Origin of the sequence: Enterobacter sp. AC1 (assembly GCF_050434705.1) — a bacterium.
Classification (GTDB): Bacteria; Pseudomonadota; Gammaproteobacteria; order Enterobacterales; family Enterobacteriaceae; genus Enterobacter; species Enterobacter cloacae_L.
Map to the genome: position 1 here is coordinate 170,786 of NZ_JBNDIZ010000007.1, position 88,927 is coordinate 259,712.

At 57.9% G+C, this 88,927-nt stretch carries 86 protein-coding genes and 1 tRNA gene (1 of these 87 only partly in view); 36 read left to right on the forward strand and 51 right to left on the reverse strand.

Annotation, left to right across the window (positions count from 1 at the left end; all coding sequences use genetic code 11):
• Positions 1–653 carry the 5' portion of a ribose-5-phosphate isomerase RpiA gene (gene rpiA / locus M2433_RS18985; RefSeq protein ID WP_047347933.1) on the reverse strand. Its footprint begins 7 nt before the window's first position, so 653 of the gene's 660 nt are visible here — the first part of the coding sequence; it begins with the start codon at positions 651–653; the stop codon falls past the left edge of the window.
• 127 nt (positions 654–780) lie between these two features.
• Here rpiA and argP point away from each other — a divergent pair, with 127 nt between their 5' ends.
• The gene (gene argP, locus M2433_RS18990; RefSeq protein ID WP_003860089.1) at positions 781–1,674 is read left to right on the forward strand and encodes a DNA-binding transcriptional regulator ArgP; all 894 of its coding nucleotides are present in this window, start codon (positions 781–783) and stop codon (positions 1,672–1,674) included.
• Between the two features lie 48 nt (positions 1,675–1,722).
• Here the strand turns inward: argP and M2433_RS18995 are convergent, their stop codons facing one another.
• The 7 genes from M2433_RS18995 to tkt form a co-directional block, all read right to left on the reverse strand.
• Complete coding sequence (locus M2433_RS18995) at positions 1,723–2,463, reverse strand: oxidative stress defense protein (protein WP_429056206.1); 741 nt, start codon at positions 2,461–2,463, stop codon at positions 1,723–1,725.
• 91 nt (positions 2,464–2,554) lie between these two features.
• Entirely contained in the window at positions 2,555–3,190 is a 636-nt protein-coding gene (argO, locus tag M2433_RS19000) for an arginine exporter ArgO (protein ID WP_429056208.1), read from the reverse strand.
• Between the two features lie 145 nt (positions 3,191–3,335).
• On the reverse strand, positions 3,336–4,190 hold the full coding sequence (gene mscS / locus M2433_RS19005) for a small-conductance mechanosensitive channel MscS (protein ID WP_047347930.1): 855 nt from the start codon (positions 4,188–4,190) through the stop codon (positions 3,336–3,338).
• 186 nt (positions 4,191–4,376) lie between these two features.
• A complete protein-coding gene (fbaA, locus tag M2433_RS19010; protein ID WP_042715531.1) occupies positions 4,377–5,456 on the reverse strand; it encodes a class II fructose-bisphosphate aldolase in 1,080 nt (359 codons plus the stop codon).
• A gap of 92 nt (positions 5,457–5,548) precedes the next feature.
• Positions 5,549–6,712: a phosphoglycerate kinase gene (pgk, locus tag M2433_RS19015; RefSeq protein ID WP_047347929.1), complete on the reverse strand. Its 1,164-nt coding sequence runs from the start codon at positions 6,710–6,712 to the stop codon at positions 5,549–5,551.
• 49 nt (positions 6,713–6,761) lie between these two features.
• Complete coding sequence (epd, locus tag M2433_RS19020) at positions 6,762–7,781, reverse strand: erythrose-4-phosphate dehydrogenase (protein WP_429056211.1); 1,020 nt, start codon at positions 7,779–7,781, stop codon at positions 6,762–6,764.
• A 341-nt stretch (positions 7,782–8,122) separates the two neighbouring features.
• A complete protein-coding gene (tkt, locus tag M2433_RS19025) occupies positions 8,123–10,114 on the reverse strand; it encodes a transketolase (protein ID WP_429056213.1) in 1,992 nt (663 codons plus the stop codon).
• Between the two features lie 272 nt (positions 10,115–10,386).
• Here tkt and M2433_RS19030 point away from each other — a divergent pair, with 272 nt between their 5' ends.
• Together M2433_RS19030 and M2433_RS19035 are read left to right on the forward strand one after the other, a co-directional pair.
• Complete coding sequence (locus M2433_RS19030; RefSeq protein ID WP_429056215.1) at positions 10,387–11,145, forward strand: M48 family metallopeptidase; 759 nt, start codon at positions 10,387–10,389, stop codon at positions 11,143–11,145.
• A gap of 208 nt (positions 11,146–11,353) precedes the next feature.
• Entirely contained in the window at positions 11,354–12,622 is a 1,269-nt protein-coding gene (locus M2433_RS19035) for an OprD family outer membrane porin (protein ID WP_429056217.1), read from the forward strand.
• A 76-nt stretch (positions 12,623–12,698) separates the two neighbouring features.
• Here M2433_RS19035 and M2433_RS19040 read toward each other — a convergent pair whose 3' ends face one another.
• The 14 genes from M2433_RS19040 to M2433_RS19105 form a co-directional block, all read right to left on the reverse strand.
• Complete coding sequence (locus M2433_RS19040) at positions 12,699–14,339, reverse strand: thiamine pyrophosphate-binding protein (RefSeq protein ID WP_429056219.1); 1,641 nt, start codon at positions 14,337–14,339, stop codon at positions 12,699–12,701.
• 13 nt (positions 14,340–14,352) lie between these two features.
• On the reverse strand, positions 14,353–15,822 hold the full coding sequence (locus M2433_RS19045; protein WP_429056220.1) for an aldehyde dehydrogenase: 1,470 nt from the start codon (positions 15,820–15,822) through the stop codon (positions 14,353–14,355).
• Between the two features lie 9 nt (positions 15,823–15,831).
• On the reverse strand, positions 15,832–16,602 hold the full coding sequence (locus M2433_RS19050) for an aspartate dehydrogenase (protein ID WP_429056222.1): 771 nt from the start codon (positions 16,600–16,602) through the stop codon (positions 15,832–15,834).
• Positions 16,603–16,611: 9 nt separating this feature from the next.
• A complete protein-coding gene (locus tag M2433_RS19055) occupies positions 16,612–17,406 on the reverse strand; it encodes an SDR family oxidoreductase (protein ID WP_429056223.1) in 795 nt (264 codons plus the stop codon).
• Positions 17,390–18,160, reverse strand: a complete 771-nt coding sequence (locus M2433_RS19060; RefSeq protein ID WP_429056225.1) for an alpha/beta fold hydrolase — start codon at positions 18,158–18,160, stop codon at positions 17,390–17,392. Before M2433_RS19060 ends, M2433_RS19055 begins: the two co-directional genes overlap by 17 nt.
• A 9-nt stretch (positions 18,161–18,169) precedes the next feature.
• Positions 18,170–18,700: a cupin domain-containing protein gene (locus M2433_RS19065; RefSeq protein ID WP_429056227.1), complete on the reverse strand. Its 531-nt coding sequence runs from the start codon at positions 18,698–18,700 to the stop codon at positions 18,170–18,172.
• A gap of 10 nt (positions 18,701–18,710) precedes the next feature.
• Positions 18,711–19,967 carry an MFS transporter gene (locus tag M2433_RS19070; RefSeq protein ID WP_429056228.1) on the reverse strand — a complete coding sequence of 419 codons (1,257 nt, stop codon included), beginning with the start codon at positions 19,965–19,967 and terminating at the stop codon, positions 18,711–18,713.
• A gap of 25 nt (positions 19,968–19,992) precedes the next feature.
• Positions 19,993–21,180 (reverse strand): NAD(P)/FAD-dependent oxidoreductase, encoded by a 1,188-nt coding sequence (locus tag M2433_RS19075; protein WP_429056230.1) that lies wholly within the window; start codon positions 21,178–21,180, stop codon positions 19,993–19,995.
• Positions 21,177–22,103 (reverse strand): VOC family protein, encoded by a 927-nt coding sequence (locus tag M2433_RS19080; RefSeq protein ID WP_429056232.1) that lies wholly within the window; start codon positions 22,101–22,103, stop codon positions 21,177–21,179. Before M2433_RS19080 ends, M2433_RS19075 begins: the two co-directional genes overlap by 4 nt.
• Before the next feature lie 78 nt (positions 22,104–22,181).
• Positions 22,182–22,970: an IclR family transcriptional regulator gene (locus tag M2433_RS19085; RefSeq protein WP_429056233.1), complete on the reverse strand. Its 789-nt coding sequence runs from the start codon at positions 22,968–22,970 to the stop codon at positions 22,182–22,184.
• Between the two features lie 12 nt (positions 22,971–22,982).
• Positions 22,983–23,732 carry an SDR family oxidoreductase gene (locus M2433_RS19090; RefSeq protein WP_429056235.1) on the reverse strand — a complete coding sequence of 250 codons (750 nt, stop codon included), beginning with the start codon at positions 23,730–23,732 and terminating at the stop codon, positions 22,983–22,985.
• Positions 23,732–24,754, reverse strand: a complete 1,023-nt coding sequence (locus tag M2433_RS19095; protein ID WP_429056237.1) for a Rieske 2Fe-2S domain-containing protein — start codon at positions 24,752–24,754, stop codon at positions 23,732–23,734. Before M2433_RS19095 ends, M2433_RS19090 begins: the two co-directional genes overlap by 1 nt.
• Positions 24,755–24,764: 10 nt before the next feature.
• Positions 24,765–25,073, reverse strand: a complete 309-nt coding sequence (locus M2433_RS19100) for a recombinase-like helix-turn-helix domain-containing protein (RefSeq protein WP_429056239.1) — start codon at positions 25,071–25,073, stop codon at positions 24,765–24,767.
• A complete protein-coding gene (locus tag M2433_RS19105; protein ID WP_429056319.1) occupies positions 25,070–25,393 on the reverse strand; it encodes a Rieske (2Fe-2S) protein in 324 nt (107 codons plus the stop codon). Before M2433_RS19105 ends, M2433_RS19100 begins: the two co-directional genes overlap by 4 nt.
• Positions 25,394–25,809: 416 nt before the next feature.
• Between M2433_RS19105 and M2433_RS19110 the strand changes: the two genes are divergently transcribed.
• A complete protein-coding gene (locus M2433_RS19110) occupies positions 25,810–27,021 on the forward strand; it encodes an MFS transporter (protein ID WP_429056241.1) in 1,212 nt (403 codons plus the stop codon).
• 2 nt (positions 27,022–27,023) lie between these two features.
• Here M2433_RS19110 and speB read toward each other — a convergent pair whose 3' ends face one another.
• The 5 genes from speB to M2433_RS19135 all read right to left on the reverse strand — a co-directional run bounded on the left by speB (position 27,024) and on the right by M2433_RS19135 (position 30,849).
• A complete protein-coding gene (speB, locus tag M2433_RS19115; RefSeq protein ID WP_008499737.1) occupies positions 27,024–27,944 on the reverse strand; it encodes an agmatinase in 921 nt (306 codons plus the stop codon).
• 263 nt (positions 27,945–28,207) lie between these two features.
• A complete protein-coding gene (gene speA, locus M2433_RS19120; protein ID WP_048339056.1) occupies positions 28,208–30,184 on the reverse strand; it encodes a biosynthetic arginine decarboxylase in 1,977 nt (658 codons plus the stop codon).
• 8 nt (positions 30,185–30,192) lie between these two features.
• Positions 30,193–30,324: an acid stress response protein YqgB gene (yqgB, locus tag M2433_RS19125; RefSeq protein ID WP_127341063.1), complete on the reverse strand. Its 132-nt coding sequence runs from the start codon at positions 30,322–30,324 to the stop codon at positions 30,193–30,195.
• Between the two features lie 94 nt (positions 30,325–30,418).
• Entirely contained in the window at positions 30,419–30,562 is a 144-nt protein-coding gene (locus tag M2433_RS19130) for a hypothetical protein (RefSeq protein ID WP_429056244.1), read from the reverse strand.
• A 116-nt stretch (positions 30,563–30,678) separates the two neighbouring features.
• Positions 30,679–30,849, reverse strand: a complete 171-nt coding sequence (locus tag M2433_RS19135) for a hypothetical protein (protein ID WP_429056246.1) — start codon at positions 30,847–30,849, stop codon at positions 30,679–30,681.
• 138 nt (positions 30,850–30,987) lie between these two features.
• Here M2433_RS19135 and metK point away from each other — a divergent pair, with 138 nt between their 5' ends.
• From metK to ruvX, 8 genes are all read left to right on the forward strand, one after another.
• Positions 30,988–32,142, forward strand: coding sequence for a methionine adenosyltransferase (metK, locus tag M2433_RS19140; protein ID WP_047347912.1), 1,155 nt, complete (start codon positions 30,988–30,990; stop codon positions 32,140–32,142).
• A gap of 445 nt (positions 32,143–32,587) precedes the next feature.
• Positions 32,588–33,985 carry a galactose/proton symporter gene (galP, locus tag M2433_RS19145; RefSeq protein ID WP_047347911.1) on the forward strand — a complete coding sequence of 466 codons (1,398 nt, stop codon included), beginning with the start codon at positions 32,588–32,590 and terminating at the stop codon, positions 33,983–33,985.
• 58 nt (positions 33,986–34,043) lie between these two features.
• Positions 34,044–34,541: a SprT family zinc-dependent metalloprotease gene (locus M2433_RS19150; protein ID WP_047347910.1), complete on the forward strand. Its 498-nt coding sequence runs from the start codon at positions 34,044–34,046 to the stop codon at positions 34,539–34,541.
• 94 nt (positions 34,542–34,635) lie between these two features.
• Positions 34,636–35,343, forward strand: coding sequence for a deoxyribonuclease I (endA, locus tag M2433_RS19155; RefSeq protein ID WP_063428435.1), 708 nt, complete (start codon positions 34,636–34,638; stop codon positions 35,341–35,343).
• Between the two features lie 52 nt (positions 35,344–35,395).
• A complete protein-coding gene (gene rsmE, locus M2433_RS19160) occupies positions 35,396–36,127 on the forward strand; it encodes a 16S rRNA (uracil(1498)-N(3))-methyltransferase (RefSeq protein WP_059312249.1) in 732 nt (243 codons plus the stop codon).
• Between the two features lie 18 nt (positions 36,128–36,145).
• Positions 36,146–37,093: a glutathione synthase gene (gene gshB / locus M2433_RS19165; RefSeq protein WP_063428433.1), complete on the forward strand. Its 948-nt coding sequence runs from the start codon at positions 36,146–36,148 to the stop codon at positions 37,091–37,093.
• Positions 37,094–37,175: 82 nt separating this feature from the next.
• A complete protein-coding gene (locus M2433_RS19170) occupies positions 37,176–37,736 on the forward strand; it encodes a YqgE/AlgH family protein (RefSeq protein ID WP_008499752.1) in 561 nt (186 codons plus the stop codon).
• Positions 37,736–38,152 carry a Holliday junction resolvase RuvX gene (gene ruvX, locus M2433_RS19175; protein WP_047347906.1) on the forward strand — a complete coding sequence of 139 codons (417 nt, stop codon included), beginning with the start codon at positions 37,736–37,738 and terminating at the stop codon, positions 38,150–38,152. Before M2433_RS19170 ends, ruvX begins: the two co-directional genes overlap by 1 nt.
• A gap of 10 nt (positions 38,153–38,162) precedes the next feature.
• Here the strand turns inward: ruvX and M2433_RS19180 are convergent, their stop codons facing one another.
• On the reverse strand, positions 38,163–39,143 hold the full coding sequence (locus M2433_RS19180; protein ID WP_264439805.1) for a type IV pilus twitching motility protein PilT: 981 nt from the start codon (positions 39,141–39,143) through the stop codon (positions 38,163–38,165).
• Between the two features lie 17 nt (positions 39,144–39,160).
• On the opposite strand from M2433_RS19180, the gene M2433_RS19185 reads away from it, so the two are divergent.
• The 6 genes from M2433_RS19185 to M2433_RS19210 all read left to right on the forward strand — a co-directional run bounded on the left by M2433_RS19185 (position 39,161) and on the right by M2433_RS19210 (position 42,901).
• The gene (locus M2433_RS19185; protein WP_429056251.1) at positions 39,161–39,862 is read left to right on the forward strand and encodes a YggS family pyridoxal phosphate-dependent enzyme; all 702 of its coding nucleotides are present in this window, start codon (positions 39,161–39,163) and stop codon (positions 39,860–39,862) included.
• Positions 39,863–39,883: 21 nt separating this feature from the next.
• The gene (locus M2433_RS19190; RefSeq protein WP_429056253.1) at positions 39,884–40,450 is read left to right on the forward strand and encodes a YggT family protein; all 567 of its coding nucleotides are present in this window, start codon (positions 39,884–39,886) and stop codon (positions 40,448–40,450) included.
• Positions 40,447–40,743 carry a DUF167 family protein YggU gene (gene yggU, locus M2433_RS19195; protein ID WP_010435470.1) on the forward strand — a complete coding sequence of 99 codons (297 nt, stop codon included), beginning with the start codon at positions 40,447–40,449 and terminating at the stop codon, positions 40,741–40,743. Before M2433_RS19190 ends, yggU begins: the two co-directional genes overlap by 4 nt.
• A 3-nt stretch (positions 40,744–40,746) precedes the next feature.
• Positions 40,747–41,340: an XTP/dITP diphosphatase gene (locus M2433_RS19200; RefSeq protein ID WP_429056255.1), complete on the forward strand. Its 594-nt coding sequence runs from the start codon at positions 40,747–40,749 to the stop codon at positions 41,338–41,340.
• Complete coding sequence (gene hemW, locus M2433_RS19205; RefSeq protein WP_429056257.1) at positions 41,333–42,475, forward strand: radical SAM family heme chaperone HemW; 1,143 nt, start codon at positions 41,333–41,335, stop codon at positions 42,473–42,475. Before M2433_RS19200 ends, hemW begins: the two co-directional genes overlap by 8 nt.
• Positions 42,476–42,538: 63 nt before the next feature.
• A complete protein-coding gene (locus tag M2433_RS19210) occupies positions 42,539–42,901 on the forward strand; it encodes an endonuclease domain-containing protein (RefSeq protein WP_429056259.1) in 363 nt (120 codons plus the stop codon).
• A 75-nt stretch (positions 42,902–42,976) separates the two neighbouring features.
• Here the strand turns inward: M2433_RS19210 and M2433_RS19215 are convergent, their stop codons facing one another.
• Genes M2433_RS19215 through trmB form a run of 3 tightly spaced genes read right to left on the reverse strand, consistent with a single transcriptional unit; the run spans position 42,977 to position 44,795 of the window.
• Positions 42,977–43,693 carry a DUF2884 domain-containing protein gene (locus M2433_RS19215; RefSeq protein ID WP_429056261.1) on the reverse strand — a complete coding sequence of 239 codons (717 nt, stop codon included), beginning with the start codon at positions 43,691–43,693 and terminating at the stop codon, positions 42,977–42,979.
• Between the two features lie 56 nt (positions 43,694–43,749).
• Positions 43,750–44,076, reverse strand: coding sequence for a YggL family protein (locus M2433_RS19220; RefSeq protein WP_429056262.1), 327 nt, complete (start codon positions 44,074–44,076; stop codon positions 43,750–43,752).
• Positions 44,076–44,795 (reverse strand): tRNA (guanosine(46)-N7)-methyltransferase TrmB, encoded by a 720-nt coding sequence (gene trmB / locus M2433_RS19225; RefSeq protein WP_429056264.1) that lies wholly within the window; start codon positions 44,793–44,795, stop codon positions 44,076–44,078. Before trmB ends, M2433_RS19220 begins: the two co-directional genes overlap by 1 nt.
• A 144-nt stretch (positions 44,796–44,939) precedes the next feature.
• On the opposite strand from trmB, the gene mutY reads away from it, so the two are divergent.
• The 4 genes from mutY (at position 44,940) to M2433_RS19245 (ending at position 48,908) form a co-directional block, all read left to right on the forward strand.
• Positions 44,940–45,992 carry an A/G-specific adenine glycosylase gene (gene mutY, locus M2433_RS19230; protein WP_429056266.1) on the forward strand — a complete coding sequence of 351 codons (1,053 nt, stop codon included), beginning with the start codon at positions 44,940–44,942 and terminating at the stop codon, positions 45,990–45,992.
• Between the two features lie 25 nt (positions 45,993–46,017).
• Entirely contained in the window at positions 46,018–46,290 is a 273-nt protein-coding gene (locus M2433_RS19235; protein WP_023309138.1) for an oxidative damage protection protein, read from the forward strand.
• 56 nt (positions 46,291–46,346) lie between these two features.
• On the forward strand, positions 46,347–47,423 hold the full coding sequence (gene mltC, locus M2433_RS19240; RefSeq protein ID WP_032660036.1) for a membrane-bound lytic murein transglycosylase MltC: 1,077 nt from the start codon (positions 46,347–46,349) through the stop codon (positions 47,421–47,423).
• Positions 47,424–47,651: 228 nt separating this feature from the next.
• Entirely contained in the window at positions 47,652–48,908 is a 1,257-nt protein-coding gene (locus tag M2433_RS19245) for a nucleoside permease (protein ID WP_047347894.1), read from the forward strand.
• 79 nt (positions 48,909–48,987) lie between these two features.
• Here M2433_RS19245 and citG read toward each other — a convergent pair whose 3' ends face one another.
• Genes citG through M2433_RS19285 form a run of 8 tightly spaced genes read right to left on the reverse strand, consistent with a single transcriptional unit; the run spans position 48,988 to position 56,296 of the window.
• Positions 48,988–49,791: a triphosphoribosyl-dephospho-CoA synthase CitG gene (gene citG, locus M2433_RS19250; protein WP_429056268.1), complete on the reverse strand. Its 804-nt coding sequence runs from the start codon at positions 49,789–49,791 to the stop codon at positions 48,988–48,990.
• Positions 49,769–50,308, reverse strand: a complete 540-nt coding sequence (gene citX, locus M2433_RS19255) for a citrate lyase holo-[acyl-carrier protein] synthase (RefSeq protein WP_429056270.1) — start codon at positions 50,306–50,308, stop codon at positions 49,769–49,771. The genes citG and citX overlap by 23 nt, the downstream gene beginning before the upstream one ends.
• The gene (gene citF, locus M2433_RS19260; protein ID WP_429056272.1) at positions 50,305–51,828 is read right to left on the reverse strand and encodes a citrate lyase subunit alpha; all 1,524 of its coding nucleotides are present in this window, start codon (positions 51,826–51,828) and stop codon (positions 50,305–50,307) included. Before citF ends, citX begins: the two co-directional genes overlap by 4 nt.
• Positions 51,829–51,838: 10 nt before the next feature.
• The gene (gene citE / locus M2433_RS19265; protein WP_032660024.1) at positions 51,839–52,714 is read right to left on the reverse strand and encodes a citrate (pro-3S)-lyase subunit beta; all 876 of its coding nucleotides are present in this window, start codon (positions 52,712–52,714) and stop codon (positions 51,839–51,841) included.
• Positions 52,711–53,004 carry a citrate lyase acyl carrier protein gene (gene citD / locus M2433_RS19270; protein WP_429056275.1) on the reverse strand — a complete coding sequence of 98 codons (294 nt, stop codon included), beginning with the start codon at positions 53,002–53,004 and terminating at the stop codon, positions 52,711–52,713. The genes citE and citD overlap by 4 nt, the downstream gene beginning before the upstream one ends.
• Before the next feature lie 16 nt (positions 53,005–53,020).
• Entirely contained in the window at positions 53,021–54,043 is a 1,023-nt protein-coding gene (citC, locus tag M2433_RS19275; RefSeq protein WP_429056276.1) for a [citrate (pro-3S)-lyase] ligase, read from the reverse strand.
• 10 nt (positions 54,044–54,053) lie between these two features.
• On the reverse strand, positions 54,054–54,917 hold the full coding sequence (locus M2433_RS19280) for a fumarylacetoacetate hydrolase family protein (protein WP_059312234.1): 864 nt from the start codon (positions 54,915–54,917) through the stop codon (positions 54,054–54,056).
• Positions 54,918–54,934: 17 nt separating this feature from the next.
• Positions 54,935–56,296, reverse strand: a complete 1,362-nt coding sequence (locus M2433_RS19285) for a 2-hydroxycarboxylate transporter family protein (RefSeq protein WP_108416257.1) — start codon at positions 56,294–56,296, stop codon at positions 54,935–54,937.
• Between the two features lie 345 nt (positions 56,297–56,641).
• Between M2433_RS19285 and M2433_RS19290 the strand changes: the two genes are divergently transcribed.
• Complete coding sequence (locus M2433_RS19290; protein ID WP_059312233.1) at positions 56,642–58,267, forward strand: ATP-binding protein; 1,626 nt, start codon at positions 56,642–56,644, stop codon at positions 58,265–58,267.
• Positions 58,257–58,949, forward strand: a complete 693-nt coding sequence (locus M2433_RS19295; protein WP_429056279.1) for a response regulator — start codon at positions 58,257–58,259, stop codon at positions 58,947–58,949. Before M2433_RS19290 ends, M2433_RS19295 begins: the two co-directional genes overlap by 11 nt.
• Positions 58,950–59,036: 87 nt before the next feature.
• On the opposite strand, the gene M2433_RS19300 is transcribed toward M2433_RS19295, so the two are convergent.
• On the reverse strand, positions 59,037–61,172 hold the full coding sequence (locus M2433_RS19300; protein WP_429056280.1) for an ornithine decarboxylase: 2,136 nt from the start codon (positions 61,170–61,172) through the stop codon (positions 59,037–59,039).
• Between the two features lie 180 nt (positions 61,173–61,352).
• Here M2433_RS19300 and M2433_RS19305 point away from each other — a divergent pair, with 180 nt between their 5' ends.
• Both M2433_RS19305 and M2433_RS19310 read left to right on the forward strand, forming a co-directional pair.
• Entirely contained in the window at positions 61,353–62,069 is a 717-nt protein-coding gene (locus tag M2433_RS19305) for a DUF554 domain-containing protein (protein WP_047347883.1), read from the forward strand.
• Positions 62,070–62,164: 95 nt separating this feature from the next.
• Positions 62,165–62,240, forward strand: a tRNA-Phe gene (locus M2433_RS19310).
• Between the two features lie 87 nt (positions 62,241–62,327).
• On the opposite strand, the gene M2433_RS19315 is transcribed toward M2433_RS19310, so the two are convergent.
• Together M2433_RS19315 and M2433_RS19320 are read right to left on the reverse strand one after the other, a co-directional pair.
• The gene (locus M2433_RS19315; RefSeq protein WP_429056282.1) at positions 62,328–64,106 is read right to left on the reverse strand and encodes an ATP-binding protein; all 1,779 of its coding nucleotides are present in this window, start codon (positions 64,104–64,106) and stop codon (positions 62,328–62,330) included.
• Positions 64,103–64,735 (reverse strand): response regulator transcription factor, encoded by a 633-nt coding sequence (locus M2433_RS19320; protein ID WP_059312228.1) that lies wholly within the window; start codon positions 64,733–64,735, stop codon positions 64,103–64,105. Before M2433_RS19320 ends, M2433_RS19315 begins: the two co-directional genes overlap by 4 nt.
• A gap of 175 nt (positions 64,736–64,910) precedes the next feature.
• Between M2433_RS19320 and M2433_RS19325 the strand changes: the two genes are divergently transcribed.
• Entirely contained in the window at positions 64,911–65,225 is a 315-nt protein-coding gene (locus M2433_RS19325; protein WP_010435531.1) for a lipoprotein, read from the forward strand.
• A 116-nt stretch (positions 65,226–65,341) separates the two neighbouring features.
• Positions 65,342–68,359, forward strand: coding sequence for an autotransporter outer membrane beta-barrel domain-containing protein (locus M2433_RS19330; protein WP_429056284.1), 3,018 nt, complete (start codon positions 65,342–65,344; stop codon positions 68,357–68,359).
• Positions 68,360–68,420: 61 nt separating this feature from the next.
• On the opposite strand, the gene M2433_RS19335 is transcribed toward M2433_RS19330, so the two are convergent.
• The gene (locus tag M2433_RS19335; RefSeq protein WP_429056321.1) at positions 68,421–68,948 is read right to left on the reverse strand and encodes a helix-turn-helix transcriptional regulator; all 528 of its coding nucleotides are present in this window, start codon (positions 68,946–68,948) and stop codon (positions 68,421–68,423) included.
• 671 nt (positions 68,949–69,619) lie between these two features.
• Between M2433_RS19335 and pgaA the strand changes: the two genes are divergently transcribed.
• Genes pgaA through pgaD form a run of 4 tightly spaced genes read left to right on the forward strand, consistent with a single transcriptional unit; the run spans position 69,620 to position 75,759 of the window.
• A complete protein-coding gene (gene pgaA / locus M2433_RS19340; RefSeq protein WP_429056286.1) occupies positions 69,620–72,058 on the forward strand; it encodes a poly-beta-1,6 N-acetyl-D-glucosamine export porin PgaA in 2,439 nt (812 codons plus the stop codon).
• Positions 72,059–72,066: 8 nt separating this feature from the next.
• Positions 72,067–74,004, forward strand: coding sequence for a poly-beta-1,6-N-acetyl-D-glucosamine N-deacetylase PgaB (pgaB, locus tag M2433_RS19345; RefSeq protein WP_429056288.1), 1,938 nt, complete (start codon positions 72,067–72,069; stop codon positions 74,002–74,004).
• On the forward strand, positions 73,997–75,328 hold the full coding sequence (gene pgaC, locus M2433_RS19350) for a poly-beta-1,6-N-acetyl-D-glucosamine synthase (protein WP_429056290.1): 1,332 nt from the start codon (positions 73,997–73,999) through the stop codon (positions 75,326–75,328). The genes pgaB and pgaC overlap by 8 nt, the downstream gene beginning before the upstream one ends.
• Positions 75,325–75,759 (forward strand): poly-beta-1,6-N-acetyl-D-glucosamine biosynthesis protein PgaD, encoded by a 435-nt coding sequence (gene pgaD / locus M2433_RS19355; RefSeq protein WP_047347861.1) that lies wholly within the window; start codon positions 75,325–75,327, stop codon positions 75,757–75,759. The genes pgaC and pgaD overlap by 4 nt, the downstream gene beginning before the upstream one ends.
• A gap of 52 nt (positions 75,760–75,811) precedes the next feature.
• Here pgaD and gss read toward each other — a convergent pair whose 3' ends face one another.
• Positions 75,812–77,674, reverse strand: coding sequence for a bifunctional glutathionylspermidine amidase/synthase (gene gss / locus M2433_RS19360; RefSeq protein ID WP_429056292.1), 1,863 nt, complete (start codon positions 77,672–77,674; stop codon positions 75,812–75,814).
• A 152-nt stretch (positions 77,675–77,826) separates the two neighbouring features.
• Between gss and M2433_RS19365 the strand changes: the two genes are divergently transcribed.
• Positions 77,827–78,375 carry a DsbA family protein gene (locus M2433_RS19365; protein WP_429056294.1) on the forward strand — a complete coding sequence of 183 codons (549 nt, stop codon included), beginning with the start codon at positions 77,827–77,829 and terminating at the stop codon, positions 78,373–78,375.
• Between the two features lie 106 nt (positions 78,376–78,481).
• Here M2433_RS19365 and M2433_RS19370 read toward each other — a convergent pair whose 3' ends face one another.
• From M2433_RS19370 to M2433_RS19390, 5 genes are read right to left on the reverse strand one after another with little or no spacing between them, the layout of a single operon-like run.
• The gene (locus M2433_RS19370; protein ID WP_429056296.1) at positions 78,482–79,459 is read right to left on the reverse strand and encodes an ABC transporter ATP-binding protein; all 978 of its coding nucleotides are present in this window, start codon (positions 79,457–79,459) and stop codon (positions 78,482–78,484) included.
• Positions 79,456–80,433 carry an ABC transporter ATP-binding protein gene (locus M2433_RS19375; protein WP_429056298.1) on the reverse strand — a complete coding sequence of 326 codons (978 nt, stop codon included), beginning with the start codon at positions 80,431–80,433 and terminating at the stop codon, positions 79,456–79,458. The genes M2433_RS19370 and M2433_RS19375 overlap by 4 nt, the downstream gene beginning before the upstream one ends.
• Positions 80,426–81,271, reverse strand: coding sequence for an ABC transporter permease (locus M2433_RS19380; RefSeq protein ID WP_429056300.1), 846 nt, complete (start codon positions 81,269–81,271; stop codon positions 80,426–80,428). The genes M2433_RS19375 and M2433_RS19380 overlap by 8 nt, the downstream gene beginning before the upstream one ends.
• 4 nt (positions 81,272–81,275) lie before the next feature.
• Positions 81,276–82,229 carry an ABC transporter permease gene (locus M2433_RS19385; protein WP_429056302.1) on the reverse strand — a complete coding sequence of 318 codons (954 nt, stop codon included), beginning with the start codon at positions 82,227–82,229 and terminating at the stop codon, positions 81,276–81,278.
• A 45-nt stretch (positions 82,230–82,274) separates the two neighbouring features.
• The gene (locus tag M2433_RS19390) at positions 82,275–83,864 is read right to left on the reverse strand and encodes an ABC transporter substrate-binding protein (protein ID WP_429056304.1); all 1,590 of its coding nucleotides are present in this window, start codon (positions 83,862–83,864) and stop codon (positions 82,275–82,277) included.
• Between the two features lie 245 nt (positions 83,865–84,109).
• On the opposite strand from M2433_RS19390, the gene yghU reads away from it, so the two are divergent.
• Both yghU and M2433_RS19400 read left to right on the forward strand, forming a co-directional pair.
• Positions 84,110–84,976 carry a glutathione-dependent disulfide-bond oxidoreductase gene (yghU, locus tag M2433_RS19395; RefSeq protein WP_059312546.1) on the forward strand — a complete coding sequence of 289 codons (867 nt, stop codon included), beginning with the start codon at positions 84,110–84,112 and terminating at the stop codon, positions 84,974–84,976.
• A 155-nt stretch (positions 84,977–85,131) separates the two neighbouring features.
• On the forward strand, positions 85,132–85,464 hold the full coding sequence (locus M2433_RS19400) for a glycine zipper domain-containing protein (RefSeq protein WP_059312547.1): 333 nt from the start codon (positions 85,132–85,134) through the stop codon (positions 85,462–85,464).
• 107 nt (positions 85,465–85,571) lie between these two features.
• On the opposite strand, the gene M2433_RS19405 is transcribed toward M2433_RS19400, so the two are convergent.
• Positions 85,572–85,826, reverse strand: coding sequence for a hypothetical protein (locus M2433_RS19405; RefSeq protein WP_429056306.1), 255 nt, complete (start codon positions 85,824–85,826; stop codon positions 85,572–85,574).
• Positions 85,827–85,951: 125 nt separating this feature from the next.
• Complete coding sequence (locus M2433_RS19410; RefSeq protein ID WP_429056308.1) at positions 85,952–87,499, reverse strand: methyl-accepting chemotaxis protein; 1,548 nt, start codon at positions 87,497–87,499, stop codon at positions 85,952–85,954.
• A gap of 219 nt (positions 87,500–87,718) precedes the next feature.
• Here M2433_RS19410 and M2433_RS19415 point away from each other — a divergent pair, with 219 nt between their 5' ends.
• A complete protein-coding gene (locus tag M2433_RS19415) occupies positions 87,719–88,759 on the forward strand; it encodes an aldo/keto reductase (RefSeq protein ID WP_429056309.1) in 1,041 nt (346 codons plus the stop codon).
• Positions 88,760–88,927 lie beyond the last annotated feature (168 nt).

The following is an 88,927-nucleotide window of genomic DNA, read 5'->3' on the forward strand; positions in this document are numbered from 1 at the left end:
ACGATGGTTTTCACGCCGTCAGCCGTACCAATCAGCGCGACATCCGCGCCACGATTGGCGAATAACCCTACGGTGACTACGCCTGGAATGCCGTTGATGGCGTTTTCCAGCGCAATCGCGTCGAGAATTTCCAGACCGTGAACGTCAAGGATCACGTTGCCGTTATCGGTCACCACGCCCTGGCGATATTCCGGACGCCCGCCCAGTTTTACCAGCTCACGCGCCACGGCGCTGCGCGCCATCGGGATCACCTCGACCGGCAGCGGGAAATTACCCAGAATATCAACCTGTTTGGAGGCATCGGCGATGCAGATGAATTTATCCGCAACGGAGGCGATGATTTTTTCACGCGTCAGCGCCGCGCCGCCGCCTTTGATCATCTGCATGTGGCCGTTGATCTCATCCGCGCCATCAACGTAGATGCCCAGACGATCCACTTCGTTGAGATCGAAAACGGTAATGCCGAGGCTTTTCAGCTTTTCCGTGGAAGCATCAGAGCTGGACACCGCGCCCTCAATCTGCCCTTTCATCGTGCCCAGCGCATCGATAAAGTGTGCCGCCGTTGACCCGGTACCAACACCGACAATGGTACCCGGCTGTACATACTGGAGAGCGGCCCATCCTACTGCTTTTTTCAGTTCATCCTGCGTCATGATCGTTTTGCCTGTGGTGTGAAAACTCAGGGCGCATTATAGAACACGTCGAATGGAATTCGTCTGCCACGAAGGGAAAATTGTGTCATAGTGCAGATTAAGCAAAATTAAGGAGCCAGCCAGAGCAATGAAACGTCCGGACTACAGAACACTACAGGCACTTGATGCAGTTATTCGTGAACGAGGTTTTGAGCGCGCGGCGCAAAAGCTTTGCATCACGCAGTCCGCCGTATCGCAGCGTATCAAACAGCTTGAAAACATGTTCGGCCAGCCACTGCTGGTGCGTACCGTGCCGCCTCGCCCAACGGAGCAAGGGCAAAAGCTCCTTGCCCTGCTGCGTCAGGTTGAACTGCTGGAAGATGAGTGGCTGGGTGACGAACAAACGGGCTCAACGCCGCTGCTGCTCTCGCTGGCGGTCAACGCCGACAGTCTGGCAACCTGGCTGCTGCCGGCCCTTGCGCCGGTATTAGCGGATTCCCCTATCCGCCTGAATTTGCAGGTTGAAGATGAAACCCGTACCCAGGAACGCCTGCGTCGCGGTGAAGTGGTCGGGGCGGTCAGTATCCAGCCTCAGGCGTTGCCAAGCTGCCTGGTGGATCAGCTGGGCGCGCTGGATTATCTGTTTGTCGGCTCAAAAGCCTTTGCCGAACGCTATTTCCCCAACGGCGTGACCCGCGCCGCGCTGCTGAAGGCGCCTGCCGTAGCGTTCGACCATCTGGACGATATGCACCAGGCCTTCCTGCAGCAAAACTTCGATCTGCCGCCGGGCAGCGTGCCGTGCCATATCGTCAACTCGTCTGAAGCCTTCGTGCAGCTTGCGCGCCAGGGCACGACCTGCTGCATGATCCCGCATCTGCAGATCGAGAAAGAGTTGAAAAGCGGCGAACTGATAGACCTGACGCCAGGGCTGTATCAGCGCCGGATGCTCTACTGGCACCGTTTCGCGCCGGAAAGCCGCATGATGCGCAACGTCACCGACGCGCTACTGGCGTTTGGGCATAAGGTGTTGAGGCAGGACTAATCGCTTGAATTCCCTCTCCCTGTGGGAGAGGGTTAGGGTGAGGGCAAATTACTGCGCCTTCGCCGCCTCAGTTTGCTGAGTTTGAGTTGGCTCCAGCTGGAACACCACATCCACCTGATCGTCGAACTGGATCGTTGGCTGCTCGTAAGTTTCCTGAGCGGAGACCGGCGCCGCATCGGCCTTCATCATCCGCACCATCGGGCTTGGCTGGTAGTTAGAGACGTGGTAACGCACGCTGTATACCGGGCCGAGCTTGCTCTTAAAGCCAGAAGCCAGCTGTTCCGCCTGGTGAATGGCATCGTTAATCGCCGCTTTACGCGCTTCGTCTTTGTATTTCTCCGGTTGCGCAACGCCCAGCGACACGGAACGGATTTCGTTCAGCCCCGCCTTCAGCGCGCCGTCCAGCAGGGCGTTCAGCTTATCCAGCTGGCGCACGGTCACTTCCACGGTACGCACGGCACGGTAGCCTTTCAGGATGCTTTTGCCATTCTGGTAGTCGTAATCGGGTTGAGTGCGCAGGTTAGCGGAGTTGATATCTTTTTTACCGACACCATTCTGCTCGAGGAATGAGAGATATTGCGCAACACGATCGTCAGCCTGTTTCTTGGCTGACGCCGCATCTTTCGCAGCCACATTCACTTCAATTGCCAGCGTTGCAACATCGGGTACCGCATCCACGCTTGCGGTGCCTGAAGTGACGATGTGCGGGCCATCCGGCAGTTCACCAGCCTGAACAGATACCGCACCCAAACTTACTAATGCCGCCAGGGACATCACTTTAAACTTCACTGTTATTCCTCCATGTTGCAAAGAGTGCCCGATAACAGGGCGCATGCCAGCAAGCTTAGCGGGTCTTGCTCAGTTGTCCATAAGACAAGGATTAGTTGAACAATTCCTGGACGTGGTGAATGCCCTCTTTTGCCAGCTGAAAAGCAATAAACCACATCACCAGCCCAACCAGGGTATTAATGATGCGCTGGGCTTTGGCAGTCCGCAGGCGAGGCGCCAGCCATGCCGCCAGAATGGCGAGACCGAAGAACCAGAGGAAAGAGGCGCTGACCGTGCCGAGCGCAAACCAGCGTTTCGGCTCAACGTCCAGCTGTCCGCCCAGGCTGCCCAGCACTACGAAGGTATCAAGATAGACATGCGGGTTAAGCCAGGTCACCGCCAGCATGGTGACGATAATCTTCCAGCGCCCCTGCTTCATCACTTCTGCGCTCGCCAGTTCGAGGTTACTGCTCATTGCCGTTCTCAGCGCGCCAAAGCCATACCAGAGCAGAAACGCCACGCCACCCCAGGTGACCAGCGCCAGCAGCCAGGGAGACTGCATCAGCAGTGCACTACCGCCAAAAATCCCTGCGCAAATCAGCAGTAAATCACTTACCGCGCACAGCAGAGCAATCATCAGATGATACTGGCGGCGGATGCCCTGGTTCATCACAAACGCATTTTGCGGGCCGAGGGGAAGAATCATAGCCGCGCCTAAGGCAAGCCCTTGAAAGTAATACGATAACATGACGAAATTCTCACAGTGTTGTCCTGAGAGCAGACTATACTGCGCGAACCACATTAGAGGAAATGGATAATATTAATTGGGTATTAGCCACGCTAATAATTGAAAAGCCCGGTGGCGCTAGCGCTTACCGGGCCTGCTGATGAAGTTATTCTGCTTCTTTAACTTTTTTGACGTTTACGTCCATCTGCGGGTACGGGAAGCTGATGCCGTTGGCGTCGAAGTCGCGCTTGATGCGCTCCAGCACGTCCCAGTAGACGTTTTGCAGATCGCTGCTCTTGCTCCAGATACGCACTACGAAGTTAATCGAGGAAGCGCCCAGTTCGTTCAGGCGAACGGTCTGCTCTTTATCCTTCAGAATGCGATCGTCTGAGGCAATGATGTTGCTAATCAGCGACTTCACCTGATCGATGTCGGAGTCGTACGCTACGCTGACGATCAGCTCGTTACGACGCACCGGCTCGCGGGAGAAGTTAATGATGTTGCCTGCAATGATTTTCCCGTTCGGCACGACCACGATGCGGCCATCGACGGTACGCATAGTCGTTGAGAAAATCTGCACCTGCAGCACAGTTCCGGCAATGCCGCCAAGATCAACGTATTCGCCGGAGCGGAACGGACGGAAGGTGACCAGCAGAACGCCTGCCGCCAGGTTCGACAGCGACCCCTGTAGCGCCAGACCGATGGCCAGACCGGCGGCACCGAGAACGGCAATCACGGATGCGGTCTGTACTCCTACGCGCCCCAGCGCGGCAATCAGCGTAAAAGCGATAATGCCGTAGCGGACCAGTGCAGAGAGGAAGTCAGCGACCGTGGCGTCAATGTGACGGGCCAGCATCACGCGGTTGACCGCGTTCGATACAATACGCGCCACGATCATCCCGACGATGATGATGGCAATCGCCGCGACGATGTTCACGGCATAGCTCAGTAACAGTGCCTGGTTACGCACCAGCCAGTTACCGGCATTATTGATGCTGTCTACAACATCGAGTTGTTCCATTTATTCTTCCTTTTGTTAAACCAAAACACAAAATCCATCCCCCATGGAGACAGGCAGGTCAGTAAAGGGTAAACAAAAAGCGCCCGATTTGCCAAACAGATCACAAAAACTGCGCTGGCAGGATATTGAAAATGCATAAAAAAAGGCCCGCATTTGCGGGCCTTCTGATGCTGTTAGCAGTTCAAATTACAGAACGTCGATCGCGTTCAGTTCTTTGAAAGCCTGCTCCAGACGAGTCACCATGGACGTCTGCGCTGCGCGCAGCCATACGCGTGGATCGTAGTATTTCTTGTTCGGCTGGTCTTCGCCTTTCGGGTTGCCCAGCTGGCCCTGCAGGTAAGCTTCGTTGGTTTTGTAGTATTGCAGGATACCGTCCCAGGTTGCCCACTGGGTGTCGGTATCGATGTTCATTTTCACTACGCCGTAGCTTACGGAGTCTTTGATTTCCTGAGCAGAAGAACCTGAACCGCCGTGGAAGACGAAGTTCAGGCTGTTGTGCGGCAGGTTGTGTTTCTTAGAAACGTATTCCTGAGAATCACGCAGAATGGTTGGGGTCAGAACCACGTTACCTGGTTTGTAAACGCCGTGCACGTTACCGAAGGACGCTGCAATGGTGAAGCGTGGGCTGATTTTGCTCAGCTCGGTGTAAGCGTAATCAACGTCTTCTGGCTGGGTGTACAGTGCAGAAGCATCCATGTGGCTGTTGTCCACGCCGTCTTCTTCACCACCGGTGCAACCCAGTTCGATTTCCAGGGTCATGTCCATTTTGGCCATGCGTGCCAGGTATTTGGAGCAGATTTCGATGTTTTCGTGCAGGGACTCTTCAGACAGGTCGATCATGTGAGAAGAGAACAGTGGCTTACCGGTCGCCGCGAAGTGTTTTTCACCCGCGTCCAGCAGACCGTCGATCCACGGCAGCAGTTTCTTCGCGCAGTGGTCAGTGTGCAGAATAACCGGAACACCGTAGTGTTCAGCCATCTGGTGTACGTGGTGCGCACCAGAGATAGCACCCAGAATTGCAGCGCCCTGAGGAACGTCGGTTTTCACGCCTTTACCTGCGATGAACGCAGCGCCGCCGTTGGAGAACTGAACGATAACCGGTGCTTTAACTTTAGCAGCAGTTTCCAGTACGGCGTTGATGGAGTCGGTACCCACGCAGTTAACTGCTGGCAGAGCGAAGTTGTTTTCTTTAGCTACCTGGAACACTTTCTGTACGTCATCACCAGTGATAACGCCAGGTTTTACGAAATCAAAAATTTTAGACATGTTGCTTAGTCCTGTATCTTCGGCCGTTAGAAAAGGTGCGAGCTCTTAAAAGCGCGCTGAAATTTGGGCAGGTTTCCCTGCCCTTGAATGGCTTACTTCTTAGCGCGCTCTTCGAGCATTGCTACTGCTGGCAGTACTTTGCCTTCCACGAATTCGAGGAATGCGCCGCCACCAGTGGAGATGTAGGAGATCTTGTCAGCGATACCGAACAGGTCGATTGCTGCCAGGGTGTCACCACCGCCTGCGATAGAGAACGCTTCGCTGTCTGCGATAGCGTTAGCAACGATTTCAGTACCTTTGCGGAAGTTCGGGAATTCGAACACGCCAACAGGACCGTTCCACAGGATAGTTTTTGCGTTTTTCAGGATTTCAGCCAGTTTCTGTGCAGAAACGTCGCCCAGGTCCAGAATCTGCTCTTCGTCTTTGATGTCGTTTACAGACTTCAGGGTCGCCGTCGCAGTTTCAGAGAACTCGGTCGCTACGCGAACGTCAGTTGGAACCGGGATATCGCAGGTGCTCAGCAGGCGTTTCGCTTCGTCAACCAGGTCTGCTTCGTACAGGGATTTACCGACGTTGTGGCCCTGGGCGGCAACGAAGGTGTTCGCGATACCACCGCCAACGATCAGCTGGTCAGCGATTTTAGACAGGGAATCCAGAACGGTCAGTTTGGTAGAAACTTTAGAGCCACCAACGATAGCAACCATTGGACGAGCAGGTTCTTTCAGTGCTTTACCCAGCGCTTCCAGTTCGTCAGCCAGCAGAGGACCGGCACACGCAACGTCAGCAAATTTACCGATACCGTGGGTAGACGCCTGCGCGCGGTGAGCCGTACCGAAGGCATCCATCACGAATACGTCGCACAGTGCAGCGTATTTTTTGGAGAGTGCTTCGTCGTCTTTCTTCTCGCCTTTGTTGAAGCGAACGTTTTCCAGAACAACCAGTTCACCGGCAGCGACTTCAACGCCGTCCAGGTAATCTTTCACCAGGCGAACAGGGTTAGACAGTTTGTCTTTCAGGTAATTAACAACCGGCAGCAGAGAGAACTCTTCGTTGTACTCGCCTTCGGTTGGACGACCCAGGTGGGAGGTTACCATCACTTTAGCGCCCTGCTTCAGAGCCAGTTCGATGGTTGGCAGAGATGCACGAATACGCGCGTCGCTGGTCACTTTGCCATCTTTAACCGGTACGTTCAGATCGGCACGGATGAAAACGCGTTTACCAGCCAGATCCAGATCGGTCATCTTAATTACAGACATGGTGAATCCTCTCGTTGATTCTTAAAGTTTTGCAGACGCACGATGCGTCTTACCTGAAACCTTGAGCGGCCATTGCTAACGTGGTGTCGAGCATTCGGTTAGCAAAGCCCCATTCGTTATCACACCAGACCAGCGTCTTGATAAGGTGTGCGCCACTCACTCGCGTTTGAGTGCCATCAACAATGGCGCTGTGCGGGTCGTGGTTAAAATCCACTGAGACCAACGGTAATTCCGTATAGTCAACTATACCATGAAATGCCCCCTGTGCCGCTTTTTGCAGCAACAGGTTGACTTCACAGGCTTTTACCGGTTTTTTTACCGTCACGCTAAGGTCGATTGCGGTGACGTTGATCGTCGGAACACGCACGGCAATCGCTTCAAAACGGTCATTGAACTGCGGAAAAATTCGGGTGATGCCTGCAGCCAGCTTTGTGTCCACCGGAATGATTGACTGGCTCGCTGCACGCGTGCGCCGTAAGTCCGGGTGGTAAGCGTCAATAACCTGCTGATCGTGCATGGCGGAGTGAATCGTGGTCACGGTGCCAGATTCAATGCCATACGCATCGTCTAACAGTTTGATGACCGGAATAATGCAGTTAGTCGTGCAGGAGGCGTTGGAGACAATGCGGTGTTCGGCCTTCAGCTCATGCTGGTTAACGCCAAACACGACGGTCGCGTCGAGGTCGTTACTGCCGGGATGAGAAAACAGGACTTTTTTCGCGCCTGCCGTAAGGTGCGCTTCACCGTGTTCGCGGTTGCCGTACACGCCGGTACAGTCAAGCACCACATCCACACCCAGTTCACGCCAGGGTAGCCCGGAAATGCTGTTCTCATGCAGCACACGAATAGCGTCATCACCCACAAAAAGCCGATCTCTTTCCTGGCGAACATCCCAGGCGAATCGTCCGTGGCTGGTATCGTATTTCAACAAATGCGCCATGCCCGTAGCATCCGCCAGTTCATTGATTGCCACCACGGTTATTTCCGCCCGACGTCCGGATTCATACAAAGCACGAACCACATTACGCCCGATGCGACCGAAGCCATTAATCGCTACGCGTACGGTCATAGATCTCCTGCAAAGCTATCCCTGAGTCTGAGGTGGCTGAAAGAGTAATCCAGCTACGCCTGAAGGGGAATCCTTGCTGTCACAAACTGCGATTGATTGGTCAATTGTCGAACATTTAATCGACTGAAACGCTTCAGCAAGAATAAGCGAATCGGGGAATAAAAGGAATGTCTGTCCAGATGAATAAGCGAGCTATATGACTTGCGTCACATTTTAGGTGGAATAATTCACGGCAAGGGAAAAGCAAAACGGTAACCCGAGAGTTACCGTTTTGAGTGTTTGCACCTTCTCCCTGTGGGAAAGGGTCGGGGTGAGGGCATCAGCCCGCACCGTACAAACAATTACAGCAGTTCTTTCGCCTTCGCGACAACGTTCTCTACGGTGAAACCGAATTCTTCGAACAGCAGCTCTGCCGGAGCAGATTCACCGAAGGTGGTCATGCCGACGATAGCGCCGTTCAGGCCCACATATTTGAACCAGTAGTCTGCGATACCCGCTTCTACAGCCACACGAGCAGAAACCGCTTTAGGCAGAACGGATTCACGGTAAGCGGCATCCTGCTTGTCGAACGCATCGGTAGACGGCATGGATACCACGCGCGCCTTCACGCCTTCGGCAGTCAGTTTGTCCCAGGCCGCGACAGCCAGCTCAACTTCAGAACCGGTTGCGATGAAGATCAGCTCAGGCTGACCCGCGCAATCTTTCAGCACGTAACCACCGCGAGCGATGTTCGCCAGCTGCTCTGGGGTACGATCCTGCTGCGCCAGGTTCTGACGGGAGAGGATCAGTGCGGTTGGGCCGTCATGACGCTCAACGCCGTATTTCCACGCAACGGCGGATTCAACCTGGTCACATGGACGCCATGTGCTCATGTTCGGGGTCACGCGCAGGGAAGCCACCTGCTCTACCGGCTGGTGAGTCGGACCGTCTTCGCCCAGACCGATGGAGTCGTGGGTGTAGACCATCACCTGACGCTGTTTCATCAGCGCAGCCATACGTACGGCGTTACGTGCATATTCCACGAACATCAGGAAGGTAGAGGTGTACGGCAGGAAACCGCCGTGCAGGGAGATACCGTTCGCGATAGCCGTCATACCGAATTCACGCACACCGTAATGGATGTAGTTACCGGCGGTATCTTCGTTGATCGGCTTAGAACCGGACCACAGGGTCAGGTTGGAAGGCGCCAGGTCAGCGGAGCCGCCCAGGAATTCTGGAAGCCAAGGACCGAACGCTTCGATCGCGTTCTGAGATGCCTTACGGCTGGCGATTTTAGATGGGTTCGCCTGCAGCTTAGCGATGAACTCGTTCGCTTTCGCGTCGAAGTCAGACGGCATGTCGCCTTTCATACGACGGTTGAATTCAGCCGCTTCCTGCGGGAAGGCTTTCGCGTAAGCAGCGAACTTCTCGTTCCATGCCGCTTCTTTCGCCTGGCCCGCTTCTTTTGCATCCCACTGCGCATAAATGTCAGATGGGATTTCGAATGCAGGGTGTTTCCAGCCCAGCGCTTCACGGGTCAGCGCAATTTCCGCGTCGCCCAGCGGTGCACCGTGGGAGTCGTGAGTGCCCGCTTTGTTTGGAGAACCGAAGCCGATGATGGTTTTGCACATCAGCAGGGACGGTTTGTCAGTTACTGCACGCGCTTCTTCTACCGCACGTTTAATCGAGTCAGCATCGTGGCCATCAACGCCACGCACAACGTGCCAGCCGTAGGCTTCGAAACGTTTAGCGGTGTCATCAGTGAACCAGCCTTCAACGTGACCGTCGATGGAGATACCGTTGTCGTCATAGAACGCAACCAGTTTGCCCAGCTTCAGGGTACCTGCCAGGGAGCACACTTCGTGAGAAATGCCTTCCATCATGCAGCCGTCGCCCATGAACGCGTAGGTGAAGTGGTCAACGATGTCGTGACCAGGACGGTTGAACTGTGCCGCCAGGGTCTTCTCTGCAATCGCCATACCCACTGCGTTAGCAATACCCTGACCCAGTGGGCCGGTGGTGGTTTCTACGCCAGCGGTGTAGCCCACTTCCGGGTGACCTGGCGTTTTGGAGTGCAGCTGACGGAAGTTTTTCAGCTCTTCGATAGGCAGATCGTAGCCAGTGAGATGCAGCAGGCTATAAATCAGCATAGAGCCGTGGCCGTTAGACAGTACGAAACGGTCGCGGTCAGCCCATGACGGGTTCTGCGGGTTGTGGTTCAGGAAATCGCGCCACAGGACTTCGGCGATATCAGCCATACCCATAGGGGCGCCTGGGTGACCGGATTTGGCTTTCTGTACTGCGTCCATGCTCAGCGCACGAATAGCATTAGCAAGCTCTTTACGTGAGGACATTTTAACTCCAGATCGGACTGTTAAAGGCCATGCCCTTGACGACAGCGCGTTTTGGGCTACGCCGGAAAAAAGTGCCAACAATGTAACCCAAGCGGCATGCCATGTACATGGAGCATTCTTTTGCAGCTTAAGAAATCTCTGGATCATGCTCGCATGTTGCGCAATCTGCTCGCCCGGCCTCGTAGTTCTTCCTTATACTTAGCCCGACACCGGCTTCGCTGACGGTGCATTTTTCGGATTTTATTCAGATTAACGAGTACGGAAGCAACATCATGAAAATGCGTGCAATAGTGCTGGCCCTGGGTACAACGCTCCTGCTGAGCGGCTGTCAGAACATGGATTCTAACGGCCTGATGACCTCAGGCGCAGAAGCCTTTCAGGCCTATTCCCTGAGCGACGCACAGGTAAAAGCGCTGAGCGACCAGGCCTGTAAAGATATGGACGGAAAAGCCACGCTTGCGCCGGCTAACAGTACCTACACGCAGCGTCTGAATAAGATCGCTTCCGCGCTGGGCGATAACATCAACGGCCAGCCGGTGAACTACAAGGTTTACATGGCGAAAGACGTGAACGCGTTCGCCATGGCGAACGGCTGTATCCGCGTCTACAGCGGGCTGATGGACATGATGACCGACAATGAAGTCGAAGCGGTCATCGGCCATGAAATGGGCCACGTTGCACTCGGCCACGTGAAGAAAGGGATGCAGGTTGCTTTAGGCACCAATGCCATCCGCGCAGCGGCGGCCTCTGCGGGCGGTATCGTTGGCAGCCTGTCACAGTCACAGCTTGGCGATGTCGGTGAAAAACTGGTTAACTCCCAGTTCTCACAGCGTCAGGAGTCCGAAGCGGATGACTACTCCTACGACCTGTTGCGCAAACGCGGTATTAATCCATCAGGTTTAGCCACCAGCTTCGAAAAGCTGGCCAAGCTGGAAGCGGGACGCCAAAGCTCCATGTTTGACGATCACCCAGCCTCAGAAGCGCGCGCGCAACATATTCGCGACCGTATGGCCGCAGACAGAATTAAATAATTTTGGAAGGAGGCAGATTTGCCTCCTTTTTATTTCGCATGAATTGTTAACTTAACCGCACGTATCGATAACGCCCCGCAAAGCCCCGCCAAATCTGCACTTATCATTGAAACGTCTGGTCACATAATTATTGCAAACGTTACTCTTTCCGGTAATTATCCCTTCGCAGTTATTCAAATTAATATATCCAGACAGAGACGTTCCCTCCGTGAAAAAAGAATTATCATTAGTTGCTTTAAGCTTATTTGCCGCATTACCCGCCGCTGCAAGCCAGCAGTCCGACAGCCAGGGTTTTATTGACGACAGCCATCTGAACCTGTTTTTCCGCAATGCGTACATCAGCCGCGATTACCATCAGGGCCAGCAGGATAAGGCCGAATGGGGCCAGGGGATTATAGCCACCTTTGAATCCGGTTATACCGAAGGGCTGGTGGGCTTTGGCGTGGACGGGATCGCGCAGTATGGCGTGCGCCTGGACGGCGGCCGCGGCAAGAGCGGCGCGGGCGGCATCGACTTCTTTAAGCAGGAAGATGACGGCCGGGCAAAATCCGATCTGGCAAAGTTTGGCGCAACCGCCAAAATGCGCATCTCGAATACCGTACTGAGCTACGGGAATCAGCGCCCTGAGCTGCCCATCGTAAATGCCGACAGCTCCCGCCTGCTGTTTGAAAGCTATACCGGCACCATGCTGACCTCAAAAGAGATCGACGGTCTGGAAATCAACGCCGGTTACTTTACCGACGAGCAGCGTAAAAGCGACGATCGCCACGATAGCGGGCTGAAGAGCCTCTCCTTCGGCGGTGCGAACTACCAGTTCAACGACCAGTTCAGCGGCGCGTTTTACGCCTCTCATAACGAAGAGGTGATGAACAAGCAGTACCTGGGCATGAACTTCAAACAGCCGTTCAGCACCGGACAGCAGCTGGTGCTCGACTTCAACGGCTATAACTCCCGTCTCGACCAGGGTTACGCTGACAGCCTCAACACCGGCCGCAGCAACACCATCTGGAGCCTGGCGGCAAGCTACATCTGGGATATTCACACGTTCAAAGTGGCGTACCAGCAGAGCAGCGGCAGCACCGGCTACAACTACGGCGGCTACCGCGATCGGGGCGGCGTGGGTGACGGCGGCAACACCATCTGGCTGGCGAACTCCTACTGGTCTGATTTCAACGGTGAAGACGAACGCTCATGGCAGGCCTCGTACGGTCTGGACTTCGCCGGTCTCGGCCTGCCGGGTCTGAGCTGGACCACCGCCTACGTGCGCGGCGACAACATCAAAACGTCTGAAACCAGCAACGGCAAAGAGCACGAGTGGTTTAACCAGATCCAGTACCAGGTGCAGGATGGCCCGGCGAAAGATCTGAAGCTGAAGCTGCGCTATTCCGTCCTGCGCGTCTCCAGTAATGCCAGCGATTACAACGTGGGCGGGGATGAGATCCGCGCTTACGTGGAATACCCGTTTAACGTGTTCTGATGAAAAAAACCGGGTGGCGGCTTCGCCTTACCCGGCCTACAGTTTTCTCCCTCTCCCTGTGGGAGAGGGGTAACGGCTAGTAAAGCGTCTTCTGCGGCGGCCCGGCAAACTTCAGGGCGCCAATCTGCCCCATTCGTACCTCCACCACCGATGGCCCCGGCATCGCCAGCGCCTCCGTCATCACGGCATCAAAATCTTCTGCCCGCTCAACGCTCCACGCCTGCAGGCCAATTGCCTGTGCCAGCAGGGTGAAGTCCGGGGTGTGCAGCTCGTTGTAATACTGCCGCCCGCCGAAATACTTATCCTGAATGCCGCGCATCACGCCGTAGCCGCCGTCGTTCATGATCAGCAGCGTCACGTTGGCTTTCTCCTGTGCCAGCGTCGCCAGCTCGCCCAAGTTCAGGCTCAGGCCGCCGTCGCCCACCAGCCCCACCACCTTGCGCTGCGGGTTAGCAATCGCGGTGCCGATCGCCATCGGCAGCCCCATGCCAATCGCCCCGGCCAGAGAGTGAATGTTCATCAGCGGGCCGTTGGCGCGGAACAGTCGGCTCCCCCACAGGCTGCCGGACACGGTGATATCACGCACCAGCAGGCCGTCCTTCGGCAGCGCTTTCGCAATAGCGTCATTGAGCTTCGCGTAGGCGCCGCACTGCTCGCGCAGTCCCTGTTCGGCTTGCTCAACCGCCTGCTGCACCTGCGTATCCCACTGCGCGTTGCCCCACTCGCGGCCCTGAATTTTGTCGGCAAGCGCGCCAAGCAACGCGGAACAGTCGGCGACCAGCGTGTTGTCCATCAGGTAGTTACGGCTGGCCGCCGCCGGGTCGATATCAATCTGCACGCGCGGATGCGGCAGCTCAAGCGACCAGGAACGGGTTTCGTTGCTGCGCAGTCGTGAACCGGCGACCAGCGTAAAATCGCACTGTGCGATCAGCGCTTCCACCGACGGCGAGTTGTGAAACGCCCGCAGGCTGGCGCGATGGCCGTCCGGCAGCACGCCGCGCGCGTGGGTGCTGGAAATCACGGTGATGCCCGCATCCGCCAGTTTTTTCACGGCGTCGGCGCTGCCCAGCGCCCCGCCGCCCAGCCACAGCAGCGGCTGTTTTGCCTGCTTCAGCTGCGCCCACAGCGTGTCGACAACGCTCGCATCAACGCTCACACCCGACGCCGGTCTCACCGGCGCGGTCACCAGCGACAGCGGGATTGTCGCCCCCTGAATATCAATCGGGATTTCCACGGAGACCGGCCCGCACGGCGGCGTCTGCGCCTCCTGAATCGCTTTATGCAGAATCGCTATCGCCTGGCCGGCATTGCTGATGCGGTACGCCCGCTTTGAGCTGGCCTTCAGGAAGGTCAGCTGGTCGCGGGTTTCATGAATAAACCCGGTGTCGGCATCCAGCCAGGCCTTTTCCACCTGCCCGGTTAAGTGCAGCAACGGCGTGCAGGCATTCATCGCTTCCACCAGCGCGCCTACCGCGTTCCCCGCCCCCGCGCCGGTACTGGTCAGCGCCACGCCGAGGCCGGAAAAACGCCCGTGGGCATCGGCCATGGTGACGGAACCTGCCTCGCCGCGTGCGGGCACGAAGCGGATGTTGCCGCGCTGCCCTACCGCATCGGCGATCGGCAGGTTGTGGATGGAGATGACGCCGTAGATGGCCTCAACCTGATACTGCTCCAGCGTTCTGGCGATGGCGTCGCCGACGGTTATCATTTCGCTCATTGCTCACCCTTTCTCAGTCGCACCAGTGGTTGACGCCGTTACCCGTCGCCAGATAAATGCTCTTTTGCTGCATCCAGGCTTTCAGCCCCTGAATGCCTTTTTCGCGGCCCAGACCGCTCTCTTTAAAGCCCCCGAACGGGGTCGAAATGGCAAAAACCTTGTAGGTGTTGATCCACACCGTGCCCGCTTCCAGCTGCTCGCTCAGGCGCAGCGCGCGTCCGGTATCCCGCGTCCAGATCCCTGCGGCCAGGCCATAAACTGAGTCGTTCGCCTCGCGAATAAGCGCCGCTTCATCGCGAAACGGCATCGCCACCAGCACCGGGCCGAAGATCTCCTCCTGACACGCGCGGGCGCTGTTGTTCAGCCCTTCGATAATCGTGGGCTGGAAGAAGCTGCCGTTTGCAAGATTAGGATCGGCCGGGATCTCCCCGCCGCACAGCACGCGGCCCCCCTCGCGCTTCGCCAGCTCGACGTACGCCTGCACGCTTTGACGATGCCCGTCGCCGATCAGCGGTCCCACGTGGACGCCGTCGGCAAACGGATGCCCGACGCGCAGGCCGCGGGTTAATTCCAGCAGCCGCGCCATCAGCGGGGCGTAAATGCTCTCGTGGATAAACAGCCGCGAACCCGCGATGCACGCCTGCCCCGCGGAGCTGAAAATGCCGTAGCAGATCCCGCGCGCGGCCTGCTCGAGGTCTGCATCTTCCAGCACGATGGTCGGGGATTTGCCGCCCAGCTCCAGCGAGGCCGGGATCAGCTTTTCCGCCGCCACGTGCGCCAGATGACGGCCCGTGGTGGTGCCGCCGGTAAAGGAGATTTTGCGCACTTTAGGGTGGCGCGCCAGCGCATCGCCAATCACCGAGCCTTTGCCCGGCAGGACGCTCAGCAGCCCGGCGGGCAGCCCGGCCTGTTCGAAAATCCGCGCCAGCTCCAGCGCCATCAGCGGCGTCGCTTCGGCGGGCTTGAGGATCACCGCGTTGCCGGCAGCAATGGCCGGCGCGACCTTCTGCATCTCGCTGGCAATCGGCGAGTTCCACGGCGTGATGGCGGCCACCACGCCGAGCGGCTCGTAGCGGCTCAGCGTCAGCAAATCGGGCTGGCGCGGCGTTGGAAGCTCACCCTCCAGCAGCTCGCAGGCGGCGGCAAAGTAGCGTGCCGTTCCCGCCGCGCTCATCACCAGCCCGCGCGATTCCGCCAGCGGTTTGCCGTTATCGCGACTCTGCATCTGCGCCAGTTCATCCACGCGGGACTCAATCAGATCGGCAACCTTATGCAGGATCTTCGCCCGGACGTGCGGCAGGCAGCCGCGCCACGCCGGATCGCGCCAGGCGCGCTCTCCGGCCTCAATCGCCTCCTGCAGATCGTCGAGACTTGCCGCGTTCAGCGCAGCGTTGATCGACCCGTCAGCCGGGAAGTGGCTCTGCATCGGGCTGCCGCTGCCGTGTCGCCACTGGCCGCCGATAAAAATCTTCAGTTCGTCCATCGTCACTCCTCAGCTCAGGGCCAGCTCGCGGCAGGCGCGCACCGCGCTCAATGCCGCCAGGGTGGAGGTTTTCGGGTTGCTGGCCAGCGGCAGCCCGCTCAGCTCCAGGTGGAACTCGCCAAACATCCCTTCAACGTGCAGCGTGTGGGTGTTGCGTGTCGTGGCCGGGTCGACCATCAGTTGCACGCGCGTGTCGTCCATCCCCACACCGCCGAGCGCCACGGTTGCCGCCACGTTGGCGTTGGCCGGAAACAGACGCGCCGCCTCGCGGGCGCTGCCCTCAAAGAAAACCTTCGCCTCTGATACCGAGCTGAGATCGATGAGCTGCTCGGCGTAGCTGCCGCGCCAGCTGGCCGGGCTTTTGCGCGACCGGTAGGTCACGCGCTCAAGTCCGCCCTCTTTCGCCGCCGCCAGCCCGTCAATGCCGGCAACTGCACCCGAGAGCAGTGTCAGCCTGCCGCCCGCCGTGAGCAGCCGCTGCTCCAGCGCGCTGTCCGCCAGCGCGCCGGTGGAGATCACCGCCAGATGCCAGCCGCGTCTTAAAATCGCTTCGCCATACTGCGCCACCGCCTGCTGGCTGGCGCACTCCAGCACCAGGTCCGGCGTATGCGCGCACTCCATCGGAGAGGCCAGCGCGACCACATCCTCGCCAAGCTGAGCGCGGATCGCCGCGTGATGAGACTCGCGCGCCACGATCCAGCCGATAGCGACGCCCTTAGGCAGGCGTTCAATCACCGCCTGCGCCATGGCACCGAATCCAATTAACATTACCTTTTTCATGATGCGTCCTTACAGGTGGCGGCAGAAGCCGCCGGAAACGTCCAGCGCGGCGCCGGTGGTAAACGAGGCCAACGGCGAGGCGAGAAACAGCAGCGCCTGCGCGGGCTCCTGCGGCTTGCCGAGGCGCGCCATCGGAATGCCGCGCTTGCGCGCGATATCCGCCGTCCACTCCGGCCAGCTCTGGCTTTTGTCCGCCCGGTTCTCAAAGCGGCGCTGCCACTGCCCGGACTCCACCATGCCGAGCAGAATGGAATTGACGCGGATGCCTTTGCCCACCAGCTCTTTTGAGAGCGTAAGCGTCATATTCAGCAGCGCGGCGCGGGCGGCGGAGGTGGCGATCATGTGCTCCTCCGGCTGCAGCGCCAGCAGGGAGTTCACGCAGGTGATAGAGGCGATGTCGGACTGCTCCAGCAGAGGCTGAAACGCCTGCACCGGGTTGATCACCCCGAACAGCTTCAGCTCGGCCTCGTGCAGCCACGCCTCACGCGGGGTGTCGTGGAAGTGCGCCACGTAGCCCTGCCCGGCGTTGTTAATCAGCATATCCGCCCCGCCAAAGCGAGCCTGCACCGCGTCCGCGAAGGCCTGAATCTCGTCGGCGTTCAGCACGTCGCAGCGATAAGAGAAAATCTCCCCGTTGGGGTATTCGTTGTGCAGCGCCGCGTGGGCGCTGGCGAGCCGGTCCGGATCGCGGCCGCAGAAGGCGACCCTTGCCCCCTCGCCCAGCAGCAGGCGCAGCGTTTCAAAGCCAATGCCGGACGAACCGCCGGTAACGACCGCCACGCGGCCGTCAATGTGTGCATTCATCGCGCACCTCTTCGTTAATGCGTAAAAGCTGTTGGTTAAAAAACGCGTCGTTTTCGAGATAGCTGGCGTGTCCGGCCTGCGGGATCGCGATAAACGGCATGCCGTAGCGCAGCGCCAGCCCCTGTACCAGCTCCGGCTGGGTGATGGCATCCTGCTCGCCGCACCAGACTTCAAAATTGCCCGGGTAGCGCTTAAGCCAGCCGTGAATGTCGTCGTGCACCAGCATCCACGCGGCCGCGAGGTAGCCTTCCGGGCGCAGCGTGCGCATGCCCGCCGCCACGGTGGCAACATCTTCCTCTCGCGCGCCGGGGCGCAGCAGCTTCGCGGCGCGGGTCTGGGCGAGGATCTCACCGCCCAATGCCATCTGCTGTTCGCGGCTGCGCCAGACCTGCTCGCGCTGCGCCGGTGCTGCATTGCCGTAGCCCTGCGCGGCGTCCGCCAGCACCAGATGGATGACGCGATCCGGGAACTTCGCCGCAAAGGCGCTGGCGACCAGTGCGCCGAGCGAATGGCCGACCAGCACCGCCTGCCAGACGCCCGCGCGGTCAAGCATCGCCGCCAGCGCGTCGGCGTAATCCCCCGCATTTGCGCGCTCCGCCGCAAGCATCGGACTTTCGCCATAGCCGGGCATGTCCCACGCCAGCACGCGAAAGCCGTTCAGCGCCATCTGCTTGTGCCAGGAGGCCGCGCCGGAACTGATGCCGTGCAGCAGCATCAGCGGGATGCCGCTTCCCTGTTCACGAAAACCCGTCATCATGCCCCCTTAGTTCCGCTTCACTTTGGAAAGCGGATGATCGGCCGGATAGGTCGGGATTTCCGGCTTGTTGGTCCCCAGCATGACGCACATCAGCGCCTCTTCTTCGCCGTGGTTAAACAGCCCGCGATAGATGCCCGGCGGAACGGAGATCAGGTCACGCTCGCGCAGCACGGTTTCGGTGTAGTGGTCGCCGTCCTGGATCATCAGCGTGATCTGCCCTTTAAGCATGAAGAACACCTCTTCAACGTCGTCGTGCAGGTGCAGCGGCCCTTCGCACTTCGACGGCAGCACCATGGTGGAGAAGGTAAAATGGTCCGCCTGCACGGTGTTGGTGTCGTTCGCGACGCCCGTTGCGCCGGTGCCGATATAGCGCATCTGCGCCCGGCGGTACTTCGGGTCAAAATCGGCCTGGAACTTCAGCGCGTTCCAGTCGTACTTGCGGCCTTCGAAGCGCGCAATGCGCGACTCGACCCACTCTTCCATCGTCAGGTGGTCAGGTTTGATGCCAGTTGTGTTGGTTACGGTTGAATCAGTCATGACACTCTCCTCAGTAACGTCTCAGCAGCGGCAGTAACAGGACGCAGCCCACCGCCGCCATCACCGCCAGAAAAATCAGCCCGGAATCCATGCTGTGGGTGAAGGCGATTAACGCCCCCATCACCGCTGGCGACAGCGCGCCCGCAAAGTTTCCCAGCCCGTTGAAAATGCCGCCGGCCGTGGCGCTCACCCGCGGATGGGTGGCCTTTGCCAGCAGGGCGAAAATGTTGGGTGCGCCGGTGCCCCACATAAAGGTGCTGAAGCTCATCGCCGCGATGATGGCCAGCGGGGTATCGAGGTGCATCACCGCCGCCAGGCCTACCGCCGCCCCCGCCATCGAGATAAAGCAGGCCGCCGCGCGCTTATCGACCCGGTCCGACAGCCACGCGCCAATGACCTCGCCCGCCAGCATGGCGATGAACGGCATCGACGACAGCCAGCCCGCGTGCTCCAGGTGAATGCCTTTGCCCTTAATCAGGTAGCCCGGCAGCCAGCCGTTGATGCCCCACAGGTAGGTCAGGAAGGCGATGTTAAAGATGCAGATGATCCAGAAGTGCGGGCTGACCAATAGCTCGCGGCGCGCGGCGCGGCGCTCGTCCTGAGACGCCTGCGAGGTGCCGGGCTTCGTATCCAGACGGATCCCGCGCAGGCCGATGCGCACAAAGATCAGCACCGGCACGGTGAGCATCGCCATCACGAAGAAGGTGCTTTGCCAGCCGAAGGTGTTCAGCAGCCAGAGGGAAAGCGGGAAGCCAATCGCCGCGCCCACCGGCGTGCCCAGCAGCCAGAGCATGGTGGCGCGCGCCTGCAGATGCTGCGGGAAGTTGTGGCGCACGATGGCGAAGGCCAGCGGGAACAGCGGCCCTTCCGCCACGCCCAGCAAAATGCGCAGGACGATCATCAGCGTGTAGTTATGGGTGAAGCCCATCGCCACCATCAGCACGCACCACACCGCCATCATTCCGGTGAGCAGGCGCAGCGGCGCAATTTTGTCCCCCAGCCCGCTTAAAAACACCGACGAAAAGCCGTAGCTCAGCAGGAAGGCGCTCATCAGGATGCCGAGGCGCGTGGTGTCGAAATCGATGCCCATCGCCTGCTGGAAATGGCCGTCGGAAAACAGCGCCGCGATGCTGATTTTGTCGAAGAACGCCAGCAGCACGCAGGCCAGCAGCGACAGCGGGATGGCCCAGCGCACCGCTTTTTCAGGCGTACGGGTTCCCTCACCGCTCGCCTCAGCGGGCGCGGTGTTGGTCTCTAATGTGGTCATGTCTCCCCCTACGGGTGCGGGTTAGCTATCGCAGTGACATCAGTGAAAAGGTCGGGTCGCCGAGCGGCACGTCGGACAGATCCCGCCCCGCTGCCATCCAGCGCTTCGCCAGCTTGACGGTGCGCGCGTCGTTGAACGCCACCAGCTGCGTCAGCCGCCCGTTGTCGTCCAGCGAGAAGTACAGCGCCTCTTCACGCACGACCGTTCTGCTGCCCGGCTGCGGAATGCCGAGGATCTGGATGTTGTGCTGATATTGATCCGACCACAGCCACGGCGCGTCGTCGTAGCCCGGCGCATCGGGGTTGAGCATCGCCTTCGCCGTCGCCACCGCCTGGTTCTGGGCGAAGGCCCAGGACTGAATGCACAGGCCGTAGTGATGATGCTGCGCCACATCGCCTGCGGCAAAGATGAACGGATCCGACGTTCGCCCCTGGGCATCCACGACGATCCCGCGCCCGGTTTTCAGCCCGGCGTCGCGGGCCAGCTCCAGGTTGAGATCGACACCGATCCCCACCACCACCGCATCAAAGGTTTCACGCTGGCCGTCGCAGTGGATAACCGGCAGGCCGTTATCGTCCTCCAGCTCCAGCGCGCCGCAGCCGGTACGGATCTCCACGCCCTGCTCGCGATGGATAGCCTCTAAGCGCTGCGACACCTCGCCGCTCGCCGAGCGCATGCACAGGGCGGGCTGCTGCTCGAACAGCGTGACCGCTACGCCGCTTTTCCGCGCGGAAGCGGCAATCTCAAGGCCAATCCAGCCGCCGCCGACAATCGCCAGGGTTTGGCTTTCCGCCAGCCGACCTTTCAGACGCTGCGCGTCCTGCCAGTGGCGCAGGGTATAGACCTGCGGATGCGCCGCCCACGCCTCACCCGGCACGCGCGCCCGCCCTCCGGTGGCAATTAAAAGAATGTTGTAACTAAGGCGCTCGCCGTTGCTCAAACCCACCGTTTTCGCCTCGCGGTCAATCTGCTCCGCGCGCAGCGGGCGGTACCAGCTCAGGTTCAGCGCCTGCTGCGCCTCGTCGGTAAACAGCCTTGGGAGCGCCGCGTCCGGCTCCAGCAGAGCCGTTTTCGACAGTGGCGGACGCTCGTAAAAATCCCACTTTTCTTCCGCCACCACGCAAATCTCGCCGTCAAAGCCTTCGTCGCGCAGGGTTTTCGCCGCCCAGCCGCCCGCCTGGCCGCCGCCGATAATGACAATGCGCGACGTCATACCGCCTCCGGCTTTTTCTGCTGGCGGCGCGTGTCGTGGTCGATCCCACCTTCCACCGCCCATTCGGTAAAGGAGACCAGCGAGTGCTCCAGCTCGCGCGGCTGCCAGTTTTCGGTCAGATAATCGTCGTTGGTGTAATACTCAAACGCGCCGCCGGTCGGGCTATTGACGTACCAGAAGTACGCCGACGACACCGGATGGCGGCCCGGCCCGATAAAGGTGCTCCAGTCATTTTTATTCATCGCGATACCGCCGCCGATCACCTCGTGGATGTCGCGCACGGTGAAGGCCACGTGGTTCAGCCCGCGCCTGCGGTTCGGCAGCTGCAGCAGGAACAGGTTGTGATGGCCGCCGCGCGCGCCGCAGCGCAGGAACACGGCGCGGTTGATGTAGCGGTCAGAGACCTGGAAGCCGAGCACCTCGCGGTAGAATTTCTCCACTGCGGCCAGCTCCTCCACGAAGAACACCACGTGCCCTACGTTGATGGGCTGGGCGCGATCGTAAACCGGGCTGGGCGTGTCGATCCGGCGGGCGTCGCCCCACTGGTTGATCGGCTCAACGTTCAGCTCCACGTCGGTCTGCTGGCTAACCTGCACGCGCAGCGTCATGCCGTTCGGGTCGAGGCACTCCAGCGCGTCGCCCACCTCGCGAAAGCCGGGCTGCTGCGCAAGCTTTGGGCGCAGCGCGTTAAGATCTGACTGACTCGCAACCGCCCAGGTCATGCGGCGGAGGGTGTTGCCCGCCTCAAACGCCGGCGGCAGCTCGGGGCTGTCGATCGGGTTAAGCTCCACGCGCGCGCCGCTCAGGGTGGTAAAACGCTGGCCGCTGGCATCGCCCGTCAGGCCAAAATCACGCATAAATTTGGCGCAGTGCGTCAGGTCTTCCACGCCAAATTCCAGCTTTTCAATTCCGGTTACACTCATCGTTCGTTGCCTCATCTGGCCCAAATTGGGCGTAAAACATGCCCGACGCGGTCAAGCGCCTGACGTTAACTCACTGATTTAACTGGCCTGTGACAGGTATCCTAAGAAGCCAGAAATTTTATCCGCCGCGAGGCGAACCTCGTTTTGCAGGCGCTCGCGGTCTGCCTGCGGGATCTCTTCCGACGGCACCAGAATGCTGACCACCGCCGCCACGCGTCCGCTTCGGTCATACACCGGGTAAACAATGGAGGAGATGCCGTGGCGGAAGAAGGACTCGCCAATCACGTACCCGCGGGCTTTGTCCTGCTGCACCATCTGCCACAGGGCTTCGCGGTCGTGAAGCTGCCCCGGCGTGTTACCCGGCAGGCGCTCGTGCGGGAACAGCTGTTCAAACCCGGAGCGGGAAATATCGGTCAGCAGCATGCGGCCGAGTGAGGTGCAGTGCACCGGCAGGCGGGTGCCGATGCTGACCTGATTGATGCGCGACCCGGCGGCGCTGACGCGGGCGATGTAGATAATGTCGCGCCCGTCGCGGATCGCCAGGTGGCTGCTGCACTGGCTTACGTCGCGCAGTTGCTCAATCACCGGCTGGCCGACCTGCGCCACGTCCAGCGAGGCGATGTACTCAAAGCCGAGGCGCAGCACGTTCATGCCCAGCGAGAAGGTATTGGTGCGCGCGTTGCGCTCCAGAAAGCCCATGAACTCCAGGGTCTGCACCACGCGGTAGGCGGTGGCCTTCGGCATATCCACCAGCCGGTGCAGCTCGGCAAAGGTCAGTTCGCGATGCTGCTCACCGAAGGCCAACAGCAGCTGCAGGCCGCGCTCCAGCCCCGGCACCAGATACTTCACTTCCCGATCGTTTGCCATCTTCGCCCTACCTTAGTTAAAGACAAAACCGCCGTTGACCGGGATCAGCTGCCCGGTGATGAACCGCGACAGATCGCTGAGCAGCCAGACCACGCTGCCGGTGACATCTTCCGGCTGCTGCGCGCCCGTAAATGCACGACCGTTTTCGTAAAGCTGATGCCGCTCGGCCGGAACATATTCGGTTGCCTCGACGCGGGTTAATCCCGGGGCGATGGCGTTGATTCGAATGCGTTTTTCACCCAGCTCGCGGGCCATTGATCGGGTCATGGCAATCACCGCGCCCTTGCTGGCGACGTAGGCCATCAGGCGCGGCGCGCCCCACAGCGCGGTGTCGGACGCCACGTTTACAATCCCGGCTCCTTCGCGCAGCAGCGGAACCGCAGCGCGCGTCACCAGCCAGGTGCCTTTGACGTTCACGCTCATCACGCGGTCCCACAGGTCAGGATCGTAATCGAGCATGTTTTTGCCGCCCACGCCCGTCGCCATCGCCGCGTTGTTCACCAGGCCGTCGATCTGCCCCTGCTCGCCAATGGCGCTAAACGCCTGCTCAATGGAATGCGGATCGGCCAGATCGATAACGTGCGATTCGATCGCATAGCCATGTTCGCTTAGCCGATGTGCGCTTTCAGCCAGCTCGCCTTCGAGGATGTCACACATCACCACCGCCGCACCCTGCTCCGCGCAGGCTTTGGCAAAGTGATAGCCCAGCCCGCGTGCGGCGCCGGTCACCACGATGCGCTTGCCGCTCAGCAGCCCGTTCATCAGGCGGCTCCCTGCTGTTCTTCGCGCAACGCCAGCTGCTCTTTCGCCGCCTTTTGCATCATGCGGCGCAGGCGGGAGAGGCCGACGTCGTGCTGGTACAGGTATTCATGGTCGCGGGCGTTCGGCGCCAGGCTTTCCAGCACCACGCGGTCCTGCTCCAGCACTTCCCAGTGCAGCTTTTCCAGACGGTTGCGGTACATGAAGCGCCACATATCGCGCTGCCAGCCCTGCACGCGGCGGATGCGCCAGAAGAAGACGCGACAGTTGTCGTTATCTTCCGGCACCACCATGCCGACGATAAAGAAGTGGCCGCCCGGCCCGAAGCGCTTCTTGTAAGGAATGGAGAGGCGCATCCAGCAGGTGCCGCTGTTGCCTAACTCAACCCAGTCGAAGTTGACGCCGCTCTGCCCTTTTTTCTCGAAAATAAAGCCGGTTTTGGTCGGCTGGAGCACCATGTCGGCCTTGCGATCCCCTTCCGCCATTGAGTGCGAGGACGAATGCAGATAGGTGCCGTGCATCGGGTCCATCACGTTTTCCAGCGCGTACTGGTAATTGCATTTCCACGCGGCGGTGCAGAGGAAGTTGCTGAAGTTCTCCGTGTCGGCGAGCTCATCCGGGAAAGTCAGCGCGTCCGGCTGCTGGTCAGCGGTAACGCCGAACCACAGGAAGATCGCGCCGTGCGCTTCCTGCACGCTATAGCTGCGCACGCACTGCTGGCCGACCAGCGGACATTTATCCACGGCAGGCACATCTTTCACCTCGCCGTTGCCCGCCACTTCCACGCCGTGATACCAGCAGGCGATGCGGTCGCCAAGGTTCCAGCCCATCGACAGGCGCGCGCCGCGGTGCGGACAGCGGTCTTCCAGCGCCTGCACCTGGCCGTCTTTATTGCGCCAGACCACAATCTGCTCGCCCAGGCGGGTAATGCCCACAGGAGCAGACTGCACTTCCCAGCTCGCCAGCACCGGATACCAGAGGCCGCGCAGGCCTTTATCGAGATAGTTTTGTACGGTCGTCGTCATCGCGTTGTCCTCAGTAGCCGTTAACCTGCAAGAATGCCTGGAAGCTGGACTCGCGCCACGGCTCGCCCTGCTGGTCGTGCATGCGGACCGCGTTCAGCCCGTTCACCAGTTCCGGTAGCGTTTCAACGCCCTGCTCGAAGAGATCTTCCAGCGTGGCGATAAGGTTCAGTTCCCAGCTTTCCGGCACGCGGCTGCGGGTTTGCCAGATCAGGTTCTGGTACTCACCCGGCTTATGGATGGCACCGTTACCGCCCTCGGCAGGTGGGGTAAACTGACGGCTTTCCGGCAGCGCCGGGTTGTAGTTCAGGGTATCGCTCATGCCACGGTCTCCTCGACGAAGGTAATCTGGATTTGGTTTTCAAACACCCGAACCGGGTAGCGGTTGAGGTTGCGCCCTCCGGGGCCGTGCAGGCACTGGCCGGTTTTGACGTCGAACACCGCCTCATGCAGGGGGCATTCCACTTTGCCGTCTTCCACAAAGCCCTGGCTCAGCAGGGCATAAGCGTGCGGGCATACGTCTTCCAGCGCGTAATATTCACCGTCAATCAAATAAACGCCGATCTCTTTGCCGTTTACGCTGCCGCTAAAAGGGAAATCTTCCTGTACTTGTTCTGCGTCACATACGCCTATCCAGCTCATCACGATCCTCCAGGCTTTTGTTTCATATATGAAACTCTGTTTCTTATTTAATACGGTCAATATAAAAGCGATGAATGTTTCGTCAAGCGTCAATGTGACGAATTTGTTAATTGAAAGGCAATTAATTAACTAAGTGTGCAAAGGATCACGAAAAAAATGCAGCGATATGAAATTTTCATTATTGCAGCGTGAATGAATACGTTTTATCGATGGTTTTAAATTTAAAGAAAGAGATATTGACTTCTTTTGTTTTTCTTCCTTAAAAATAAAAGAGTTGCAGAGCATCGCGTTTCATCTGTGAAACTCATTTTTATTTTATTGTTAACAAACAATGAGTTTCACAGGTGAACCATTTTAGCTCCGTGACAATCACTCTTAAAAAAAATATAAATAACCGCACGCACAAGGCAGGACTTATGACGGCAAGATGGCAAGGCACAATTGCACTGTTATTACTCATTATTATTTCCTACGTTGACCGGGTAAATATTTCGGTAATGATTTTAAACCCGGAATTTGCCGAACATTTTCAGCTAAATGAAAACAGAATGTTACAGGGAATGCTCATGACCTGCTTTCTGCTGGGTTATGGGTTTTCGGCTTTATTATTAACGCCAGTTATTGAAAGCAAGCTCCATTATCGTCAGGGATTATTAAGCAGCATTGCGATTTGGGCCGCGGTCTGCGCGGTTTCTCCGCTGCTGGGATCGCTGATGGGCATGCTCATCGCTCGCGTGATTTTGGGTATTGCTGAAGGACCGCTCTTTTCACTGAAGACGCGCTTTATCAGCGACAATTTTCACGCGGAAGAGATCGGCAAGCCCAACGCCGTGACCGCGCTGGGCGTCTCCCTCGGGCTGGCCGTGGGCTTCCCGATGGTCACCTGGCTGATGGCCCAGCTGGGTTGGGCCGGCTCGTTCTATGCGCTGGCGGCAGTCAATCTGCTGCTGGGCGGCGGGTTAATCTGGCATTTCCTTCCTGCACCTCGCAGCCGCTCAACGGCGAAAAAGCCGGGGTTTGTCCGCACCTTCACGCTCGCCTGGCAAACGCCGCTGCTGGGCTGGATCCTGCTGGTTGAAATCGCCACGCTGAGCTATCTGTGGGGCAGCAGCGCGTGGCTGCCCGCATGGCTGCGTGACGAGCACCACTTCTCGCTGCACGCGACGGGCATGCTTGCGGCGGTCCCCTTCCTGCTGAGCCTGGGGTCAAAGTTTCTGGGCGGCGTGCTGCTCGACAAAATGCGGCCGGAACAGGCGCCGGTGCTGTTTGTGGTGGGTGGCGCGCTGACGGCGCTGTCCGTGGTCGCGCTGATGCTCAGCCATCAGCCCGCATGGCTGGCGCTGTTTATGTTGTCTGCCAACGCGTTCTGGGGACTGCAGGGCGCCGCGATACCCGCCGTGATCCAACACCACGCCGCGCGGGAAGCGGTAGGTAGCGCATACGGCATAATTAATGGAATTGGGAATATCTGCGCGGCGTTTATTCCGCTTCTCATGGGGATAGTGATGAAATCGGCGGGGTCGGTCAGTTCAGGGTTTTCGGTTCTGGTCGTGTCGCAGGCTATCACCCTGCTGGCGGGCGGAATGTTGCTGCTGCGCATGCGTCGCGCAGCAGCACTCAGCGCGTAAGGTTATTCGCCTTTTTTCGCCGCCTGGATGTAGAGCATTTCCAGTGCCAGGGTCGCCGCGGCCAGCGCGGTGATCTCGGACTGGTCATAGGCTGGAGCCACTTCCACCACGTCCATCCCGACGATGTTCAGATCCTTCAGGCCGCGCACCAGCTTAATCGCGCGGTCTGAGGTCAGGCCGCCGATAACAGGCGTACCGGTGCCCGGCGCAAACGCCGGATCCAGGCAGTCGATGTCGAAGGTCAGGTACACGGGCATATCGCCGACGATCTGCTTAACCTGCGCCAGAATATCGTCCACGCCGCGATCGTTGACCTGGCCCGCATCCAGCACGGTGAAGCCGTTGTCTTTGTCGAACTCGGTGCGGATGCCGATCTGCACGGAGTGGTTCGGGTCGATCAGGCCTTCGTTCGGCGCGGTGAAGAACATGGTGCCATGGTCGAACTCGCAGCCGTTCGCGTAGGTGTCGGTATGCGCATCGAAGTGCACCAGCGCCATTTTACCGAAGTGCTTGGCGTGGGCGCGCAGCAGCGGCAGGGTCACGAAGTGGTCACCGCCGAAGGAGAGCATGCGCTTACCGGCAGCCAGCAGCTTCTCGGCGTGGGCCTGCAGCTTTTCGCTCATCTCACGCGCGTCACCGAAGGCGTACACCAGGTCACCGCAGTCCACCACGTTCAGGCGCTCGCGCATATCGAAGTTCCACGGGAAGCGGTTGTGCTCCCAGGCCAGGTTGGTAGAAACCTGACGGATCGCAGCCGGGCCGTGACGACCGCCCGCGCGGCCGGACGTTGCCATATCGAACGGCACGCCGGTGATGACCCAGTCAGCGTCACTGTCGTACGGCTGGAAGTTCATTGGAAGGCGTAAAAAACCAAACGCGTTAGATACCAGAGAGTTATCGTACTGATGACCTAAAGTGCTCATGTCCTGACCTCTTTTAAAGTCGATACATTAAAAACAGATGAAAAAAAATCCCCTCCGCGTCGTTAAACCCGACGAGGAAGGGATTGATTCGTAAATCGCTAATTGGGGCGAATTATCGCCGGTAATGCATGCGGGTTCAAGTGAGTATAGGGTATTGTGCGGTCTTTGCCCCTCACCCTAACCCTCTCCCCAAAGGGGAGAGGGAATTTAAACACCCTCTCCCCTTTGGGGAGAGGGCTGGGGTGAGGGGAAAGGCGGATGCCTTACTCGTCTTCCAGGTAGGTGTACCCGTACAGACCCGCTTCAAACTCTTCCAGGAACTGCTGCTGCAGCGCGTCGTCCAGACCGGTGTTTTTCACCTGGTCGCGGAACTGGGTCAGCAGCGTTTTCGGATCCAGCTGCACGTATTCCAGCATGTCCGCCACGGTGTCACCTTCGTCGGACAGCTCAACCTCCACGCTGCCGTCAGGGAAGACAAACACGTCAACCGCTTCGGTATCGCCGAACAGGTTGTGCATGTTGCCGAGGATCTCCTGATACGCCCCGACCATAAAGAAGCCCAGCATTGGCGGGTTCTCCGGGTCGTACTCCGGCATTGGCATCGTTGTTGCGATACCGTCGCCATCAACGTAGTGGTCGATTGCGCCGTCGGAGTCACAGGTGATATCCAGCAGCACCGCACGACGCTCCGGGGCGTGATTCAGCCCTTCCAGCGGCAGAACCGGGAACAGCTGATCGATACCCCAGGCATCCGGCATCGACTGGAACAGCGAGAAGTTGACGTAAATCTTGTCCGCCATGCGCTCCTGCAGCTCGTCGATAATCGGACGGTGCGCGCGGTTGCTCGGGTCGAGCTGCTTCTGCACTTCATGGCACATGTTCAGATAGAGCTGCTCGGCCCACGCGCGCTCCTGCAGGCTAAAGGTGCCTGAAGAGTAGCCAACGTGGATGTCGTGCAGATCCATCTGGCTGTCGTGCAGCCATTCGCGCAGGGAACGACGCGTGCCAGGCTCGTGCATCTCCTGCCAGGTTTCCCACATGCTTTGCAGGGAACGCGGGGCATCGTCTGCCGGAGGCGTCGCTTCGGTGGTTTCGCTGCGCTCAACGCCGATAATGTTAGAGACCAGCACCGTATGGTGCGCGGTCACCGCGCGACCGGATTCGGTAATCACCGTCGGGTGCGGCAGGCCGTTCTCTTCACAAGCGTCGCCGATCGCCCAGATAATGTTGTTCGCGTATTCGTTCAGGCCGTAGTTCACCGAGCAGTCAGACTGCGAGCGGGTCCCTTCATAGTCCACGCCCAGGCCGCCGCCCACGTCGAAGCACTGAATGTTCACGCCAAGCTTGTGCAGCTCAACGTAAAAACGCGCCGATTCACGCACGCCGGTGGCGATATCGCGAATGTTGGCCATCTGCGAACCGAGGTGGAAGTGCAGCAGCTGAATGCTGTCAAGACGACCGCGCTCGCGGAGGATCTCCACCAGCTGCAGCACCTGGTTCGCCGCCAGGCCGAACTTGGATTTTTCGCCGCCGGAGGACTGCCATTTACCGGAACCCTGCGACGCCAGACGCGCACGCACGCCAAGGCGCGGCACCACGTTCAGACGTTCGGCCTCTTCCAGCACGATCGCGATTTCAGTCATCTTCTCGATAACCAGATAGACCTTGTGGCCCATCTTCTCGCCGATCAGCGCCAGGCGAATGTATTCACGGTCTTTATAGCCGTTGCAGACGATCACCGAACGGGTCATGCCGGCGTGCGCCAGCACGGCCATCAGTTCCGCTTTGGAGCCCGCTTCCAGGCCCAGCGGTTCGCCGGAGTGGATCAGGGATTCGATCACGCGGCGGTGCTGGTTCACCTTGATCGGGTAAACCAGGAAGTAGTCGCCCTTGTAGCCGTAGGATTCACGCGCGCGCTTAAACGCGGCGTTAATAGAACGCAGGCGATGTTGCAGGATCTGCGGGAAGCAGAACAGTGCAGGTAAACGCTGGCCCTGCGCTTCGCGGGCTTTGACCAGCTTGGCAAGATCCACGCGCGCTTCAGGGACGTCAGGGTCCGGGCAGACGCTGATGTGGCCCAGTTCGTTGACGTCGTAGTAGTTATTGCCCCACCAGGCAATATTGTAAGTGCGCAGCATCTTGCTGGCTTCCTGGGAGCTCATCGCAACCTCCTGCATAGAACGTAGTACACCCCGTTCGCCCGCTGACGAAGGCGAAAAAGAAGACATGTCGTCAGACATAGCGAACCTCAACTCTTTGTAATAAGTGTAAAACAGTTGACTACTATCGCAGCGTTATACGGCGATAACAACCCATAAACGGCTCCGTTTCCCAGCAGAGTATGCTGAAATCCAGACCGTGCGACCGGTTTCTTATTCATATCATTGTAAAACACGTATCCGAACTCTGTATGACAAGGTTCGGCGAAACCACGAGAAAACTCTTGTATTAACAAGAGCGCCCTTGTTCAGTTTTCACAGAGCGTAACCGGCCCTTGAATCCTGAGAAGCGCCGAGATGGGTATAACATCGGCAGGTTTGCAGACTAGAAATGCGGGTTGCGGGAATCAAATGCGCGCCAGAACGGCTGCGCTGAATGTGCGGAAAACAATGGTTCATTATCTCGTATCACCTCCACGGCCGCCTCTGCTGAAACGGACCTCAAGCCAAAGCTAAAAGTTCACTGCTTAACCCGGCTGGAAGTGGCGACACGATGAGTTCATCGAGCGCTTATTTTATATGAGCCGCGCGCCGCGTTTTATACCGAGAAGGGGGCTAAAAAGCAAAACAAAAATGCGCGTGTTGCCGGCAGCGTCAGGAAAAATTTCCAGCCGCCATTTCAACGCAGTGAGAGATGACTCAAAAAAAACTGGAAATCGGGCGAAGAAGTGACCTAAAATAGCCATCCAGATGTTAATCCATCTATACTGATTAACACTCATACTGCCAGTGTCAAAAACCTGCAGGCCTTGGTAGAATTATCTCCTTTGGCTATTCCACACAGCAGCTTGAGCTAACCAAATTCCTCTTAGGTGAAATAAAACATGGCAAAACACCTGTTTACGTCCGAGTCCGTATCAGAAGGACATCCTGATAAAATTGCTGACCAAATCTCCGATGCGGTGCTGGATGCGATCCTGACTCAGGATCCAAAAGCGCGCGTAGCGTGTGAAACCTATGTCAAAACCGGCATGGTTCTGGTTGGCGGTGAGATCACTACCAGCGCATGGGTTGATATCGAAGAGATCACCCGTAACACGGTGCGTGAGATCGGCTATGTGCATTCTGATATGGGCTTTGATGCCAACTCCTGCGCGGTACTGAGCGCGATTGGCAAACAGTCTCCGGACATCAACCAGGGCGTTGACCGTGCCGATCCGCTGGAACAGGGCGCGGGCGACCAGGGCCTGATGTTTGGCTATGCAACCAACGAAACCGACGTGCTGATGCCAGCACCGGTGACCTACGCGCACCGTCTGGTGCAGCGTCAGGCTGAAGTGCGTAAAAACGGCACCCTGCCGTGGCTGCGCCCGGATGCAAAAAGCCAGGTGACCTTCCAGTATGACGACGGCAAAATCGTCGGAATTGACGCGGTGGTTCTGTCTACCCAGCATTCTGAAGATATCGATCAGAAATCCCTGCAGGAAGCAGTGATGGAAGAGATCATCAAGCCGGTGCTGCCTACCGAGTGGCTGAGCAGCGCAACCAAATACTTCATCAACCCAACCGGACGCTTCGTTATCGGCGGCCCAATGGGTGACTGCGGCCTGACCGGTCGTAAAATCATCGTTGATACCTACGGCGGCATGGCGCGTCACGGCGGCGGTGCATTCTCCGGTAAAGATCCGTCTAAAGTTGACCGTTCTGCTGCGTATGCGGCGCGTTATGTTGCGAAAAACATCGTTGCTGCCGGCCTGGCTGACCGCTGTGAGATCCAGGTTTCCTACGCTATCGGCGTGGCTGAGCCTACCTCCATCATGGTTGAAACCTTTGGTACTGAGAAAGTGCCTTCAGAACAGCTGACCCTGCTGGTGCGCGAGTTCTTCGACCTGCGTCCATACGGCCTGATTCAGATGCTGGATCTGCTGCACCCAATCTACAAAGAAACCGCTGCATATGGTCACTTCGGTCGCGAACATTTCCCATGGGAAAAAACCGACAAAGCCGCTCTGCTGCGTGAAGCTGCCGGTCTGAAGTAATCGACTAACCGCTGCTTTATAAAAGGCCAGCCTTCGGGCTGGCCTTTTTGCATTTGTGCGGTCATCTTTGTCCGGCGGCGCTTCGCTTGCGCGGGCCTACGGGTTTTGCGGTATTTGTAGGCCGGGTAAGGCGCAGCCGCCACCCGGCTGAAAGGTGCACTATTTGGAACCGATTACACCGTAGCGGATGCCTTCCGCTTTCAGAATATTCTCTTTGCACGATCGCTTTTCTTCTGCTGTTACATCCCCTTTCAGTTAAGTCTGAAATGTGTTCTTTCGCGATGCACATCACCTCATTTACCTCTATATTTTCAAAGCTTTAATTTTATTTACGGATGCACACTTGTGTAACCGATTACACCAATGTGATTAATCTCACATATTTTTACGGGTCGCTCACCTACCCTTAACCTCAATAAAACTGATAACCCAACTGGAGGGCATAATGCCTGACAATAAAAAACAGGGGCGTACGTCCAACAAGGCGATGACATTCTTCGTCTGTTTCCTCGCAGCCCTGGCAGGATTACTTTTTGGCCTGGATATCGGCGTTATTGCCGGTGCATTACCTTTCATCACAGAAGAGTTCCAGATCAGCGCTCACACCCAGGAGTGGGTGGTCAGCTCGATGATGTTTGGTGCTGCCGTCGGTGCCGTCGGCAGCGGCTGGCTCTCCTTCAAGCTCGGCCGTAAAAAGAGCCTGATGATCGGCGCTATTCTGTTCGTTGCCGGTTCACTCTTCTCTGCCGCGGCGCCTAACGTTGAGGTCCTGCTGGTTTCCCGCGTTCTGCTCGGCCTGGCCGTGGGCGTGGCGTCCTACACCGCACCGCTGTATCTGTCTGAAATCGCGCCGGAGAAAATCCGCGGCAGTATGATTTCGATGTACCAGCTGATGATCACCATCGGCATTTTGGGCGCATACCTTTCCGATACCGCGTTTAGCTATAGCGGCGCATGGCGCTGGATGCTTGGCGTGATCATCATCCCGGCCATTCTGCTGCTGATTGGCGTCTTCTTCCTGCCGGACAGCCCGCGCTGGTTTGCCGCGAAACGTCGATTCCACGATGCCGAACGCGTGCTGATGCGCCTGCGCGATACTAGCGCGGAAGCGAAAAATGAGCTGGAAGAGATCCGCGAAAGCCTGAAGGTCAAACAGTCTGGCTGGGCGCTGTTTAAAGAAAACAGCAACTTCCGACGCGCGGTTTTCCTCGGCGTCCTGCTTCAGGTCATGCAGCAGTTCACCGGGATGAACGTCATCATGTACTACGCGCCAAAAATCTTTGAGCTGGCGGGTTATACCAACACTACCGAGCAGATGTGGGGGACCGTCATCGTGGGTCTGACCAACGTGCTGGCGACCTTTATCGCCATCGGTCTGGTGGACCGCTGGGGACGTAAGCCAACGCTGACGCTGGGCTTCCTGGTGATGGCAGCCGGTATGGGCGTCCTCGGTACAATGATGCATGTGGGCATTCACTCACCAACCGCCCAGTACTTCGCGGTAGGCATGCTGCTGATGTTTATCGTCGGGTTTGCGATGAGCGCCGGCCCGCTGATTTGGGTGCTGTGCTCTGAGATCCAGCCGCTGAAAGGGCGTGATTTTGGTATCACCTGCTCTACCGCAACGAACTGGATTGCCAACATGATCGTCGGCGCAACGTTCCTGACCATGCTCAACACTCTGGGCAATGCGAACACCTTCTGGGTCTACGCGGGTCTGAACATCTTCTTTATTGTGCTGACCATCTGGCTGGTTCCAGAAACCAAACATGTGTCCCTGGAACATATTGAACGTAACCTGATGAAAGGTCGTCCTCTGCGCGAAATCGGCGCCCACGACTAATCCTCACGCGGGAGGTGCCCCTTGCACCTCCCCGCTTCGCGCTTTATGCTCTGCCCCTATGAAAGCTCCCCGTCTCCCCATCGCCCTTCAGCAGGCCGTTATGCGCAGCCTGCGGGAAAAGCTCGCCCAGGCGAACCTGAAGCTCGGTCGCAACTACCCTGAACCCAGGATCGTTTATCAGCAGCGTGGCACCGCGGCCGGTACCGCCTGGCTTGAGTCTTATGAGATCCGCCTTAACCCGGTCCTGATGATGGAAAACCAGCAGGCGTTTATTGAGGAAGTGGTGCCGCACGAGCTGGCGCATCTGCTGGTCTGGAAACACTTCGGGCGCGTCGCCCCCCACGGCAAAGAGTGGAAGTGGATGATGGAGGCAGTGCTCGGCGTTCCGGCACGCCGTACCCATCAGTTCGAGCTGGAATCGGTACGCCGCAATACCTTCCCCTACCGCTGCCAGTGTCAGCAGCATCAGCTTACCGTCCGCCGCCATAACCGCGTGGTGCGCGGCGAGGCGACCTACCGCTGCGTCAAATGCGGCGAACCGCTGGTTGCGGACTAATCATCTGAACTTTCAGGAACTTTCCTGATCTGACTGATTGCATACAGGAACAACATTCGTTACGTTGCGGGCTCGTTTTGACACGGAGTGTAAGATGTCCCGTAATGTTTCTCTCGCGGTCGCCTTTTTGACGACGGCGCTCTCAGGCCACGCGCTGGCCGACGGTATCAACAGTTTCTCTCAGGCCAAAGCGGCCGGCGTAAAGGTCAACGCTGACGTGCCGGGCGATTTCTACTGCGGTTGTAAAATTAACTGGCAGGGTAAAAAAGGGGTCGTTGACCTTGAGTCCTGCGGCTATAAGGTGCGTAAAAATGAAAACCGCGCCAGCCGCATTGAATGGGAACATGTCGTTCCGGCATGGCAGTTTGGCCACCAGCGCCAGTGCTGGCAGGACGGCGGGCGTAAAAACTGCGCCAAAGACCCGGTTTATCGCCAGATGGAAAGCGATATGCACAACCTGCAGCCTGCGGTTGGCGAAGTGAACGGTGACCGCGGCAACTTTATGTACAGCCAGTGGAACGGTGGCGAAGGCCAGTACGGTCAGTGCGGTATGAAGGTGGATTTCAAAGAGAAAGTCGCCGAGCCCCCTGCCCGCGCGCGCGGCAGCATTGCCCGCACCTATTTCTATATGCGCGATCGTTACGACCTCAACCTCTCCCGCCAGCAGACGCAGCTGTTCAACGCCTGGGACAAGCAATACCCGGTGACGGAGTGGGAGTGCCAGCGCGACGAACGCATCGCCAGGGTGCAGGGGAATCATAACCCTTACGTCCAGCGAGCTTGCCAGGCGCAAAAGAGCTAACCTACACTAGCGGCAATTTGCTTACATCGTATTACACACGGAATTTCTGACTATGCGCATTCCCCGCATTTACCATCCTGAACCGATTACCGCAGGTCGCGAAATCGCCCTGTCTGATGACGCCGCCAACCACGTTGGCCGCGTGCTGCGCATGGGCGCAGGTCAGGCCATTCAGCTGTTCGATGGCTCAAACCAGGTTTTCGACGCACAAATTACGCGGTCCGATAAAAAAAGCGTGCACGTTAACGTGCTGCGTGGCGAAGTGGATGACCGCGAATCGCCGCTGCACATTCATCTGGGCCAGGTCATGTCGCGCGGGGAAAAGATGGAGTTCACGATTCAGAAATCCATTGAACTGGGTGTAAGCCTCATTACGCCACTTTTTTCTGAGCGCTGTGGCGTTAAACTGGATGCGGAACGTCTGAACAAAAAGCTTCAGCAGTGGCAGAAAATTGCCATTGCGGCTTGTGAACAGAGTGGCCGCAACCGTATCCCGGAGATCCGCCCGGCGATGGATCTGGAAGACTGGTGTGCAGAAGAGGAAAGTGGGCTGAAGCTCAACCTTCATCCGCGCGCCAGCGCCAGCATCAATACGCTGCCCTTGCCCGTTGAGCGCGTACGCCTGCTGATTGGCCCCGAAGGCGGGCTTTCGGCGGACGAAATTGCGATGACGGCACGTTACCAGTTTACTGATATTCTGTTGGGACCTCGCGTTCTGCGCACTGAGACAACGGCACTCACGGCCATTACCGCGCTACAGGTACGGTTTGGCGATCTGGGTTGACGCATATTGGAGAGAAAGATGATCAAGCTCGGCATCGTGATGGACCCCATCGCAAACATTAACATCAAGAAAGATTCCAGCTTCGCCATGCTGCTGGAAGCGCAGCGTCGCGGCTATGAACTCCACTATATGGAGATGAACGATCTTTACCTAATCAACGGTGAAGCCCGCGCGCGCACCCGCATCGTTAACGTCGAGCAGAACTACGACAAATGGTACGAATTCGGCACAGAGCAGGACATTGCGCTTGCCGATCTCAACGTCATTCTGATGCGTAAAGATCCGCCGTTCGACACCGAGTACATCTACTGCACCTATATCCTCGAGCGTGCTGAAGAGAAAGGCACGCTGATCGTCAACAAACCGCAGAGCCTGCGCGACTGCAACGAGAAGCTCTACACCGCCTGGTTCTCTGACCTGACGCCTGAAACGCTGGTAACCCGCAGCAAAGCCCAGTTGAAGGAATTCTGGCAGAAGCACGGCGATATCATCATGAAGCCGCTGGACGGCATGGGCGGCGCGTCGATTTTCCGCGTGAAGGAAGGCGATCCGAACATTGGCGTGATTGCCGAAACGCTGACCGAGCTGGGCACCCGCTACTGCATGGCGCAGAACTATATTCCGGCGATCAAAGACGGCGACAAACGCGTTCTGGTTGTGGATGGCGAACCGGTTCCTTACTGCCTGGCACGTATCCCGCAGGGTGGTGAAACCCGCGGTAACCTGGCCGCCGGTGGCCGCGGCGAACCGCGCCCGTTGACCGAAAGCGACTGGGAAATTGCCCGCCGCGTCGGTCCGACCCTTAAGGCCAAGGGCCTGATCTTCGTTGGCCTGGATATCATCGGCGACCGCCTGACGGAAGTGAACGTCACCAGCCCGACCTGCATTCGTGAAATTGAAGCGGAATTCCCGGTCTCCATTACCGGAATGCTGATGGACGCTATCGAAAAACGCCTGCAGAAATAACCCACCAATGAGTGACAGCGCCCGGGTTTCTCCGCATACTGGTCGCTGTCGCTTTTTAAACCAGGAAACAGTACCTCTGACAATGAATTTACAGCATCACTTTCTTATTGCCATGCCTGCTCTCCAGGACCCGATTTTTCGCCGCGCCGTGGTTTATATTTGTGAATACAATGAAGACGGCGCGATGGGCATTATCATCAACAAACCGCTGGAAAACCTTCAGGTTGAAGGGATTCTGGACAAGCTGAAAATCCCGGCTGAAGCGCGCTTGCCGGAGATCCGGCTCGATAAACCCGTGATGCTGGGTGGACCTCTCGCAGAAGATCGCGGTTTCATCCTGCATACGCCACCGGTATTCTCCTCCAGTATTCGAATTTCGGATAACACCGTCATCACCACCTCGCGCGACGTGCTGGAAACGCTGGGCACCGCTGAGCAGCCTTCCGAAGTACTGGTGGCGCTGGGCTATTCTTCGTGGGAGAAAGGCCAGCTTGAGCAAGAGATCCTCGATAACGCCTGGCTCACCGCCCCTGCGGACATGAATATCCTGTTTAAAACCCCTATCGCCGATCGCTGGCGTGACGCGGCGAAGCTGATTGGCATTGATATTCTGACCATGCCTGGCGTCGCGGGGCACGCCTGATGAGCGGAACACTTCTGGCTTTCGATTTCGGAACGAAGAGCATTGGCGTCGCCATTGGTCAGCGCATCACCGGTACCGCACGGCCGCTTACGGCCCTGAAGGCCAACGACGGCACGCCAGACTGGAACCTCATCGAGCGTCTGCTCAAAGAGTGGCAGCCGGACGATGTGATTGTTGGACTGCCGCTGAACATGGACGGCACGGAACAGCCGCTTACCGCCCGGGCGCGTAAGTTTGCCAATAAAATCCATGGCCGGTTTGGCGTCTCCGTGAAGCTTCACGACGAGCGTCTCAGCACCGTTGAAGCACGCGCGGGTCTGTTTGAACACGGCGGCTTCCGGGCGCTCAACAAGGGCAGCGTGGACTCCGCTTCTGCCGTCATCATCCTCGAAAGCTATTTCGAACAGGGCTATTGAGTACAGGGGCCTACAGCCGCCCCTGTGCACGTCTCTCCGCCAGGCTCTGGTCAAAGTTCTGCATGCCTGCCTGCTGACCGGTTTGAATGATGCCGGGCAGTTGCCATGTTTTTCCTTCGCGAATAAGATTCGCCGCCGCGGCGGTGTTCACCAGCAGTTCATACAGCGCGACGCGCCCGTCCTGTAAGTCAGGAACCAGCTTCTGCGCCAGCACCGCCCGCAGGCTGCCGGCCAACTGGTTACGCACCGGATCTTTCTCCTGCGCCGGGAACGTATCGACCAGCCGTTCAATCGCCTGCGATGCGCCGCGCGTATGCAGCGTCGCCAGCACCAGATGTCCGGTTTCCGCTGCCGTTAGCGCCAGGCGGATCGTTTCGCTGTCGCGCAGTTCCCCCAGCAGAATCACGTCCGGATCCTCGCGCAACGCACTGCGCAGCGCTTCAGCAAATGACGGGCTGTGCTGACCCATCTCCCGCTGCTGTATCAGGCAGCGCTCACTCTGGTAGATAAACTCCACCGGATCTTCGAGCGTGAGAATATGGCCGTCGGTATGGTGGTTGAGGAAATCGACCATTGCCGCGAGCGTAGTGGATTTGCCGCTGCCCGTCGCCCCCGTCACCAGAATCAACCCGGCCTCATTGGATAACAGTTCCGGGATTGCCCGCGGCACGCCCAGTGAAGCGAGCTGTGGACAGGTACGCGGCAACAGCCGCAGCGCCACAGAGACACCGTTCATTTGCTTAAAGGCACTGCCGCGCAGGCGCTGCCCCCCCGCCACCGTCGCGGCAAAATCTACCTGCCCGCTTGCCCACCATATTCCCTGCTGCTCGTCGTTGAGCCACGCTTTTAACAATGCTTCGACGTCAGGCGGCGGAAACGGTGCCGGCTCAAGGCGGCCTGATATGCGCCAGCGGGGTGGTGAATCACTGCACAGGTGTAGATCGGAGACATTATGCTTTACACTAAGCGCCACCATTTCTTCCACATCCATAGACTACTCCTCGGAAAATGAACGACATTGCGCATAACCTGGCACAGGTCCGGGACAAAATCTCAGCCGCCGCAGCGCGTTGCGGCCGTGCTTCAGAAGAAATTACGTTACTTGCAGTCAGCAAAACGAAGCCTGCGAGCGCCATCGCAGAAGCCATTGATGCGGGCCAGCGGGCGTTTGGTGAGAACTACGTCCAGGAAGGCGTGGATAAAATTCGCTACTTCCAGGAACAGGGGAATACGCATCTGCAGTGGCACTTTATTGGTCCCCTGCAGTCGAATAAAAGCCGTCTGGTGGCAGAGCATTTCGACTGGTGCCATACCGTTGACCGACTGCGCATCGCTACCCGTATGAACGACCAGCGGCCCGCAGTGATGTCCGCGCTTAACGTGCTGATTCAAATCAACATCAGTGATGAAAACAGCAAGTCCGGCATTGCGCTAAGTGAGCTGGATGCACTGGCAGAAGAAGTCGCCGCCCTGCCGCGCTTAACCCTGCGCGGGCTGATGGCAATCCCGGCGCCTGAGTCAAGTTATGAAAGGCAGTTTGCCGTGGCACAGCAAATGGCTGTAGCATTTGAGGCGCTTAAAGCGCGCTATGACACGGTAGACACGCTTTCTCTGGGCATGTCGGATGATATGGAAGCCGCCATCGCGGCAGGCAGCACTATGGTGCGCATCGGTACAGCCATTTTCGGTGCGCGCGACTACACCCAATAATAAGGAAACCTGAGGAACGCCATGAAGACGTTGACTTTCCTGCTCTCAACGGTCATTGAGCTGTATACGATGGCGCTTTTGCTGCGCGTCTGGATGCAGTGGGCCCGCTGTGATTTTTACAATCCGTTTTCCCAGTTTGTCGTGAAAATCACGCAACCTGTTGTCGGGCCGCTGCGCCGTATTATTCCGGCGATGGGTCCCATCGACAGTTCGTCTCTGCTGGTAGCGTTTATTCTGAGCGTTATCAAAGCGATCGTGCTGTTTATGGTCATCACCTTCCAGCCGATTATCTGGATTGCTGCGGTCCTGATTCTGGTCAAAACCGTCGGTTTGCTGATCTTCTGGGTGCTGCTGGTGATGGCGATAATGAGCTGGGTAAGCCAGGGCCGTAGTCCGGTTGAATATGCACTGATCCAACTGGCCGAACCGCTGCTGCGCCCTATTCGCAACCTGCTGCCTTCGATGGGCGGTATTGATTTCTCGCCGATGATCCTGGTACTGCTGCTGTATGTGGTCAACATGGGTATCGCTGAGCTGTTACAGTCCACGGGCAACATGCTGCTGCCGGGGCTGTGGATGGCGCTATGAGTGCCGTAAGCACCTGCGCTGACGGGCTGGTTTTGCGGCTGTATATTCAGCCGAAAGCCAGCCGTGACAGTATTGTTGGGCTGCATGGCGACGAGTTGAAAGTCGCCATCACCGCCCCGCCGGTTGACGGCCAGGCGAACGCGCATCTGACCAAATATCTGGCAAAACAGTTTCGCGTCGCCAAAAGCCAGGTCATCATTGAAAAAGGCGAGCTGGGGCGGCATAAACAGGTAAAAATCCTCAATCCGCAAGTAATCCCGACGGAAGTCGCGGCTCTGACAGAACAGGACTAAACCATGCAGAAAGTTGTTCTCGCGACCGGTAATGCCGGTAAAGTGCGCGAGCTGGCCTCGCTATTAAATGATTTTGGGCTGGACGTGGTCGCCCAGACCGAGCTTGGCGTCGAGTCCGCCGAAGAGACGGGCCTGACGTTTATCGAAAACGCGATCCTGAAAGCGCGCCATGCCGCGCAGATTACGGGCCTGCCCGCGATTGCCGACGACTCCGGCCTGGCCGTTGATTTTCTCGGCGGCGCGCCGGGGATTTACTCTGCACGCTATTCCGGCGTGGACGCTACCGACCAGGAGAATCTGGAAAAGCTGCTTGTCGCCCTGAAAGATGTGCCTGACGAACAGCGTTCCGCGCAGTTTCACTGCGTGCTGGTCTATATGCGTCATGCGGAAGACCCGACGCCTGTCGTCTGCCACGGCAGCTGGCCGGGCGTGATTACCCGTGTAGCCGCGGGCAACGGCGGCTTTGGCTACGACCCGATTTTCTATGTCCCGTCCGAGGGCAAAACCGCTGCGGAACTGACCCGCGAAGAGAAAAGCGCGATTTCCCACCGTGGACGCGCGCTGAAACTGTTACTGGAAGCACTGCGTAATGGCTAATTTGCCGCCTCTGAGTCTTTATATTCATATCCCGTGGTGCGTGCAGAAGTGCCCGTACTGCGATTTCAACTCGCACGCGCTGAAGGGCGAAGTGCCGCACGATGACTACGTTGCGCATCTGCTGGCCGACCTGGACGCCGATGTACCTTACGCACAGGGACGTGAAATTAAGACCATTTTCATTGGTGGCGGTACGCCGAGCCTGTTGTCCGGCCCGGCGATGCAGACGCTGCTGGACGGCGTGCGCGCACGTCTGAACCTGGCAGCGGATGCTGAAATTACGATGGAAGCCAACCCCGGCACCGTTGAGGCCGACCGTTTTGTCGAGTATCAGCGCGCGGGCGTGAACCGCATCTCCATCGGCGTGCAGAGCTTTAGCGAGCCAAAACTGAAGCGCCTGGGGCGCATTCACGGCCCCGAAGAGGCGAAGCGTGCGGCACACCTGGCGACGGGGCTTAATCTTCGCAGCTTTAACCTGGATCTGATGCACGGCCTGCCGGACCAGTCGCTGGAAGAGGCGCTGGACGATCTGCGCCAGGCGATTGCGCTGAACCCGCCGCATCTTTCGTGGTACCAGCTCACCATCGAGCCAAACACGCTGTTCGGCTCCCGCCCGCCGGTGCTGCCGGATGACGACGCGCTGTGGGATATCTTCGAGCAGGGCCATACGCTTCTGACCGCTGCGGGCTATCAGCAGTATGAAACCTCCGCCTACGCGAAGCCGGGCTATCAGTGTCAGCACAATCTGAACTACTGGCGCTTTGGCGACTATCTGGGGATTGGCTGCGGCGCGCACGGCAAGGTGACCTTCCCGGACGGGCGCATACTGCGCACGGCGAAGACTCGCCATCCGCGCGGGTATATGGAAGGCCGTTATCTAGAGCGTCAGCACGACGTCGAGGCGACAGATAAGCCGTTTGAGTTCTTTATGAACCGCTTCCGCCTGCTGGAAGCCGCACCGCGCGCGGAGTTTGCGCTGTACACCGGGCTACCGGAATCGGTGATTCGCCCGCAGATTAACGAAGCGCTGGCGCAGGGGTATCTCACGGAATGTGAGGAATACTGGCAGATTACCGAGCACGGCAAACTGTTCTTAAACTCCCTTCTTGAGCTGTTCCTCGCCGAAGATTCCTGAAGGTTGATTCAGGATTTTGCATCCCGTACTGCCGGCTGAGGGAAAGGCTGGCAGAGTGTGGGGATGGACATTATTCGTTCTTATGCAAAACAGCTCAGACGCGAACTGACGAAGGAAGAGAGGCGGCTGTGGTATTTACTGCGTAGTCGCCGTTTCGAAAATTATAAATTTCGTCGACAGCATCCGGTTGGTCACTACATTCTGGATTTCGCCTGCTGTGCGGCTCGTCTGGCTGTTGAGCTGGATGGCGGGCAACATGATGAAAATCAGGAATACGATCGTCAAAGGACGTGCTGGCTTAATGAGAAAGATTGGCATGTCATTCGTTTCTGGAACAACGAACTCTGGGATAACGAAGAGGCGGTATTAGAAAAGATCCTTGAGACACTGCAAGCGCTGCAACCCTCACCCCGGCCCTCTCCCTGAAAGGGAGAGGGAGCAAACCATCCCCTCGCCCCTTTGGGGAGAGGGTTAGGGTGAGGGGCCCAGCGCGCAGAAACCTTACTTCAGCGTCCCCACCAGCGCCTTCCGGCTATCTTCCAGCGACACCACGCGTTTACACACGTCTTTGCCAAACTGCTGGAAATCATCTTCCTGGTTCTTCCACTCGTTCTGAATGGAGGTCTGCAGGCCGCCCAGACTGCCCAGCACGCCCTGAAGCGGGTTACCGCCGCCTTTCAGCACCGCTTTGGCGCCCATCTCGTTGATGCTGTCCTGCAGGATGCCGCCCATCGCCTGGTTCACCAGCTGCTGCCCGTCAGCGCGGACCTGATCAATCGCCTTGTAGTGGAACGTCAGGCCGTCGGTGCGCGTCTCGATAATCCGGTTCATCTGCTCTTTAAGCTGCTTATCGAGCTTGGTCAGGCGGGTGCGCATATTGCTGCTCTCACCCACCTCTTTGGTAATGATCTTGTCCAGCGCGACGCGGCTTTTCTCAACGCGCGTCAGCGCGCCGTCGTTAATCCATGGCAGGGCGGTACGCAAATCGGCCTGGTAGTCTTTCGCCTGCTCACGCTGTGCGGCAGTCAGGTTGTACTGCTTGCCGTTAAAGGTGACGTTCCCTTCCGGCGTAATCACCAGATTACCGTTCTCGCCTTTGACCTGCACGGTTTGCGGGCTTAACACCACGTCATCACGCGGGGTGACGCTACATTTATACTCCGCATGGGCGGTGAATCCGGTAGCCATCAAAGCAACGGCCAGCAACGTTTTGCGCATCTTAAACACTCCCTCAGACAAAATGGGCCAGCTAATGCTGGCCCTTGGCTACTTTATTAGTCCCACCAAACGTCGAAAAGTTCGCTGACGCGGACATCTTCCAGCTTGTGTTCTTCCAGCCATTTACGTACCAGCGCCTGATGTTCTTCGGTGCATTTACCCACTTCCTGGGTGCAGATCAGACCTTCCCATGCCAGGTAGCCGCTACCGTCGAAGGCCAGCTTGTTGGGCTCGATCACCTCGTTGATGAACGCATCAACGTCCCGATCGATCTGCTCGACGCTGGTGCCTTCCGGGAAACGCCACGCAACGGAGAAACCCACTTCCTGGAATTCTTCGATGTGCATTTTTTTACGCAGACGACGGCTACGGTTCTTTGCCATTATTTCACCCTCTCGAACATTAAGTCCCATACACCGTGACCAAGACGATGGCCACGCTGTTCAAATTTCGTTACCGGACGCGATTCCGGACGCGGTACATAGTCGTTGCTCGCAGACTGGTTTTTGTAACCCTCCAGAGACGACATCACTTCCAGCATATGTTCCGCATACGGTTCCCAGTCGGTCGCCATATGGAAGACACCACCGAGCTTCAGCTTACTTTTTACCAGCTCGGCAAACGGCGCCTGAACGATACGGCGTTTATTATGACGTGCTTTGTGCCACGGGTCAGGGAAAAAGAGCTGAACCATGTTCAAAGAATTGTCAGGAATCATTTTGTGCAGCACTTCCACCGCGTCGTGACACATCACGCGCAGGTTCTCAACGCCCTCTTCATGGGCCGTTGCGAGACACGCGCCGACGCCTGGAGAATGCACTTCGATACCGAGGAAGTTCTGCTCAGGACGCGCTTTCGCCATGGTCACCAGCGAGGTGCCCATACCAAAACCGATCTCCAGCGTGACTGGCGCTTCGCGGCCAAACAGCTCGACAAAGTCCAGAGGCTGCTCGCTGAACTCAACGCCCATCACCGGCCAGTAGTTGTCCAGCGCGTGTTGCTGCCCTTTTGTCAGGCGACCCTGACGGCGGACAAAGCTGCGAATACGGCGCAGCGGGCGACCGTTTTCATCAAATTCCGGTGAAATGACGTCGTTTTTCATAAAAGAGTTGTCTGCTTGTGAGAATGTTCGGGAAACGGGCATTATCCAAAGTTAAGGCTTCTATGCAAGCATGGGAAAGATCCGGTTTACAGCAGATTGACGCTGTGCTGCAATCTGCGTCCCTGATTATGTGAATCGATGACCATGCAAGCCTCTCAATTTTCAGCCCAGGTGCTGGACTGGTACGACAAATACGGGCGTAAAACCCTGCCCTGGCAAATTGAAAAAACGCCTTACAAAGTATGGCTCTCCGAGGTGATGTTGCAACAAACGCAGGTCGCCACGGTCATTCCTTACTTCGAGCGTTTTATGGCGCGCTTCCCGACGGTCACCGATCTGGCAAACGCGCCATTAGACGAAGTGCTGCACCTGTGGACAGGCCTGGGCTATTACGCCCGCGCGCGTAATCTGCACAAAGCGGCACAGCAGGTCGCGACGCGCCACAACGGTAAATTCCCGGAAACCTTTGACGAGGTGGCGGACTTACCCGGCGTCGGACGTTCAACTGCGGGCGCCATTCTCTCCCTGTCTTTAGGCAAGCATTTCCCGATCCTCGACGGCAACGTCAAACGCGTGCTGGCGCGCTGCTACGCCGTTGACGGCTGGCCGGGTAAGAAAGACGTAGAAAAACGCCTTTGGGAGATCAGCGAAGCGGTCACCCCGGCAAAAGGCGTGGAGCGTTTTAATCAGGCGATGATGGATCTCGGCGCGATGGTCTGCACGCGCTCAAAGCCGAAATGCGAACTCTGCCCGGTGAATAATCTCTGCGTGGCGTATGCCAACCATTCGTGGGCGCAGTATCCCGGTAAGAAACCCAAGCAGACGCTACCGGAGCGCACCGGCTATATGCTGCTGATGCAGCACGGCGACGGCGTCTTTCTGGCCCAGCGTCCACCGAGCGGCCTGTGGGGCGGTCTATACTGCTTCCCACAGTTTGAAAATGAAGCGCTGCTGCGTGAATGGCTTAAACAGCGCGGGATTGCTGCCGATAACCTGACGCAGCTGACCGCGTTTCGCCACACCTTCAGCCATTTCCACCTGGATATTGTGCCGATGTGGCTTCCCGTGTCCTCATTCACCTCGTGCATGGATGAAGGCACCGCTCTCTGGTATAACTTAGCGCAACCGCCATCAGTCGGGCTGGCGGCTCCCGTGGAGCGCCTGTTACAGCAATTACGTGCCGGTGCAATGGTTTAGCATCGGCTAAAAAAGAGGAATGAGTATGGCCAGAACGATTTTTTGTACTTTCCTGCAGCGTGACGCTGAAGGCCAGGATTTCCAGCTTTATCCGGGCGACCTGGGTAAACGCATCTACAATGAAATCTCCAAAGAAGCCTGGGGACAGTGGCAGAAAAAGCAGACCATGCTGATCAACGAGAAAAAACTCAGCATGATGAACCCGGAACATCGCAAGCTGCTGGAGCAGGAGATGGTGAGCTTCCTGTTCGAAGGTAAAGACGTGCACATCGAAGGCTATACGCCACCGGAAAAATAACAGCGTGCGGGGGAAACCCCGCCGTTAAAGCAAACACAACACACACTCCCGGAATGATGAAAAAACTTTTAGCGCTAGCCCTTGTTGCGCCGTTGCTTGTCTCGTGTTCGTCAAAAAAAGGCGAAGATTACAACGAAGCCTGGATCAAGGACACCAACGGTTTTGACATTTTGATGGGGCAGTTTGCCCACAACATCGAGAATATATGGGGATTTAACGAAGTTCTTATTGCCGGACCAAAGGACTACGTTAAGTACACCGATGCCTATCAGACCCGTAGCCACATCAACTTTGATGAGGGTACGATCACGATTGAGACCATTGCAGGCACGGACCCTGCGGCACGGCTCCGTCAGGCGATTATCAAAACCCTGCTGATGGGTGACGATCCGGGCTCTATCGATCTCTACTCCGATGCCGACGATATCACCATTTCCAAAGAGCCGTTCCTGTACGGTCAGGTTGTGGATCAGACCGGTCAGCCGATCCGCTGGGAAGGTCGCGCCACGAAATTTGCCGACTACCTGCTGCAGACGCGCCTGAAAAGCCGCTCTAACGGCCTGAAGATTATCTACAGCGTCACCATCAATCTTGTCCCGAACCACCTCGACAAACGTGCGCATAAGTACATTGGAATGGTGCGTCAGGCTTCGCGCAAGTACGGCGTGGATGAGTCGCTGATCCTGGCGATTATGCAGACCGAATCGTCCTTTAACCCATACGCGGTAAGCCGTTCCGACGCCCTGGGGCTGATGCAGGTTGTGCAGCACAGCGCCGGTAAAGACGTCTTCCGCGCGCAGGGTAAATCCGGGACGCCGAGCCGCAGCTATCTGTTCGATCCGCAAAGCAACATTGATACCGGTACGGCCTACCTGGCGATGCTGAACAATGTCTACCTGGGCGGGATTGATAACCCAACCTCGCGCCGCTATGCGGTGATCACCGCCTATAACGGCGGCGCGGGCAGCGTGCTGCGCGTGTTCTCAAATGACAAAGTGCAGGCCGCAAACATCATTAACAGCATGGCGCCGGGGGATGTCTACTCAACCCTCACCACCCGCCACCCGTCTGCGGAATCCCGCCGCTATCTGTATAAGGTGAATACGGCGCAGAAGAACTACCGTCGCCGCTAGAAAACCAACACCCCTCACCCTAACCCTCTCCCCAAAAGGGAGAGGGAACTTGAACATCCATACGAAAATGTTATTTGCATCACAATCCAAACTGCAAATTAATGTGGATTGCATTTTTTTGCGGGAGGTAACAAAACATATCGTTGCCAACTGATAGAATTGCATCAAATAACAACCCTGAATGTTTCTATAACAACATATCTCCCGCTCACTTGTGAGGAAAGTAACATGAACCTTAAGCTGCAGCTTAAAATATTGTCGTTTCTGCAGTTCTGCCTGTGGGGTAGCTGGCTGACTACACTCGGCTCCTATATGTTTGTGACGCTCAAGTTCGACGGTGCGTCAATCGGTGCCGTATACAGCTCGCTCGGTATTGCGGCTGTCTTCATGCCAACGCTGCTGGGGATCGTGGCGGATAAATGGTTGAGTGCCAAATGGCTGTACATGCTTTGCCATCTGGTGGGCGCGGGGACGCTGTTTATGGCAGCCCAGGTGACCACGCCGGGGGCGATGTTCATGGTGATCCTGCTTAACTCGCTGGCCTATATGCCAACGCTTGGGCTGATCAACACCATCTCCTACTACCGCCTGAAATCTGCGGATATGGATATCGTGACCGATTTCCCGCCAATCCGCATCTGGGGCACCATCGGCTTTATTATGGCGATGTGGGGCGTGAGCTTCGCGGGCTTTGAACTGAGCCATATGCAGCTCTACATCGGTGCTGCGCTCTCCGTGGTGCTGGCGCTGTTCACCCTGACGCTGCCAACCATTCCGGTTTCAAACCAGCAGAAAAACCAGAGCTGGAGCACCATGCTCGGCCTGGACGCCTTCGCGCTGTTTAAAAACAAGCGCATGGCGATCTTCTTTATCTTCTCCATGCTGCTGGGCGCGGAACTGCAGATCACCAACATGTTCGGCAACACCTTCCTGCACAGCTTCGATAACAACCCGCTGTTCTCCGGCAGCTTTATCGTTGAGCATGCGTCGGTGATGATGTCCATCTCTCAGATCTCCGAGACGCTGTTCATCCTGACCATCCCGTTCTTCCTGAGCCGCTACGGCATCAAGAACGTCATGCTGATCAGTATCGCGGCGTGGATGCTGCGCTTCGGTCTGTTCGCCTACGGCGACCCAAGCCCGTTCGGCACCGTGCTGCTGGTTCTGTCGATGATTGTTTACGGCTGCGCCTTCGACTTCTTCAACATCTCGGGTTCCGTGTTTGTGGAAAAAGAGGTGAAGCCTGAAATCCGCGCCAGCGCGCAGGGTATGTTCCTGATGATGACCAACGGCTTCGGCTGTATTCTGGGCGGCGTGGTGAGCGGTAAAGTGGTTGAGATGTATACCACCAACGGCATCACCAACTGGCAGCCGGTGTGGCTGATCTTCGCCGCATACTCGCTGGTGCTGTTCTTCGCGTTTATCGTGCTGTTCAAGTACAAGCACGTTCGCGTGCCGAATGGTGCACAGCCAATCGCGCATTGATTGTTGTGCCCGGTGGCGCTGCGCTTACCGGGCCTACAAAACCAGTCCGTAGGCCGGGTAAGGCGAAGCCGCCACCCGGCTATTTTATTGCAGAGAGCACCCACCCCACCGACAGCAAATCCGCACTGCCGCCCGGGCTCAGATTGCGTTCAATCAATGCCTTATCCATCCTAAGCAACGCCTCGCGATCACAGCCGTTAGCCAGTAATTCCCGCGCGTAGCCCTGAACGTAGCGCAGCCCTTCCATGCCGCCGCGCGACACCAGATTGCTGTCCTGATTTATCGCCATCAGGCGCAACAGCAGGCCGTGAAGCGACTGTCCGTTCCACGAATCTAAAGCCTTACGCACCGTACCGAAGCCGCTCTCCGCCTCGCCGCGCGCGCCGGTTAAGCCGTACTGCTGAAACTGCCGCTCGCCCGCCGTCGCCCGTCCGCTGCGTGCGGCCAGCTCCCGCGAAACCAGCCCGCTGCAGATGTTACTCACCTCACAGCAAAGGCTGTCTGCGGAGATATTTTTCACACGCCCGGCGGCGAAGCACAGTAAACCCAGGGCAAAAATACCGCCCTTGTGGGTGTTCACTCCGTTCGTCGCGGCGTACATCGCCTGCTCGCAGGCCATCCCCATCGGGCGGATAATCCTTATTTGTTCGGCAGCAGGTTTATCCGCATGCGCACTACCCAGCTCGGCAAAGCGCGAAAACCACGGCGTAATCGCCGCGATGCTGCGGACAAACAGCGCGTGGTCCATATCGCGATGGGAACCGTTATTGAGCTTGTCCACCAGCCCCGGCTTGGGCGTCAGCTCCAGCTCCTGCCACAGCGCCGCTTCGGCAAGCGCGGGCACGTCAACCGGGCGCGGTTTAGTCGCGAGCAAACCAGTCATCGATCGTCTTCTCCACGCGGGAAACCACCTGCTCAACGGGATGATTGCGCGAGCGGGAGCAGGCATGCGCGGGCTCGTCGCAGATCAGGCAGCGTCTGAGATTCGTCCCCAGCGACTGACGCCCGACGTGGCCGTGCTGCGGGCAGATCACATCCAGATCCCACAGCCTGCCGAGCGGATGCGTCTGCTCCAGATCCGCACAGTGCGCTTTGATTTCCACCGCCGGATGGGCCACGCACCACAGGGCTTCTGGCCCGGTCGGAAGCCACAGCACCTGGCGGTCCAGCACCTGCCAGCGGTTCTCCCACAGCAGCTGGCCGCACATCTGCAGCGCCACGCCCATGGTATTGCGATAGCGCAGGCTGTCCTTGATTTCCCCAGGCGTGACCAGCGTGAGGGAAATCACCGGTTGTTGATAGTGCTCGAGCATATCAGCCTGGCGCGCTGCGCGGCGCTCTTTCGCCGCCAGCAGTTCGTCAAGGCTGACACCCGCCCGCACGGGTGTCGCTAACGTCATACGTCCTCCTTCACCTGTCGTACGGTGTCGATCACGCTGCCGTCGCGGTAGCGGATCACCCCGACAATTTTGTCGGTAAATTCAATCGGTTTCGGTACGCCGGTCAGGGAAATCGCCCGCTCAAAGAGCGCGCTGATGTCCACAACCTTCAGCCCCGCCTCCAGCAGCCGCTCGCGGATCTCCGGGCGCGCCGGGTTGACCGCTATCCCGTGGTCGGTGACCAGCACGTCGATGCTCTCCCCCGGCGTGAGGCGCGTGGTGACCCGCTTCACGACCGTCGGTATGCGGCTACGCAGCAGCGGCGCAACCACGATGGTCAGGTTCGCCGCGGCGGCCACGTCGCAGTGCCCGCCGGACGCGCCGCGCATCACGCCGTCGGAGCCGGTGATGACGTTGACGTTGAAATCGACGTCAATTTCCAGCGCGCTGAGGATCACCACGTCGAGCTGGTCGCAGCTTGCCGCCTTGCTGCCGGGGTTAGCGTAAACGTTGGTGGAGATCTCCACGTGGTTCGGGTTACGCGCCAGCGAGGCCGCCGCCTGGCCGTCAAAGCACTGGGTATCGAGCAGCTTTTCAATCAGCCCCTTCTCGTGCAGATCCACCAGGCTGCCGGTGATGCCGCCGAGCGCAAAACGCGCCTTTACGCCGCTGCGCTCCATCTTCTCTTCCATAAAGCGCGTACAGGCGGTCGCTGCCGCGCCGGAGCCGGTCTGCATCGAAAAGCCCGGTTTGAAATAGCCGGAGTGCTCAATGACGTCCGCCGCGTAGCGGGCGATCATCAGCTCGCGCGGGTTGCTGGTGACGCGCGCCGCACCGACGCTGATTTTCGCCGGGTCGCCCACGCTCTCGACCTGCACAATGTAGTCCACCTGATCCTGCACCAGGCTGGCGGGCATATTGGGGAACGGCACCAGCGCTTCGGTAAGCAGCACCACCTTACGGGCAAAGTGCGCGTCCACCATGGCGTAGCCCAGCGAGCCGCAGCAGGATTTGCCGTGCGTGCCGTTGGCGTTGCCAAATTCATCGCTGCACGGCACGCCGAGAAACGCCACGTCGATATTCAGCTCGCCGTCCTGGAGCAGCTTCACGCGCCCGCCGTGGGAGTGAATTTGCACCGGCTCGTCCATCAGCCCGTGGGAGATGGCCTCCGCCAGCCTGCCGCGCATCCCGGAAGTATAAATTCTAGTGATGACGCCGCTTTCGATATGCTCGATCAGCGCGTCGTTGCAGGTCATCAGCGAGCTGGAGGCCAGCGTCAGGTTTTTGAAGCCCATCCGCGCCAGCAGCGCCACGACGGTGTTGATCACCCGGTCGCCTTCGCGAAACGCGTGGTGGAAGGAGATGGTCATTCCGTCCTGCAGGCCGCTTCGCATCACCGCCTCTTCAACAGAGGCGCAGAGCTTGCGGCTGTGCTTCGCGTCGCTGTCCGCCAGCCACGGCGTCGCGCTGTGGGCGGTATCAAAGGGCTTCAGGTCCCGCAGATGGGGAAAATTCACGTGAAGAAGTTCAGTCTGATTCATTATCTCATCCTTACCGACGCACGCCGGAGGCCGCCGCGCGCTCCAGCACCACCTGCGCGTGGTTAATAATCGGTGCATCCACCATTTTGCCGTTGAGCGACACTACGCCCAGGCCGTTACGCTCGCCCTCTTCTGCCGCCTCAATCACCCTTTTGGCGTGATCCACCTCTTCCTGCGTCGGGGCGTAGGCGTTGTGCAGCAGGTCAATCTGGCGCGGGTTAATCAGCGATTTGCCGTTAAAGCCCATCTTGCGGATCAGATCGACCTCGCGCAGGAATCCGGCCTCGTCGTTAACGTCCGACCACACCACGTCGAAGGCGTCGATGCCCGCGGCGCGTGCGGCGTGCAGCACGGCGCAGCGGGCGTAGAACAGCTCGGTGCCGTCGCCGCGCTCGGTCTGCATATCCATCACGTAGTCAAAGGCGGCCAGCGCGATGCCAATTAAGCGCGGGGAGCTGCGGGCAATCGCCACGGCGTTGATGACGCCAATGGCCGACTCGATCGCCGCCATTACGCGGGTGGAGCCAACCTCGCGTCCGCATTCACGTTCAATGCGCTCCAGGTGGCCTTCCAGCTCGTAGATATCGTCCGGCGTGTCGGTTTTTGGCAGGCGGATCACGTCCACGCCCGCCCGCACGGCGGCTTCCAGATCCAGCAGGCCAAACGGCGTACTGAGCGGGTTAATGCGCACCACGGTTTCGATATCCTGATACATCGGGTGCTGCAGCGCGTGGAACACCAGCATGCGCGCGGTGTCTTTCTCGCGCAGGGCGACGGCGTCCTCAAGGTCAAACATGATGGAGTCAGGACGGTAGATAAAAGCGGTGGAGAGCATGGCGGCGTTGGCGCCCGGCAGGAACAGCATGCTGCGGCGGAGTTTGCTCATTTCAGCGCCCCCCAGTTGATGGCCTGGTCATCGGCGGCACGCATCAGCGCGCTTTGCAGGCGAGCGCGGATCACACAGTCCAGCGCCCCTTTGTCTTCAATAATGATAAGTCCCTGGTGCACGTCCATGGCGCGCAATGTGTCGTTGACCACCTGGCGAATTTGCTCGCCAAACTGCTTAATCACTTCACTGTGGATGACTATCTCCAGCTCGCCGTGAGCGGGAGCGATTTTCACCATCAGGTCGCTGGACTCCTGCGTTCCGGCCAGCGCCTCCCTTACAATTTTCATGATAAATTCCTGGTAGTTAAGCGACTTCGGCACTCGCACGGTAATGCGTTTCGAGATGCGCGAAGGTGGAGTCCGGGACAATCTCCCGGATCCGGGAAAACTGCTGTGTCTTCAGTAAGCGGCGCACTTCGGACGCCGAAATGGCGTTGCCGGTGGCCTTGATGCGCGGCATTTCCACCACCTCGATATGCGAGGCCAGCAGGTCGTGCAGCGTCTGGTTGTACTGACGGGTGATGTCGCAAAAGGGCTCCGAGCCGATAAAGCGATGCGTGATGCCCAGCGCCGGGGCGATAAAGTCCCGGAAGATCAGCACGTCGATCTCGCTCCACGCCTGCTGTACTTTGCCGGTCTCCTTCAGGAAGTAGGCCGGGAAGGTGGCGCGGGAGATGATGTACTGCGAGCCTTCATGCACCACCACGTTCGGCAGGTGCGCCACGCCCGCGCGCACCATCTCGAGGCGGGCGCTGAACGGGAAGAACGACGCGTCTTCTCGCACCACGAACAGGTGCAGGGCGTCGCACCGCGTCGCCGCCTGCTCCACCAGATGGCGGTGGCCGAGGGTGAACGGATTGGCGTTCATCACGATGGCACCAATCTTCTCCCCGCACTTGCGGTTCGCGCGCAGAGAACGGCAGTAGCGCTCGATCCCCTGCGGGGTGTTCTCCATCAGCACGGCATTGTTCCCGCTCTGGGCAATCGGCCAGAAGCCGCTGCGGGCAAAGCGCTCCCGGTTGCACGGACGGGTGCAGAGGAAGAGGTGAAAATGGCCGCGCTCCAGCGCCGCATGTTCCACCTCTGCCAGCAGCCGCGCGCTGAGGTTCTCGCCGCGAAGCTGCTCGTTGACCGCCACGCACTTGATGACGTTGGCGGCAAGCCCTGCGCAACCCACCAGCTGCGGGCCGGACCAGGCTTCGACAAACAGCGTGATGTCGTTGTCCAGGCCAAGGCCGCTGTCTGCCAGCAGGTAACGGATCTGGCTTAAGCGTTCCGGGTGCTTCGCCACGAGGGTGTGGCGAAAATCGATGGGTTGACTGTTCATGCCGCCTTACTCAGTGTGCCGCCGCAAGCCCGACGGCTGGCGCTTCCACGATCACGTTGCTCAGATGACCGATATGCTCGATCTCCACCTCAATGCGATCGCCCTCTTTCATAAACAGCGGTGGGTTACGCTTTTTCCCCACCCCGCCAGGGGAGCCGGTGATGATCACGTCGCCCGGGCTCAAGCGGGTAAAGGTGCTGATGTACTCGATCAGCTCTGCCACCTTGTGGATCATGCTGCTGGTGTTGTCTTCCTGCACCATGCGGCCGTTCAGCCAGGTGCGGATCGCCAACTGGTGCGGGTCCGGGATCTCATCGGCCGTCGCCATCCACGGGCCAAACGCGCCGGTCTGACGCCAGTTTTTACCGGCGGTAAACCAGGTGTGCTGCCAGTCGCGGGCGGAACCGTCCATGTAGCAGCTGTAGCCGGCCACGTGGCGCAGGGCGTCGTCGCGGCTGATGTTCTCCCCGCCTTTGCCGATGATCACCGCCAGCTCGCCTTCGTAGTCGAACTCGCTGGAGTGGCGCGGCTTCAGCACCGGCTCGTTGTGCCCGGTCTGTGAATCCGGGAAGCGGACAAACAGCGTTGGGGCCGGGTTATGCTGGTCAAACTCCTTGCGCTTGTCGGCGTAGTTCATGCCCACGCAGAGGATTTTTTCCGGCTGCACAATCACCGGTAAGAAGGTGATGGCGCTCAGCGGCACGTCCACGGCATCGTTCAGATAGCGGGTGGCCTGCGCCAGCCCGTTGCCCTGCAGCAGCGCCTTGAGGTCGCTGTAGCGGTCGCCGAGACGGCGGCCTAAGTCAATCACGCCGTCGGCCTGGACGATGCCGTAGCTGCGTTTTCCCTGGTATAAAAAGCTTGCGAGTTTCATTGTTCTTTCCTGAAAACTTAAACGAGGAAGTTGCCCAGAATCAGCAGTGAGATAGAGACGTTAATCGCGCCGCCGATACGGGTAGCAATCTGGGCGAACGGCATCAGGCTCATGCGGTTGCCTGCGGTCAGGATCGCCACGTCGCCGGTACCGCCCTGGCCGCTCTGGCAGCAGGAGACGATGGCGACATCAATCGGGTGCATACCAATCTTTTTGCCGACGAAGAAGCCGGTTGCGACCAGTGCAGAAACGGTGCTGACAATCACCAGCAGGTTGCTGACGGTGAACGCCGCCACCAGTTCATGCCACGGGGTGATGGCCACGCCAACGGCGAAGAGAATCGGGTAGGTCACGGAGGTCTGGAAGAATTTGTACACCACCTGCGAGCCTTCCAGCAGGCGTGGGGAGGCGCCGTTGCAGAGCTTCACCAGCACCGCCATAAACAGCATGCCGACTGGAGCAGGCAAGCCAATCAGCTTGTGGCCGAGCATGCCCAGCATATAGAGCAGCACCGCCAGCAGCGCGCCGGAGGCAATGGTGGTCACGTCCGCCTTGCCGGAGAACGCAGGCTGAGAGACGCTAGCATCGGCATTCGCGCGGTTCGGCATCAGCTGGCCTTCACCGGTCAGGTGCGGGTAGCGTTTACCGAGCTGGTTCAGGCAGCCGGAGATAATGATCGCCGTCAGACCGCCGAGCATCACCATTGGCAGCACGCGGCCGAGCGCCACGCCCTGGTCCATATGCAGCAGGGTGGCATAGCCGATGGAAAGCGGAATTGCCCCTTCCCCAACGCCGCCCGCCATAATCGGCAGAATGATAAAGAAGAAGATCTGGAACGGCTCAAGACCCAGCGCCAGGCCGACGCCCATCCCCACCAGCATGCCGACGATTTCGCCGCACAGCATCGGGAAGAAGATGCGCAGGAAGCCCTGAATCAGCACCGTGCGGTTCATGCTCATGATGCTGCCGACGATAATGCAGCAGATGTAGAGGTAGAGAATGTTGGTGGATTTGTAGAACTTGGTGGTGGACTCGACCACCACGTCCGGCAGCAGGCCGTAATAGACCAGCGCGGAAGGGATAAAGGTCGCGCAGATCGCCGCCGCGCCGAGCTTGCCGACAATCGGCAGGCGTTTGCCAAACTCGCCGCAGGCAAAGCCGAAGAAGGCCAGCGTCGCCACCATCACCACGATATCGCTCGGCAGTTTTCCGCCCAGGCAATCAATGGCAATCAGCGCGCCCGCCAGAACGAACAGCGGCAGAGGAATAATCCCGATTTTCCAGGTATCCATAATATGCCACCAACGCTCTTTGAGCGAAGGTCGCTGAATTTCAATCGGGTCGTGGGTAACAGAGAAAGAATCGTCAGTTGTGCTCATAATAAGCCCCTTAGTTATTTTGTGCGTTCAGCTTAGAGTCACAAAGGCTTACTTTATGTGAGGAATGGCATATTAAAAGCGAAGTTTTAATGGCCACTATGGTTTTAATGGTTTCTTTTATTTAATGTGATTTATCCCTTATTTATTGCCGTGGTTTTTATGGTTTCTTTTCCGAATTGAACAAACAAATAACATTTATTCGTGCAGCCTGAAGCACCGCTGCCTTTAGGATAAATCTTTTACAGCCCCTGCTGTGCAAGGGATCACAAGTTTTCGGCAAAGCGGGCATCCGCACGAAAAAAGATGATATATTGGCGATCTTTGCCGCTACCTCGCGTGATAGTTATGAAAGTCTCTTTCCAGATTAAGCTGTTTATTTCGCTGGTTGCCTTTTTCTCAGTACTTTTTGCGCTACTGGGCGGATATTATTATGCCGATGTCGGCAAACAGCTTTATCAGGAAATGAGCGCCCGCGCCAAAATACAGGCTGAAGAGATTGCGCTTATTCCGACATTGCGTGATGAAGTCGAACAAAAGAATATCAGCGCCATCCATGATTTTATGCAGAAGATGTCCGCGCACAGTGACGCCAGCTTTATTGTGATTGGCGATAATAAGGGCCAGCACCTTTTTCACTCCGTCTTTGCCGACAGAGTGGGCACGACGCTGGTCGGCGGTGACAATGAAGCGGTTTTGCAGGGTAAAAGCACCACCACCATCCGCAAAGGGGGACTGGGCATTTCGCTGCGCAGTAAGGCCCCCATCTTCAACGATGCCGGGCAGGTGGTCGGCATTGTTTCGGTAGGTTATCTCACCAGCTACCTTGATACCATTACCGTCAGTAAAGTGGTCAATATCCTGATTGCCGCCGTGCTGCTGCTGATTGCCCTCTTTGTCTTCTCCTGGTTCTTTACCCGCAGCATTAAGAAGCAGATCTTCTCCCTCGAGCCGCGAGAGATCGGGCTGCTGGTGCGCCAGCAGAAGGCGCTGATGGAGTCTATTTATGAAGGGGTGATTGCCATTGACGATCAGAGACGGATTGAAGTAATCAACCAGGCGGCGCGCAAGCTGCTCGGCCTGAGCCAGCCCGCCCGGGAGCTGCGCGGGCAGCTGATAAGCCAGGTTATCGATCCGGTCCCGTTCTTCGATACGCAAACGATGCTGGCGAAAGATACCCATGACGAGATTTGCCGTTTTAACGATCTCACGGTGATTGCCAGCCGGGTGCACATTATGCTTGAGGGATCGCTGCAGGGCTGGGTAATCACCTTCCGCGATCGCAACGAGATCGACTCGCTGAGCGCCCAGCTCAGCCAGGTAAAACGCTATGTCGATAACCTGCGCATTATGCGCCACGAGCAGCTCAATCGGATGACTACCCTGTCCGGCCTGCTGCATATGGGCCGCTATGAGGAGGCGATTGGCTACATTCAGGCGCAGTCGGAGCATGCCCAGGAGCTGCTGGACTTTATCTCTTCGCGCTTCAGTTCCCCGACCCTGTGCGGCCTGCTGCTGGGCAAAGCCGCCCGCGCGCGGGAGAAAGGCGTCGAGCTGTGTTTCGACCCGGCGTGTCGTCTGGACAGGCCGTTCCTGCCGCTGGGGGAGCAAGAGCTGATTTCGATTATTGGCAACCTGCTGGATAACGCCATCGAAGCAACGCAGCGCTCACCGCTTCCCCACGCGCCGGTGGAGGTGCTGATAAAACTCAGCGAACAGGAGCTGATTATTGAAGTGGCCGACCAGGGCGTTGGCATTACACCGGAGATCCGCGACAGGATCTTTGAACGCGGCATCACCACCAAAACACGCGGCGATCATGGGATTGGCCTGTATCTGATCGAAAGCTATGTCACTCAGGCTGGCGGCGCAATAGAAGTTGCCGATAATACGCCGCGCGGCACCATTTTCTCATTGTTTATCCCTGCCACGGGAACCGCCCGGCAACTGGAAGACACCGACTATGCAACATGAACTTATCGACGTACTGATTGTTGAAGACGAGAGCGAGCTGGCGCAACTGCACGCGGAGCTGATAGGCAAGCATCCGCGTCTGAGGCTGGTGGGCATTGCCTCGTCGCTGGCAGCGGCCCAGGCTGAGCTTGAAAGCAAACAGCCGCAGCTCATGCTGCTGGATAACTATCTGCCTGACGGCAAAGGGATCTCGCTGATTAATAACCCCATGCTGGCCCGCGCCAACTGCTCGGTGATCTTTATTACCGCCGCCAGCGATATGGACACCTGCAGCCAGGCGATCCGCAACGGCGCGTTCGACTACATTCTCAAACCCGTCTCCTGGAAGCGGCTCAGCCAGTCGCTGGAGCGGTTTGTGCAGTTTGCCGAACAGCAGCGCGTCTGGAAGATTGTCGACCAGCAGAACGTCGATTCGCTCTATCAGCTACAGGCGAAAAACTACCGCCAGGACAACGGCAGCAAGGGCATTGAGGAAAATACGCTGGCGCGCGTGCAGACGCTGTTCAACGACAAGGCGACGCACTGCTTTACGGTGGATGAGGTCGTGAGCGAGACGGGACTGAGTAAAACCACCACCCGGCGCTATCTGGAGCACTGCGTGGAGACCGGGTTTCTCAGCGTGGAGATGCTGTACGGGAAGATCGGGCATCCGAGGAGGATGTATAAGCGTAATGCGGCTTAACTCCCCTCACCCCGGCCCTCTCCCCAAAGGGGCGAGGGTGAAAAGACGGCTCCGTGCAATCCCCTCTCCCCCTTGGGGAGAGGGCGGCTACTTTAATACATACCCATACAGCCGCTTAATCCCGTCGGCATCCTTCTCGCTGTACACGCCCTGCAGCTCCGGCGAGAAGCCCGGCAGCAGGTTGATGCCCTCCTCCAGCGCCAGGAAGTAACGCTGCACCGCCCCGCCCCAGACTTCCCCCGGCACCACGCACAGCACGCCTGGCGGATAGGGCAGCGCCCCTTCGGCAGCAATGCGCCCTTCGGCATCCCGTATGCGGACCAGCTCCACCTCTCCGCGAATGTAGGCACGGTTCGCATCCTGCGGATTCATCACCACCTCCGGCAGGCTCTCCTTACGGAACATCGCCTTCTGCAAATCTTTTACGTCAAAGCTGACGTAGAGATCGTGCATCTCCTGGCACAGCTGCCGGAGCGTGTAGTCCCGGTAGCGCACCGGGTATTTCTGAAAGATAGTCGGCAGCACGTCTGCCAGCGGCGTATCGTCTTCAATATGCTGTTCAAACTGCCCCAGCATCGCCACCAGCTGCGCCAGCTTCTCGCTGCTTTCGGCAGGCGTCAGCAGGAACAGGATCGAGTTGAGATCGCATTTTTCCGGCACGATGCCGTTTTCACGCAGATAGTGCGCCAGAATCGTCGCCGGGATACCGAAATCCGTGTACTCCCCCGTTTCGGCATCGATACCCGGCGTGGTCAGCAGCAGCTTGCACGGGTCGACAAAATACTGCTCGCGGGCATAGCCCTCAAACCCATGCCATTTGGCACCCGGCTCGAAGCTGAAGAAGTGCAGCTCGCTGGCAATGGCGTGAGTCGGATGATCCTGCCACGGCCGCCCCGCCACCACCGGTGGGATAAACGGTTTTATCATGTGGCAATTCGCAACGATCGCCTTACGCGCTTCAATCCCCAGCTCGACGCACTCCGCCCACAGCCTGCGCCCGCTTTCCCCTTCGTGGATTTTTGCGTTCACATCCAGCGCCGCGAACAGCGGATAGAACGGGCTGGTTGAAGCATGCAGCATAAACGCGTTGTTAAGACGCTTGTGCGGGCAGAAACGCGCCTGGCCGCGAATGTGGTTATCCTTTTTATGGATCTGCGACGTTTGCGAGAATCCGGCCTGCTGTTTATGCACCGACTGGGTGACAAAAATGCCCGGATCGTTCGCGTTCAGCTCCAGCAGCAGCGGGGACGTTTCCGCCATCATCGGAATGAACTGCTCGTAGCCCACCCACGCGGAGTCAAACAGAATGTAGTCGCACAGGTGGCCGATCTTGTCGATCACCTGACGGGCGTTGTAGATCGTCCCGTCGTAGGTGCCAAGCTGAATGATCGCCAGGCGGAACGGTCGCGCCTCGTCGGCCTTTTCAGGCGCCGCCTCGCGGATCAGCTCCCGCAGATACCCATCGTCAAAGCAGTGCTCGTCAATCCCGCCAATAAATCCAAACGGGTTACGCGCTGCCTCAAGATAAACCGGCGTGGCACCCGCCTGGATCAGCGCCCCGTGGTGGTTGGATTTGTGGTTGTTACGATCGAACAGCACCAGGTCCCCGCGGGTCAGCAGCGCGTTGGTCACCACCTTATTGGCCGCCGACGTACCGTTCAGCACGAAGTAGGTTTTGTCCGCGTTGAACACTTTCGCCGCGAACTTTTGCGCGTGCTTGGCGGACCCTTCGTGGATCAATAGATCGCCCAGCTTCACGTCGGCGTTGCACATGTCGGCGCGAAACACGTTCTCACCGAAGAAATCATAGAACTGGCGCCCTGCCGGGTGCTTTTTGAAAAACGCGCCGTGCTGGTGGCCCGGACAGGCAAAGGTGCTGTTGCCCATTTCAACATACTGGCTCAGGGTGTCAAAAAAGGGCGGCAGCAGGTTCTCTTCGTAGCGGCTGGCAGCGCTCTCGAGCTCCAGAAACTCCTGAGCTTTACCCGAAATAACCGCAGTAGCGCCGTCGGGCGCTTCCGTGGGCTCCTGCGAGAAAATGAACACCGGAAGCTGAAAGCCCGTGCGTTTCAGCAACGCGAGAATGCCGCTGCGACTTTCCGTCGTCGTCATGACGACGGCCGCCACATCGGTGAAATCCGTGTTATCCAGCGTCACCTTTTCGCGGTGCGTAGACACGGTAGAGAGCAGCTCGCGGCTGACGGCGATTTTCATGGTTTTCATAAGCGCAGTTACCCTCACCGAGCGGTGAGACAGGAGGAGAAAATTCGCGCAATAATGTCACCTTTTATTTTTAGCCGCAACAGGGAATCCTTATGCAATTAATCACCCAAACCTAACGGCCATAAAGCAGAAGCATGTCATAATCATGCAATACCAATGAGTAAGTAACAGGAGTTAAGCGTGGTTATCGGGCCATTTATCAACGCAGGCGCCGTATTGCTGGGCGGCGTACTCGGCGCAGTGCTGAGCCAGCGGCTGCCGGAGCGTATTCGCACCTCCATGCCCTCAATATTCGGCCTGGCATCGTTAGGGATCGGTATTCTTTTAGTCATCAAATGCGCCAACCTGCCGGTGATGGTGCTGGCCACCCTTCTCGGCGCGCTCGTTGGCGAATTTTGCTATCTGGAAAAAGGTATTAACAGTGCGGTGAGTAAAGCCAAAAACCTGATTGCCCGACCGGGCGGCAAGGCGAAACACGGCACGCACGAGTCGTTTATTCAGAACTATGTCGCCATCATCATTCTGTTTTGCGCCAGCGGCACCGGGATTTTCGGTTCGATGCAGGAAGGCATGACGGGCGATCCGAGCATATTGATTGCGAAAGCGTTTCTGGATTTCTTCACCGCCACCATTTTCGCCACCACCCTTGGCGTCGCCGTTGCGGCGATTTGCGTCCCGATGCTGCTTATCCAGCTGGCGCTCGCCACCTGCGCCACCTTGATTCTCCCTCTGACCACGCCGGCGATGATGGCGGACTTCACCGCCGTCGGTGGCCTGCTGCTGCTGGCGACAGGCTTGCGCATCTGCGGGATTAAGATGTTCGCCGTGGTGAATATGCTGCCCGCGCTGCTGCTTGCCATGCCGCTTTCCGCACTCTGGACGCACTTTTTCGCTTAAGGAAGCGGCGAAATGGTGAGAGATTGCGCAGTCTGTAACGAAAACAACATTTTTCGTTGACGGCGGAGAGTGAATCGGGTTTAATGCGCCCCGTTGCCCGGATAGCTCAGTCGGTAGAGCAGGGGATTGAAAATCCCCGTGTCCTTGGTTCGATTCCGAGTCCGGGCACCAAATTCATATCAACGGACCTCCACGGAGGTCCGTTTTTGCATTCTAAGCCCGTAAAAATCAATACTTCTACACTCCCTTTTATCCACGTCACCCCGACCACTGTGTCAGCAGCGCATGCAGTTTAGCCGGCTCGAGAGGCTTGCGGAGCACCAGATATCCCTCCTGCTCCGCCTCTAGCAGAACCGGTGAATTAAATTCGCCGCTGACTATCGCGCCGCTCATATCCGGGAGACGTTCAAAAAGCGCTTTCAGGATATCGAAGCCGCTTTCGCCGGACCGCAGGCGCTGGTCGCACAGCACGGCAAACGGCGTGAAGCCGTCGTCGATAATGGCGAACGCTTCTTCAGCAGAGGCAGCACAGCGCACGTTGATTCCCCATACGCTCATCAGGCTCTCCCAGGCAGACGTTACCAGCGGATCGTCATCGACGACCAGGCAGGAACCGTGCAGCGGCGCATAGCGTACCGACGTGGCGGTGTTGTCACAGGCGGGCGAGATATCCGGCGCGATGTCTTCACCAGCATATTGGGTGAAGCGCATCCAGAAGCGTGAGCCTTTACCTTCAATGGATTGCATCCCGTACTTTACCTTCATCAGCTTGGCACAACGGGCCACTACGGCCAGTCCCAGCCCGTGTCCGGCGCTGTCGATTTTCCATGCCAGCTCGGGACGGTAGTAAGGCGAGAAGATTTTACCTTTCTCGTCATCGGCAATACCGACCCCCGTGTCCCACACCTCCACCATACACTCCTCGCCGCGCGGTCGGATGGCGACCAGCACGCCGCCCTGAAGCGTGTAGCGAAGGGCGTTTTGAATCAGGTTAATCAGAGATTGTCGCACCAGCAGCGGATCGCCCATCACGTAGATACGGCGTTTGGGCCGCCGGGTACATAGCCTAAGCGCGCGGCTGTTGGCCTCTTCGCGAAACAGCGTTATGACCGAGTCGAGCAGAGCACCGATATCCACTTTGGTCGGGGCAGAGAGTACATTTCCGGATTCTATTTTGCTGAGATCGAGCAGAGAATTGAGCATCAAATGTACCGAGCGAACGCTCTGCTGCAGGTCAAGAAGCTGCGGCGTCAGGCTGACGTCCCGGTTTCGGTGGAGGATGGCCTCGATCAGAAAGCCCATAGCGTGCACGGGCTGGCGCAGATCGTGGCTGGCGGTGGTCAGAAACTGATTTTTATCCAGCAGCGCCTGCTCCGCGTCCTCTTTGGCCTGACGAAACTGTTCCGCCAGCCGTGAGCTTTTTTCCTCAAGCAGCGCTTGCTGAATAAAGAACGCATGTGACGTTAACGCATGGCGGTAAATCGCGAATCCGTAAAGCAGATTCAGCATGAGCACGATAAACATCAGCTCATCCAGCCGCCAGATAATACCGAGGTTCAGCATCCCCCAGGAGGCGAAGAAAAAACGCGTAAAGGTGCTGATGACAGGCGTCAGATGCGTCGCATTGGCGGCAACGATGGCGGCGATACTGATATTAAGCAGCAGGAAAAAGTCAAAGTTCTGCGTCTGCGGGGTAATTAAATAGAGTGATGAAATTCCCAGCCCGTGAATAAAGGCGATATTATTAATACGCGGAAGCCAGCGTCTCAGGACGTCTTTTTCAACGTTTTCTTTCGCTTCGCGCTGATAGCGTCGGTGCAATATTCGTATCGCCACAGCACATAGCAGATAAATGCTTATCCAGGTAATCGTTGGGCCAAGGTCGTCCCCAAGCATATAAATCCAGATGGCGAAAGGAATACCGACAAAGGGGACCGCGCTAAAGCTGAACACCAGCCGTAAAAAGGTGTTGTTTAGCAAACGGATCTGCGCCGGAGCGGAGATACTCTCGTTCTGTAAACTCTGGAAAAACCTCATTCCGACGGTTCCTGCTTGCCATGCAGAAGCGTGATGGCCTCTACCCTGCTGTTAACACCTATCTTTTTCAATATATTGCTGATGTGTTCTTTGACCGTGGGCTCAGAAATTGAAAGTTGCGCGGCGATTCTTTTATTTGGCAGGCCACGCATAATCATATTTAACACATCTATTTGCCGCGGCGTTAAGTTAAATTTACTTAACTTGTCATTATTCGACTGAACGGAAATTTCGCTTCCATCAGGGAACCACGTCAAATTATTAGTGAGTGCGAAAACGGCTTGTGAGAACATTTCAGGCGGTTCGCTTTTCAATACAAAACCGTGCCCCCCGGCGGCATGAACTTTCCGCCAGAGATCATTATTGTTATCCCCGCTGACCACCAGGAGTCGTATCTGTGGGTAAAGGTGTTTCACTTCTTTGAGTAATTTCAACGCCGTTCCGGACGAGAGCCAAAAATCGATTACCAGCAAACGTGGCGGGCCATTATCCCTAATTTGACGGTAGCAATCGTCTTCATTCGTCACCACATACGCCTGCTTAAATTGGCAATGTGTAATCAGATAATTGGCGATGCCGCTAGCGACCAATGGATGGTCATCAACGACTAACGCATAATTCTGTCCCAAAGGGTCCTCCTTTAACCTTCGCATATCTGAGAGTACAGATGAATTATTATCTACCCACCCTACTTTAGGAGGGTTTTTTCGATTAGGAAAGGGAAATATATTATTTGCTGATTTGAGTAAATGAAAACATAAATACAATCAGTGAAATTAACTGATTGGATATCAAGGATAATTTATGAAAAAACCTCTCGTCTTTTTAACCGTTACGTTGATGCTAACCGGTTGTTCCACGCTGAAAACCGATCAGGCAATTCCACTCCTGCAGGCGGAGACCGCTAAAATGCTGGGGCTGGGCTCATCGGATGAAATAACCGTGACCAATGTTAATGGCGCCCAGCCGGACGCGCTGGGAGGACAAAAACTCTCTTATCGCGCTACGACGGAAAAAGGGCGCATTTTCGATTGCTCATCGATGATGATGCCTGGGATTTTAGGATCCGCACCGACGCTGAGCGCGCCAACCTGTACACCTGTTGTCACACATAAATAATTAACAGCACATCAAAAGGCGTACTGAAATAACGCCTTTTACGTTATCTGACGTATCTGAGTTTTCATATAAAAACGATTTTCCCGACATCACGCTAATGAGTACGGAGATAGCCCGTGAATAACTCTACATCGCATTCTTTAGCGGTTAAGACACCGCTTTCCAGACTTTACCTCACTCTATTTTCCGCGCCGCTGTTACTGCTTTCGCCTGCCGATTTCGCCCGTGCAGCCGATGCAATTTTTGATGGCGATTCGCGTATTACCGAAACGCTGGGTTACGCCGGAGATGTTTACGTTGGACGTAATCAACGCGGAAACCTAATGATCGATAACGGCAAAATCACCGCCTATAACATCAATATCGGTCGGCTGTTCGACGGCCAAATTTATGAAAGCGTGGTCACGGTCCGAGGGCCAAGCGCGGAGCTTAACGCGGTGAACGATCAATACGTCCTGCGCGGCGACCTGAATCTTGGCCTCGGCACCCTTCGAGTCGAAGAGGGCGCGCTGGCGAGCGCTAAGGAGATCGTTGTCGGCACCACGCGCGGCTATGACAGTCACCTTATCGCAACGGGTGCCGGCTCTCGCGTGACCAGTAATTTTCTTAGCGTAGGCACCGATCTGGGCGCACGCTCCACGCTGGCGATTGAAGACGGTGCGGCGCTCAATACCGCCTACGATGCGCGCATCGGCAATGGTACCGGGCCGGATGAAACCGACACGCTGAGCCCAAAAGCCACCGTCACGGGCAGCGGCTCACAGTGGAATGTTGGCCGTACGTTGACGCTTAATGGCGACCTGGACGTACTGAACGGCGGAACGGTTAACGTTGGCGGCGTGCAGGTGGCGGGTGTCTCCGGGGCAGGGAAAACCGCCGAGCTGGTGATTGCAGGCAAAGACTCGCGTTTTACCAGCGGTAGCAGCGTAAGCGTTGGCGATTATGGCAACGGCGTGCTGTCGGTTATTGACGGCGGTTCATTTTCCGCTGGCAGCAATGCGCTGATCGTAGGGACTTCGGGTTCCGGTTCGAACCGGGGTGCGCTCATCATCGGCAGCCGCGGCAACATGGACACCGGCACGGGTTTAACTGAGCCAACGCTTGGTACGGCAGGCGGGGCGGGTATCCTCGATGCGAAGACGGCAATCAGCCTGCGTGGCGGGCTGTTTGGCAGCTATGTCTACTTCAACCATACCGACGAAAATTACGTCTTCAGCAACACGATGAGCGGCGAAGGTGAGGTGATCAATACCGCCGGACAGACAACGCTAAACGGCGATCTTTCAGCCCTGCAGGCGAACGTGACCGCGCGCGGTGGCAAAGTCATTATTGCCAGCAATATCAACACCCAGCCAGAAGACGATATTTTTGATATTCAGACCCTTAGCGCCGAGAACGGCGGGACGCTGATCCTCAACGCGACGGCGGGATCCGACGTAAGCAACGGGCTGGGCTACAGCAGCGCCGCGTCAATCAAAGCCGGCGGCACGCTGGGGGGGAACGGCACGCTGGGCCAGACCGAGATCCTGTCCGGCGGGCATATCTCGCCCGGTGACGGCAATATCGGTACGTTGACGCTGAAACGCTATCTGAACTTTATCGGCGAATCCTTCTATGATGTTGATATCGCAGGAGATGGCCGCAGCGACCAGCTGCTGGTCTCGGGCAAAACGACTATCAGCGATCTGGCTAAAGTACAGGTCACCGCGCTGGATCCGCAAACCAGCTACAAAACGGGCCAAAGCTATCGCATTTTAACCTCGGACGGGGGAATTGACGGTCAGTTCGCCGGAGCGATCTCCAAATCTGCCTTCCTGGACGTAGCGCTCAAGCAGGGCACCAACGCCGTCGATCTGACCATCGCCCAGAAAGAGACCGGCGGCGAGAATCCTGGAGGCGAAAACCCGGGAGGTGAGAATCCTGGAGGAGAAAACCCCGGTGGCGAAAACCCGGGCGGTGAGAATCCTGGCGGTGAAAACCCAGGAGGAGAAAACCCTGGCAGCGGCAAGCCGGGGATTTTCCAGACCGTGGCCAAAAGCAGCAACCAGTGGAACACTGCCGGCGCGCTCTCCACGCTGACGCAAAGCGGCCCGTCGCTGGCGCTGTATAACTCGCTGCTGGTGCTGAGCGCAGCGGAAGCGCGCGAAGCGTTCAACCAGCTATCCGGTGAAGTTTATCCGTCAATGCAGTCCAACCTGATTGCCGGCAGCACCCAGGTGTTTAACGTGTTAAACCAGCGGATGCAGCGCGCGTTTGATAACGACAGCCTGCCGATACCGCCGTTAGCAATGTCTCTGGTGCAGCAGCCGGAGCCGCAAAACAATGGCGTCTGGGGCCAGACCTTCAGCTCCTGGAGCCGAAACAGCGGCGACGGTAACGTGGGCAAGCTGGACGGCAACACCACCGGCTTCCTGCTGGGGGCAGATCGCAAGCTGGCGGACCATAACGTGCGTGTCGGTGGCTACTTTGGCTACAGCCGAGGGGATTACGACGTCGATAGCCGTCGTTCCTCAACGGATACCGACAACTACCACCTTGGCCTGTATGCGGCTGGCCAACAGGATGCTTTCTCCCTTCGCGGCGCGCTGGGTTACACCTGGCATAAGATCGAAGGCGAGCGCAATGTTGATTTCAGCGGCTTCTCGGATCGGCTGAAGTCGGATTACGACGCCAACTCGCTGCTGGCGTTCACCGAAGCGGGCTACCGTTTCGGCCAGCCTGATATGAATATTGAGCCGTTCGTCAATTTATCGTACATCCGACTGCATACCGACAGCTTCCGGGAAGACGGCGGTGCCGCCGCGCTGAGCGTACGTAATGAAACGATGAACACCTTCTATTCCACACTCGGGGTGCGCGGCGTGACCGAGTTGCCGAAGAACGTTAACCTCTACGGTTCGCTGGGCTGGCAGCACGCCTATGGCGATAAGAATACCTCTTCGCGCATGGCGTTTGCGGGCAGCGACGCGTTCATTACTCAAGGACAAGCCGTGGATGAGGACGTGATGGTGGGTGATATCGGCGTGAGCGTACAGCTGTCGCGGGCTGCGACGCTGGATGTGGGGTATCAGGGACAATACGGTGCGGATACCCGCGTCAACTCGGTTAACGCGAATCTGCGCTGGTCGTTCTGAATGATTTCCCTTTAAAGAACCCGCCCTCGTGGCGGGTTCTTTGTTTTGGCTTCTGACAGCGCTAGGGATCGTTCCCACCTGCGTCCAGCAGTTTGTTTTTAAAGATAAACAAACACGCCTCGTTGAAGTTCTCGGCCCCCAGCCGTTCCGAGAGAGCCGTGCGTTTTCGGTAGAGGCTCTTAACCGATGTATTCAGCTCGCCTGCCACCTCCTCCATCGACATCCCTGCCCGCAGCAACCGCAGCATGATCGCTTCGTGCGTGCTAAGCCGTAAATTAAGCAGCCACTTCGTGGTCAGGCGCCTGCCCTTCATATTCAGAACCAGATTAAACAGCGAGGCCATATCCGGCGCGGTGAGCGGCGTGTTCATAAACAGCTTCATACTGAGCAGATTCTCCTCGCGATGGCGCATATCAAGCATAACGCAGCAGATCGTTTTTTTCGTTCTGGCCGGATGGCGTATCAGGTAATCATATAAACGGAGCGGAGAACGACTATCAATCAATACAGAATATTCATCTGCACCGTTGTCAAATATGTTTCGGTCAATCGAGTCGAGCAGGATAATATCCGGAAAGAATATCCTCATCCCCCTGACAAGATAGCGGTCCTGAGTCACTAACACTATTGAAGTTGCCACTAACCATCCCTTTTAGATTAAAGCAAGAACGATCCTTCGCAAAGAAGGCCGCCTTCGTTTTATAGCGCTGTTATATTAACGATTAATGTTTCCGGCTTTGGACATCCCTCAATACAGACATTGATGGGTAAGACTTCCTGTAGACTATCATTCAATGGCTGCCATTAATTATAAATAAAAAACAATCGCAGAAAAGTCACTTCTCTAAACATTAAGAATTTTTGTCATGAAACTTCCCAAACATCCACCAGAAAGTACTTTAATTGGCACAGATAAGCGTCATTAAAAATATATACAAATCTGTCACAATAAAAATAAAACAGATCATTTTCAATAAGTTATAAATAAACAATCAATTCAAAATAATCATCACTCACCGCTCAATCCAGAATTATCTCAAAACAACCAGGCCGCTTTTCAACATATTTATCCGGCAAGATATCGGGTGTACATTACCTTTCACCCAAGCGACTGAGATAAGGATCCATAATTACCTTTAAGTAAGTACCCCATAACGTCACTGCATTCAGATTTAATGTTCTCCTTTATGGCCTTTAACGCTGAGCTTAAAGGCGGCCGTGTTATGCAATGGATTCATGATAAACAAATGGCAAATAGATATGGAAAGCTCACTTCGCTTCAATACGTTATTCTTTTATCGCGCCCCAACATTATTGTTCCTGTTATTACTCTTTCCTGTTCTGGTTCAGGCTTCGGAATCCGTTTACGAACAGCAGATTCAACAGGCGCGTAACGGTAATTACACGTCGTTTCTTGATTATCTTCAGCGCTATCAGCAACAGCATGCCCTGACGCCCGAGCAAGTTGCGGACTGGCTGCAGGTGGCTGCGTGGGCAGGTCGCGATGACGAGGTCATTCAGGTCTGGCAGCGTTACGGTATTTATATGCCGCTGCCCGCCCGCGGCGTTGCGGCCGTCGCGCAGTCCAGGCGAAATCAAAAAGCGTGGCAGCCGGCCTTATCGCTCTGGAAAGAGGCGCGTAGCCTTGCGCCGCATAACGACGATTATCGTATTGGCTATATCAAAACCCTGGCCGATGCCCGCATGGATGCCCTCGCGCTGCAGGAAGCCCGGCGGCTGGTCGCGGAAAGCCCCTCTCAGGCCCATCTACAGACGCTCTCTTACGTCTGGCTGCGCCAGGGAAAAAGCTGGGATCGGCTTTTAGCGGACACGCGCGCGCTAGCCATCGCGCCAGAGAATAACGCGCTGCTCAGCGATCAGATCGAGGCGCTGACGGATAACCGGGTGAATACCCCTGCGCTGCAGCTTTCACAAAGGGTGACGCTCTCCTCCGCGCAGCGTCGCCGTCTTGAGCTTAACGCCGCTGCCGAAAGGGTTCGCCTTGCTGATGTGCCTGCCAGGACGGAAAAAGAGCGCCTGCAGCTTTTGCAAAGCGCACTGAATCGTTACGACGCCCTGCTTTCTTGCTGGCAAAACGATCCGCAGGCGGCGGAAGACATCGTCCTTGCGCGCATCGACAGGCTTGGCGCGCTGTATGCACGTGGCGATTACCCGCAGGTCATCCGCGAGTATCAGGCGCTGACAGCAGCGCAGCATCCGGTGCCGGGCTGGGCAATCGGCTGGGTTATCTCCGCGTATCTGCAGGAGAAAAATAGCGCTGCCGCCTTCTCGCTTGTGCAGCGCTATCCGCAATACGCCTCAAATCCGCAGGACGAGGAGCACGCGCTTTTCTACGCCTGGCTGGATACCGGCCAGTACCCGGCCGCCCGCCGGTACGTTGAGCGCCTGACCCGCAGCGTCCCCTGGACCCGTTACGACTTCGGTTCCCCTGTTCCTCAGCCGAACGATCGGTGGCTTATCGGACAGTCGCTTCGCTTTAACTATTTGCTGGCAACCCACGCCCTGCCGGAAGCCGAAACGCTGGCGCACCGTCTGGCCACAACGGCGCCGGGCAACCAGGGATTGCAGATTGACTATGCCACCCTGCTTCAGGCGCGGGGCCTGACGCGCGCGGCCGAGCAAAAGCTGAAAATGGCAGAAGCGCTGGAGCCATCGAATCTGGAACTCGAGCAGCAGCAGGCCTACGTCGCTATGGATCTGCAGGAGTGGCGGCAGATGGATTTACTGGCCGACGACGTGCTTGCTCGCGCGCCCGTCGATCGCAGCGCCCGACGCCTGGACAGGCTCAGAACGGTTCACCATATGTCCGAACTGCGCCTCAACGCGGGAAAAGGGCTGCACTCCGATAACCCCGTCAGCGGTACACACGACCTGACCTGGGACGCCACGCTTTATGGTCCGCCCATCGCGGATAGCTGGCGGCTGTTTGCGGGTGCCCGCTACGGGCAGGGTAACTTTGATGAAGGGAAAGGCTCCAGCCGTCACCTCCTGGGCGGCGTTGAATGGCGGCCTCGTGACCTTCAGCTCGAAGCCGAGCTCTCCAGCAACCGCTATCACGGGGAAAATAAGCCGGGGGCTCGCCTCTCGACCACGTACAGCCTGACGGATAACTGGCAGGTCAGCGGCAGCCTTGAGCGCCTGTCCCGCACCACGCCTCTGCGGGCGTTACGCAACGGGATCAGCGCAAACCGGGGTGAAGGCGGCGTGCGCTGGTACCAAAACGAGCGCCGCGAGTACCAGTTCAGCGCCGCCGTCAGCCGCTTCTCGGACCATAACCGCCGGCAGGAATACACCCTCACGGGTAAGGAGCGCCTCTGGCAGGCCCCGTCCCTGACGCTGGATCTCGAACCGGGGATCGCCGCCAGTAAAAACAGCCTGCGGGACACGCTCTATTACAACCCGGCGCGGGACCTGTCCGTGACGGCCGCCCTCTCCGCCGATCATGAGATGTACCGCCATTACGACACCCTCTGGAGCCAGCAGTTCGTGGCGGGCGGCGGCGGGTACTGGCAGAAAAATCATTCCGCCGGGGCCATCACCCTGCTGGGTTACGGGCAGCGCGTTCAGTGGAACAACGTCATTGATACCGGCGTGATGCTGAACTGGGATAAACGCCCTTACGACGGCAAACGCGAAAGCAATCTCTCCGTCACGTTTGATGCGACTTTACGCTTTTAAGGATGAATATGCTGAACACACGTCTTTCCGTGAGCCTGATACTCCTCGGCTGGCTCTGCCTCAGCGCGAGCGCCTGCGCGCAGGCGATCTCGTTCATTGCGCCTAAAGCGCGGCCGCAGCTGGAGGCGACCAAACCCTGGCCGACGAACCAGTTTCTGGTCCTGGCCTACCACGACGTAGAGGATGATGCCGCCGATCAACGCTACCTCTCCGTTCGCACCAGCGCGTTAAACGAGCAGATAAGCTGGCTTGTGCACAACGGCTATCACGCCATCAGCGTGCAGGACATTCTCGATGCGCATGACGGGAAAAAAACGCTGCCGCCAAAGGCCGTTTTGCTCAGCTTTGACGACGGCTACAGCAGCTTTTACACCCGCGTCTGGCCGCTGCTTCAGGCATGGAACGTGCCTGCGCTGTGGGCGCCGGTGGGCAGCTGGGTGGATACGCCGGCAGATCAAAAGGTTAACTTCGGCGGCCTGATGACGCCCCGCGATCGCTTCGCAACGTGGGACATGGTGCGCGAGCTCAGCCGGTCCCCGCTGATTGAGATCGGCTCGCATACCTGGGCCTCGCATTACGGCATTCCGGCCAACCCGCAGGGCAGCCGCGAGCCGGCGATTGCCAATCGCTTTTATGATAAAGCCACTGGCCGCTATGAAACGGACCCGCAGTTTAACCAGCGGATTGGTGATGACGTTCGCAAAGTGACCGAAAAAATCACCCAGGTGACCGGCAAGGCGCCGCGCGCCTGGGTCTGGCCGTATGGTGCAGCAAACGGCACGTCGCTCGCGATTGCCAAAAAGCAGGGCTATCAGCTGGCCTTTACCCTTGAGGACGGGCTGGGTGACGTGCGCAATCTCGGCAGCATTCCCCGTCTGCTGATTGCCGGTAATCCCTCGCTCAAAACCTTTGCCAGCACGGTCAGCCAGGTTCAGGAGCCTGAGCCGGTGCGCGTGATGCACGTCGATCTTGACTACGTTTACGATCCCGATCCGGCCCAGCAGACCCAAAACATCAACAGGCTGATCCAGCGGGTCTACGACATGAAAATCAGCCACGTCTTCCTGCAGGCGTTTGCCGACCCGCAGGGCGACGGCAGGATCACGGCGCTCTATTTCCCGAACCGTCGTTTGCCGGTTCGGGCCGATCTTTTTAATTTTGTCTCCTGGCAGCTGCAAACCCGCGCGGGGGTAAAAGTCTTCGCGTGGATGCCGGTGCTCTCGTTCGATCTCGATCCTTCCCTGCCGCGCGTGCAGCGCCGGGATCGTCAGACCGGCCGGTTAAGCGACGCCACCGAGCCCTATATCCGGCTCTCCCCGTGGAACCCGCAGGTGCGCCAGCAGGTGACGGAAATCTATGAGGATCTGGCCCGCTATGCCAGCTTCAACGGGATCCTGTTCCATGACGACGCGGTGCTGACGGACGTGGACGATGCCGGACAGGACACGACTCGCCAGAAGAGCCAGCGGCTTATCGGGTTTACCCACGCCCTGAGCCTGGCGGTGAAGCACATCCGCGGCCCGCAAATTAAAACCGCGCGCAATATGTTCGCCTTACCCATCCTGCAGCCCGAAAGCGAGGCGTGGTTTGCGCAGAATCTTGATGACTTTCTGGCGGAGTATGACTGGACGGTGCCGATGGCCATGCCGCTGATGGAGTCCGTCCCGGTCGACGAGAGCAATGCCTGGCTGACGCGCCTGGTTAACGCCGTCGCCGCACGGCCCGGCGCGCTCGATAAAACCATTTTCGAGCTGCAGGCCAGGGACTGGGACCAGAAACCGCAGCGCGCCGTTTCCGATAGCCAGCTTGCAGAGTGGATGCGCGTGCTCCAGCTGAACGGCGTCAAAAATTACGGTTACTACCCCGACGACTTCCTCAACAACCAACCTGATATTTCACGTATCAGGCCTGAATTTTCTTCGTACTGGTACCCTGACAATGACTGATCGCATTATCGCATTCTCAATTTTATGTCTGGTATTCGGGTTGCCGTTAGGCGTGGCCGCCCTCTTTACCGGTGAGCTGATTCTGGATTTTGTGTTCTTCTGGCCGCTGTTCATGTCCGTGCTCTGGATAACTGGCGGGCTCTACTTCTGGTTTCAGCTTGAACGGCACTGGTCGTGGGATAAGGACACGCCCGCCCCGACGCTCGCCGGCGAGCCGCTCATCTCCATCCTTATTCCCTGCTTCAATGAGGAAAGGAACGCCAGGGAGACCATCAGCGCCGCGCTGGATCAGCGGTATGAAAATATAGAGGTCATCGCCATCAACGACGGCTCTTCTGACAACACCGCGCAGGTGCTGCAGGCGCTGGCGCTGGAACAGCCGCGCCTGCGGGTGATTAACCTCGCGGAAAACCAGGGAAAAGCGCTGGCGCTCAAAGCCGGGGCGGCGGCGGCCCGGGGCGATCTGCTGGTCTGCATTGACGGCGACGCGCTGCTCGATCGCGATACCGCGGCTTATCTGGTGGCTCCGCTGATTCAGTATCCCCACGTCGGGGCGGTGACCGGCAATCCGCGCATTCGCACGCGTTCCACGCTGCTTGGCCGCATTCAGGTGGGCGAGTTCTCTTCAATCATCGGGCTCATCAAGCGGACGCAGCGGATCTATGGCCGGGTCTTTACCGTCTCCGGCGTCATCGCCGCCTTTCGCCGGCAGGCGCTGGCGGACGTCGGGTACTGGAGCCCGGATATGATCACCGAGGACATCGACATCAGCTGGAAGCTCCAGCTGCGCCACTGGGATATCTTTTTCGAGCCGCGAGCGCTGTGCTGGATTTTGATGCCGGAGACGCTCAAGGGCCTGTGGAAACAGCGCCTGCGCTGGGCCCAGGGGGGCGCGGAGGTGTTCCTCGTCAACCTGCGCAAGATTGTGCGCTGGGAGCATCACCGCATGTGGCCGCTGTTTCTGGAGTACGCGCTGTCAACGCTGTGGGCCTTTGCCTACGCGATGACGGTGCTGCTGTTCATCATCAGCCATGTCGCGCCTCTTCCCCAAAACCTGATCGTTGAGAGCCTCTTTCCCCCGGCGTTTACCGGGCTGCTGCTGGGCGTGATGTGCGTGCTGCAGTTCCTGGCCAGCCTGTACATCGAGCGGCGCTATGAGCGGAACGTGGCCAGCTCGCTTTTCTGGGTGATCTGGTTCCCGATGGTGTACTGGATGATTGGCCTGTTCACCACCCTCGTCGCATTTCCAAAAGTCATGCTTAAACGCCAGCGTGCCCGCGCGCGCTGGATCAGTCCGGACCGGGGAAAAGGAAGCCTGCAATGAACGAAAATACCTTAATTTTGACCGAGCATCGGCTCATGCCACGTCTTTTCGATGCCGCGTTAACGCTGGTGGCGTGGGGAGGATTTCTGTTTTTCCTGTATGCCAGGCTCTGGATGCAGCTGACCGAGGAGAGCGACTACCGCTGGGGCGTAATTATTGCGTCCTTTAATACGGTGTTGATCTACCTGCTGTTCGCCGCGCTCAACGGCTGGCTGCTGATTTTGTGGTACCAGTACAACCGCCGCCGCGCCCACGTGAGGCGGCGCCAGCCGGGCTATTTTCACCAGGAGGAGCTGGCCCGCAGCTTTAACGTTTCACCGCAGATCATCTCCGAGATGAGCCAGTACAACCTGCTGACCGTGTACCACGACCAGATTGGCCGCATCATCGATCTGAAGATTAGCGAGCAGCTGGAAGAGGAAGAACCGTAATAAAAAGCCCCCGCAGGATGTCCTGCGGGGGCTTTGCTGTAGCGGGTGTGCGTTACTTATCCTTCACCACGATCAGCGGTTCAATATCGCTCTCTTTCTTCACCACCAGCGAGTCATCGCCGCGCAGGCAGGTTCCGCCGTAGTTCCCGCCCACGGTAAAGGTGCAAACCTGAATGTGCTTGCCGTCGACCTTTGGCAGGCACCACAGCTGCTGGTAGATGTTTTTGCGGTCAACAAACCTGCCGCTGGATTTATCCAGCAGTTCGTCCTGGGCGCTGATGAGATCGATATTGCTGCCGCAGCGCCCGGCGATGGGCTTAACGGCATAGCCGGTCTGCTTCAGCAGCTCGTTCACCTCAAAATCGGTATCGAGCAGATAACGGTGGTTCGGGAAGAGCTGCCACAGCACCGGGAGGATCGCCTTGTTGCCCGGAATCACCGTCCACAGCGGTTCAAACACCAGCACTTCCGGGCGCAGCAGGACGTCAATCAGGCGTACCTCACCCTCGGGGTGTCCGGTGCGGATCGGCACCGCGGCGTATTCGGTTTCGCTGACCTCGCGGATCTGCTCAATCGCCGTTTCCCACGCCCAGGTTTTCCACACGCAGTTGACGTGGCGACCTTCGTCGTCAATCAGCTGCCCGGCGGCATCCCAGCTCAGGGCGCCAAGCCCGTGCAGAATTTTGGTTTCAAACCCGGCCTGCAGCAGAGAGCGCTGGATAAAGAGCGCGTGATAGTCCTCTTCGACATCGTTGTCCTGCATGATGTGAACGAACGGCCGCGCGTGGCTGTGCTTCCATGCGCCGGTCAGCTCTGCCAGAAGGCCTTCCGCCGGGTTATGCCCGTTGCCGCGATAGCCGTTTTTGACCCACTCTTCGAGAATCAGCCCGCCCTCGGTATGGCAGGAAGCGGAGTCCGCGTTGTACTCGTAAACCTTAATCCCGCGCTCATCCATGCAGAAATCCATACGACCGGTGATCATATGGTGGCGACGCCACTGCCAGGAGAGGCGCAGGCGCGGCCAGAGGATTTTCGGGATGTCGAAAAGCGCCAGCAGGCTGTCGTCTTTCAGCACCTTGTCCGTGGCGTGCAGGTACATCAGGTGCAGCTCGTTGGTGGCCTTGATCAGCTCCTGCTCGGCGCTTTCGGTAATGGTGAAGTACTGGCAGGGATCTTTGTTGATCACATGGCCGTTGGCGCGGATATACGCCTGCTGCAGCGCGTCATTTTCGTTAAGCCATTTTCCGTCGAACTGACGTTTGTTTTTCAGCCGCGCGCCGCTGATTTTCAGCAGTTCACCGTCAATTTCCGGCTGGGGAATGCTGTGTTCCGTGTCGTCGGTCTGGATCATCCAGCCGAGGATCTCCGTGTCGTTGAAGGTGTCATGGATGGTATAACACCCGTTCTCCACGCTCAGACGCAGCTCGCGCGTCCACTGCTGCCCGAGCGGCAGCGGGGAGTGAATCACGTTCTGCTCGGCGATACGCACCTTATCGTCCAGAAGCTGGGCGATCACCGCCACGTGGCCGGTTTCGTGAAACTCGCCGCCCTTTTGCCAGATCAGCAGCGCCCCGGCGCGCGGCGCGCGCTTCGAGCCGTTGGCAAAGGCCTGAAGGGGCAGAATGTTATCGTTCACCACCTGGCGCAAAAAGCGCAGGGAGAAGATCTCCCACGCCATGCCGACGTCGGTAAACACGACGCCATAGTTGAGAAACAGGAAACGGCGGGCAAACTCAACGCACTGCCACTTGTGGCCCATGTATTCGTTGCCGATATAGCTGCGGAAATCCGCGTCTTCCGGGTATTTTCGCGGGTCCAGACTGCCGTAATTTGAAGAGTAAATCGCCACGCCGCCGGGCGCATAGCCTAACAATGTCCCGAATGGCGCATCACTGCTTAACTTTCCTTTACGCATGTATCCAACCTAAAACAGGCAGGCGGCAATTTTTGAGGGGTTGTCGTCGTCTGCACGTTGTAATTAACCTGACAGAGGTGGATTTATCATACACCTGCGTGGCAAATTATTCGTCGCAACAATGACTAAAATTCACAACATCAGGAGTCAACATGAGCGAACAGGCGCAAGCGCTGGAATGGGGCCACGGCCCGCGAACCTTTGAAGTCTTCCTGGAACCAACCTGCCCCTTCTCGGTGAAGGCATTCAATAAGCTGAATGGGTTTCTGGAACAGGTTGGGGAAGACAAGGTCACGGTCAAAATCCGTTTACAGTCCCAGCCGTGGCACCTGTTTTCCGGGGTGATTGTGCGCTGCATTCTGGCAGCATCCACGCTGCCGGACGGCAAAGCCGCCGCGCGTAAAGTGATGCAAGCGGTGGCCGACCATCGCGAAGAATTTGAATTTACCGACCACTGCAGCGGCCCGAATATGCAGGCCACGCCGGACGACATTATCGCCCGGATCGAGGGCTACAGTGGGGTGCAGGTTGCAGGCGCGTTTGCCCGGCCGGAACTGCAAAATGAGATCAAATGGCACTGCAAATACGCCCGCCAGAACGGCATTCACGTCTCGCCGACGTTTATGGTTAACGGCCTTGTGCAGGCGGATTTAGGCAGCGGCGATGACGTAGAGGTTTGGGCGAAGCGGGTGCTGGGATAGCGTTGTGCCGCCGTTCATGCCGGGTGGCGGCTTCGCCTTACCCGGCCTACGAAACACAGCCCCCTGTAGGTCGGGTAAGCGAAGCGCCACCCGACACGTTTAAGGCTCACATCTTAAACAACCAGCACGCCGCGAAATGTCCTGGCGCAATCTCCTGCATGGCTGGCTCCTGCGTCTGGCAAACCGGCATGGCGTGCGGGCAGCGGCTGCAGAACTTACAGCCCTGCAGCGCGGACGTGGGGCCTGGAATATCGCCGCGCAGGGTGGCGTCTTCGAGATTGCGGATGCGCGGATCGGGCTGAGGAACCGCCGCCAGCAGCGCGCGGGTGTAAGGGTGCGCCGGACGCTGATACAGCTCATTCGCCGGGGCCACCTCTACCAGTTTGCCGAGATACATCACCCCAATGCGGCTGGAGATATGGCGCACCATGGAGAGATCGTGGGCGATAAACAGATAGGTTAGCCCCAGCTCCTGCTGCAGGTCCTGCAGAATATTCACCACCTGCGCCTGCACCGAGACGTCCAGCGCCGAGAGCGGCTCATCGCACAGCACAAATTCAGGATTCACGGACAACGCGCGGGCAATACTGATGCGCTGGCGCTGCCCGCCGCTGAACTCGTGCGGAAACCGTTCAAGGTGTTCCTGCTTCAGCCCAACTTTATAGAGCAGCGTTTCCGTACGCTCCTGCTGCGCTTCCCGGCTGTAGCCGTGGATCTGCATCGGCTCGGCCACCAGCTGCCGCACGGTCATTCCGGGGTTAAGCGAGGAATAAGGATCCTGAAAAATCGCCTGCATCCGCTTGCGCAGCGGCTTGAGCTCTTTTTCACGGGCGTGGGCGATCGCCTGCCCGGCGAAGTGGATCTCGCCCGAGGTAATATCGAAAAGGCGCAGTATGGCGCGCCCGAGGGTGGATTTTCCGCAGCCGGACTCCCCCACCAGGCCAAACGTCTCGCCGGGCTGGATATCAAAGCTCACGCCATCAACTGCCTTCACGGCCACGCCTTTACGCAGCAAACCGCCGTTGAGCGGATAGTGCTTGCGCAGATCGCGCACGCTCACTAAAGGCGTCTGTTGTTCACTCATGCCTGAATCTCCTTGTCGGCCCATAGCCAGCAGGCGGCGCGATGGCCCTCGCCAGTGGGATAAAACGCGGGCTGTCGCTCACACTGCAGCATGCGCTTCGGGCAGCGTTCGGCGAACGGGCAGCCCGGCGGCGGGTTAAGCAGGCCAGGCGGCGAACCTTCAATGGGCGATAAACGCTGGTTCACCTCATCCGGCCGCGGCAGCGAGGCCAGCAGACCTTGAGTGTAGGGATGCGCGGGGCGATAAAAAATGTCCTCCACGCTGCCCTCCTCCATCACCAGCCCGCCGTACATCACCACCACGCGGCTGCAGACCTGTGCCACCACGCCGAGATCGTGGGTGATCAGTAAAATCGCGGTCCGGGTCTGCTGCTGCAGGCTTTTCAGCAGGCGCAGGATCTGCGCCTGAATGGTCACGTCCAGCGCGGTGGTCGGCTCATCGGCAATAAGAAGCTTCGGATTGCAGGAGAGCGCAATGGCGATCATCACCCGCTGACGCATCCCGCCGCTGAACTCGTGCGGATACTGGTCGTACCGGCGTTCCGCTTCGGCAATGCCCACCTGTTCAAGCATGGCTATTGCTGTCGCTTTGGCCGCTTTTTTCGACAGCTTTTTATTTCGCACCAGGATCTCAGACATCTGCTTGCCGATAGTGAGCACCGGGTTCAGGGCGGTCATCGGATCCTGAAAAATCATCGCAATCTCGTTGCCGCGAATAGCGCGCATCTCCGCGGGGGTTTTCTGCGCCAGGTCCTCATTCTGGAAGCGGATGCTGCCGCCGGTTATCCGTCCGTTGCTCCCCAGAAGCTGGATAATAGACTTACAGGTGACGCTTTTCCCGCAGCCCGACTCGCCGACGATACCGACGAGTTCGCCCGGCTGAACCTGAAAGCTCACGCCGCGCACCGCGTGAACTTCGCCCTCGCGGGTGCGGAACGTGGTTTGCAGGTTCTCAAGCGCTAACAAGTTACTCATCGCGATTCGCTCCCGGTTCAAAGGCGGTACGGAACACATCGCCCAGCACGTTAAAGCTGAACACCGTCAGCAGGATCAGAATGCCGGGGAACATCGCCAGCCACGACGCTTCGCCAATATAAGACTGCGCGTTGTTAAGCATGCTGCCCCACGACGCCGCGGGTGCCTGCACCCCCAGCCCTAAGAAGCTGAGCGTTGATTCCATCAGGATGGCCGAGGCGATATTCAGCGTGGCCGCCACGATAATGGTCGGCAGCACGCCGGGAATGATGTGGCGCACGATAATGCGCAGCGGATGCGCTCCCGACGCGCGGGAATAAAGCACGTACTCGCGCTCTTTCACCGACAGCGTTTCGGCACGCACCAGCCGCGACATGTTCATCCACGTCAGCAGGCTGATAATCAGGATGATGTTATCCACGCCCGGCTTGAGGTAAGCATTCACCACCAGCAGCAGGAAGAAGGCCGGAATGGCCATCAGAATATCCACGGCGCGCATCATCAGGTTATCCAGCCAGCCGCCAAAATAGCCGCTCACCGTTCCCACCACCGTGCCGATAAGCGTGGAAAAGAGCATGGCGAGAAAACCGACCATCAGGGAGATCTGGCCGCCATACAGCGCGCGGGTGAAGTAGTCGCGCCCGTATTCATCGGTGCCGAACCAGTGCGCGGCATCCGGCGGTAGCGTGCGCGCGCCGAGCGCCATCCGATCCGGATCGTACGGGCTTAATCCCGCACAGAGCGCGGCGACAACGAAAATAAAAAGTACAAACAGAGAGAACTGCGCCGGACGGTTGCGGCGCAGCTGGTGACGAACCTGCTGCCAGCGTCTGCTCATCCGGTTACCTCAGCGTACGAATGCGGGGATCGGCGAAGCGGTAAAGCACATCGGCGATCAGGTTACCGACGATCAGCATCATCGACGAAAGCATGATGATCGCCATGATCAGCGGATAGTCCAGCGAGGCGATCGACTGGATCCCGAGCAGCCCCATCCCCGGCCAGGAGAAGACGCTCTCGGTTACATAAGCGCCCACAATCAGCTCGCCGAACGACAGGCCGAAGAGGGTTATCACCGGCAGCAGCACGTTTTTTAGCACGTGGCGGAACAGAATACTGGAACGCGTCGCGCCGTAGGCAAGCTGGGTCTGCACGTAGTCGGCGGAGAGCTGCGAAATGGTGTTGGAGCGGATGTAGCGCACGTAGCTGGAGAGGTTGTAGAACGTGAGCGCAATGCACGGCAGCACGCCGTGGCGCAGCAGATCCAGCCCGTTGTCCTCCATGCCGATGGTGCGCATCCCCATGCTGGGAAACCAGTTAAGCTGCACGGCAAAGACGGTGATGAGCAAAATACCGAACCAGAAAATCGGCACCGAGATGCCGATATAGGCGAACAGGTTCAGCAGGTGATCCAGCCAGCGGTGCTTAAATGCCCCCGCCAGCAGGCCCAGCGGGATCGCCAGCACGATCGCCAGCAGCAGCGACGCGCCCATCAGCCCCAGCGTGGCCGGAATGCGTTCGCCGATCATCTCCAGCACCGGACGATGGTAGATCAGCGAATAGCCGAGATCGCCCTGCAGGACGTTTTTCAGCCACAGAATGTACTGCGTGACCAGCGGCTTATCCAGCCCCAGGCTCTGGCGAATACGTTCGATATCCTCCGGGGCCATACGCGGCGTAATGTACGCCGCCACCGGATCGCCGGGCGCGAGTTTGACCAGCAAAAACGCCACCAGCGAAATGAAGAAAAGCATCGGCAGCAATTGCAGCAGCCGACGCGTGAGGAGTGTGTTCACGACGTGCCCTTACCAAAGCCCCGGCCTGACGGCCGGGGCAATCGCTTATTGCTGATAGATTTTTGACAGATCCTGGAACAGGTAAACCGGTTTCGGCTCTGCTTCCTGGGTGCCGCCGAAACGCTTGTCCACCGCGACGGTCGCATTGGTATAGGCGATCGGGTAGTACGTCATGTCGTTTGCCACGGTCTGCTGAATTTGCTTGTAGATATCGGCACGTTTCGCGGCGTCGGTTTCCACTGCGCCTTTATCCCACAGGGCATCAAACTGAGGATTTTTGTAGTGCGCGTAGTTATAGGCTTCGTTGCTCATGAACAGCGATTTGTAACCGTCCGGCTCTGACCCCATGATGTAGCCGCCCAGGTTCAGCTCCCACGCGGTGTTGTTCATGTCGAGGCTGCGCTGAGACATGGCGTTGGAGTCCAGCGGCATCAGCTCAACGTTCACCCCAATGCCCTTCAGCGCCTGCTGAATGTAGAGCGCCATGCTCTCCTGGGTTTTGTTGGTGTTTACATACGCCAGGCGCAGCTTGAGATTTTCCGGCGCGCCGGACGCCTTCAGCAGATCTTTGGCTTTTTGCAGGTCAAATTTGTACTGCTCGACGTCATCCGTTTTGTAAAGCGTATCTGGCGTCAGGAACGAGGTTGCCGGCTTGGCGTAGTCGAGCGAGGTAAACGCGGTCTGGGTCAGCTCGTCCTTGTTGATGGCGTAAGCAATGGCCTGACGCAGTTCTTTGCTCTTCATCACCGGCACGTTCTGGTTGAACGTCATATAGGCCAGACGACCTTCCGGATAGACCACGAAGTCGAACTTACCGGTATTTTTCAGGCGGTTCACATCCTGCGGGTCAACCATCTTGAGGTTGATTTCACCGTTTTGCAGCGCCAGGTTGGCGGCGTTACTGTCTTTGGCGAAACGGTAGGTCACTGAATCAAGCTTCGCTTTGCCGTTCCAGTAATCGTCAAAACGGGTCAGGGCGTAATACTGCCCGGCGCGGTACTCTTTAAATTTGAACGGCCCGGAGCCGACCGGCGCATCGTTTTTGGTGCTCTTTTCCAGATCGCCTTCACCGGCGAACACGTGCTGCGGGATCGGGTAGATCTGCACCAGGGTTCCGGTAAAGGCGGCGCTAACCTGCGGTAATGTGAATTTAACGGTGCGGTCGTCAACCTTGCTCACCTGTACCGGCTTATCGCCGTAGGTGAACATGCTGCGGAAGAAGCTGTGCTGTTTGGCATCCAGCAGCTTGTTGAACGTAAAGACCACGTCGTCCGCCGTCAGCGGCTGTCCGTCCTGCCATTTCAGGTTGGGTTTTAACGTCAGGGTGTAGCTCAGGTTGTCGGCAGACGGCGTCAGGCTTTCCGCCAGGCCCCACTCAATGTTGCCGTTATTAAAGCTGTACAGCGGGGCATAAAGCGCCTGCATGATCGTTAACGTTGTGCGGTCACTGGCATAGAGCGGATTAACGGCTAATGGGTCGCCGGAGGTAATACCGATAATCAGCGAACCGCCCTCTTTCGGCGCATCGCTTTTTGCCGCCGGGGACGTATTTGTCTCTTTATTTTTTGCATCATCACAGCCCGCCAGGCCTAACGCGAGCGAAACGACCACTGCCGATAACAGAAGCTTGCGCATCTCACTAACTCCTTGCCTTATAAAGTGTTTATTACTGCATCTTTTATTTATGTTGAAGCATCATATGCAGCTTTATCCGTTTACGCATTAATTATGAAAATGCGATTTTCGATTAAGCTTATGCCGGATTTGATATATATAAGCGCCAGAAGGAATAGCGGTTAATTGCTTGCGCTCACAACGTTAAACGGTTCACAAATCTCCTGCTACACTGCCTCAACACATCACTAAAAAGGCAGGCCAACATGTCAGACAACACGTATCAGCCACCAAAAGTATGGGAATGGAATAAAAACGGCGGCGGCGCGTTCGCCAACATCAACCGTCCGATTTCCGGCGCAACGCATGAGAAAGATCTTCCTGTCGGCTCTCACCCGCTGCAGCTCTACTCGCTGGGGACACCCAACGGCCAGAAAGTGACGATTATGCTCGAAGAGCTGCTGGCGCTGGGCGTGACGGGCGCGGAGTACGACGCGTGGTTGATCCGCATCGGCGAGGGCGACCAGTTCTCCAGCGGCTTTGTTGACGTGAACCCGAACTCGAAAATACCGGCACTTCGCGACTACTCCACGACTCCGCCAACGCGCGTATTTGAATCCGGCAATATCCTGCTCTATCTGGCAGAGAAGTTCGGTCACTTCCTGCCGAAAGATCCGGCGGGACGCACCGAGACGCTGAACTGGCTGTTCTGGCTCCAGGGCGCGGCGCCGTTCCTCGGCGGCGGTTTTGGCCACTTCTACAACTACGCCCCGGTGAAAATCGAGTACGCGATTGACCGCTTCACCATGGAAGCCAAACGCCTGTTCGACGTGCTGGATAAACAGCTGGCGCGCGGTCGTTACGTCGCGGGTGAGGAGTACACCATCGCGGATATCGCCATCTGGCCATGGTTCGGCTGCGTGGCGCTGGGCAGCGTCTATAACGCCGCCGAGTTCCTCGACGCAGAGAAGTACACTCACGTTCAGCGCTGGGCGAAAGACGTGGCGAACCGCCATGCCGTCAAGCGCGGACGCATCGTTAACCGCACCAGCGGCGAGCTGAACGAACAACTCCACGAGCGCCACGCGGCGAGCGACTTCGAGACGAATACGGAAGATAAGCGTCAGGCCTGACGGCTGGCCGGGCGGTTCGCCGCCCGGCAGATCCTTGCTCAAGGCATGATTAGCCTAAAGGTTGGGCCGGTGTTGCTGGCACTATCTGGCCGTTTCTCTCCTGTCAGACGCAGAGAGATGACGTCTCAACCGACAGCAGTCACAAAGGATCTGTTATGAAACTGATTAAAACTACGCTGGTTATCAGCGCCCTCATGTTTTCCACCTCGGGAATGGCCATCGACAAAACTGCCGCAGGCGCGGTTGCGGGCGCTGCCATTGGCGCGGCCACGGGCAAAGATCTGAAATCGACCGTTGGCGGCGCCGTCGTGGGCGCAGGTACCGGTGCCATGTTCAAAAATGGTGACAAGGGTAAAGCCGCGCGTAAGGGCGGCGCGGTAGGGGCCGCCGTGGGCGCGGGCGCTGCGGCGGTAACCGGGAAGAGCGTGCTGAAAGGTGCGGCAGTCGGCGCGGGTACAGGCGCACTGATTGGTGAAGCGACTCACTGACAGATATCGCCGGGCAGCGCTCTGCGAGCCCGGCATGAATAACACTTCCAGCCATCCTTTCCGCTTATCAAGAGCGCTTTATTCCTGTACGGTTCTCGTCAACAGCATTAGTACTTAATGTCCCGCGCTTTCTGTCTGCCGGCCTGCTTTATTTGCCGCTTGTCCTGACGGCAGTCGTGATTACTCTGGTTATTGTTCGCCACGCAGGTCTGCTTCACCTGGCGTGACGCATCGCGGGTTTCCTGCCTGACATCACGCGCCACGCGCCGTTCCTGCGCCTGCTGGGTCGCGCTGGCGGAAACCGAGAACAGCGTCAGAAAAATGAGAGAAAGGACAGGGATAAAAGATAACGATCTGTTCATAGCAACACCTCGTAGAAGAGAGCCCAGAACGTCAGGGGTTAGCAAAAGAATAGCAGTTTCAGCGCCGCTGAATGGGGAAGGCGTTGATAATACAAGGCCGCACAGGGCGGCCTTAACACGTTGCGTTATGCCGTCAGGCGGAACTTCTGCACCGAGCGCTGAAGATCTTCGGTCTGCCGCTCCAGCGCCGCCGCCGCCGCGGAAACCTCCTCCACCAGCGAGGCGTTTTGCTGCGTAACGCCGTCCATCTGGGTAATGGCAATTCCGACCTGCGAAATCCCTTTACTTTGCTCCTCAGAGGCCGAGGCTATTTGCTTCATAATGGTCGTCACTTCCGTCACGTCACGCAAAATCGCATCCATGGTGGTGCCGGTGTCGCTCACCAGCTTCGCCCCCTGCTCTACGCGGGAAACCGAATCGGTAATCAGCCCCTCAATCTCTTTGGCCGCGTTGGCGCTGCGGCTTGCCAGATTACGAACTTCACCAGCCACTACCGCGAAACCACGACCCTGTTCGCCCGCGCGCGCCGCTTCAACCGCCGCGTTAAGCGCCAGAATATTGGTCTGGAAGGCAATGCTGTTGATCACGTTGGTGATTTCAGCAATTTTCTTCGAGCTTTCCGAAATTCCGCTCATGGTGCTCACGACCTCTTCCACCAGCGAGCCGCCGCGGCTGGCGGTGGTTGAGGCCACATCGGCCAGCTGGCTTGCCTGACGCGCGCTTTCCGCGTTCAGCTTCACCGTGGCGGTCAACTGTTCCATGCTCGCCGCCGTCTCTTCCAGCGCGGCCGCCTGCTCTTCGGTACGGGAAGAGAGATCGTTGTTACCGCTGGAAATTTCCGTCGCACCGCGCCAGATATTCTCGCTGCCGGAGCGGATCGTGCTGACCGCTTCGCGCAGGCTGTCCTGCATGGCGCTCAGCAGCGGCACCAGCTGTCCCACGCAGTTGCGGCCGAACGGCTCAATGGGCTGGCTGAGATCGCCCTGGGCAATCTGGCGGAACTGCTGACGGATGCGGTCAAGCGGTTTGACCAGCATCGCCACCAGGTAGCGGTCGGTAAAGAGCAGGATCATCAGGCCGATAATCGTGGCGACGATAATCACCGTGCGGGTCATGCTGGTCAGGCCGTCCACCACCACGCGGGTGCTGTCGAGGGACTTCGCGGCAGCATTGTTGAACGCCTCAGCAGCCGCACCGAACGCGCGGCTCAGCGGCGGCGTAACATTGTTGGCCTGCTGGCGGTAACCCTCCAGAGCCCCCTGCTTCGCCTGCTGCATTTGCGGCGTGACGCCCTGCTCAAGCAGCGCCTGCCAGGTGCCAATCACCCGGGAAGAGATCTGCTCATCCATCGGGCCTGGAGAGATCGCTTTCATCTCGGCCAGTTTCTTGCCCATGTTATCCAGCGCCTGCTGGGCAGAGGCCAGATCCGGCGTGCCGCCTGCGGCTTTGACTTCCATTGCGCGGCTCAGACGGGTCACAAAGCGGAAATACTGATCGTTGCCCTGGCTGAGTACCGTCATCTGTTTAACCAGCTGGCGGTCCACCTCATTGCCATCTGAAACGCGAGAAAGGGACCAGGTGCTGTACAAGCCAACGCCCGCCCACATTAAACAAAAGATCCCCAGAATCGTCAGCATGACGAAGCGGATCGTGAAATTACGGAGCATGTTCATAAGTCTTCCTTGCCGTGAGGGTGAATTCGCCCAGAGGCGAGTACTCCTCTCGTTATCGGCAGGAAACAGGGAAATTATAACGTTTTGTGATCATTTTTAATTAGCGTGGCTTCACTGGTCGCACAGCCACCGTTAACCATTATCTTCGCGCCTGGTGATGTGATAAGTTCAGAATGAAAACGACGTTTCAAAAAATTATCGATAAGAAAAGGAGACATCATGTCCTGGTTCCCTGACGCTACCCGCTATGAACATATGCAGTACCGCTACTGTGGAAAGAGCGGTCTGCGCCTGCCCGCGCTGTCGCTGGGACTGTGGCACAGCTTCGGCCACGTCCAGCCTCTTGATGCCCAGCGCGCGCTGCTGCGCAAAGCTTTCGACCTCGGCATTACCCATTTCGATCTCGCCAATAACTATGGCCCGCCGGCGGGCAGCGCGGAAGAGAATTTCGGGCGCCTGCTGCGCGAGGATTTTGCCGCGTATCGCGACGAGCTGATTATCTCCACCAAGGCGGGTTACGACATGTGGCCGGGGCCGTACGGCTCGGGCGGTTCGCGTAAGTATCTGCTCGCCAGCCTCGACCAGAGCCTGAAGCGTATGGGCGTCGAGTACGTAGATATTTTTTACTCCCACCGCGTGGATGAAAACACGCCGATGGAAGAGACTGCCGCTGCGCTGGCCCACGCCGTGCAGAGCGGGAAAGCGCTGTACGTCGGGATTTCGTCCTATTCAACGGAGCGCACGCAGAAAATGGCCGACCTGCTTCGCGAGTGGAAAATCCCGCTGCTAATTCATCAGCCATCCTATAACCTGCTCAACCGCTGGGTGGATCACACCGGCCTGCTGGATACGCTTGAGAAAAACGGTACGGGCTGCATCGCGTTTACGCCCCTGGCCCAGGGTCTGCTGACCGGAAAATACCTGAACGGTATTCCTGAAGATTCACGCATGCAGCGTGAAGGCAAGAAAGTCCGTGGTCTGAACGAAAAAATGCTGACCGACGCCAACCTGAACAGCCTGCGTTTACTGAGTGAAATGGCGCTGGCGCGCGGTCAGACTATGGCGCAGATGGCGCTAAGCTGGCTGCTCAAGGATGAACGCGTAACATCGGTGCTAATCGGCGCAAGCCGTCCGGAACAGCTGGAAGAGAATGTTCAGGCGCTGGAAAACCTGCGCTTTACGGAGGACGAACTCAAGCGGATTGATCAGCACGTTGCGGATGGGGAGTTGAATCTGTGGCAGGCGTCGTCGGAGAAATAACCCTCACCCCGGCCCTCTCCCACAGGGAGAGGGAGAAAGGCCACACCGAGCGGTCCCCTCTCCCCTTTGGGGATGTACGGTCCGGGGACATAGTGAACACTTGTTCGGGGACATGGTAGACACTTACAACTAAGGCATAAGAACCCGTTTATGGAGTCGCTTATGCCC

Coding starts and splice junctions, on each gene's coding strand:
- argP (WP_003860089.1), top strand. CDS start 781: ATGAAACGTCCGGACTACAGAACACTACAGGCACTTGATGCAGTTATT.
- argO (WP_429056208.1), bottom strand. CDS start 3,190: ATGTTATCGTATTACTTTCAAGGGCTTGCCTTAGGCGCGGCTATGATT.
- mscS (WP_047347930.1), bottom strand. CDS start 4,190: ATGGAACAACTCGATGTTGTAGACAGCATCAATAATGCCGGTAACTGG.
- fbaA (WP_042715531.1), bottom strand. CDS start 5,456: ATGTCTAAAATTTTTGATTTCGTAAAACCTGGCGTTATCACTGGTGAT.
- pgk (WP_047347929.1), bottom strand. CDS start 6,712: ATGTCTGTAATTAAGATGACCGATCTGGATCTGGCTGGTAAACGCGTT.
- epd (WP_429056211.1), bottom strand. CDS start 7,781: ATGACCGTACGCGTAGCGATTAATGGCTTCGGTCGCATCGGGCGTAAT.
- tkt (WP_429056213.1), bottom strand. CDS start 10,114: ATGTCCTCACGTAAAGAGCTTGCTAATGCTATTCGTGCGCTGAGCATG.
- M2433_RS19030 (WP_429056215.1), top strand. CDS start 10,387: ATGAAAATGCGTGCAATAGTGCTGGCCCTGGGTACAACGCTCCTGCTG.
- M2433_RS19040 (WP_429056219.1), bottom strand. CDS start 14,339: ATGAGCGAAATGATAACCGTCGGCGACGCCATCGCCAGAACGCTGGAG.
- M2433_RS19045 (WP_429056220.1), bottom strand. CDS start 15,822: ATGGACGAACTGAAGATTTTTATCGGCGGCCAGTGGCGACACGGCAGC.
- M2433_RS19050 (WP_429056222.1), bottom strand. CDS start 16,602: ATGAAAAAGGTAATGTTAATTGGATTCGGTGCCATGGCGCAGGCGGTG.
- M2433_RS19055 (WP_429056223.1), bottom strand. CDS start 17,406: ATGAATGCACACATTGACGGCCGCGTGGCGGTCGTTACCGGCGGTTCG.
- M2433_RS19060 (WP_429056225.1), bottom strand. CDS start 18,160: ATGACGGGTTTTCGTGAACAGGGAAGCGGCATCCCGCTGATGCTGCTG.
- M2433_RS19065 (WP_429056227.1), bottom strand. CDS start 18,700: ATGACTGATTCAACCGTAACCAACACAACTGGCATCAAACCTGACCAC.
- M2433_RS19070 (WP_429056228.1), bottom strand. CDS start 19,967: ATGACCACATTAGAGACCAACACCGCGCCCGCTGAGGCGAGCGGTGAG.
- M2433_RS19075 (WP_429056230.1), bottom strand. CDS start 21,180: ATGACGTCGCGCATTGTCATTATCGGCGGCGGCCAGGCGGGCGGCTGG.
- M2433_RS19080 (WP_429056232.1), bottom strand. CDS start 22,103: ATGAGTGTAACCGGAATTGAAAAGCTGGAATTTGGCGTGGAAGACCTG.
- M2433_RS19085 (WP_429056233.1), bottom strand. CDS start 22,970: ATGGCAAACGATCGGGAAGTGAAGTATCTGGTGCCGGGGCTGGAGCGC.
- M2433_RS19090 (WP_429056235.1), bottom strand. CDS start 23,732: ATGAACGGGCTGCTGAGCGGCAAGCGCATCGTGGTGACCGGCGCCGCA.
- M2433_RS19095 (WP_429056237.1), bottom strand. CDS start 24,754: ATGACGACGACCGTACAAAACTATCTCGATAAAGGCCTGCGCGGCCTC.
- M2433_RS19100 (WP_429056239.1), bottom strand. CDS start 25,073: ATGAGCGATACCCTGAACTACAACCCGGCGCTGCCGGAAAGCCGTCAG.
- M2433_RS19105 (WP_429056319.1), bottom strand. CDS start 25,393: ATGAGCTGGATAGGCGTATGTGACGCAGAACAAGTACAGGAAGATTTC.
- M2433_RS19110 (WP_429056241.1), top strand. CDS start 25,810: ATGACGGCAAGATGGCAAGGCACAATTGCACTGTTATTACTCATTATT.
- speB (WP_008499737.1), bottom strand. CDS start 27,944: ATGAGCACTTTAGGTCATCAGTACGATAACTCTCTGGTATCTAACGCG.
- speA (WP_048339056.1), bottom strand. CDS start 30,184: ATGTCTGACGACATGTCTTCTTTTTCGCCTTCGTCAGCGGGCGAACGG.
- yqgB (WP_127341063.1), bottom strand. CDS start 30,324: ATGAATAAGAAACCGGTCGCACGGTCTGGATTTCAGCATACTCTGCTG.
- M2433_RS19130 (WP_429056244.1), bottom strand. CDS start 30,562: ATGAACCATTGTTTTCCGCACATTCAGCGCAGCCGTTCTGGCGCGCAT.
- M2433_RS19135 (WP_429056246.1), bottom strand. CDS start 30,849: ATGGCTATTTTAGGTCACTTCTTCGCCCGATTTCCAGTTTTTTTTGAG.
- metK (WP_047347912.1), top strand. CDS start 30,988: ATGGCAAAACACCTGTTTACGTCCGAGTCCGTATCAGAAGGACATCCT.
- galP (WP_047347911.1), top strand. CDS start 32,588: ATGCCTGACAATAAAAAACAGGGGCGTACGTCCAACAAGGCGATGACA.
- M2433_RS19150 (WP_047347910.1), top strand. CDS start 34,044: ATGAAAGCTCCCCGTCTCCCCATCGCCCTTCAGCAGGCCGTTATGCGC.
- endA (WP_063428435.1), top strand. CDS start 34,636: ATGTCCCGTAATGTTTCTCTCGCGGTCGCCTTTTTGACGACGGCGCTC.
- rsmE (WP_059312249.1), top strand. CDS start 35,396: ATGCGCATTCCCCGCATTTACCATCCTGAACCGATTACCGCAGGTCGC.
- gshB (WP_063428433.1), top strand. CDS start 36,146: ATGATCAAGCTCGGCATCGTGATGGACCCCATCGCAAACATTAACATC.
- M2433_RS19170 (WP_008499752.1), top strand. CDS start 37,176: ATGAATTTACAGCATCACTTTCTTATTGCCATGCCTGCTCTCCAGGAC.
- ruvX (WP_047347906.1), top strand. CDS start 37,736: ATGAGCGGAACACTTCTGGCTTTCGATTTCGGAACGAAGAGCATTGGC.
- M2433_RS19180 (WP_264439805.1), bottom strand. CDS start 39,143: ATGGATGTGGAAGAAATGGTGGCGCTTAGTGTAAAGCATAATGTCTCC.
- M2433_RS19185 (WP_429056251.1), top strand. CDS start 39,161: ATGAACGACATTGCGCATAACCTGGCACAGGTCCGGGACAAAATCTCA.
- M2433_RS19190 (WP_429056253.1), top strand. CDS start 39,884: ATGAAGACGTTGACTTTCCTGCTCTCAACGGTCATTGAGCTGTATACG.
- yggU (WP_010435470.1), top strand. CDS start 40,447: ATGAGTGCCGTAAGCACCTGCGCTGACGGGCTGGTTTTGCGGCTGTAT.
- M2433_RS19200 (WP_429056255.1), top strand. CDS start 40,747: ATGCAGAAAGTTGTTCTCGCGACCGGTAATGCCGGTAAAGTGCGCGAG.
- hemW (WP_429056257.1), top strand. CDS start 41,333: ATGGCTAATTTGCCGCCTCTGAGTCTTTATATTCATATCCCGTGGTGC.
- M2433_RS19210 (WP_429056259.1), top strand. CDS start 42,539: ATGGACATTATTCGTTCTTATGCAAAACAGCTCAGACGCGAACTGACG.
- M2433_RS19215 (WP_429056261.1), bottom strand. CDS start 43,693: ATGCGCAAAACGTTGCTGGCCGTTGCTTTGATGGCTACCGGATTCACC.
- M2433_RS19220 (WP_429056262.1), bottom strand. CDS start 44,076: ATGGCAAAGAACCGTAGCCGTCGTCTGCGTAAAAAAATGCACATCGAA.
- trmB (WP_429056264.1), bottom strand. CDS start 44,795: ATGAAAAACGACGTCATTTCACCGGAATTTGATGAAAACGGTCGCCCG.
- mutY (WP_429056266.1), top strand. CDS start 44,940: ATGCAAGCCTCTCAATTTTCAGCCCAGGTGCTGGACTGGTACGACAAA.
- M2433_RS19235 (WP_023309138.1), top strand. CDS start 46,018: ATGGCCAGAACGATTTTTTGTACTTTCCTGCAGCGTGACGCTGAAGGC.
- mltC (WP_032660036.1), top strand. CDS start 46,347: ATGAAAAAACTTTTAGCGCTAGCCCTTGTTGCGCCGTTGCTTGTCTCG.
- M2433_RS19245 (WP_047347894.1), top strand. CDS start 47,652: ATGAACCTTAAGCTGCAGCTTAAAATATTGTCGTTTCTGCAGTTCTGC.
- citG (WP_429056268.1), bottom strand. CDS start 49,791: ATGACTGGTTTGCTCGCGACTAAACCGCGCCCGGTTGACGTGCCCGCG.
- citX (WP_429056270.1), bottom strand. CDS start 50,308: ATGACGTTAGCGACACCCGTGCGGGCGGGTGTCAGCCTTGACGAACTG.
- citF (WP_429056272.1), bottom strand. CDS start 51,828: ATGAATCAGACTGAACTTCTTCACGTGAATTTTCCCCATCTGCGGGAC.
- citE (WP_032660024.1), bottom strand. CDS start 52,714: ATGAGCAAACTCCGCCGCAGCATGCTGTTCCTGCCGGGCGCCAACGCC.
- citD (WP_429056275.1), bottom strand. CDS start 53,004: ATGAAAATTGTAAGGGAGGCGCTGGCCGGAACGCAGGAGTCCAGCGAC.
- citC (WP_429056276.1), bottom strand. CDS start 54,043: ATGAACAGTCAACCCATCGATTTTCGCCACACCCTCGTGGCGAAGCAC.
- M2433_RS19280 (WP_059312234.1), bottom strand. CDS start 54,917: ATGAAACTCGCAAGCTTTTTATACCAGGGAAAACGCAGCTACGGCATC.
- M2433_RS19285 (WP_108416257.1), bottom strand. CDS start 56,296: ATGAGCACAACTGACGATTCTTTCTCTGTTACCCACGACCCGATTGAA.
- M2433_RS19290 (WP_059312233.1), top strand. CDS start 56,642: ATGAAAGTCTCTTTCCAGATTAAGCTGTTTATTTCGCTGGTTGCCTTT.
- M2433_RS19295 (WP_429056279.1), top strand. CDS start 58,257: ATGCAACATGAACTTATCGACGTACTGATTGTTGAAGACGAGAGCGAG.
- M2433_RS19300 (WP_429056280.1), bottom strand. CDS start 61,172: ATGAAAACCATGAAAATCGCCGTCAGCCGCGAGCTGCTCTCTACCGTG.
- M2433_RS19315 (WP_429056282.1), bottom strand. CDS start 64,106: ATGAGGTTTTTCCAGAGTTTACAGAACGAGAGTATCTCCGCTCCGGCG.
- M2433_RS19325 (WP_010435531.1), top strand. CDS start 64,911: ATGAAAAAACCTCTCGTCTTTTTAACCGTTACGTTGATGCTAACCGGT.
- M2433_RS19335 (WP_429056321.1), bottom strand. CDS start 68,948: ATGAGGATATTCTTTCCGGATATTATCCTGCTCGACTCGATTGACCGA.
- pgaA (WP_429056286.1), top strand. CDS start 69,620: ATGGAAAGCTCACTTCGCTTCAATACGTTATTCTTTTATCGCGCCCCA.
- pgaB (WP_429056288.1), top strand. CDS start 72,067: ATGCTGAACACACGTCTTTCCGTGAGCCTGATACTCCTCGGCTGGCTC.
- pgaC (WP_429056290.1), top strand. CDS start 73,997: ATGACTGATCGCATTATCGCATTCTCAATTTTATGTCTGGTATTCGGG.
- pgaD (WP_047347861.1), top strand. CDS start 75,325: ATGAACGAAAATACCTTAATTTTGACCGAGCATCGGCTCATGCCACGT.
- gss (WP_429056292.1), bottom strand. CDS start 77,674: ATGCGTAAAGGAAAGTTAAGCAGTGATGCGCCATTCGGGACATTGTTA.
- M2433_RS19365 (WP_429056294.1), top strand. CDS start 77,827: ATGAGCGAACAGGCGCAAGCGCTGGAATGGGGCCACGGCCCGCGAACC.
- M2433_RS19370 (WP_429056296.1), bottom strand. CDS start 79,459: ATGAGTGAACAACAGACGCCTTTAGTGAGCGTGCGCGATCTGCGCAAG.
- M2433_RS19375 (WP_429056298.1), bottom strand. CDS start 80,433: ATGAGTAACTTGTTAGCGCTTGAGAACCTGCAAACCACGTTCCGCACC.
- M2433_RS19380 (WP_429056300.1), bottom strand. CDS start 81,271: ATGAGCAGACGCTGGCAGCAGGTTCGTCACCAGCTGCGCCGCAACCGT.
- M2433_RS19390 (WP_429056304.1), bottom strand. CDS start 83,864: ATGCGCAAGCTTCTGTTATCGGCAGTGGTCGTTTCGCTCGCGTTAGGC.
- yghU (WP_059312546.1), top strand. CDS start 84,110: ATGTCAGACAACACGTATCAGCCACCAAAAGTATGGGAATGGAATAAA.
- M2433_RS19400 (WP_059312547.1), top strand. CDS start 85,132: ATGAAACTGATTAAAACTACGCTGGTTATCAGCGCCCTCATGTTTTCC.
- M2433_RS19405 (WP_429056306.1), bottom strand. CDS start 85,826: ATGAACAGATCGTTATCTTTTATCCCTGTCCTTTCTCTCATTTTTCTG.
- M2433_RS19410 (WP_429056308.1), bottom strand. CDS start 87,499: ATGAACATGCTCCGTAATTTCACGATCCGCTTCGTCATGCTGACGATT.
- M2433_RS19415 (WP_429056309.1), top strand. CDS start 87,719: ATGTCCTGGTTCCCTGACGCTACCCGCTATGAACATATGCAGTACCGC.